Below are 114,483 nucleotides of genomic sequence, written 5' to 3'. Positions count from 1 at the left end.
GGAAGAGCACGCTGCCGGCCACCGCGGTGACCACCGTGCCGGGCACGGTGAAGGAGGCGTACGCGCCGGCCGCGCCCAGCACCACGGCGGCGGGCGGCACGGGCAGGGTGGCGTAGTGGTCGAGGCCGCCGGCCGCCCGGAGCTGCCCGAAGTACTGGGCCAGCATGTTCAGCGCGACGAACGCCACCACGAGGACGGAAGAGCCGGCCACCACGGCGCGCGCCTCGGCGCCGCCGTCGACGACCCCGCGCATCAGCACCATGATGCCGACGGACTGGAAGGTGGCCACGAACAGCAGCGGGATGCGGGCCACCCGGGCCCGCGACAGCTGGGCGCGGTAGACGGCCGCCAGCGAGGGCAGCAGCCGGGCGCGCGGCGCCAGCGGCGCGGGCCCGGCCGGGCGGGCAAAGGCGGCGGGCTCCGCCGTGCGCCGGGCGCGCGGGGGGACCACCTCGGTGGGCACGATGCTCGTCACCTGGCGCTGCTCTCCTTCGCGAACACACATGCGGACACGGACACGGACACGGATGCGGTTGCGGACGCGGGCCCCGGTACGCCGCGCGGCCGGAACGGCGGCGGGACCGCCGTCGTCGGGCGTGCGGTCACGCCTTCACCAGCCCCTCGCGCGCCACGGCCGCGTCGCCGCCGAGCGCCAGATAGACGTCCTCCAGGCTCGGGGTGGCCAGCGTGAAGTCGTCGAGCGCCGCGAAGGCCGCGCCGCCCGTCACCGCGGCGACCGCCGCACGCGCCTCGTCGGGCCCGAGCCGCAGCACCCAGCGGCGGCCGGACTCCTCTGCGGAGCCGCGCAGGGCCGCCACCTCGGGCACATCCAGCGGGGCGCGCTCGCGCCACACCAGTTCGACCCGTACGTCGCCGGCGACCCGTTCCTTGAGCCCGGACGGCGTGTCGCAGGCGATGACCCGGCCGCGCTCCAGGACGGCGACCCGGTCGAGGACGGTCTCCGCCTCGATCACGTTGTGGGTGACCAGCAGGACGGTGGCACCGTGCTCGGCGCGCCTGCGGTCGACGGCGGCCCAGACGGCGCGCCGGGCGACGGGGTCCATGCCGGTGGTCGGTTCGTCCAGCACCAGCAGCGGACGGTCGCCGACGAGGGCGGCGGCGAAGCAGGCGAGCCTGCGCTGGCCGCCGGAGAGCTTCTTGAGGGCGCGCCCGGCGAGCGCGGTCAGTCCCAGCTCCTCCAGCACCTCGTCGCGGGCGGCCCGCGCCGCGCGGACGGGCAGGCCGCGCAGCCGGCCGGTGGTCTCGGCGGCCAGCGAGACGGTCAGCTCGTCCAGGGCGGTGGACTCCTGGCCGAGGTAGCCGATGAGCCGGGAGGCCCGTTCGGGATGCTTCACCAGGTCGTGGCCGAGCACCTCGACGCTGCCGGAGTCGGGCCGCATCAGGCCGGTGAGCTGGCGCACCAGGGTGGACTTGCCGGCGCCGTTGGGGCCGAGCAGACCGAAGATCTCGCCGCCCCGCACCTCCAGGGTGATGCCGTCGGTGGCGCGCACCTCGGACGTGGCGGGCGTACCGCGGCGGCCCCGGACCGGGGGGTAGGTCTTGACCAGATCACGCACCGCGCACACGGTCCCGGCCCCGGCGGCCCACTGTGCTTGTGCTGTGCCCGTACTCACGAGGTACGAGAGTACGGGGTCGGATGGTCCGGATTGCGCCCGGGGCCCGTACCGCGCGGGGGCGCGCCGGGGTGTCACGGCGCGGGCGCGGCGGCGGGGCTGCTCGGCCGCCGGAGTCGGTCCTTCCCCGTCTCAGGTCGTTCCCAGTCTCAGGTCCTGCCCCGCCTCAGGTCCGCTCGCCGTCCTGCGGTTCGTCATCCCCGCCCGGAGCCGCGCCGGTCCGGTCGGGCTCGTGGGCGGTGTCGACCACCAGCCGGCCGTCCGCGCCGAACAACTCGATCAACTGCGACAGGTGGGCCCGGGCCATGCTGCGGCCGGGCGTCTCTCCCGTGGTCATCCGCGCCCCTTCAGGTCCGCCCACACCTGTTTGCCCCACGGCAGCGGGTCACTGCCCCAGTCCGCCGCCAGGCACTCCACGAGCGTGAGGCCACGCCCGCTCTCGTCCTCGGGGCCCGAGTGCCGGCGCACCGGGTGTCGCGGGGACAGATCCACGACGGCGACGCGCACCCGATCCGCCTCGGGCCGTTCGACCGTGACCCGGATGGAGTCCCGCCGGGCGTGCTGCACGGAGTTCGCCACCAGTTCGGTCACGATCAGAGCCCCGTCGTCGGCCAGCGCCTCCAGACCCCAGACGGACAGCGCGAAGCGGACCAGACGGCGCGCGGTGCCGGCGCTTCCGGGCTCGCGCGGCAGGGTCTCGGTGTACCCGGGATGCCCGGTCGGGCGCGGAGAGACAGCCATGGTCACCGGAGGCCCTCCCCCGGCCCATGGCCACGGTCCGGGACTCTTCGAGGTGGGCACGGGCAGATGAAGCAGCGTACGAACGGGGTCATGTCGCAACCGTGGCGAAGCCGCTCCGCCGGCACAATGACAGACTGGCGGGCCGTCAGCCCGAAGTGACAAAGCCCTAGTTCAGAGCGGCAGGCCCACCAGGTCGGCAAGTTGACGCGTCTCCGTGGTGAGGGTGCGCCGACGGGTGATCGTGTCGGCCAGCGTGTCCCGGGCGTAGGGCTGTTCCGCGATCCACTCCGGGGCTTCGGCCGCCACCTCCCCCAGCACTTCCAGCGCGCGGCCGTGCTGACGCGTCATGGCGTACGCCTTGGCGACATCGAGCCTGTGACGGTGGTACTCGGACCCGGTGCCGCCCTTCAGCCGGGGGGCGATCTCCAGCACTTCGTCCGGCCGGTCGGTCACGACACCCTGTTCGGCGGCCTTGTACGCCACCGTGGAGGGCCCCCAGGTGGCGATCCGTACGCTCCCGTGGCGGAGCGGTCCCGTGGCGACGGCCGCCGACCGGGCGAGGCGCAGCATGTCGGCCGCCTCCCCTCCCCGGTTGTCCCGGAGGGCTGCCGCGTGTCCCTGGACGAGCAGCCATCCCCAAGCGGCGATCTCTTCGGCGGTCGCCCGGGACATCCGGGGCTCGGCGTCGTCCGCCCACTTCACCGCCATGGTGCGGGCCGCGTCGAACCGTCCCTGCCTCACCAGCAGCCACGTCCAGGTGGTGACGACGCTCGCGGCCCGCAGGCGGTCCGGGGCTTCGTCCAGTGCACGGCGTAGCGCGGTCTCGGCCGCGGCGAACTGCCGGGCTCCGGTCAGGGTCGATCCAGCGATCTGGAGAAGCTGCGCGCGGGCCGCCCGCGCGGCCGGGGCGTCCCCGAGGGCTTCGGCGTCCCGCAGCAGCGGCACCAGGAGGTCCACGGCCTCCCGCATCCGCTTGCCGAAGTGGGCCGCCCTGACGGCCTCCAGGCCGTCCTGGACGCCTCGGCTCGTCGGCTCCTCGTCCGGCTGCTCCGCGGGGCGTTCCACGGCGCGCTGGAGGGCTTGCCACGGTTCGGGCGCGGGGTGGGGCTCGGCGGGTGCGCGCTCCACGAGCGTGGTGGTGGGCACCCGGAGGGCGGCGGCCAGCTTCCGGGCGGTCTCCATGCGGGTGTCGGTCACGACTCCCTGTTCCAGCTTCGTGATCAGCGAGTGGCTGACCTTCGAGGCTCGTGCCAGTTCGCGCTGCGAGAGACCGCGCCGCTTGCGGATCTCCCGTAGCCGGTCGCCGAGGCCGTGTTCGTCGGACATGGGCCCTCCTTCGGTGCTCCCTCCGAAGGTACCCAGGCAGCGTGGTTCTGTGGTAACTGCGGGAAGCCGTTCTTCCGCCCGTGAGAAGCGCGCCGCCCGGCAGGGCTTCGCAGCGGCCCCCCGCCGGGGCTACTCGGCCGCGGGGACGTGTTCGGCGGCGGCGCGCACGTCGATCTCGCGCCAGAACCCCGCCCGGATGGCATAGCGGTCGTGCTCGTCGATCTGGTCGTCCTTGTGGGCGAGCAGGCCGAAGCGGGCGGCGTACCGCAGCAGCTCGCCGTCGATGCGGTGCGGGATGCGGGGGTAGAGGGTGGAGAGCTTCTGGAGGTGGGCGGTCTCGGGCAGCCGCTCCATCCAGCGGCGGGCGAAGACCTGGCCGACCTCGAAGGGGTCCCCGCCGACCGTGGTGATGTCCTCCTCGCGGTCCGCCCAGCGCTGTTCGGCACTGGTGACCTGGGCCAGCGTGGGCAGCGAGGCCGTTTCGGGCGGCTCTCCGGCGGGCCGTTCCACCAGTCCCCGGTCGGAGGACCAGCGCAGCGTGGCGCTCGGCGCGGGGGCGGGCGGCTGGTGCTGGGGCCCGGTGAGGGAGGCGGGGGCGCGCAGCGCGGCCAGGTCCTTGGGGGTGGGGACGCCCCGGTGGCCGGCGGGCGGGGGCGCGGGGTCGTCGTGTTCCTCGCGTCCGGCGGGGGCCGACTCCTCGCGGGGGCCGGCGGTCCGCGCCCCGGAGGCGCGCCCGGCCGAGGCGGCGAGCGCCGCCTCGGGCAGCGGGGCGGAGAGGATCGCGGCGATCTCCGGGCGCGGCGGCGCGGGCGGGGCGCAGACGCCGCCGGTCTCCTTGGCGCGGACGGCCTTGGTGATCCAGGCGCGGTCGAGGACGCGCCGTTCGTCGGCCTCGGCGACGAGGTCCTCGGACTGGTTGTAGTCGCCGTCGGCGGCCTGGACGGCCCAGAGGTGGACGGCCACCCCGTGTTCCTTCGCCGACATCAGTCCGGGCAGCAGATCGCCGTCGCCGGTCACCAGGACCACGTCGGAGCAGGCGCGGTTGCGGGCGAGTTCGGTGAGTTCCGCGTGCATGGCGGCGTCGACGCCCTTCTGCGCCCACCGGCCGTCACTGCGGGTGAGGGCGCCGAGCCGTACGGTCACCCTCGGCATCACCCGCAGCCTGCGGTGTTCGGGCTGCGGTACGCGGTCGGGCGCGCCGTCGAACCAGTAGATGCGCAGCAGGGGCTGTTCGGTGTCGGCCTCGGCCCGCTCGCGCAGCCCCTGGATCAGGGCCGCGTGGTCCACCGTGATGCGGGACCGCGCGGGTTCCCCCGCCAGCAGGCTCGCGGCTGCGCCCAGCAGATAGCCGGCGTCCACCAGGACGACGCAACGGTCCACGCGTTCCACCCTCTTCCAGGAATTCGGGAACGGGTTACTCAGAGTTGCTTCGAGTCTGCCCGACGGCAACGGCGTTGACGTCCGGAACTCGATCATCGGCGTGGCGGATCCTGTGAACACCCCGGTGTACGCCCGCCGCAGCGGTCCGTCCGGGCTTTGTCACTACGTAAGGTAATGATCCAAAATGCGGCGTTCATAGGCCTATGTGAGTCTGACAGCGGCCCTGGTCCACAGGATCCCCTTCAGGAGGCACGCATCATGGCCAAGAACAAGAACCGCAAGCAGGCCCGTCAGAACGACCGTGCGACCGACGCGGAACGCGGCTCCGAGCAGGCGAAGTCCACCGCCTTCGAGACGCAGAACCAGTTGCAGTCGCAGGGCCAGGGCAGCCCGTCCGACGTGGCCCGCAAGCACCAGCGGCGTTTCGGCCACAACTGACCGGCCGCACCCGCACGACACCTGAGGGGCGCCCCGCCGTGCGGCGGGAGCGCCCCTCAGGTGTGCCGGGGAAGGGTGGGTCAGCCGGCCAGGCAGGACGGGCCGAGCAGCACCTTCAGGTCGCCGAACAACGCCGGGTCGGGCTTGACCCGGTGGCGGTCGAGCCGCAGCACGGTGGTCTTGCGCGGGCCCTGGAGCCGGATCCGCACCTCGGTGTCGCCGCGGTGGCTGGAGAGGACCTCACCGAGCCGGCTGACCATGGGCGGGGTGATCCGCACGGTGGGGATGGTCAGGACGACGGGGGCGTTGGATCCGGCGTTGGAGATGTCGGGGACCTGCATCTCCATGGCGACCAGCCGGGGCACGTCCTCGCGCTTGTCGAGGCGTCCCTTGACGAAGACGACGGTGTCCTCGACGAGCTGGGTGGAGACCAGTTGGTAGGTGGCGGGGAAGAACATGCAGTCGATGGCGCCCGCCAGGTCCTCCACGGTGGCGATGGCCCAGGCGTTGCCCTGCTTGGTCATCTTGCGCTGGAGACCGGAGATGATGCCGCCCACGGTGACGATCGCGCCGTCCGCGTGCTCGCCGCCGGTGAGCGCGGAGATGGAGGCGTCCGCCTTGTCGGACAGGACGTGCTCCAGCCCGAAGAGCGGGTGGTCGGAGACGTAGAGGCCGAGCATCTCGCGTTCCTGGGCGAGCAGGTAGGACTTCTCCCACTCGACGTCGGAGAACTCGACGTCCATGCCGAAGCCCGGTTCGGAGGTCCCGTCGTCCGGGTCGCCCATGCCGCCGAAGAGGTCGAACTGCCCCTCGGCCTCCTTGCGCTTGACCTGCACCACGTTGTCGATCATGGGTTCGTGGTGCGCGACGAGCCCCTTGCGGGTGTGGCCCATCTCGTCGAACGCCCCGGCCTTGATGAGGGATTCGACGGTGCGCTTGTTGCAGACGACCGCCTCGACCTTGTCGAGGAAGTCCGGGAACGAGCTGTACTTCCCCTTGGCCTTGCGGGACCGGATGATCGAGTCCACGACGTTCTGGCCGACGTTGCGGATGGCGGTCAGGCCGAACAGGATCACGTCGTCGCCCTGGGCGGCGAAGTTCGCCTCGGACTCGTTGACGTTGGGCGGCAGCACCTTGATGCCCATGCGGCGGCACTCGTTGAGGTAGACGGCCGACTTGTCCTTGTCGTCCTTCACCGAGGTGAGCAGCGCCGCCATGTACTCGGCCGGGTAGTTGGCCTTGAGGTAGGCGGTCCAGTAGGTGACCAGCCCGTACGCGGAGGAGTGCGCCTTGTTGAAGGCGTATCCGGCGAACGGCACCAGCACGTCCCACAGGGCCTTGATCGCCGCGTCGGAGAAGCCCTGCTTCTTGGCGCCGGCCTCGAACAGGACGAAGTTCTTCGCCAGTTCGTCGGCCTTCTTCTTGCCCATCACGCGGCGCAGGATGTCGGCTTCGCCGAGGGAGTAGCCGGCGACGATCTGGGCGGCCTTCTGCACCTGCTCCTGGTAGACGATCAGGCCGTAGGTGAGGCCGAGGACCTCCTTGAGCGGCTCCTCCAGCTCCGGGTGGATCGGGGTGATCTCCTGGCGGCCGTTCTTGCGCTCCGCGTAGTTGGTGTGCGAGTTCATGCCCATCGGGCCCGGCCGGTAGAGGGCCGAGACGGCGGAGATGTCCTCGAAGTTGTCGGGCTGCATCTGGCGGAGCAGCGAACGCATCGGCCCGCCGTCGAACTGGAACACGCCGAGCGTGTCGCCGCGGCAGAGCATCTCGTACGTCTTGGGGTCGTCCAGCGGCAGCGCGAGCATCTCCAGGTCGATGCCCTTGTTGGCCTTCACCATCTTGATGGCGTCGTCCATGATCGTGAGGTTGCGCAGCCCCAGGAAGTCCATCTTGAGCAGGCCCAGCGACTCGCACTGGGGGTAGTCCCACTGCGTGATGGTCACGCCGTCGGTGTGGCGCACCCAGACCGGGGCGTGGTCCACGATCGGCTCGCTGGACATGATCACGCCGGCCGCGTGCACGCCCATCTGCCGGACCAGGCCCTCGACGCCCTTGGCGGTGTCGATGACCTTCTTGACGTCCGGCTCGTTCTCGTACATCGCCCGGATCTCGCCCGCCTCGCTGTAGCGCGGGTGCTTCGGGTCGGTGATGCCGCTGAGGTCGATCCCCTTGCCGAGGACGTCGGCGGGCATCGCCTTGGTGAGGCGGTCGCCCATCGCGTACGGGTAGCCGAGGACGCGGGCGGAGTCCTTGATCGCGTTCTTGGCCTTGATCTTGCCGTAGGTGCCGATCATGGCCACCTTGTCGGCGCCGTACTTCTCGGTGACGTACCGGATCACCTCGACGCGCCGGCGTTCGTCGAAGTCGATGTCGACGTCGGGCATGGAGACGCGCTCGGGGTTGAGGAAGCGCTCGAAGATCAGCCCGTGGGTGATCGGGTCGAGGTCGGTGATGCCCATGGCGTACGCGACGATCGAGCCGGCCGCGGAGCCGCGGCCGGGGCCCACCGCGATGCCGTTGTTCTTGGCCCACATGATGAAGTCGGCGACGACCAGGAAGTACCCCGGGAACCCCATCTGGATGATGATGTCCATCTCGTACTCGGCCTGCTTCTGCCGGTCCTCGGGGACGCCGCCCGGGTAGCGGCGGCCCATGCCGACCCGGACCTCCTCCTGGAACCAGGTGACCTCGGTGAAGCCCTCCGGGATGTCGAACTTCGGCATCAGGTCGCGCTTCTCGAACATCCCGGCGGTGTCGATCTGCTCCGCGACCAGCAGGGTGTTGGCGCACCCCTGCTGCCAGGCGTCGGAGGAGTCGACGGCGTACATCTCGTCCGTCGTCTTGAGGTAGTAGCCGGTGCCGTCGAACCGGAAGCGGTCCGGGTCGGAGAGGTTCTTGCCGGTCTGGATGCACAGCAGCGCGTCGTGGGCGGTCGCCTCGTGCGCGTAGGTGTAGTGCGAGTCGTTGGTCACCAGCGGCGGGATGTCCAGCTTCTTGCCGATCTCCAGCAGCCCGTCGCGGACCCGGCGCTCGATCTCGATGCCGTGGTCCATCAGCTCCAGGAAGTACCGGCCCTCGCCGAAGATGTCCTTGTAGTCGGAGGCCGCCTGGACCGCCTCGTCGAACTGGCCGAGCCGCAGCCGGGTCTGCACCTCGCCGGAGGGGCAGCCGGTGGAGGCGATGAGCCCCTCGGACCACTGGGCGATGGTCTCCTTGTCCATGCGGGGCCACTTCTGCAGCCAGCCCTCGGCGTAGGCGTCGGAGGAGAGCTTGAAGAGGTTGTGCAGCCCGGTGCTGTTCGCCGCCCAGATCGTCTTGTGCGTGTAACCGCCGGAACCGGACACGTCGTCCCGCTTCTGGTGCGGCTGCCCCCACTGCACCTTCCGCTTGTGCTTGCGCGACTCCGGGGCGACGTAGGCCTCGATGCCGATGATCGGGGTGACCCCCGCCTTCTTCGCCGAGTGGAAGAAGTCGTACGCCCCGTGCAGGTTCCCGTGGTCGGTCATGGCGATGTGCGACATGCCCATGTCGTTGCACGCGTCGAACATGTCCTTGAGCCGCGCGGCACCGTCCAGCAGGGAGTACTGGGTGTGGACGTGTAGGTGCGTGAAGGGCGGCTTGCTCACGGTCTCGGGCCTCCGGGAGTGGCGAACGCGGCGCTCGGGGCCCGGGTGGCAGGGGGTGCCGGGGCGACGGGCGGGCCGACGATGAACGGCTGGGGGGTCAGCGTGGAAGTCTACGTCGTGACGCTGACGAACGAGGGGCACTCACGGGTACGGTCACGCGTTGTAGGACCGGGACACCCTGTCCTATTTGTCATGCACGCCATGCAGCAGGAGGCAGCAAGCCATGTCGGACCAGCGGACGGGCGCGGACGAGCGCGCGGAGCGGATTCTCGCCGTTTTCGGGACCGCCTTCGGGGAGCTGCTGGCCGCCGACCCGGCCGCGTTCCGGGTGAAGTTCCGCAAGATGGCCGGCTCCGCCTTCGCCTTCTACCGCGGCACCGCCTGCCTGTTCTACGACGACCTGGAGCGGGAGCGCAACGGCGGCCCGTACCTCGACGACCGCACCGGCCGGGTGTGGATCCACGGCGATCTGCACGCGGAGAACTTCGGCACCTACATGGACGCCAACGGCCGGCTGGTCTTCAACGTCAACGACTTCGACGAGGCGTACGTCGGCCCCTTCACCTGGGACCTGAAGCGGTTCGCCGCCTCGGTCGCGCTGATCGGGTACGCCAAGGCGCTCAGCGACACCCAGATCACCGAGCTGGTCCGCGTCTACGCCGCCGCCTACCGCGAGCGGATCCGCGCGCTGGCCACCGGCGCGAAGAACGACGAGGTGCCGCCCTTCACCCTGGACACCGCCGACGGCCCGCTGCTGGGCGCGCTGCGCACCGCCCGCTCACTGACCCGGTTCGGGCTGCTGGACTCGATGACGGAGATCCGCGAGTTCGAGCGCCGCTTCGCCCCGGACGGCGGCGCGATCGACCTGGACGCCGCCACCCGGTACAAGGTCCTGGCCGCCTTCGACGGCTATCTGGAGACGCTGCCCGAGTCGAGCCTGACCCGCCCCGACTCCTACCGCGTGAAGGACGTCGTGGGCCGGCGCGGCATCGGCATCGGCTCGGCCGGGCTGCCGTCGTACAACATCCTGCTGGAGGGCAACAGCGACGCCCTGGAGAACGACGTGGTGATCTACGTCAAGCAGGCGCAGACCCCGGCGGTCTCCCGCCACATCACGGACCCGGCGGTGCGCGGGTACTTCCAGCACGAGGGGCACCGCACGGTGATCTCGCAGCGCGCGCTCCAGGACCACGCCGACCCGTGGCTGGGCTGGACCGAGCTGGACGGCGCCGGACAGCTCGTCGCCGAGGTGTCGCCGTACGCGGTCGACCTGGACTGGTCCGACATCGACGAGCCCGAGGAGATCGCGGCGGTCGTCGCCGACCTCGGCCGGGCCACGGCGACGATGCACGCGGCGGCGGACGACGAGAGCGGCCACTCCCTGGTGCCCTTCTCCACGGAGCGGGCCATCGACGCGGCCATCGCGGCCGACGAGGAGGGCTTCGGCGAGCTGCTGGTCGACTTCGCCCACTCCTACGGCGCCCGGGCCCGCCGCGACCACCAGATCTTCGTGGACCTCTTCCGCAACGACCGCATCCCGGGACTGGACGTCCCCGGGGACCTGTCCCGCTGACCGCGGGCCGGATCCTTAGGAGCCGTTTACCGCCGCCCATGGCACACTCTCCGGCGATGGACATCTCAGGGACTCCGCTCAGGACCGTTCGCGCGGCGCTTTTCACGGCGCTCGTCGTGACGCTGTCCTCGGCGTCCCACGTCCTGCTCTCCCGCGCCCCGCTGCCGCTCGCCGCCCTCGTCCTGACGGCGGCGGGCGTCTTCGCCGCGGCGTACGCCCTGGCGGGCCGGGAGCGCCGGTTCGGGGCGATAGCGGGGCTGCTGGTGCCGCTGGAGCTGGCCGCCGACACCGTCTTCACCACCGGACAGCATCTCTGCTACGGCGCGGCGGGCGGGCCCCTGACGGGGACGCTGCGCTCGGTCGGGGTGGACGTGCTGTGCGGTGGCGACGACGGGGTCGGCGCGCCGCTGGCCCGGGTGGCCGGGGCGGGGACAGCGGCCTCCGGCCTGTCCGTGCAGCCGGGCCCCGCCGTGCCGTGGCTGCTGCTCGCCGCCCACGTGACGGTCGGGCTGCTGGCCGCGGTGTGGCTGCGCCGCGGCGAGTCCGCGCTCGCGGCGCTGCTGCGCGCGGCGGCCGTGCTGGCCTTCCGGCCGCTGCTGCTGGCGTGCGCGGTGGCGGGCGGTTTCCGGGCCGCCGAGGGCCGGGCGGGCCGCGTCCCGGCGCGTCCGCGCCCGGTGTCGGCGGCGCGCCTGCTCGTGCACTCCGTGGGACGCAGGGGGCCGCCGGACGGGACGGTCCGCACCTTCCCGCTGCCCCTTCCCGCGTAGACCCCGCAGATTCCACGGAGAACCCGATCATGAGCAACCGCAACAGCCAGCAGAACAAGGCCGCCGCCCGCGAGCGGCTGCGCGCCGAGCGCGAGCGCCAGGCGAAGAAGGACAAGGCCCGCAAGCAGGTCATCGTCGCCCTGTCGGTGGTGGTGGCCCTGGCGGCGGTCGGCGGCATCGCCTACGGCGTGTCCCAGATGAACAAGCCGGACGCCTGGGAGGCGGCCGGCGACGCCAAGAGCGTCACCGCCCCGAAGAACACCTCCGGCACCGACGGCACCACGGTCGTCGTCGGTGAGTCGTCCGCGAAGAAGACCCTCGAACTCTACGAGGACTCGCGCTGCCCGATCTGCGCCAGTTTCGAGCAGACCGTCGGCGAGACCATCGCCAAGGACGTCGAGGACGGCAAGTACAAGATCAAGTACATTGGCGCCACCTTCATCGACAACAGCGACAACGGCGAGGGCTCCAAGAACGCGCTGAGCGCGCTCGGCGCGGCGCTCGACGTGAGCCCCGAGGCGTTCCTCGACTACAAGGCGGCGCTGTACTCGGCGAAGTACCACCCCGAGGAGTCCCAGGACAAGTTCGCCAAGGACAGCTACCTGATCGACGTGGCGGACTCGGTGGACGCACTCAAGGGCAACAAGGCGTTCCAGAAGAACGTCGAGGACGGCACCTTCGACGCCTGGGCCGTCAAGATGTCCAAGACCTTCGACGAGAGCGGCGTGCAGGGCACCCCGACGCTGAAGATGGACGGCAAGAACGTCACTGCCGAGGGCAGTGAGAACGCCCCGATGACGGTGGCCGAGTACACCACGGCGATCGACAAGGCACTCAAGGGCTGAGCTGGGTCCGTCCGTGCCCGGCGCGGACACGACGGAGGCGGTCGCCCTGCGGGGCGGCCGCCTCCGTGGCGTACGGGGCCTGGCCCCGCGGTCGGTGTCACGGACCGCCCCGCCGTCTCGTCCCAGGGGTGACCCGCGACACCGGCGACCGCACGGAGAGGCACCCGCATGGACAGGGCCGAGGAGTTCCAGGGGCTGCGCCCGCTGCTGTTCTCGATCGCCTACCGCATCCTCGGCAGCGTGGCCGAGGCCGAGGACGCCGTCCAGGAGGCCTGGCTGCGCTTCGACGGGATGACCGAGGAGCCCCGGTCGGCCAGGGCGTTCCTGTCGACCGCGGTGACCCGGATCTCCATCGACGTGCTCCGCTCGGCCCGCGTCCGGCGGGAGGCCTACGTCGGCCCGTGGTTCCCCGAGCCGCTGCTGGAGGACCCCTACGAGGACCCGGAGCGCTCGGCCGAACTGGCCGACTCGGTGTCCATGGCCGCCCTGTTGCTGCTGGAGCGGCTCAGCCCGCTGGAGCGCGCGGTCTTCGTGCTCCGCGAGGTCTTCGCCTTCGGCTTCCCCGAGGTCGCGGCGGCCGTCGGGCGGTCGGAGGCCGCCTGCCGTCAACTGGCGCTGCGGGCCCGGCGCCACATGGCCGAGGGCCGGCCCCGCTTCGAGGCGGACCGGGCGGAGCGCGAGGAACTGGCCGCGCGCTTCTTCGACGCGCTGCGCGAGGGCGACGTGGTCGGGCTCCGCGACCTGCTCGCCGCCGACGTGTCCCTGGCCGGCGACGGCGGCGGCAGGACCCCGCAGCTGGCCGGGGCCGTCTCCGGCGCCGACCGGGTGGCCCGGCTGCTGGCCGCCGTCTTCCCGCTGCTGGCCCGCGTCGACGTCACCTGCGAGGAGCGCGAGGTCAACGGCGGTCCCGGCGCGCTCTTCCGCGACCGGGACGGGGCGGTCCTCCAGGCCCTCGCCCTCGACGTGCTCGACGGCCGCGTCCGGACCGTCCGCCTGGTCCTCAACCCCGACAAGCTCGCCCACGTCGGCCCGGTCGCGGACGCCTGGGCGATCCACCGCGCGGTGCGGGAGGCGCGACGGGGGCCGCGGTGACGCCTGCCCAGCGTGCCCGGCCGGCGGTGCCCCCTGCCGAGCGGGCCCGGCCGGCGTCTCCGGGAGGTGCCCGGCCCCCCTTTCCGGCCATCGGCCCGTGCGACGGCCAGGTGTCCCGCGCGTGACGGACGGCGGCCGGGAGGGCGCCGGAATGCGGACACACCACCCCGCTCCGGATCCGGTCACGTTACGCCCGGCGCTTCGAGGGCCGGCCGGGAACGAGGACGTGACCCGGCGGGGTCTTTCCGCGATGCGGCGCACCGGCCGGAAGAACCCTTCTCCACTCCTGACATGCACGCGTAATCTCCCGGCGTCGGGCGGGGAAATCCCTCGTCCGCGCGTCTTCGAGGAGACCCTGTGCGCGCTCTCGCCCCCACCTCCGCCCGTATGCGTCGCCGCCTGCTCGCCACCGCCGCCCTCGCCGCAACCCTGGCCCTGGCTCCGGTGTCCGCCTCCCCCGTCAACGCCGCGGCGGCTCCCGGTGGAGCAGCCTGCACCGACGACGCCTCCTCGGCGACGGCCCGTCAGGCACGCCCCGGTGCGCACACCGGCGCCCACGAGCCCAACGAGGTCGCCGCCGCCACGGCCCGGACCATGGACGCCGATCTGCGCACCAGACTCGCCGAACGCCGGTCGTCCGGCGTCACCGCCGCGGCGGCCGGCGCGTCCATACCGGTGTACTTCCACGTCATCCACTCGGGCACGACCGGGAAGCTGACGGCGGCCCAGGTCGGCGCGCAGATGAGCGTGCTGAACAGCGCGTACGCCGGAGCGGGCACCGGGAACACCGCCACCGGCTTCAGCTTCACCCTGGCGGCCACGGACTACACCGACAACGCGAGCTGGTACAACCTCAACTCCGGCTCCACCGCCGAGAAGACCATGAAGAGCACCCTGCGCAAGGGCGGCGCCAACGCGCTGAACGTCTACACCGCCAACCTCGGCGGCGGCCTCCTCGGCTGGGCCACCTTCCCGAGCTCGTACGCGTCGAGCCCGAGCATGGACGGCGTGGTGATCCTCGACACCTCGCTGCCGAACGGCGCCGCCACGCACTACGACGAGGGCGACACCGCCACGCACGAAGTCGGCCACTGGCTGGGGCTTTACCACACCTTCCAGGGCGGCTGCAACGGCAACGGCGACTACGTCACCGACACCCCGGCCGAGAAGACTCCGGCCTACGAGTGCCCCACCGGCCGGGACAGTTGCGCCAGCAAGACCGGCGCCGACCCGATCCACAACTTCATGGACTACACGTACGACGCCTGCATGTACCAGTTCACGCCGGGCCAGGTGCAGCGCATGAGCGACAGCTGGACCGCCTACCGCGGCTGAGTCCCAACCACCCGTCGGCCCCGCGCGGCATCGTTCCGCGCGGGGCCGACGGGCAGGTGCCACCCGGAGGCGTCCGGCGGCCGGGAGCGGCCCCGCGGCGCCTCCGCGGTCCGGGCCGTACGGGGCCGTACCCCCGCCACAACGACGGGCGACCGGATGCCGACGGGCAGACGAACTTCTGCCGTTCGCACACCAGTTGGCCGTACCCGTCAGTAGCGTGTGCGCCCGTGACCAGACAACTCGCACCCGCACCCAGCCGTCGTACGGTCGTCAAGGCCGCCGCCGCCACGGCCGTCGCCGCTCCCGTACTCGCCGGCGCGGCCACCGCGCGGGCCGCCGGCGGGCCGGCCTTCCTGCACGGCGTCGCCTCCGGCGACCCCCTGCCCGACGGCGTCCTGCTGTGGACCCGCGTCACGCCCTCCCCGGACGCCGTGCCCGGCTCCGGTCTCGGCGCGGACACCCCGGTCCGCTGGGAGGTCGCCGAGGACCAGGCGTTCTCCCGGATCGCCGCCTCCGGCACGACGACCGCACGGGCCGCCTCCGACCACACCGTCAAGGCTGACGTCCGCGGGCTGCGCCCGGCCACCGCGTACTGGTTCCGCTTCTCCGCCGCCGCCGGACAGGTCCTCTCCCCCGCAGGCCGCACCCGCACCGCCCCCGCCGCCGGCGCCGCGGCCCCGAACATCCGCTTCGGAGTGGTCTCCTGCGCCAACTGGGAGGCCGGCTGGTTCTCCGCCTACCGGCACCTCGCGGCCCGCACCGACCTGGACGCCGTGCTGCACCTGGGCGACTACCTCTACGAGTACGCGTCCGCCGGTTACGCGCACGGCGACACCGTGGTGCGTCCGCACGCCCCGCTGCACGAGATCCTGACCCTGGCCGACTACCGGGTCCGGCACGCCGCGTACAAGACGGACGCCGACCTCCGGGCGCTGCACGCCGCCCACCCGGTGATCGCGATCTGGGACGACCACGAGTTCGCCAACGACGCCTGGTCCGGCGGGGCCGAGAACCACACGCCGGGCGCCGAGGGGGCGTGGGCCGACCGGATCGCGGCGGCCAAGCAGGCGTACTTCGAGTGGATGCCGGTCCGCGCCTCCACCGAGGGCACCGTCTACCGCCGGCTGTCCTTCGGCGGCCTCGCCGAACTGCACCTGCTGGACCTGCGCAGCTTCCGCTCGGCGCAGGCGTCGGTGGGCAGCGGCGCGGTGGACGACCCGGAGCGCTCGATCACCGGCCGGGCCCAGCTCGACTGGCTGAAGGCCGGACTCGCCGGCTCCGGCGCCACCTGGAAGCTGGTCGGGACGTCCGTGATGATCTCTCCCGTCGCGTTCGGCTCCGTCCCCGCGGACCTGCTGGCGCCGCTCGCCGGTCTGCTGGGCCTGCCGGCCGAGGGCCTGGCCGTCAACACCGACCAGTGGGACGGCTACACCGACGACCGCAAGGAACTGATCGGCCACCTGCGGGACCGGTCGGTGGCCAACACGGTCTTCCTGACCGGTGACATCCACATGGCCTGGGCCAACGACGTGCCCGTCAAGGCCGCCACCTACCCGCTGTCGGCATCGGCCGCCACCGAGTTCGTGGTGACGTCGGTGACCTCGGACAACCTGGACGACACCCTGGGCGTGGCCCCGCACACCGTCTCGCTGGTCGCCGCGGCGGCGGTGCAGGCCGCCAACCGCCATGTGAAGTGGGTCGACATGGACGGACACGGCTACGGCGTCCTCGACGTCACCGCCGAGCGCGCGCAGATGGACTACTACGCGGTCTCCGACAAGACCCGCCCGGACGCGACGTCCTCATGGGTCCGCTCCTACCGCACCCTCAACGGCACCCAGCGCGTCGAACGCGTCACCGCCCCGGTGCGCTGACCCGGGCGGCCGGGCCGGCGGCACCCGGAGCCACCCGGGCGGCGCCGGTCGGCCCTGCCGGGGCGGCTCCAGGGCCGGGCCGAGGTCCGCCGTACCGGCGATGTTGGCGATGTTGGCGATGTACCCTGCCCATGTACATCATGGACGCACGGAAGGAGGCGGTGGACGTGTCCGTCACTCAGGTCGATCTCGACGACGAAGCACTGGCCGAGGCGATGCGGCTCATGGGCACCACGACGAAGAAGGAAACCGTCAACGGGGCCCTGCGGGACTACGTGGCGCGCGTCAAACGGCTGGAGGCCGCCGAAAAGCTGGCCGCGCGAGGGGAACGGGGCGAGTTCGAGGCCGCGGCCGCCGCGCACGCGGCCGCCAAGCGTGCCCGCCGGGCGGCCTCCGAGTGATCACGTACCTTCTCGACGCCTCCGCGCTGTGGTATCTCTTCCGGACCCCCGGAGCGCTGCGGCCCTGGGAAGGGCATGTCTCCGCCGGGGTCTTCCACCTCTGCGAGCCCACCCGGGCGGAGTTCCTGTATTCGGCCACGAGCCCGGCGCACCGGGACGAGCTGGCCGACGAGGTGGACGCTCTCTGCCTGCTCTCGCCCGTTCCCAAGAACGCGTGGCGCTGGGTCGACACCGCGCAGTACAAGCTGACCCAGCGGGGGCAGCACCGGTCGGCCGGCACCGTCGACCTCCTGGTGTGCGCGACCGCGGTGCACCACGGGCACACGGTGCTCCATGTGGACAACGACTTCGTCACCGTGGCCGCGGTGCTCAAGGAAGTGCGGCAACAGAACGTGCGCACCTGAAGCTGCCCTCCGGCCCCGCCCGCGTCCGCCCCGTGCCGGGCAGCCGCCCCGCCCGCCTACAGCGTCGCCAGGAACCCCAGCGCGACCTTCCAGGTCTGCTCGGCCGCCGCCTCGTCCCAGTCCGGCAGGTCCGGGTCGGTGTAGAGGTGGCCGGCTCCGGGATAGCGGTAGATCTCCACGTCCGCGCCCGTGCGCCCCATCTGTAGGTACCAGCTGTTCAGCCAGTCCTCCGTCTCGTACGGGTCGGGGTCCGCCACGTGCAGTTGCACCGGCAGTTCGTCCACCGTGGCGTTCTCCGCCAGGTCGGAGGTGCCGTGGAACAGCAGCAGCCCGCGGGCCTTCGCGTCGCCGAGCGCCAGGGTCTGCGCGACGGCCGCGCCGAGCGAGAAGCCCACGTACACCAGGCCCTGGTCCGAGTAGGGCGCGGCGGCCAGTACCGCGCGCCGCAGCAGCTCGTCCTTGCCGACCTTCTCCCGGTAGGCGCTCGCCTCGTCCGTCGATTCGAAGGTGTGGCCCTCGAAGAGATCGGGCACGCGCACCTCATGGCCGGCGGCCCGGAGCCGGTCGGCCGCCGCGTGCACGGCGGGCCGGAGCCCGTAGGTCGAGTGGAAAAGCATGATGTTCATGGGCTCCATGGTGCCAGTTGTGACCCGAGACCCTGGAGGACCCCGGAATGGAAGACGTGCTGCGTCCGCTGATCGTCGTCGGCGGCTCGGTGATCATCACCCTGCTCGTCGGCTGGGCGGTGGACGTCGCCCTCAGGCGGGCCGACGGCAGACACCACGAGACCCCCTTGTGGGGCCTGCTGCGCCGCTGCCGCGTCCCGCTCCAGGTGGTCCTGTGCACCGCGCTGCTGCGCGGCTCCTTCGCCCACACCCGGCTCCATCTGCTGTACGACCACCGGGTGGGCATCGGCCGGGCGCTGTCCCTGGTGCTGATCGGCGCCTCCGCCTGGCTGGTGGTCCGGGTGGCCGCCACCATCGTGGAGTCGTCGTACGCGCGCTACGCGACCGGGAGCCGTGACGCGGCGCGGGTCCGCCGGGTGCGTACGCAGGTGACGCTGATCCAGCGGGTCGTGATCGCGGTGGTGGCCACCGTGGCGGTGGCGGCGATGCTGCTGACCTTCCCCGCCATGCAGTCGGTGGGGACGTCGATGCTGGCCTCGGCGGGCGTTCTCGGCATCGTCGCCGGTGTCGCCGCGCAGTCGACGCTGGGCAATGTGTTCGCCGGCTTCCAGATCGCGTTCGGCGACATGGTCCGCCTCGGCGACACCGTGGTGGTGGACGGCGAGTGGGGCACCGTGGAGGAGATCACGCTGACCTTCCTGGCCGTGCGCACCTGGGACGAGCGCCGGATCACCATGCCGGTGTCGTACTTCACCAGCCGCCCGTTCGAGAACTGGTCGCGCGGCGGGGTCCAGATGACCGGCACCGTCTTCTTCCACCTCGACCACTCAGCGCCGATCGCCGCGATGCGGGACAAGCTCCGCGACATCGTGGGCGAGTGCGGCGCGTGGGACGGCCGCGACTGGTCGCTCGCGGTCACCGACACCACCCCGACCACCATCCAGGTGCGGGCCGTGGTCACCGCGAAGGACGCCGACGACGTCTGGACCGTGCGGTGCGCGGTGCGCGAGCAGCTCATCGGCTGGCTGCGCGACCACCACCCGTACGCGCTGCCGCGCCTGGCGACCGCGCCCGCCGCCCTGCCGCCGGGCGACGAGTGGCCGGAGCTGACGGCGGTGGAGCTGACCGGCGGGGAGATCGGCTCGCAGTCGGTGCTCGGCAAGGCCCCGCGCACCGGCCGCGGCTGACCCGCCGGGCGGAAGGGACGGCACACCGCACGGCGAAGGGCGGCCCGGAGGTCCGGGCCGCCCTTCGCCGTGCGGTGCCCGGCGGTCTCAGCGCAGGCTGCGGACGTCGAGGTAGCGCAGCACCTTGTCCACCACCTCGGGGTCCGAGCCGGGCTCACTGCGGGCGGACAGCACCTCGTGGCGGGCGGCCGACAGCATCTCGCGCTGGATCCGGTTGAACGCCTTGAACCGCGCGCTGCGCTGGGCGTACGCCTCCCGCCGCTCCTCGTCCACCATGTCGGGGCTGATCCGCGCCCCGATGTCGTACGCGGCGCGCTGGAGGCGTTCGACGACGTCGTCGGGGAACTCCTCGACCTCCTGGATCTCCTTCAGCCGGTACCTGGCCGCCCTCGCCGCGCGGATGGCGAGCTGCTTGGCGAGGGCGTCCTCGGCGTCGCCGTCGGCGCGGACCCCGAGCCTGCGCACCAGCCAGGGCAGGGTGAGTCCCTGGAAGACCAGCGTGGCCATGATCACCGCGAACGCGATGAAGACGATCTCGTCGCGGCCGGGGAAGGGCTTGCCGTCGTCGGTCTCCAGCGGGATGGCGAGGGCCAGCGCCACGGACGCCACCCCGCGCATCCCGGACCACCACATGACGACGGTCTCGCGCCAGCTCGTGGGGATCTCCTCGCTGACGTCGCGCCGTTTGTGCAGCCGTTTCGCCAGCCAGGTGGCCGGCAGCAGCCAGGCCAGCCGTACGCCGATCACCACCGCGACGATCGCCAGACCCCAGCCCACCAGCTGCCACTCGCGGCCGTCGGCGGTGCCGAAGACGTTCTGCAGTTCGAGGCCGATGAGCCCGAAGGCGACGCCGGTGACGAGGGTGTCGACGATCTCCCAGAAGGTGCGGCCGGTGAGGCGGCCGAGGACGTCGTCGGCGTCGGCGGTGCGCTCGGCGAGGAAGAGCGCCGTGGTGAGCACCGCGAGCACGCCGGAACCCTTCAGCTCCTCGGCGAGCACGTAGCTGACGAACGGCACCAGCAGCGTCAGTCCGACCTGGAGGGTGGCGTCGCCCAGCAACCCCATCAGCTTGATGGTGAGCCAGCCCAGCGCCAGCCCGACGGCCACCGCGACGACCGCCGACAGCACCAGCAGTCCGAACGCCTCCGGGAGAGAGAAGCTGCCGGACACCGCCGCCGCGATGGCCACGTGGTAGAGCACGATCGCGGTGACGTCGTTGAACAGGCCCTCCCCCTCCAGGATCGAGACCAGCCGGCGGGGCAGTCCGAGCGAACCGGCGACGGCGGTCGCGGCGACCGGGTCGGGCGGGGCGACGAGGGCGCCGAGCGCCACCGCGGCGGCGATCGGGAGCCCCGGCACCACGGAGTTGGCGACCGCGGCGACGGCGGCGGTGGTGACGAAGACCAGGGCCACCGCCAGCAGGAAGATCGGGCGCTTGTTGACGGTGAACTGGCGCCAGGAGGTGCGCTGCACCGAGGCGTAGAGCAGCGGCGGCAGCAGGGCGGGAAGGATGATCTCGGGCGGGATCTCGACGTTGGGCACGAAGCTCAGGAACGCCATCGCGATGCCGATGAGGGTCATCAGCACCGGGGCGGGGAGTTTCAGCCGTTCACCGAGAGGGACGGTGACCACCGCTCCGAGCAGGAGCAGGAGAAGCAGCGCCATCTGGTCCACGGGTCAGGCCTTCCGAAACGGGTGCGGCAGCGCCCGGCGGCCGGCCGGGCGATGCCTACCACCCTGCCACGCCGTCTCTCCCCGCCCGCAAGGGCGGGCGGGGGCGGGCGGTGGTCAGCCGCCGAGCACGCGCCGCATCGCGCGGTGCGGGATGCCGGCGTCCGGGAACTCCGGGCCGTACGCGGCGTAGCCGAGCCGCTCGTAGAAGCCGAGCGCATGGGTCTGGGCGTGCAGGTCGACGGCGGTGAGCCCGAGGAGCGCCGCCTGGTCCTCGATCGCGCGCACCAGCGCCGCGCCGACCCCCAGGCCGCGGGCCACCCGCGAGACGGCGAGACGGCCGAGCGAGCCGACCGCGGTGTCGCCGCCGGTCTTCGACGCCGCGGCGGGGCCGTGCAGCAGCCGACCGGTGCCGAGCGCGGTGCCGTCCGCCGCGAAGGCGACGACGTGCACCGCGTCCGCGTCGTAGGCGTCGTACTCGATCTCCTCGGGCACGTTCTGCTCGCCGACGAAGACGTCCTTGCGGATCTGGAAGCAGGCGGAACGGTCCTGCTCGTCCAGGGCACGGCGGACGGTGTACGGGATGAGGCCCTGGTCCGGCACGGTGCTCACTCGCTCTCCGCCTCGATGGTGTCGAGGGCCTTCTGCAGGTCGGCCGGGTAGCCGCTGGAGAACTCGACCCAGCTGCCGTCCGAGGGGTGCTCGAAGCCGAGCCTCACCGCGTGCAGCCACTGCCGGGTCAGCCCGAGCCGCTTGGCCATCGTGGGGTCCGCGCCGTAGGTGAGGTCGCCCACGCAGGGGTGGCGGTGGGCGGCCATGTGGACCCGGATCTGGTGGGTGCGGCCGGTCTCCAGCTTGATGTCGAGCAGGCTCGCGGAGCGGTACGCCTCGATCAGGTCGTAGTGCGTGACGGAGGGCTTGCCCTCGGCGGTCACCGCCCACTTGTAGTCGTGGTTCGGGTGCCGGCCGATGGGGGCGTCGATCGTGCCGCTCATCGGGTCCGGGTGGCCCTGCACCAGCGCGTGGTACTTCTTCTCCACGACGCGGTCGCGGAACTGGGCCTTCAGCAGGGTGTAGGCGCGCTCCGACTTGGCGACCACCATCAGGCCCGAGGTGCCGACGTCGAGCCGGTGCACGATGCCCTGGCGCTCGGCGGCGCCGGAGGTGGAGATCCGGTACCCGGCCGCCGCGAGGCCGCCGATCACGGTGGTGCCGGTCCAGCCGGGGCTGGGGTGGGCCGCGACGCCCACCGGCTTCACGATCACCACGATGTCGTCGTCGTCGTGCACGATCTCCATGCCCTCGACGGGCTCGGCGACGATCTGGACCGGGGCGGCCGCCTGCGGCATCTCGACCTCCAGCCAGGCACCGCCCCGCACCCGCTCGGACTTCCCGACGACCGAACCGTCCACCTGCACCTTCCCGGCGGCGGCCAGCTCGGCGGCCTTGGTGCGGGAGAAACCGAACATCCGGGAGATGGCGGCGTCGACACGCTCGCCTTCCAGGCCGTCCGGTACGGGCAGGGTGCGGATCTCGGGGTGCGTACTCACCTGACCGAGTATGCCTTGCGCCCGCTAGTCCTTGTGCACGGTGCCGTCGGGGTCCAGACCGCGGAAGGAGAGGATCACGATGAGGATGCCGCCGCAGACGATCGCGGAGTCGGCGAGGTTGAAGACGGCGAAGTGGGCGGGGGCGATGAAGTCGACCACCGCGCCCTCGAAGACGCCGGGGGCCCGGAAGACGCGGTCGGTGAGGTTGCCGAGCGCGCCGCCGAGGAGCAGGCCGAGGGCGAGGGCCCAGGGCAGGCTGTAGAGCTTGCGCGCGATGCGGGCGATGACCACGATCACGCCGGCGGCGATCACGGTGAAGACCACCGTGAACGCCTCGCCCATGCCGAACGCGGCGCCGGGGTTGCGCAGTGCGTCCAGCTTCAGCCACTGGCCGAAGATCTCGATCGGCTCCCGGTGCTCCAGCTTGGCCACCACGATCATCTTGCTGACCAGGTCGAGCAGGTAGGCGACGACGGCCACGACGAACAGGGCGACGATCCGCCGCCGCCCCTTGCCGCCGGGTGCGGCCTCGCCCTCGGGTGCGGCGGCCTCCGGCTCCGCGGCGCCGCCGGAGGGGGCGCCGGACCCGTGGTCGCCCTGGGACTCGCCGCCCCCGGCGTCAGGAATGCCCGGCGTTTCGATGATGCGCTCCGCCTCTGCCACGTGAGTCCCTCGAGCTAGGTGCCGACTGACGACGAGAGTACGACACCGCCGCCGCGTCAGCCCCGCCGCTCCTGCTTCTGCTTGTCCTCGACGCAGAGGGTGGCGCGCGGGAAGGCCTGCATCCTGGCCTTGCCGATCGGCTTGCCGCAGATCTCGCAGAGCCCGTAGGTGCCGGCGTCGAGCCGGGCCAGCGCCCGGTCGGTCTGCTCCAGCATCTCCTGGGCGTTGGCGGCCAGGGAGAGCTCGTGCTCGCGCGTGATGTTCTTGGTGCCGGTGTCGGCCTCGTCGTCCCCGGCCCCGTCCCCGGAGTCGCGCATCAGTCCGGCCAGGGCCAGCCCGGACGCCTCCAGCTCGTTGCGCAGCCGTTCGGACTCGCCGGTGAGCTCCGCGCGGGCGAACTCGACCTCCTCCGGCGTCCAGGGGTCCTCGCCCGGCCGTACCGCGAGCTCGCCGGGGGCCGCGGCGCGGGCCGGGGGCACCGCCGTCGCGGTCGGGGAGGTGGCCGTGGTCCGGGCCGCGCTCTTCTTCACTGCCACCGTCTGGTCTCCTGTCTGCACGGCGGCACCGGCCGCCTCCGTGGCCGCGGGCGCGGCCTTCTTCGCGGCCGCGCGCTCGTCGCCGGCCGCTCCCTGCTTCGCCGCGGTCGTCGTCGCCGCGTCCCCGGCCGGTTCCCCGGCCGCCGTCTTCTCCGCCGGGGCCTTCTTCGCCGCCGCCTTCTTCACCGCCTTCTTCGCCGGGGCTTTCTCGGCCGGGGTCTTCTTCGCGGCCGCCTTCTTGGCCGTCCTCCTCGTGGCGGCCGTCTTCTTCGTGGCGGTCCTCTTCGCCGCGCCGTGCTCCGCCGGAGCCTCCCCGGACGCGTCCGGGGAGCCGGCCGCGGCGGTGGCACCCGCGTCGTGCGGGGACTCCGTCCCGGCGGACTCCGTTGTCCCTGCGGCGGTCTTCTTCGCCACCATGGCCGCGGCCCCTTCACATATTGTGATCTTGCACGCGCATCGTTCTGGGACGATAAGTCGACCCCGGGTCCGCGGCAACGGGGCACGCCGCCTCCGGACCCCTCCCCCGCCCGGTCGCGTCGCACCTGCCTGACGTTGTTCCCAGCTCCCCGCCCGGTAATCCGCCCCGCGCGCCCTCCCGCGCACGCCGGACGCCCCCTGGCCATTCGGGTCACCGCCGCGCCCCGCGGAAACGGGTCGGCCGGGCCCTGTCCGTCCCCGTACACTGGGCGCAGCGAGAGGCATCGACGGGACGAGTAGCGTCGTACGCAGCCCAGAGCGACCCGGGGACGGTGGGAGCCCGGGGGCGAGCGCGCCGTGAATATCACCCCTGAGCCGCCGGAAGAACGCTCCAGCCCGTGGGCCCCGCCCGCAGACGCGGAGCCAGTAGAACCGGCGTCGCACCCCAATGAGGGGGCCACGGGCACACGCCCGGGGCCAAGGAGGGTGGTACCGCGGGAGCCCAGTCGCTCTCGTCCCTCCGACGGAAGTGGAAGACGTCCGCCGGAGGAAGCCCGAACATGACATCGCCGCTGTACCGCCAGGTGCCCGCCCAGGTCGACCTGCCCGCGCTGGAGCACGCCGTGCTCGATTTCTGGCGCGAGGCCAAGGTCTTCGCCAAGAGCCTCGAACAGTCCGAGGGCCGCCCCGAGTGGGTCTTCTACGAGGGCCCGCCGACCGCCAACGGCATGCCCGGCGCCCACCACATCGAGGCCCGCGTCTTCAAGGACGTCTTCCCCCGCTTCCGCACCATGCAGGGCTACCACGTCGGCCGCAAGGCCGGCTGGGACTGCCATGGCCTGCCGGTCGAGCTGGCGGTCGAGAAGGAGCTGGGCTTCACCGGCAAGAAGGACATCGAGGCGTACGGCATCGCCGAGTTCAACGCCCGGTGCCGCGAGTCGGTGACCCGCCACACCGACGCCTTCGCCGAGCTGACGACCCGCATGGGCTACTGGGTCGACATGGACGACGCCTACCGCACCATGGACCCGGAGTACGTCGACTCCGTGTGGTGGTCGCTGAAGGAGATCTTCAACAAGGACCTGCTGGTCCAGGACCACCGCGTCGCCCCCTGGTGCCCCCGCTGCGGCACCGGTCTCTCCGACCACGAGCTGGCCCAGGGGTACGAGACGGTCGTCGATCCCTCGGTCTTCGTCCGCTTCCCGCTGACCTCCGGCCCGCTGGCCGGCCGGGCCTCGCTGCTGGTCTGGACGACGACCCCCTGGACCCTGGTCTCCAACACCGCCGTCGCGGCCCACCCGGACGTCGCCTACGTGGTCGCCACCAACGGCGAGGAACAGCTCGTCGTCGCCCGGCCGTTGCTGGAGAAGGCGCTCGGCGAGGGCTGGGAGCCGACCGGCGAGACCTTCACCGGCCGCGAGATGGAGCGCTGGAGTTACGAGCGCCCGTTCACCTTCATCGACTTCCCCGCCGAGGCGCACTACGTCGTCAACGCCGAGTACGTCACCACCGAGGACGGCACGGGTCTGGTCCACCAGTCCCCCGCGTTCGGCGCCGACGACCTCCTGGTCTGCAAGGCGTACGGCCTGCCCGTGGTCAACCCGGTCCGCCCGGACGGCACCTTCGAGGAGGACGTCCCGCTGGTCGGCGGCGTCTTCTTCAAGAAGGCCGACGAGGCGCTCACCGAGGACCTGGCCGCGCGCGGCAAGCTGTTCCGCCACGTCCCCTACGAGCACAGCTATCCGCACTGCTGGCGCTGCCACACCGCGCTGCTGTACTACGCGCAGCCGTCCTGGTACATCCGCACCACGGCGGTGAAGGACCGGCTGCTCCAGGAGAACGAGAAGACCAACTGGTTCCCGGACTCGGTCAAGAACGGCCGCTTCGGCGACTGGCTGAACAACAACGTCGACTGGGCGCTCTCCCGCAACCGCTACTGGGGCACCCCGCTGCCCATCTGGCGCTGCGAGGACGGCCACTTCACCTGCGTCGCGTCCCGCGCCGAGCTGACGGAGCTGACCGGCGCCGACCAGTCCGGCCTGGACCCGCACCGCCCGTTCATCGACGCGATCACGTTCACCTGCACCCACGAGAACTGCCAACTGGAGGCGTTCCGCGTCCCGGAGGTCATCGACGCCTGGTACGACTCGGGTTCGATGCCGTTCGCGCAGTGGGGCTACCCGTTCAAGAACAAGGAAATCTTCGAGTCGCGCTACCCGGCGCAGTTCATCTCGGAGGCCATCGACCAGACCCGCGGCTGGTTCTACACGCTGATGGCCGTCGGCACCCTGGTCTTCGACAAGTCCTCGTACGAGAACGTGGTCTGCCTCGGCCACATCCTCGCCGAGGACGGCCGGAAGATGTCCAAGCACCTGGGCAACATCCTCCAGCCGATCCCGCTGATGGACCAGCACGGGGCCGACGCGGTCCGCTGGTTCATGGCGGCCGGCGGTTCGCCGTGGGCGGCCCGGCGGGTCGGTCACGGCACGATCCAGGAGGTCGTCCGCAAGACGCTGCTGACCTACTGGAACACCGTCGCCTTCCAGGCCCTCTACGCCCGCACCTCCGGCTGGGCCCCGTCGGCCGCCGACCCGGCGCCCGCGGACCGCACGGTCCTGGACCGCTGGCTGCTCGGCGAACTGAACACGCTCGTCGACGGGATGACGCAGGCGCTCGACGGTTTCGACACCCAGCGGGCCGGCAAGCTGCTCTCCGCCTTCGTCGACGACCTGTCCAACTGGTACGTGCGCCGGTCCCGGCGCCGCTTCTGGCAGGGCGACGCGTCGGCGCTGCGGACGCTGCACGAGGTCATCGAGACGGTCACCCGGCTGATGGCCCCGCTGACCCCGTTCATCACCGAGCGGGTCTGGCAGGACCTGGTCGTCCCGGTCGACCCCGACGCCCCCGAGTCGGTCCACCTGTCGTCGTGGCCCGTCGCCGACCCGGCGGCCGTGGACCCGGAGCTGTCCTCGCGGATGGCCCTGGTGCGCCGCCTGGTGGAGCTGGGCCGCGCCACCCGTGCCGAGTCCGGCGTCAAGACCCGCCAGCCGCTCTCCCGCGCCCTGGTGGCCGCCTCCGGTTTCGAGGCGCTGCCGGCCGACCTCCGGGCGCAGATCACCGAGGAGCTCAACGTCTCCTCGCTGGCCTCGCTCTCCGAAGTGGGCGGTTCGCTGGTCGACACCACGGCCAAGGCCAACTTCCGCGCGCTGGGCAAGCGGTTCGGCAAGGGCGTCCAGGCGGTCGCCAAGGCCGTCGCCGAGGCCGACGCCGCCGCGCTCTCCCTCGCACTGCGCGAGGGCCGGGCGTCGGTGGAGGTGGACGGCGAGACGGTGACGCTCGCCCCGGACGAGGTCATCATCACCGAGACCCCGCGCGAGGGCTGGTCGGTGGCGTCCGACTCCGGCGCCACGGTCGCCCTCGACCTGGAGATCACCCCGGAGCTGCGCCGCGCGGGCCTGGCCCGTGACGCGATCCGCCTGATCCAGGAGGCCCGCAAGAACAGCGGCTTGGACGTGGCGGACCGGATCGCGGTCCGCTGGACGTCCGCCTCCCCGGCCACGGCCGAGGCACTCACCGAGCACGCGGCGCTCATCGCGGACGAGGTGCTGGCCCTGGACTACGCGCAGGGCGACGCGGACGAGAGCTACGGCTCCCCGTTCACGGACGAGCCGCTCGCCCTGACCTTCCGCCTCCGCAAGACCGTCTGACCCACCCCGTCCCACCCGCGGGCCCGCCCGGAACCCTCCGGCCGGGCCCGCGGCACATCCCGCCCGCCCGCCCGCTCCCGACCGCTCCCGCACCAACCCAGCCCCGCCGACGCTTGAGGCGCAGGGCCCCGCCCGGTCGCACCCGCCCGCTCCCGACCGCTCCCGCACCATTCCAGCCCCGCCGGCGCCTGAGGCGAACCCGCCCAGCCCCGTCGGCGCTTGAGGCGCGGGGCCGGGGCGGAGCCCCCGCACGGGCCCGGCCCACGGCAAAGGGCCGGGCCCCGGGGAAATCCCCAGGACCCGGCCCTTTGCCTGCCGACGGCTACGCGCTCAGGGAGCGCGCCCCGCTCAGTTGTCGTCCTCGTCGATCAGGAAGCCGCGCATCGGCGACGGCGCCTGCTGCATCGGCTGCGGCGCCTGCGGCCGCACCGGTGCCATCGGCTGCGTCATCGCGGGCGACATCTGCTGCTGCCCGCCGTAGGACGGACCCGCGCCCATGGACGGGTTGCCGCCCATCTGCTGACCACCGTGGTTGCCGGAGCCCATGCCGTGGCCCATGGCGCCCGCACCGGCCGGAGCCAGCGAAGGCGACGGCGGCAGCGAGGCGGCTGCCGGGGTGCGCGGCGGCGCCAGCGAGTCGTCGGCCTGGGTCTCCAGCTGACGCAGCTGGCTCTCCAGGTACGACTTCAGGCGGGTGCGGTACTCGCGCTCGAAGCCGCGCAGGTCCTCGACCTTGCGCTCCAGCGTCGCGCGGGCCGACTCCAGCGAGCCCATCGCCACGCGGTGCTTCTCCTGCGCGTCCCGCTCCAGCGCGTCCGCCTTGGCGCGGGCGTCCCGCTCCAGGCCCTCGGCGCGGCTGCGCGCCTCGCCGACGATCTTGTTGGCCTCGGAACGGGCCTCCGCGATCGCCTGGTCGGCCGTCTGCTGCGCGAGCGAGAGGACACGGGCGGCGCTGTCGCCGCCGGGGCCCTGCTGCTGCGGCGGCTGCATCTGCTGCTGCTGCATCTGCTGCATCTGCTGCTGTTGCTGCATCTGCTGCATCTGCTGCGGCGCGTGGCCGCCCATGGGGCCGCCCATCGGGCCACCCATGGGACCGCCCTGCATCGGGCCGGGACCCTGCGGGCCGGGACCGTGGCCACCCTGGGGGCCTTGGCCGCTGGGACCGGCGGGCAGCTGCGGCGGGCCCATCTGGGGGGCCTGCTGCTGCTGGACCGGCGGACCCGATATGGCGGCGGGGACGGGGGCCCCCGGCCGGTCCTGCTGCTCCGGCGGCTTGCGCATGCCCTGCTGCTGCTGGTTCTGCGCGGCCGCGCGCGTGGCGGCGGCGAGCTTCGCCCGCAGGTCCTCGTTCTCGCGGAGCAGCCGGGTCAGCTCCGACTCGACCTCGTCGAGGAAGGCATCGACCTCGTCCTCGTCATAGCCTTCTCGGAGGCGGACGGTCGTGAACTGCTTGTTCCGCACGTCCTCGGGGGTCAGCGGCATCTCTTCTTCACCTCTACGTAGTCGTCGGCAGTCGGCAAGACCGTATCGCTCACAACCTGATCACGATGCTGATCAGGATGTAGACGATGATCATCAGAACGAAGAAGGACAGGTCGAGTGCCACGCCCCCGAGACGCAGCGGCGGGATGAACCGCCGCAGAAGCTTGAGCGGTGGATCGGTGACCGTGTAGGTGGCCTCCAGGAAGACCACCATCGCCTTGCCTGGCTGCCATGAACGTGCGAACTGGAAGACATAGTCCATGACCAGCCGGAAGATCAGCACGATGAGGAAACACATCAGCGCGATATAGACCACATCGAGTGCGACGCCCATTGTCCGCGCTTCCCTCTCCCCTGGCTCTCGTAGCTCCGGCCTCGCGGCCGGCTCCGGCCCTTCGGCCGGTCGTTCCCGTTGTCGTGTCTCAGCTCTGGTTGAAGAATCCGCCCTCTGCGATGCGGGCCTTGTCCTCCGCCGTGACATCGACGTTAGCAGGCGACAACAGGAACACCTTCTGCGTCACTCGCTCAATGCTGCCATGAAGCCCGAAGACGAGTCCCGCGGCAAAGTCGACAAGTCGCTTCGCGTCCGTATCGTCCATCTCCGTGAGATTCATGATCACCGGAGTGCCCTCACGGAAGTGTTCCCCGATGGTACGGGCCTCGTTGTAGGTCCTGGGGTGCAGTGTGGTGATGCGGTACGGCTCCCGCTCGGAGACGACCTTGGGCATGATCACGGGTGCGTTCTTCTCCATGTGGGGACGTTCAGGTGTGATGGACGCCACGGGTGCGATCCGGGCGGGTCGCCCGCTGTCCGCCGGAAGCTGAACTGGCTCGCGCGGGGCGGGGGGTTGCACCACTCGTACCGGTTCGTCCCGTTCGCGTTCGCGCTCCACCTGATGCGGAGGCTGGTGCCGTCGCCGGTCGCGCTCGGGCTCCGGCTCGGGTTCGAATTCATCGTCGGGGTCGAACCCCGGACCGTCGTACCCATCGTCCTCCACGAGGCCGAGGTAGACCGCCATCTTGCGCATCGCGCCGGCCATGCTCCGAGTCCTCCGCTCTGTGGTGGATCGGCATTCGTCACCAAGTGCCAGCGATCCACGGTGGCCTGCCCGTTTTGAGCGGGAATGACCATATTTTGTACTGTGGTCCGACTTGCTTCGCGACGTTACCCGAGCCGGGGTCGGACTCCGAGTACCGCCGTACCGACGCGTACATGTGTCGCTCCGGCCGCCACCGCGTCCTCGAGGTCCGCACTCATCCCCGCGGAGACCATGTTCGCAGCAGGATGGTCGTCGCGCAGGCGGGATGAGATTTCCATCAGCCGGTCGAACGCGGCCCGTTGCCGTCCCGCGTAGGGCCCGGCGAGCGGCGCGACGGTCATCAGTCCGCCGAGCCGCAGTCCCGGCGCCGCCGCCACCGCGTCGGCGAGAGCGGCGACTTCCTCCGGGGCGACCCCGCCCCGCTCGCCGCGTCCGCCGCTCTCCGCGTCCAGCGCGACCTGGATCAGGCAGCCGAGTTCGCGGCCCTGGCGCTCCGCCGCCGCCGACAGCGCGGCGACCAGCTTCAAACGGTCGACCGACTGCACCATATCGGCATAACCGGTCACGGAACGGACCTTGTTGGTCTGCAACTGACCGACGAAGTGCCAGGTGAGCGACAGGTCCGCGCATTCCGCGGCCTTGGGGGCGGCGTCCTGGTCCCGGTTCTCCGCGACGTGGCGGACGCCGAGTCCGTGCAGGATTCGCACGTCGTTCGCGGGGTAGGTCTTCGTGACCACGATGAGGGTCACGTCGTCCCGCCCGCGTCCGGCCGCGGCGCAGGCGGAGGTCAGACGCTCCTCAACCCGTGCCAGGTTGTCGGCGAGTTGTTGCTTACGGTCCGTCATGCCCTATCCGTCCAGCCATGCATATCCGGCGAGCCGCCCCGTGGTGCGGTCGCGCCGGTAGGAGAAGTGGTCGCGCGATTCCCGCGTGCAGACGTCCGCGGCCCGCAGATCCCGCACGCCGAGTTCGGCGAGCTGCGCGTGGACCCCGCCGGTGACGTCCAGAGCCGGGGTGCCCCAGCTCGTCTCGGACCAGGCGGCGGGGACGGTCGCGGCGACCTCCGCCCGCATCGCGGCCGGGACTTCGTAGCACCGGCCGCAGACCGCCGGGCCGGTGCGCGCGACGATCCGGGCGGGTTCGGCCCCGAGGTCCCTCATCGCGGCGACCACCGAGGGCACCACCCCGGCCACCAGGCCGGGACGGCCCGCGTGGGCGGCGGCGACGACCCCGGCGGCCGGGTCGGCGAGCAGGACGGGCGTGCAGTCGGCGGTGAGCACCGCGAGCGCGAGGCCGCGGCGGGCGGTCACCACCGCGTCGACGGCCGGGACCGCCTCGCCGTCGGTCCACGGACCCTCGACGACGGCGACGTCGCGCCCGTGCACTTGGTTCATCCAGACGACATCGGCCGGGTCGAGGCCGAGCGAACCGGCCGCGCGGGCCCGGTTCGCCAGCACGGCGGCGGGGTCGTCTCCGACCGCGCCGCCGAGATTGAGCTCCTCGTACGGAGCGGCGCTCACTCCGCCCCACCGGTCGGTGAAGGCGAAGTTCGCGCCGCGCGTACGGGCCACCGCGAACCGCTCGGGGTCCGCGGGCACTGCCTGGTGCCGGTCTATCACTTCAAGAAGTCCGGAACGTCCAGCTCCTCGACCTGGCTGTCCTGGTAGGGACGGGCCGGCGGGACGTGCGGCGGGCTGACCGGCGGCAGGTTGTCGTTCGCCACCGGGGCGGGCTCGACCGGGGCCGGGGCCTCGTCGCGCGGGGGGACCGATCCCAGTCCGCCGCTCGGGCGGACCGGCTCGGCGGCCCTGGGGGGCTGCGGGGACTCCTCGCGCTTGGCGGAGTTGGCGCCGAGCACGTTCTCCCGGCGGGCCGGCGGCTGGCCGCCGTCGAAGCCCGCGGCGATCACGGTGACCCGGACCTCGTCGCCGAGCGCGTCGTCGATGACCGCGCCGAAGATGATGTTCGCCTCGGGGTGCGCCGCCTCGCTCACCAGCTGGGCGGCCTCGTTGATCTCGAAGAGACCGAGGTCGCTGCCGCCGGAGATGGAGAGCAGGACACCGCGGGCGCCGTCGATGGACGCCTCCAGGAGCGGCGAGGAGATCGCCATCTCCGCGGCGGCCACCGCGCGGTCGTCGCCGCGGGCGGAGCCGATGCCCATGAGCGCCGATCCGGCCTCGGACATGACCGACTTGACGTCGGCGAAGTCGAGGTTGATCAGGCCGGGGGTGGTGATGAGGTCGGTGATCCCCTGGACGCCGGAGAGCAGGACCTGGTCCGCCGACTTGAAGGCGTCCAGGACGCTGACCTGACGGTCCGAGATGGACAGCAGGCGGTCGTTGGGGATGACGATGAGGGTGTCGACCTCTTCGCGGAGTTCGGCGATGCCGTCCTCCGCCTGGTTCGCGCGTCGCCGGCCCTCGAAGGTGAACGGGCGGGTGACCACGCCGATCGTCAGGGCGCCCAGCGAGCGGGCGATGTTGGCGACGACGGGCGCGCCGCCGGTGCCGGTGCCGCCGCCCTCTCCTGCGGTGACGAAGACCATGTCGGCCCCCTTGAGGACCTCCTCGATCTCCTCACGGTGGTCCTCTGCCGCCTTGCGACCGACTGCCGGGTTGGCCCCGGCGCCGAGGCCGCGGGTCAGTTCGCGGCCGACGTCGAGCTTGACGTCGGCGTCGCTCATCAACAGGGCTTGCGCGTCCGTGTTGATGGCGATGAACTCGACGCCCTTGAGACCGACCTCGATCATTCGGTTGATGGCATTGACACCACCGCCGCCGACACCGATGACCTTGATGACTGCGAGGTAGTTCTGCGGTGCTGCCACGTCGAAGGCCTCTCGCCTCGAGTTACGTGTCGTCGCTCGCCGGGTATACCGGGGCGACGACTGATGTCGATGGGGACGGTCCGAACGCCGACCCAAACCCTAACGCTCAAGTTTAGGGTTACCAGTGTGTCCGCTACTTGGACTTCTTGGACTCTTCCGAACAGGACACTAAGTCGACAAGTGGCGCACGTTCAACGAACACGCCGAACCTCCCGTTTTTCTTTTCACCCTATGTGATCACCCGTAGCGCTGACCAACCAGGGTGCTGGCCAGGCAACATACGCGTCAACTCTCCGACACCGCGGGCGCGGTGGGTGCACTCACGTCGAAGTGTCCGGCTTTGGGAGCCGCTTTCATGAGAGCGGTGAGGACTTTCGCCTTCTCCGCACCCTGTTCACCGCTTCCCCACACCACGTCGCGCCCGTCGGCCAGCTCCAGCGAGATCGCGTCGTACGAGGAGACCCGCACCTTCACGGTCTTCCCCGCGACCCTGTCCGGCAGGTCGCCGGCCACCCGGACCGCCTCGCGCAACAGACCGTCACCGCCGAACCGTCGCAGACTCGCGGACGGTTCGGGCTCCAGTTCCAGCAGCGGGACTCCCGCGGGGGCGGCGGACACCGTGGCGAAACGGACACCTTCTCCGTCCACTTCGACGAACTTTCCGCCCTTTTCCACCAGCAGGACCGGCTTTCGCTCGATCACCTTAAGTCCGATGCTGTGCGGCCATGACCGAACGACATCCACCGTGTCGATACGAGACAACTTCTGGCGCAACCTTTTCTCCAGCGCGCCGGTGTCCACGGAGACCAGCGGGTCGCCCACCGGGACGGCCGCCGCCGCTTCGACCTCCTTCGCCGTCAGCACGTCCGTGCCGGAGACGGTGACGCGCTCCACCCGCAGCCAGGAGGAGCCGTAGAGCGCCCAGATCGCCCCGGCCGCGAGCAGGACGGCCGCGACGGCGGCCAGCAGCAGGGTCAGCCGGCGGTTGGGGCGCCGCCGCGCCGGACCGGCGTGCGGCGGGCGCGCGGGGGTGTCCGCCCGCTTGTCCGAGCCGGGCTGTGCGGTCGTCGGTCCGGCCACGCTCGCTCCTTCGCCGGACCCGGGGCTCCCGCCCCGGGTCCGCAGGGCCTCACGCCTGGCGGCGTGCGGCGATCGCCTCGTACACCATGCCGACGAGCAGGTCGTCGGCGTCGCGCCGGCCGAACTCCGCGGCAGCACGGGACATTTCGTACAACCGGTGCGGGTCGGACAGCACCGGAAGGACATTGCCCTGCACCCACTCGGGGGTGAGCGCCGCGTCGTCCACGAGCAGACCGCCTCCGGCGTTCACCACCGGCTGGGCGTTGAGCCGCTGTTCGCCGTTGCCGATCGGCAGCGGAACGTAGGCGGCGGGCAGCCCGACGGCGGAGAGTTCGGCCACGGTCATCGCGCCCGCGCGGCAGAGCATCATGTCGGCCGCGGCGTACGCGAGGTCCATCCGGTCCACGTACGGTACCGGGATGTAGGGGGGCATTCCCGGCATGTTGTCGATACGCGGCAATTCGTTCTTCGGACCGACCACATGGAGGATCTGGATCCCGGAGCGCTGGAGCAGCGGCGCGACGCGCTGGACGACCTCGTTGAGGTGCCGGGCGCCCTGCGAGCCGCCGGAGACCAGCAGCGTGGGCAGGTTGGGGTCGAGACCGAACGCGGCGCGCGCCTCGGGCCGGACGCGGGCCCGGTCCAGGGTGGCGATGGTGCGGCGCAGCGGGATGCCGATGTAGCGGGCGCCGCGCAGCTTGCTGTCCGGCGTGGAGACGGCGACGCCGTGCGCGTACCGCGAACCGATCTTGTTGGCGAGGCCCGGACGGGCGTTCGCCTCGTGGACCACGATCGGCACCCCGGCCCGCTTGGCGGCCAGGTAGCCGGGGAGCGCGACGTAGCCGCCGAAGCCGACGACGCAGTCCGCCTTGGTGCGTTCGAGGATCTGCTCGGCCGCCTTGATCGTGCCGCGCAGCCGCCCCGGTACGGTGATCAGCTCGGGGGTGGGCTTGCGCGGCAGCGGAACGGCGGGGATCAGCGCCAGTTCGTAGCCGCGCTCGGGCACGAGCCTGGTCTCCAGGCCGCGTTCGGTCCCGAGGGCGGTGATGCCCACGGTCGGGTCCTGCCTGCGCAGGGCGTCCGCGAGGGCCAGCGCGGGCTCGATGTGGCCGGCGGTCCCCCCGCCTGCGAGTACGACATGCACCGAAATTCACCGCTCTCCGGACGTACGCTTCGTGACGCGCCGTCTCATCGTCTTCCATCTCACCCCGGGCTTCCGCATGGCCAGGGCCGTCTTCGCGGCGGGATCCTCCCGCGCGAACGCGATCAGGAGCCCGACCGCGAACATGGCCGGCAGCAAGGCCGACCCTCCGTAGGAGAACAGCGGGAGCGGGACCCCGGCGATCGGCAGCAGACCGAGCACCGCACCGATGTTGATCACGGCCTGCGCCGTGATCCAGGTGGTCACGCCTCCCGCGGCGTACCTCACGAAGGGGTCCTCCGTGCGTCCGGCCACGCGGATACCCGCATAGCCTAGAGCCGCGAAGAGGGCGAGGACCGACAGCGTCCCCGCCAGACCCAGTTCCTCCCCGGTGATGGCGAAGATGAAGTCCGTGTGCGGTTCCGGGAGTTGCCCCCATTTTTCCACACTCGCCCCGAGCCCCGATCCGAACCAGCCACCGGAGGCGAGGGCGTAGATTCCGTGCGCGGCCTGCCAGCAGCCGCCCGAGGCGTCGGGTTCGCTCACACCCATGCAGGCCAGCCGCGACATGCGGTTGGGGTTGGTCTTGATCAGCAGGAAGCCGATGGCCCCGGCGAAGGCGAGGACGCCGGCGAAGAGCCGGGTGGGGGCGCCCGCGAGCCAGAGCAGGCCGAACAGGATCGCGGTGAGAATGATCGCAGTTCCCATGTCGCCGCCGAGCATGATCAGGCCGAGCAGCATGAACGCGACCGGGACCAGCGGCACCAGCATGTGCTTCCACTGGGTCAGCAGCCGCTTGTCCTGCTTGCGGGCCAGCAGGTCGGCGCCCCACAGGATCAGGGCCAGCTTGCCGAATTCGCTGGGCTGCAACTGGAACGGTCCGCCGAGGTAGAGCCAGTTCCGGTTGCCGTTGACCGACATCCCTATGCCGGGGACCTGGACCAGGATCATCAGGAAGACGGCGCCCAGCAGCAGCGGGTAGGCGAGCGCGCGATGCAGCTTGGCGGGCATCCGGGCGGCGATCAGCATCAGCACCCCGCCGATGACCGCGGCGAGGAACTGCTTGCGGAAGAACCAGGTGCTGGGCTTGTCGAGTTCCAGCGCCTTGATCATCGAGGCGGAGTAGACCATCACGAGGCCCAGCACCGTGATGAGGAGGCTGGAGCCCAGGATCACGTAGTAGGCCGTGAGCGGGCGGTCCCAGGCCCGGCGCGCCTGCTCGAAGAGCCGTCGCCCGCCCCTGCCGCCGGACCGTGCCGGGGTCCGGGACGGGCGGCCGGCCGGCGCGGCGCGGGGGACGGCACGCCCGGACCCGGCGGCGGCCCGGCCGCGGGGCGCCGTGCCGGGGGCGCGTCCGGCTCCGGCAGCGGCGAGCGGCCCGTCCGTCCTCACCGCGTCCGCGGGTGCGCGGCGCGTTCCGCGTACGGCGGGGCTCTCGTCGGCCGGCATTGTCGCTGTCCCCTCCACTGCTCGTACCGGGGCCGGGCGCCCGGCCCGGACGGGTGTCCCGGGGTCACCGGGACGCCGCGGCGCGGAGACCGGTCCCGTCAGGCGCCGTCGGCGCGTGCGCGGACCGCGTCCGCGAACGCCTCGCCCCGCTTGTTGTAGTTGGTGAACATGTCCATCGAGGCGCAGGCCGGTGCCAGCAGCACGGTGTCGCCGGGCCGGGCGAGCCGCGCGGCCTCGGCGACCGCCTCGGACATCGCCCCAGTGTCGGTCCGTGCGAGCTCGACCACCGGTACCTCGGGGGCGTGTCGCGCGAGGGCTTCCCGGATGAGGGCCCGGTCGCGGCCCATCAGGACCGCGCCCCGCAGCCGCTTCGCCGCGCCGGATGCGAGGTCGTCGAAGGCGGCGCCCTTGGCGAGGCCGCCGGCGATCCAGACGATCGGGTCGTAGGCGGCCAGGGAGGCTTCGGCGGCGTGGGTGTTGGTGGCCTTGGAGTCGTCGACGTACGCGACCCCGTCGACGTCCGCCACGTGTTCGATGCGGTGGGCGTCCGGGCGGAAGGCGCGGAGCCCGTCGCGGACCGCGGCCGGCTTGACGCCGTAGGCGCGGGCCAGCGCCGCGGCGGCCAGCGCGTTGGCGATGTTGTGCGGGGCGGGCGGCCGGACGTCGGAGACCTCGGCCAGTTCCTGGGCCTGCTTGTGCCGGTCGGCGACGAAGGCCCGGTCGACCAGGATGCCGTCGACCACGCCGAGCTGGGAGGGGGCGGGGGCGGCCAGGGTGAAGCCGATGGCCCGGCATCCCTCCTCGACGTCGGCCTCGCGCACCAGGTGTTCGGTGGCCGGGTCGGCGGCGTTGTAGACGCAGGCCACCGCGTTGCCCTCGTAGATCCGTCCCTTGTCGGCGGCGTACGCCTCCATGGAGCCGTGCCAGTCGAGGTGGTCGGGGGCCAGGTTGAGCACTGCCGCCGAGTGGGCGCGCAGCGAAGGCGCCCAGTGCAGCTGGTAGCTGGAGAGCTCCACGGCGAGGACGTCGTACGTCTCCTCGCCGAGGACCGCGTCCAGCAGCGAGACGCCGATGTTGCCGACGGCGGCGGTGCGCAGGCCGGCCGCCTCCAGGATGGAGGCGAGCATCCGCACGGTGGTGGTCTTGCCGTTGGTGCCGGTGACCGCGAGCCAGGGTGCGGGCTCGCGGCCGTCGGCCCCCCGCAGCCGCCAGGCGAGTTCGACGTCGCCCCAGACGGGGACGCCCGCCTCGGCGGCGGCGAGGAACAGCGGCTTGCCGGGCTTCCAGCCGGGTGCGGTGACGACGAGTTCCGTGGACGGCGGCAGGGTGTCGCCGTCGCCGAGGCGGACGGTGACGCCGTCGGCCTCCAGGGCGGCGGCCTGCTCGCGGGAGCGCGCGTCGTCGCCGTCGGCGACGACGGTGACGCGGGCCCCCAGGCCGCGCAGGGCGCGGGCGGCGGGGATTCCGCTGACTCCGAGCCCGGCGACCGTGACGTGCTTGCCCTGCCAGTCCGCGTTGCTCACTTCTTTGCTGCCCATCCTGCGTAGAAGAGGCCCAGTCCGACGATGACGCACATGCCCTGGATGATCCAGAACCGGACCACCACGAGGACTTCGGACCAGCCCTTGAGTTCGAAGTGGTGCTGGAGGGGCGCCATCCGGAAGACCCGCTTGCCGGTCATCTTGAACGAACCGACCTGGATGACCACGGACATGGTGATCATCACGAACAGGCCGCCGAGGACGGCCATCAGGAACTCGGTGCGGGAGCAGATCGCGAGACCCGCGAGGGCGCCGCCGAGCGCGAGCGAACCGGTGTCGCCCATGAAGATCTTGGCGGGCGAGGTGTTCCACCACAGGAAGCCGAAGCAGGAGCCCATGAGCGCGGAGGCGACCACCGCGAGATCGAGCGGGTCCCTCACCTCGAAGCAGGCGCTGGGGTTGGTGAGTCCGGCCGCGTTGGCGCAGGACTCCTGGAACTGCCACAGCCCGATGAAGGTGTACGCGCCGAAGACCATCACCGACGCCCCGGTCGCCAGGCCGTCCAGACCGTCCGTCAGGTTCACGCCGTTGGACATCGCCAGGATCATGAACAGCGCCCAGACGACGAACAGGACCGGGCCGATCGACCAGCCGAAGTCCTCGACGAACGAGAGCTTGGTGGAGGCCGGGGTGTTGCCGCGGGCGTCGGCGAACTGGAGCGAGAGCACCGCGAAGGCGATGCCCACGATCAGCTGGCCGGCCATCTTCGCCTTCGCCCGCAGGCCGAGCGAACGCTGCTTGACGATCTTGATGTAGTCGTCGAGGAAGCCGACGAGGCCCATCCCGGTCATCAGGAAGAGGACGAGAACGCCGGAGAAGCGCATGTCCTCGCCCGTGATGACCTTCGCCAGGACGTACGCGAGGATCGTCGCCAGGATGAAGGCGATGCCGCCCATCGTGGGCGTGCCCTTCTTGCTCCCGTGGGTGCGCGGCCCGTCGTCCCGGATGAACTGCCCGTAGCCCTTGCGGGCCAGGAGCTTGATCAGCAGCGGGGTACCGACCAGGGTCAGGAAGAGCCCTATGGCCCCCGCGAAGAGGATCTGCCTCATCGGCCGGTGACCTCGCCCTCGGTCGAGTTCTCCAGCAGTGCCTGGGCGACCTTCTCCAGGCCGACCGACCGGGACGCCTTCACCAGTACGACGTCTCCCGGGCGCAGTTCACTGCGCAACAGGTCGACGGCCGCCTCCGCGTCGGACACGTGCACCGACTCCTCACCCCACGAACCCTCGTTGTAAGCGCCCAGACGCAGCCAGGAGGCTTCCAGTCCCCCGACAGCGACGAGCTTGCTGACGTTGAGCCGGACGGCGAGCCGTCCGACCGCGTCGTGCTCGGCGAGCGAGTCGTCCCCGAGCTCGGCCATCTGACCGAGCACCGCCCAGGTCCGCCTCTCCCGGCCCATGGCGGCGAGCGCGCGCAGTGCGGCTCGCATGGATTCGGGGTTCGCGTTGTAGGCGTCGTTGACGACCGTCACGCCGTCCGGTCGCTCGGTGACCTCCATGCGCCAGCGGGAGAGGGTGCCCGCCTCGGAGAGCGCTTCGGCGATCTCACCCACGGACAGGCCCAACTCATGGGCGACGGCGGCCGCGGCGAGCGCGTTCGACACGTGGTGCTCACCGTACAGGCGCATCGTCACCTCGCTGCACCCGGTGGGTGTGTGGAGGCGGAATGCGGGGTGTCCGTCGGCCGTGAGCCGTACGTTCTCTCCCCGTACGTCCGCTTCCGGGGCTTCCCCGAAGTGGACGACGCGGGCCTTGGTGCGCGAGGCCATCGCGCGCACGAGCGGATCGTCGATGTTGAGGACGGCGACCCCGTCCTCGGGCAGCGATTCGACCATCTCGCCCTTGGCGAGGGCGATCCGGTCCCGGCCGCCGAACTCGCCGATGTGGGCGGTGCCGACGTTGAGGACCAGGCCGATACGGGGCGGGACGAGTCCGGTGAGGTAGCGGATGTCGCCGACGTACCGGGCGCCCATCTCCAGGACCAGGTGCTCGGTCTCGGAGGTGGCGCGCAGGGCGGTGAGGGGCAGGCCGATCTCGTTGTTGAGGTTGCCGAGCGGGTAGACGGTCGGGCCCTTGCGCTCCAGCAGCTGGGCGATGAGGTCCTTGGTGGAGGTCTTGCCGGCGGAGCCCGTGAGGGCGACGACGGTGGCGCCGAGGCGCTCGACCACGGTCCGGGCGAGGGCCCCGAGGGCGCCGACGACGTCGTCCACGACGATCGCGGGCACGCCGACGGGACGGGTGGCGAGCACCGCCGCCGCTCCGGCCTCCACCGCGCCGCGCGCGAACTCGTGGCCGTCGACGCGTTCACCGGCGAACGCGGCGAACAGGCTGCCGCGCTCCACCTTCCGCGAGTCGATGACGACCGGGCCGTCCACGACGGCCGCCGGATCCGGTATGTCGTGCGGCTGCCCGCCGACGATGTGGGCGATCTCGGCGAGGGAAAGGGCGATCACTTGGTCATCCCTGACTGTTGTTCTCGGAACTGGGGGCGGCGGCGGGGGCGTTCGCGCCCGCCAGGCGCCGCAGGACGGCCGCGCGCAGGACCTCGCGGTCGTCGAACGGGCGTACCACCCCGTGGACGTCCTGGCCCTGCTCGTGGCCCTTTCCGGCGACCAGCACGGTGTCGCCGGGCTCGGCACGGGCGACGGCGGCCTCGATGGCCGCGCCGCGGTCGGCCTCGACCAGCACGTCGCCCCGCTCGTGCACGGGCACTTCGGCGGCGCCGGAGAGCATCGCCGCGAGGATCCTCAGCGGGTCCTCGGAGCGGGGGTTGTCGGAGGTGAGCACCGCGGTGTCGGCGAGCCGGGCGGCGGCCGCGCCCATCGGCCCGCGCTTGGTGGTGTCGCGGTCCCCGCCGCAGCCGAGCACGACGTGCACCCTGCCCTCGGTGACCTTGCGCAGCGAGCGCAGCACCGACTCGACGGCGTCGGTCTTGTGGGCGTAGTCCACGACGGCGAGGTACGGCTGCCCGGCGTCCACCCGCTCCAGCCGGCCGGGGACCCCGGGGACGGCGGCGACGCCGTCGGCGGCGGTCTGCGGGTCCACTCCGGCGACGGCCAGGGTGACGATGGCGGCGAGGCTGTTGGCGACGTTGAAGGGGCCCGGCAGCGGGGCGCGGGCGGCGATCTTCTCGCCCTTCGGGCCGACCACGGTGAAGGTGCTGTCGCGCGGGCCGACCTCGACGTCCTCGGCGCGCCAGTCGGCGTCCGGGTGGCCCTCGGCGGAGAAGGTCGTCACCGGCACGCCCGCCTCGGTCACGAGCCGGCGGCCGTACTCGTCGTCGAAGTTGACGACGCCGAGCCGGCTGCGCTCCGGGGTGAAGAGCCGCGCCTTGGCCTGGAAGTAGTCCTCCATGCCGGAGTGGAACTCCATGTGCTCCGGGCTGAGGTTGTTGAAGACGGCGACGTCGAAGACGCAGCCGTCGACCCGGCCGAGCACCAGCGCGTGGCTGGAGACCTCCATGGCGACGGCCTCCACCTTCCGCTCCCGCATGACGGCGAAGAGGGCCTGGAGGTCGGTGGCCTCGGGGGTGGTGCGCTCGGACTTGATGCGCTCGTCGCCGATGCGCGTCTCGACCGTGCCGATGAGGCCGGTGGCGCGTCCGGCGCCGCGCAGTCCGCCTTCGACGAGGTAGGCGGTGGTGGTCTTGCCGGAGGTTCCGGTGATGCCGAGCTGGAGCAGGGCCTCGCCCGGGTGTCCGTAGATCTCGGCGGCCAGTTCGCCCATCCGGCCGCGGGGGTCGTCCACGACCAGGACCGGCAGACCGGTCGCGGCGGCGCGGTCGGCGCCCGTCGGGTCGGTGAGGACGGCCGCGGCGCCGAGGCCGGCGGCCTGGGCGACGAAGTCGGCGCCGTGCATCCGGGCGCCGGGCAGGGCCGCGTACACGTCGCCGGGGCGGACGGCCCGCGAGTCGTGGGTGATGCCGGTGACCTCGCCCGTGCCGGGCGGTTCGACGCCGAGCCGGGCGGCCAGTCCGGCGAGCGGGGTGGGCCGGAGGCGTTCCGGTCGGGGCGCTCCCGGGTACGTCACGGGCTCGTCCTTCCGGGTGGTTCGGGACTGATCAGCGTGGGGCACGGCGGTGAGCGTACCGGGACCACCGGGCCCGCCGCGAAGTGAGGGGCCGGGGTTTCGGAAGTTCTCGTTCCGGTTCCCGGGGTCGGGGGAGATGGTTGTCACGGAGAGTTCCCTAGGGCGGTACGGAAGGGTGTGGCGGGGCGGCCCGGGGTGTCCGGGGGCCGGGCGGGGACGGCGCGGGCGGGGCGCCGCGCCGCTCAGCCGCCCGGCCGGAAGGAGACCGGCAGCTTCGGCGGCTCGTCCCCGGTGGGCCGGGTCTGGAGGGTCTTCAGCGCGAACTCCATGACCTGCTTGTAGATCGGTCCGCAGATCTGGCCGCCGAAGTAGCTTCCCCGGGTGGGGTTCTGGATCGCGCAGTACACGGTGATCTCCGGGTCGTCGGCGGGCGCGAACCCGGCGAAGGACGCGGTGTACCCGTCGTAGACGCCGCTCACCGGGTCCACCCGGTTGGCGGTGCCGGTCTTGCCCGCCACCCGGTAGCCCGGGATGCGGGCCTTGGTGCCGGTGCCCTCCTCGTCGCCGACCACCGACTCCAGCATCTGCGCGAGCGTCCTGGCGGTCTTCTCGCTCACCACCCGGGTCTTCTTCGGCTCGGGCGCGGCGGTGAAGACGCCGTCGGCGTCCGTGGTGCCGCGGACGAGCGTCGGGGCGACCCGTACGCCGCCGTTGGCGATGGTGGAGTAGACGGAGGCCGCCTGCATCGCGTTGAGCGAGAGTCCCTGGCCGAACGGGATCGTGTACTGCTGCGAGGTGGACCAGTCCTTCGGCTGCGCGAGCAGGCCCTTGGACTCGCCCGGGTAGCCGAGGCCGGTGGTCGAGCCGAGGCCGAACTTGCGCAGGTAGGAGTAGAGGACCTGGTTGGCCTCGGCCTGCGTCCTGCCGAGCTGGCCGGTGGCGAGGATGGTGCCGATGTTGCTCGACTTGGCCAGGACGCCGTTGAGCGTGAGGTACCAGGTCGGGTGGTCGATGTCGTCCTTGAACAGGCGGTCGCCCCGGTGCAGCCGGTTGGGCACGGTGACGTGGGTGCCCGGGGTGGCGACGCCCTCCTCCAGCACGGCCGCCATGGACATCACCTTGGCCGTGGAGCCCGGCTCGTAGACGTCCTGGAGGGCGGCGTTGCCGAGCGAGGTGGCGTCGGCGGCCGCGAGGTCGTTGGGGTCGTAGCCCGGGGAGTTGGCCATGGCCAGCACCTCGCCCGTCCTCGTGTTCTGCACGATGACATAGCCCCGGTCCGCCTTGGACTTCGCGACCTGGTCGCTGATGGCCCGCTGGGCGGCCCACTGGATGTCGCGGTCGATGGTGAGCTCCATGTCGGTGCCCTCGACCGCCGGGGTCTCCTGCTTGCCCGCGGTGGGCACCAGCCGGCCGCCGGCCTGGGCGTAGCGGACCGTGCCGTCCTCGCCGGACAGCTCCTCGTCCAGGGACGACTCCAGCCCGCCGCCGCCCTTGCCGTCGGCGTTGACGAATCCCAGTATCCCGGCGGCCAGATCCCCGTTGGGATACACCCGCTTGGTCGTGGGCTCCTGGAGGACGCCCGCCAGCACGTTGGCGCCGGGACCGCCGGCGGCGGCGTCCTCGGACGCCTTCTCGGCGAAGACCGCCTTGAGGTCCTTGATCTGCTTCCAGACCTGCGGGGTCTGCCGCCGGGCGAGCACGGTGTAGCGGCTCTTCGGGGTGGACAGCTTCTTCGCCAGCTCGTCCGCCTCCTTGCCCAGGATCGGCGCCAGCAGCGCCGCGGCCTGCTGCGGGGCGTCGGGCGCCTTGCTCTGTTCGGGGGTGAACATCTGCGGGTCGGCGGTGATGTCGTGGGCGTCCACGCTGGTGGCCAGCGCGATGCCGCTGCGGTCGGTGATCTCGCCGCGCTCGGCGGCCACCGTGTACTCCAGGTAGCGGTTCTGCTCGGCCTTCGCGGCGTACGCGCTCGCGTCGACCGCCTGCACCTGGAGCAGCCGGACCACGAAGGCGGTCATCACCAGGGTCAGGGCGAGGCTGACCAGCCGGAGCCGGGGCCGGGGGCTGCCCAGCCTGAGGGTGCGGGGCGGCCGGCGTCCGCCGGCCGGTGGGCGCCGGCCGGGCTCGGGCCGGGGGCGCCGCGCCGCGGGCCGGGGCCGGCCGGTACCGGAACGGGGGCGGGCGGGGCCGGGCACGCGGCGGCGCGGCGGTTCCTGGGGCGGCACTGCGTCACCTGCCGGGGCTCGTCGGGGACGGGACGGCCGTGCCGGACTGCACGGCCTCTGCTTCGGGCTCGGTCTCCGCCTCGGCCCCGGCGCCGGCCGGGGACGCGGTCGCGGGGGCGGCCGGCGCGGGACCGGACGGGGAGGCGGAGGGAACGGCGGCGGGCTCCGGCTCCTCGGTGGGCGTCGGGGCGGGCGTGGGCATCGGTTCGGCGGTCGCCTCGGCCGGCTCGCCGCGCACCGTGCCGTCGGGTTCCAGGAAGGCGGGGCTGCCGCCGGGCACCATGCCCAGTTCGCGGGCGCGCCGCTCCAGGGCGTCCGGCTGGGAGAGGTCGTCGACGTCGCGCTGGAGGGCCTGCTCCTCGTCGGTCAGCTCGGTGGTCTTCTTCTTGACCTCGCTGAGCTCGAACGACCCTTCGTTGAGCGCGGAGTTGAGCAGCAGCAGCGTGATCAGTCCGCCGCCGAGTAGCAGCACGACCAGCAGCACGAACGGGGTGCGGGCGGCGTTGCCGGGGCCCGACGGCATCAGCCGGGCGAGCCTGCCGGCCCGGCCCTTCAGCTCGGCGGCCGACCGGTTCACCGCACCGCCCCCGCGCCGCCGGTCACCGCTCGTCCTCGCGGACCCGCTCCGCGCCGCGCAGCCGGGCGGGGGCGGCCCGCCGGTTCTCGGCGATCTCCTCCTCCGTCGGCAGCTCCGCGCCGCGGGTGAGCAGCTTGAGGCGGGGCTGGTAGCGCTCGGGGACGACCGGCAGGCCGGGCGGCGCGGTGTTGGCGGCGCCGGCCGCGAAGACCTGCTTGACCAGCCGGTCCTCCAGCGACTGGTAGGACAGCACGGCGATCCGCCCGCCGACGGCGAGCGCCGCCACCGCGGCCGGGATCGCCCGCTCCAGCACGGTCAGCTCGCCGTTCACCTCGATGCGCAGCGCCTGGAAGGTGCGCTTGGCGGGGTTCCCGCCGGTGCGCTTGGCGGCCTGCGGGAGGGCGTCGCGGATCAGTTCGACCAGCCGGGCGCTGTTGGTGAAGGGTTCCTTCTCGCGGGCGCGCACCACGGCGGAGACGATCCGCTTCGCCTGCTTCTCCTCGCCGTAGGCGCGCAGGATGCGGACGAGTTCGCCCGGCGCGTAGGTGTTGAGGACCTCGGCGGCGCCGATGCCCGTCGTCTGGTCCATGCGCATGTCGAGCGGCGCGTCCTGGGCGTAGGCGAAACCGCGGTCGGCCTCGTCGAGCTGCATGGAGGAGACGCCGAGGTCGAACAGGATGCCCTGGACCTTGGGGACGGACAGCGTGGCGAGGACGTCGGGCAGCTCGTCGTAGACGGCGTGCACGAGGGTGGCCCGGTCGCCGTACGGGGCGAGGCGCTCGCCGGAGAGCCGCAGCGCCTCCTTGTCCCGGTCGAGCCCGATCAGCCGCACGGAGGGGAAGCGTGCGAGCAGGGCCTCGCTGTGGCCGCCGAGCCCGAGGGTGCAGTCGACGACCACCGGTGCGTCGGGGCCGTCGGCCTCCAGAGCCGGGGCCAACAGGTCCAGGCACCGGTGGAGCATCACCGGGACGTGTCGGGTCTGGCTCACAGCGCCCTCTCAGGCTCAGTCCCGCGGGCGGCACGTGCGGCCGGGTCCCCGCCCGCTCAGAAGGGGAGGTGGGCCGGCGCCGGGGAAGGGGCGTCGGCCGACCGTGAGCGGGAGAGGGCCGGGCCGCGCGTGGGCCGCACATCACGGGGGAAAAACGGAATATGCAGGTGCAGGCTCGGTCGGTAACTTCGCGTCACTTTAGTCCACCCTGCCATCCCGCCGTCCGACCGACGCCGATTCACCGGACCCCCTGGCGCGTCGTCCACCTGTCCGAGCACCGAAGCCCACTCGTACGGATGACAGATCATCCGCCTTGTGGATTACCTCACAACACCCCCGATGGACGACGCTCTCCGGTGTCCCGGCGACGCCCCGGGGGCCGGGTCGGGCTAACGTCATCCCCATGTCGACTTCCGCGCACCCCGCTCCCGAACCCGCCACCGCCACCGCGGCCCGTTCCGGCGGCACCGTCACCGACCGTCTGGTCGAGGCGAACGCCCGGTACGCCGAAGAGTTCAGCGACCCGGGCATGGACGCCCGCCCGGTTCTCCAGGTGGCCGTCGTCGCCTGCATGGACGCCCGCCTCGACCTGCACGACGCGCTCGGCCTGAACCTCGGCGACTGCCACACCATCCGCAACGCCGGCGGCGTGGTCACCGACGACGTGATCCGCTCGCTCACGATCAGCCAGCGGGCGCTCGGCACCCGCAGCGTGATACTGATCCACCACACCAACTGCGGCCTCGAATCGCTGACCGAGGGCTTCCGCCAGGAGCTGGAGGCCGAGGTCGGCCAGCGCCCGGTCTGGGCCGTCGAGGCGTACTCCGACGCCGACCAGGACGTGCGCCAGTCGATGCAGCGGGTGCGCACCTCGCCCTTCCTGCTGCACACCGACGACATCCGCGGCTTCGTCTTCGACGTGACCACCGGCCTGCTCCGCGAGATCCTGCCGGCCTCCTGACCCGCGGACTCCCCCGGTCCGCCCCGGTCGCCTCCGCGGCCTCCCGTACCCCGGTCCGTGCCTCCGCGACGCCCCAGCGAGGGCGACATCACGGCAACATCCGACATATCGCCCGGAGTTGCCCGGCTGCGAGTGACACGAAGCGGTAACGGCGACGAGAATGCGGAGGTGACACTCCCCGGGTCCTCCGGCGGAGTGTCCGTACACCGGGGTGGGCCGGGCCGTCGTGACGGCGCCGGCCCGTTTGCGAGGGGCCGAGGAGGGCCGGGGTGACGACCTATGACGATCGAGCGAGCCTCACGGATCTGACCACGACGGCGGAGCGGGTGCGCGCGTCGGTGGAGCAGGTGATCGAGGGCAAGCCGGAGGTCGTGCGGCTTTCGCTGACCGTGCTGCTGGCGGAGGGGCATCTGCTGATCGAGGACGTGCCGGGGGTCGGCAAGACCATGCTGGCCAAGGCGCTGGCCCGGTCCATCGACTGTTCGGTGCGGCGCATCCAGTTCACGCCGGACCTGCTGCCCTCCGACATCACCGGTGTGTCGATCTACGACCAGCAGCGGCACGAGTTCGAGTTCAAGCCCGGTGCGATCTTCGCCCAGGTGGTGATCGGCGACGAGATCAACCGCGCCTCGCCCAAGACCCAGTCGGCACTCCTGGAGTCGATGGAGGAGCGCCAGGTCACCGTCGACGGGCACAGCTACGAACTGCCCGACCCCTTCATGGTGGTGGCCACCCAGAACCCGGTGGAGATGGAGGGCACCTACCCGCTGCCCGAGGCCCAGCGCGACCGCTTCATGGCGCGGGTCTCCATCGGCTATCCCAGCCCGGAGGCCGAGCTGCGGATGCTCGGCACGCACGGCGCGCTCAACCCGCTGGACGACCTCCAGCCGGTCGCGCACGCCCACGACATCGTCAAGCTCATCGAGGCGGTCCGCTCGGTGCACGTCGCCGACGCCGTCCGCCGGTACGCGGTCGAGCTCGTCGGCGCCACCCGCGGCCACCCCGACCTCCGGCTCGGCGCGTCGCCCCGCGCCACCCTGCACCTGCTGCGGGCGGCGAAGGCGTCCGCAGCGCTCGCCGGACGCGACTACGCGCTGCCCGACGACGTCCAGGCGCTGACGGTGGCGGTGCTCGCGCACCGTCTGCTGCCGACCGCCCAGGCCCAGCTCAACCGCCGCACCGCCGAGCAGGTGGTGCTGGAGATCCTTCAGCGCGTCCCGGTGCCGACCTCGCCGGACGGGCCCGTGGTGCCGCAGCCCAACCGGTACGCGCGGCAGCAGCCCCGGGTCGGCGGACCGTACGACGCACGGCGGATCTGATGGCGGCCGGGGGGACGCCGGACGACGGCGGGCGGACGCCGCTGCGCACGGTCGTCGGCGGGCTGACCACCCGCGGCCGGTCGTTCCTGGCCGCCGGGGCGGCCGCCGCGGTCTGCGCGTACGTCCTCGGCCAGAGCGACCTGCTGCGGATCGGACTGCTGCTCGTCGCACTGCCGGTGATCTGCGTGGCGGTGCTGCACGGAACCCGCCACCGGGTGGTGGCCGACCGCAGGCTGACGCCCTCGCGGGTCCCGGCGGGCAGCGAGGCGCGGGTCCACCTGACCCTGAACAACGTCTCGCGGCTGCCCACCGGCCTGCTGATGCTCCAGGACCAGGTGCCGTACGTCCTCGGGCCCCGTCCCCGGTTCGTCCTGGACCGGGTGGCGCCGGGCGCCCGCCGCGAGGTGTCCTACCGGGTCCGCTCCGACCTGCGGGGCCGGTACCCGCTCGGCCCGCTGGAGCTGCGGCTCGGCGATCCCTTCGGGATGTGCGAGACGGTCCGCTCCTTCAGCGGCCGGGACACCCTGGTGGTGATCCCCCGGACCGAACCGCTGCCGCCGCTGCGGCTGGCGGGCGAGGCGTCCGGCTACGGCGAGGGGCGCCAGCGCTCGCTCGCCCTGGCCGGCGAGGACGACGTGCTGCCGCGCGGCTACCGCCACGGTGACGACCTGCGGCGCGTCCACTGGCGGTCCACCGCCCGCTACGGCGAGCTGATGGTGCGCCGCGAGGAACAGCCGCAGCGGGCCCGCTGCACGGTGCTGCTGGACACCCGCTTCGGCGCGTACCGGGGAGCGGGTCCGGACTCGGCGTTCGAGTGGGCGGTGTCGGGCGCGGCGTCCGCCCTGGTCCATCTGCTGGAACGGGGGTTCGCGGTGCGGCTGGTGACGGACGACGGGGAGTGCGTGCCGGGCGAGGGCTCGGACGGGTTCGCCGGTTCCACCCAGGAGTCCGCCCACTCCACCGGGCTGCTGCTGGACGCCCTGGCCACGGTCGAGCACTCCGACGGCACGGGCCTCGCCCCCGCCCACGACGTGCTGCGCGGCGGTGACGAGGGCCTGCTGCTCGCCTTCCTCGGCGATCTGGACGAGGAACAGCTCGCGGTGGCCGCCGCGATGCGCCGCCGCAGCGGCACCGCCGTCGCGTTCGTGCTGGACGGCGCCGCCTGGGCCCCGGACGCCCTCTCCCTCCTCACCCCCGCCCCCGCCCCCGCCGTGCCGTACGAGGACCGGCTGCGGCTGCTGCGGGAGGCCGGCTGGGCCGTGGTGCCGGTGGCGCCCGGAGCGGTCCTGGCCGAGCTCTGGCAGCAGGCCGGGCAGCCCGCCGGCCCGCCGCCCGCCCGGAGCGGCGGCGGCGCGTTCGAGGGGAGCCGGTCATGAGCGGCCGCGGCAGGCTGGCGCTGAGCGCCTGGGCCGCGACCCTGCTGGCGTCGGGCGCGCTGCTGCCCCTGGTCGAACCGGTCGGCTGGCTCGTGCAGGCGGCGCTGCTGCTGTCCGTGCAGAGCGCCGCCGGCGCGGCGACGCGCCGCCTCGGGTGGGCGCGCGCCCTGACCGTGGCGGTCCAGCTGCTGGTCACGCTGGTCGCGCTCGTCCTGGTGTTCGTCCGCGACCAGGCCCTGTTCGGGGCGGTTCCGGGCCCGCAGGCGCTGCGGGCGCTCGGGGAGCTGCTGACCACGGGCACCGAGGACGTCGGCCGGTACGCGATCCCGGCGCCCATGACGGACGGCATCCGGCTGCTGCTGGTCGGCGGGGTCCTGGTGATCGGGCTCGCGGTCGACGCGCTGGCGGTGACCTTCCGCAGCGCCGCACCGGCCGGACTGCCGCTGCTCGCCCTCTACTCGGTGGCCGCGGGGCTGTCCGACGGCGGGGCGAAGTGGCTGTGGTTCCTGCTGGCGGCCGCCGGCTACCTGCTGCTCCTGCTGGCCGAGAGCCGCGACCGGGTCACCCGGTGGGGCAGGGTCTTCGGCGGGTCCGGGGTTCCCGGCCGGACCCCGCCCGCCGAGGGCAGGACGGCACGGGTGCGGACGGGCCACCGGATCGGGGTGGTCGCCCTCGGCGTCGCCCTGGTCGTGCCGGCCGGTCTGCCCGCGCTCGACGGGGGCCTGCTGAGCGGACTCGGCAACGGCTCCGGCGGCGGCGGCGGTTCCGGCGGCGCCTCGGCGGTCAAGCCGCTGGTCGCGCTCCAGGACAACCTGAACCAGCCGGAGAACCGCGAGGTCCTGTCGTACAGCACCAACGCGGGCGACCCGCTGGGGTTCTATCTGCGCATCCTCTCCCTCGACCGGTTCACCGGCAGCGAGTGGCTGTCCTCGCGGGACGAGCCGGAGGACCTGCCGGACCGGTTCCCGCAGCCGGCCGGGCTGGGGCCGGACGTCGCGGTCACCGAGGTCACCGCGAACGTCTCGGCCTCGCGCAGCTACCGCCAGGAGTACCTCCCGATGCCCTACCCGGCCACCGAGGTCCGGGTCGACGGCCGGTGGCGGTACCAGGAGGAGACCGGGGTGGTCGTCGGGACCGACGGGCAGACGACCAGCGGCGCCCGCTACGAGGTGGGCAGTCTGCTGGTGGAACCGACCGCCGCGCAGCTCCGCGCGGCGCCCCCGCCGCCGGACGACCTGCGGCGGGCCTACACCCAGGTGCCCCGCTCGCTGCCCGAGGTGGTCGCACGGACCGCGCGGGACGTGACGCAGGGGGCGGCCGATCCGTACGAGCGGGCGGTGCGGCTCCAGGACTGGTTCGCGCACGACGGCGGCTTCACCTACGACACGACGGTGAACTCCGGCTCCGGCACGGCGGCCATCAGCCGGTTCCTCAAGGACAAGCAGGGCTTCTGCGTGCACTTCTCCTTCGCCATGGCGGCGATGGCCCGGACGCTGGGCATCCCCGCCCGGGTGGCGGTGGGCTTCACCCCCGGCGCCCTGCAGACCGACGGCACGGTGTCGGTCGGCCTGAAGGACGCGCACGCCTGGCCGGAGCTGTACTTCGAGGGCGTCGGCTGGACCCGTTTCGAGCCGACCCCCACCCGTGGCACCGTGCCGTCGTACACCGTGCCGGACGCGCCCTCCGGCCAGGAGGCGGCCCCCGCCGCCCCGAGCGCATCGGCCTCGGCGCTCCCCTCCGCCGCCCCCTCCGCGTCCGAGAGCTGCGCGGCCGCGCAGCGCAAGGAGAACGAGTGCGGCACGGCACGGGCGCCGGCTGCGGCGGGGCAGGGCGGTTCCGGCGCGCCGCCGGCCACCGTGGCGCTGACCGGGGCGGGGGTGGCGCTGCTGGTGCTGCTCCTGCTGGGGCCGGTGCTGTGGCGGACCCGGGTCCGCACCCGCAGACTGCACTCCTCCGAGGGCCGCGCGCCGTCGGACACGGTGGCCAGGACCCTGTCGGCGTGGCGGGAGATCACCGACACCGCGTGGGACCACGGCATCCCGCCCGCCGACGCGCTCACCCCGCGCAAGGCGGCGGCGCGCGTCGTCCGGCTGGGCGGCCTCGCCCCGGAACCGGCCGCCGCGCTGCACCGGGTGGCGGGAGCGGTGGAGCAGGCGCTGTACGCGGCGTCGCCCCGCCCGCCGTCCGGGCTGGCGCAGGACGCGGCGGCGGTACGGGCCGGGCTGCGGGAGCAGGCGTCCCGCGGGGCGCGTATCCGCGCGACGCTGCTACCGCGCTCGGCCGTCCGGGTGGTGTGGGCACTGACGGAGCGCCGGGCGTCGGTCGTCCGGCGGCTCGCCGAGAAGGGGAGCCGGGTGGCGGACACCGTCCGGCCGCGCCGGCCCTTCCGCCGGGGTGCCTGACGTCCGCCTGACGTCCCGCCGGGGTGCCTGACCTGCCGGCGGGACGTCCGGCGGACACGGGTGAGGGGCGGTCGCACGGATGCGACCGCCCCTCACCCCTCACCCCTGGCCGTTCCTGCTCCCGAACGCCAGAAAACCCGCCCCCGGCGGCTACCGGGGGCGGGCGATGTTCATTGGCCCTGTTCGTCGCGGCGGCGCTGCCACCGTTGTTCGATACGGTTCATCATCGACCGGCGCTGCCGGGGCCGGCGGCTTCCACCGGAGCCGCCGTTGCCCGCCTGCGGTTGTTCGCCCGGCTTGGGTGCCTTGCGCCATCCGGTCACCGCGAGCACGGCACACCCGAGCATCACGAGGAACCCGACCACGCTGATCCAGATCTGCTGGGCGACCATTCCGGCCATGAGGAGCGCGATACCCACCAGGAAGCCAGCGACCGCCTGGTAGACCCGTCGTCGGGTGTACGTACGCAGCCCGCTTCCCTCGAGCGCTGTCGCGAACTTGGGATCTTCGGCGTACAGCGCTCGCTCCATCTGCTCGAGCATGCGCTGCTCGTGCTCCGAGAGCGGCACGGAGTCCTCCTCGTCGTCGGCCGCGGGGGCGACCGGGTGTGCGGCCCTTCCAGGATAGGCAGGGATTCGCCCCCGTGAAACCTGCCCACTAGCCCACTAGCCAGTCCGGACCGCCAAGTCGGCTCGGCTGCTGAGGCGTAGATTCCCCGACGTCCGATCCGTCATGCCGGATGGTGTCCCCCGATCATACGGGGCGAGGGGCCCGAACGGGGGCCCGAGTCGCTACTCCGTGTGCGGCTGCGCCGCTGATCAGCCGCGCTCCGGACGCCCGGCGTGCGCGCGGCCCGCCGGAGCGCGGCGGGATCAGCCGCGGCGCTCGCCGAGAACGTGCAGCTGGGTGGCGACGGAGTGGAAGGCCGGGAGCTCCGCCGCGGCCGTCTCCAGCTTCAGCAGCGCCTCCATGGCGCCGGGTTCGGTGTCCACCAGGACGCCGGGGACGAGATCGGCGAAGACCCGCACGCCGTGCACCGAGGTGACCTCCAGGCCGGCGTCCGCGACCAGGGCGGAGAGCTGCTCGCTGGTGAAGCGGCGGGGCACCGGGTCGCCGTCGCCCCAGCGGCCGGCCGGGTCGGTGAGCGCCTGCCGGGCCTCGGTGAAGTGGCCGGCCAGCGCACGGGCCAGCACGGCTCCGCCGGAGCCGGCGGCGAGCAGGGAGAGCGAGCCGGACTCGCGGAGCGCGGCGACGGCGTTGCGGACGCCCTCGGCCGGCTCGTCGACGTACTCCAGGACGCCGTGGCACAGGACGGCGTCGTAGCCGCCCCGGTCGACCACGTCGAAGAGGCCCAGGATGTCGCCCTGCACGCCGCGGACGCGGTCGGCGACGCCGGCCTCCTCGGCGCGCCGCTCCAGGGCGAAGAGGGCGTTGGGGCTGGGGTCGACGACGGTGACCCGGTGGCCGAGGCGGGCTGCGGGCACCGCGAAGTTGCCCGTGCCGCCGCCGGTGTCCAGGACGTCCAGGGCGTCCCGCCCGGCTTCCTCGGCCCGGCGGTCGAGCGCCTCCTTGAGCACCTCCCAGACCACGGCGGTACGGAGGGAGGCGCGGGGGCGCGGCTGGTCCGACACGGCAGATGACTCCTCGGCACGGGGGCCGCCGGGGACGGCGGAGCGTGAACAGTGCAGGTGGTACAGGCGCTCACCACCTTATTGCCTCGCGCCGCCGCCCCGGTCACCGCGCGTCCGGGCGCTCACCCCGGGGGCCCGGGACGCCCCGCCGGGGGCCGTCCGGCCGGGGGACGCCCTCCGGGGCGGCGGCCGGCACCGGGTGCGGGAGGGTGGGGCTGAGCGCGAGCAGCCGTTCCACCAGCCGCAGGAACATCGCGGCGTCCCGCAGCAGGTCGTCGGCGTCCCGGCTGCCGGCGGCGCTGCGTATGCCGGCCTCGGCGCGGGCCCGGCGGTCGGCCCCGGCGGCGAACAGGGCGCACCACTCGGTCAGCTCGGGCGCGATCTCCGGCAGCACGTCCCAGGCGCTGCGGATGCGCTCCCGGTGCCGCCGGGTCGCCTCCGGCCTGCCCCGGGCGGCGAGCACCGCGGCGGCCGCGCGCAGGGCGGCGAGGTGGGCGGTGGCGTACCGCTCGTGCGGGGCGGGCAGGACGGCGGCCTCGTCGAGGCCGGCGTGCGCCTTGGCGAGGAGGTCGAGTGCGGCGGGCGGCGCTCCGGCGCGGCGCAGCACGGGGTGGACGTCGTCCGGCGGACCGGCCGGAGAGGGGACAGGGCTGCCTGCGCGGCGCCGCGGAGCGGCTGCTGCGGACGAGCGGGCCATGACGAACCTCCTGTCGTCGTGTGACGGCTGCGTGGCCGTCTGTGTCCATGGTGACGGCCCCCACTGACAGTGCCCCGAAAAACCGGCATGACCTGCACCTTTGCCCCGGAGGCCGGTTCCGGCTAGTTTTTGCACTGACCAGTCAGTACAAAGAGATTCCGGGGGCGAGGACGATGGACGGCACCGACGGGGCGCCGGTGAGCGCCGAAGGGCTCGGGCTGCGCGGCCCGCGGGGGTGGGTCTTCCGGGGCGTCGGCTTCGACGCGGAGCCGGGGACGCTGATCGCGGTGGAGGGGCCGTCCGGCTCCGGCCGCAGCTGCCTGCTGCTCGCGCTCACCGGCCGCATGCGCACCACCGAGGGGCACGCCGAGGTCGGCGGCCACCGGCTGCCGGGGAAGCTCGCCGCGGTGCGGCGGATCAGCGCCCTCGGCCCGGTGCCCGGTGTCAGCGAACTCGACCCCGCACTCACCGTCGCCGAGCATCTGCGCGAACGCGCCCTGCTGCTGCGCCGGTTCGCCGGCCCGCCCCGCGCCCTGCTGCGCCCCCGCCGGGAGCGGGCCGCCGGCGCGCGGGCCCGGATCGACGCGGCGCTGGACGCCGCCGGGCTGGACACCGGCGCGCTGCCGAAGGCGGAACGCACCGCGGTGCGGGACCTGGAGCGGCTGGAGTCGCTGCGGCTGTCGGTGGCGCTCGCGCTGATCGGCCGCCCCCGGCTGCTCGCCGTCGACGACACCGACCTGGGGCTCTCCCCCACCGGCCGCGCCGAGGCGTGGGAGCTGCTGCGGTCGGTCGCCGCCACCGGCACCACCGTGCTGGCGGTGTGCACCGAGGCGCCCGACGACGCGCTGACCGTCCGTACCACCACCGTCCGCACCACCACCGCCCGGACCGCCGTGCCCGGCGCGGGCGACGCACAGGAAGGGGCGGAGCATGCGTTCGCCGAGACTGGCCGCGCTTGAGCTGAAGCGGTTCACCCGGGGCCGGTTGCCGCGCGCCGCGCTGGTCGCGCTGCTGCTGCTGCCGCTGCTGTACGGGGCGCTGTACCTGTGGTCGTTCTGGGACCCGTACGGCCGGCTGGACCGGATACCGGTGGCCCTGGTCAACGAGGACACCGGGACGCGGACGGACGGGAAGCGGGTGGCGGTCGGGGACGAACTCACCCGCAGGCTCCGCGACTCGGACACCTTCGACTGGCACGAGGTGGACGCCGCGGAGGCCGGGCGCGGCGTCGAGGACGGGACCTACTACCTCTCGCTGACGATGCCGGCCGACTTCAGCGCCCGGATAGCCTCCAGCGGCGGCGACTCCCCGGAGACCGGGGCGCTGCGGGTGCGGACCAACGACGCCAACAACTACATCGTCGGGCAGATCTCCCGCACGGTCTTCGCGGAGATCCGCAGCGCCGCCTCGACCCGCGCCTCCCGGAGCTTCCTGGACCGGATCTTCATCGACTTCTCCGGGCTGCACGACTCCACCGCGAAGGCCGCGAAGGGCGCCGACGAGGTGGAGAGCGGCGCCGCCCGCGCCGAGCGCGGCGCGAAGGACCTGGCCGCCGGGCTCAAGGAGAGCAAGGACGGCAGCAAGCGGCTGTCGGACGGCGTCGTCCGGCTCGGCCGGGGCGCGGCCGACCTCGCCTCCGGTTCCCGGCAGGTCGCCGACGGCACGAAGCTGCTCGCGGCGAAGGTCAACGGCGTGGCGAAGGACGTCCGCCCCTTCCTGAAGGACAACGGCGAGGCGATCGGCGACACCGCCCGGCTGGTCTCCGACTCCTCCCGCGCGGTGCGCGACCACCTGGACCTCCTGGTGACGGCGGCCCCCGCCGCAGCGACGGCGGCGCACACCGCCTCCGACGACCTCGCCGAGGTCTACCGGACCCGCTGCGAGGCGCAGCCGGTGCCCGACGCCACCGCCTGCCCGCCCCTGAAGAAGGCCGTCACGGCCGCCGCCGACACGGCTCGGGTGGCCGACGACGTGAACGCCCTGGTGGAGAACGAGGACGGCGACCTGACGAGGCTCCGGTCCCGGCTGACGGAGCTGGGCGAGCAGGCCGACGCGCTCGCCGCGCGCGCCCCGCACCTGGACACCGACCTGGAGTCGGCCGTCGCCAGGGTCAACGCCCTCGACTCCGGCGCCCAGCGGGTCGCGGCCGGCGCCGGGACGCTGCGCACGGGGCTCGGCACCGCCCGCACCGGGGCGTCGGACCTGGACACCGGCCTCGGGAAGCTCTCGTCCGGCGCGACGACGCTCGACCGGGGCCTGGTGAGGCTGACCGACGGCTCGGCCTCTCTCGCCGAGGGGCTGAACGACGGCGTCGGCAGGATCCCGGACTACGACGAGGCCGAACGCGACACCCGCACGGGCGTCATGTCCGATCCGGTGCGGCTCGCCTCCTCCTCGCTGCACGCCGCGCCGAACTACGGCACCGGCTTCGCCCCCTACTTCATCCCGCTCTCCCTCTGGGTCGGCGCGATGGTGGCGTACATGCTGATCCAGCCGCTCAACCGGCGGGCGCTCGCCGCGGGGGCCGCCGCCCGGCGGATCGCCGTCGCGGGCTGGCTGCCGGTGGCCGCGATCGGCCTGCTCCAGGTCGCCGCGCTGATGTCCGTACTCCACTGGGGGCTCGGGCTGGAGATGGCGCACCCGGTCGGGACGCTCGCCTTCCTGGCACTGGTCACCTGCTGCTTCGCCGCGATCGTGCAGTGGCTCAACGCCCGGTTCGGTGCGGCGGGACGGATTCTGGTGCTGGCGGCGCTGATGCTTCAGCTCACCTCGGCGGGCGGCACCTATCCGGTGCAGACCAGCCCCGGCTTCTTCGCCGCGATCCACCCGTTCCTGCCGATGAGCCACGTGGTGGACGCGCTGCGCCGGCTGATCACCGGGGGCGGGCTCGGACCGGTGTGGCAGGCCGTGCTGGTGCTGTCGGCGTTCACGGCCGGCGCGCTCGCGCTGACCGCCCTGTCCGCACGCCGCAAGCAGGTGTGGACGCCGGCGCGGTTCCACCCGGAACTCAGCCTGTGACCTCCGCCGGACCTGTGACAATCGGTGCCATGGAAAGCAGTGGCACCGCAAGCAGTGGCACCACCCGCCGGCAGGCGACCCGGCAGAAGCTCTACGAGGCCGCGGTCACCCTCATCGCCGAGAAGGGGTTCTCCGCCACCACGGTGGACGAGATCGCCGAGCGGGCGGGCGTCGCCAAGGGCACGGTCTACTACAACTTCAAGAGCAAGACCGAGCTGTTCGAGGAACTGCTGCGGCACGGCGTGGGCCTGCTCACCGCCTCGCTGCGCCGGGCCGCCGAGGAGACCGCCGCGCGCGGGGCGACCCGGGTGGAGGCCCTGGACGCGATGATCCGGGCGGGCCTCGTCTTCATCGACCGCTACCCGGCCTTCGCCCAGCTCTACGTGGCGGAGCTGTGGCGCACCAACCGCGCCTGGCAGGCCACCCTGCTGGTGCTGCGCCAGCAGCCGGTGGCGGTGGTCGAGGAGGTGCTGCGGGAGGCGGTGGCCGAAGGCGAGCTGAGCGGCGAGATCGACATCCCGCTCACCGCCGCCGCGCTGGTCGGGATGGTGCTGGTGGCGGCGCTGGACTGGAAGGCGTTCCAGCCGGAGCGTTCGCTGGACGAGGTGCACTCGGCGCTGTCCCTGCTGCTGCACGGCCGGGTCACCGGGCGCTGAGCCGGCGGCGGTCCGGCCGGGTCGGCGGACGCCGGACCGGCGACGGGTCCGGGCCGGGAGCGGAAGGAAACGCCGGTCCCGCGCGGTTCGAATCCCCCTCGAACCGGGCCGGACCGGCGTCCGTGCGCCTGCCGCAGGGCCGTCCCCCGTGACCCCGTGTCCCCCGTGGTCCGGACGCCCTTCGGCCGTGCACCGTCGCGGCGGGTGTGCGGCACCGCTCCGCAGCCCCGTGCCGGCGGTGCGGTGCCGCATCCCTTTCCGTGGTCCCCACTCTTCCGTGCCGCGGGGGCGCCGCCCATCCGCGCTCGTACTCATCGTGGTGTCTGGGTACGGATACTCAGCTCCGGGCGCGAGGGCCCGCCGGGGGTCCTCACGCCGTACGATCCCTTGCGTGTCCGTACTCCCCCTGGTCTTCACGAGCGGATGGGCGAGCGGGATCAACGCCTACGCGGTGGTCCTGCTGCTCGGCGTGTTCGGCGCGACCGGCGTCAGCGACGAGGTCCCGGCGTCCCTCCAGCGCACCGACGTGCTGGTGGTGGCCGGGGTGCTGTTCCTCGTCGAGGCGGTCGCCGACAAGGTGCCCTACCTGGACTCGTTCTGGGACGGCGTGCACACCGTCGTCCGGCCGGCGGCGGGGGCGGTGGTCGCGGCGCTGCTGGCGGGCGAGAGCGGTTCGCTCCCGGAGCTGGCGGCCGGGGCGGTCGGCGGCTCGACGGCCCTGATGAGCCATCTGGTCAAGGCGGGCACCAGGATGGCGGTGAACTCCTCCCCCGAGCCGTTCAGCAACGTCCTGCTCTCCACCGCGGAGGACCTGGGCGTGGCCGGGGTCGTCACCTTCGCCATGTTCCACCCCTGGGCCGCGGCGTCGGTCGCCGGCGTGCTGCTCGTCCTCGGCGTCGTCGTGGTGGTGCTGACGGCCTCCCGCATCCGGCGGTATCTGCGGCGCCGGGCCGAACGCCGCGAGGCCCGGCGCCGCACCGGCGACCGGTGGCCCTGACCCGGCGGAGGGCTGTCACGGCGGCCGCCGGGGCGCTCGGTAAAGTCACCGGCATGGCACGTATTGCGGTGATCGGCGCCGGGACGGGCGCGATGTCGGCGGCGGCCCGGCTGGCGGTGGCGGGGCACCGGGTGACGGTGTACGAACGGTCCGCGACGCACGGCGGTTCGCTCGGCCGCCACGAGCGGGACGGCTTCGTCTTCGACACGGGACCGGCACTGCTGCACCTGCCCGCCGTCCAGCGGGACCTGTTCGTGAAGACCGGCAAGGAGCCGCTGGAGAGTTGCGTCACGCTGACGCAGGTGGACCCGGCGAGCCACCACGTCTTCGCGGACGGCACCCGCGTCTCGCTGCCCAACGCCTCCCGGGCGGGCGTCGTCGCCGCGCTCGACGGGGCGCTCGGCGCCGGGGCCGGGGCCCGCTGGGGCGACTTCCTGGACCGGGCCCGGGACGCCTGGGACCGGTCGCGCCGGCCGCTGCTGGAGGAACCGCTGCGCGAGGACTGGGAGGTGCTCGGCCGCGACCCCTATCCGGCGGTCCGCACCCGCCGGCTGCTGCGCACCCGCAGCGCGTCGACCCTCGCGGAGATCGGCGCCTGGGAGCTGGCCGACCCCCGGCTCGCCGCACTGCTCGGCGCGCACGCCCTGGCCTACGGTCTCGACCCGCGCACCGCCCCCGCCTCCGCGGCCCTCCTGCCGTACATGGAGGAGACGTTCGGCACCTGGTACGTCACCGGCGGGATGCGGGCGCTGGCCGACGCGATCCACGCCCGGTGCGTGGCGCGCCGGGTGGAGTTCGTGTTCGGCGCCGAGGTGGTCGGAGTCCTGGAGAAGGACGGCCGGGCGGCGGGTGTGGAGCTGGCCGACGGCACGGTGGCCGAGGCGGACCACGTGGTGCTGGGGGCGTATCCCCGTGCCGGTCTGGTGCCCGGCCGGGAACTGTCGCCGGCCGGCCCGGCGGCGCGGCCGGATGACGCGGCGGCGGCGCCGGGCCGGTTCGTGGTGATGCTGTCGCTGCGCGGGGCGCGGGAGGCGGGGGCGCCGCACCGCACGGTGGTGCACACCCCGAAGGCGGCGGCCGAGCAGGAGGCGGTCTTCGGCGGCCGGGTCGCCGCGCGGCCCACGGTCGTGGTGCTGCGGCCCGACGACCCGTCGACCCGCCCCGACGAGGCGCACGAGGCGGTGACGCTGGTGGCGACGGTGGCCCCCCAGGGTCCGGTGGACTGGACCGACGCCGCGGTCCGCGACGGATTCGCGGACGCCATGGAGCGGGATGCCGAGACCGCCCTTCCGGGCCTGGGCGGGCGGGTGCTGCGCCGTGAGGTGCGCACCCCCGCGGACACCGAGGCGTCGACGGGCGCGGCCGGCGGTTCGGTGCCCGCGCCCGCGCTGGCCGGCGCGGGGGGCGCCGCGCTGCGTCCGGCCAACCGCACCGGGCTGCCGGGGCTCCACCGGGCTGGCGGGTGGGCGCACCCGGGCGGCGGTCCGGCGCACGCCGGCATGTCGGGCGCGCTGGTCGCCGGGCTGATCGTGGAGGGCGACGCCTTCCGGGGCTCGCGGTGACCGGCTGCCCGTGACGGCCTCCCGGTGACGGCCTCCCGGTGACCGGCTCACGGCACCCCGGCTCGCGGCACCCCCAGCTCGCCGGACCCCCGGAGAGGCGGCGCCTTCCGGTGACCCGCCGAGGACGGACGAGGGGCCGGTCCGGACACCGTCGCGGTGTCGGGGCCGGCCCCTCGCGGGTCCGCGGCGGCGGACCGCCGGGATCAGTAGCGGTACTGCCCGTCGTAGCCGGGGTCGTAGCCGTTGCCGTAGGGCGCGGGCTCCTCCTGCGGCGGCTGCGGGTACTGCTCCGCCTCACGCTGCTGCGGCACCCAGACCCCGCCGGGCGGGGTCTCCGAGCCGTAGGGGGTCTCGCCGTACTGCGGCGCCGCGTACGGGTCGGGGGCGTACTGGTGCTGGCCGCTCCAGCTGTCGTGTCCTGCGTAGGGGCCCTCGGACGGCCCGCCGCCGTGGCCTCCGTGGTAACCGTCGGAGTCCGGGTAGGCGGCGGCCGGGGTGCCGGGGCCGATGTACGGGTCGGAGTAGGAGGCGTAGCTCTGCTGGTCGCCGTAGCCGTAGGCGCCGCCGCCGTAGGAATCGGCCGGAACGGCGCCGCTCCGGTCCGCGTACGGGTCCTCGTAGCCGGCGTGGGCGGGCTGGTCCCGTCCGTCGCCGTAGCCGCCGTGGCCCGCCGAGTCGTACGGGGAGGCGTAGGGGCTGTCCCGGTAGACGCCGTACTGGCCGGTCTCGTCGGGCAGCGGCTCGGGTGCGTAGACGGAGACGGGCGGGCCGTCGGGACGCTCGGGGAACTCCGGGCCGGCCGGGCCGGCACCGGGGTCGGACACCTCCAGGTCGGAGACCTCCAGCGTCGGCTCCTGCCGGGCGGGGCCGTCGGGGCCGGTCGCGCGCCGCCTGCGGCTGGCTCCCGGATTGCCGCCGAGGGCCCAGCCGGTGGAGAAGCCCTTGCGGAACGACAGGGTGACGTAGGTCTGGCCGGCCGCGAAGGTGATCGCGCCGAGGGCGATCACCGGCACCGAGGGGATCAGCACGCCGAGCACCACGCACAGGAACCCGGCGAACGCCAGCAGCCGCCAGCGCAGTCGCGCCTTGTACTGCAACAGCACCTCGCCGAGCAGCCACAGCGCGACGATGCCGAAAGCGATGTACAGGACCGTCCAGCCCACGCCCCGCCCCCTTCTACGGCCACCGCCCCGATGGGTGGCGGGTACGGCCGGTCAGGACTGCTTGTGCAGTCCGAGGTTCTCGTAGATCTCCAGCGTCGCCGTCGAGTTGTTGAGCGTGATGAAGTGCAGTCCGGGAACACCCTCGGACAGCAGCTCCGCGCAGAACTCCGTTGCGAACTCGATACCGATGGAGCGTACAGCGGCGGGGTCGTCCTTGACGGCGAGGATGCGTTCTTTCAGTGAAGAAGGCACCGCCGCGTTGCTCAACTGCGGGAATCTTTCGAGCTGTTTGACGCTCGTGACCGGCATGATCTCCGGAATGATCGGCGTATCGCAACCCGCCGCGACGACCCGGTCACGCATCCGGAGGTAGTCCCGCGGTTCGAAGAACATCTGCGTGATGGCGTAGTCGGCGCCCGCGCGGCACTTGTCCACGAAGTGGCGGACGTCGGTCTCCCAGTCCGTGGACCGGGGGTGCATCTCGGGGAACGCCGCGACGCCGACGCAGAAGTCGCCGGACTCCTTGATGAGCCGCACCAGGTCGGCGGCGTACCGCACGCCCTGCGGGTGCTCGACCCACTCGGCCATGGGGTCGCCCGGCGGGTCTCCGCGCACCGCGAGGATGTTGCGGATACCGGCGTCGGCGTACTGGCCGATCATGTTGCGCAGTTCCGCGACCGAGTGGTTGACCGCGGTGAGGTGGGCGACCGGGGTGAGGGTGGAGTCGGCGGCGATGCGCTCGGTCGCCCGGACCGTGCCGGCCCGGGTGGAGCCTCCCGCCCCGTACGTCACGGAGACGAAGCTCGGACGGACCGCCTCGACCCGGCGGAGCGCGTTCCAGAGATTGCGCTCGCCCTTCTCGGTCTTGGGCGCCCAGAACTCGAAGGAGTACGAGGTCGCTCCGGAAGCGAGCACGTCACGCACGGTGCGCGCGTGATCCGTCCTGATGGAGGGGTTGCCGAGGGCCATAGGGGGAGATTAACCAGCGCGGAGCCCCCGGCCCAACCGAACCCATGTCGTTTGCCCGGATTGCGGTCATTCTTGTCCACGCCTCGGACAACCCGGCTCGTTACAGGACCTCGCGCGCCGGTCACCGCGGGTGACGGGCGCGGGTGACGGGCGCGGGTGACGGGTGGCGGAGGCGCACGGGAGACGACGGACGGGGGCGGGCTCTCAGCGCTCGCGCAGCCGCTTCGCCAGCGCGGCCGCGGCGGCCCCGGGATCGTCGGCCTCGGTGATCGCCCGTACGACGACGACGCGCCGCGCGCCGGCGTCCAGTACCTCGTCGAGGTTGCCCGCGTCGATGCCGCCGATGGCGAACCAGGGACGGGGCACGCCGAGCGAGGCGGCGTACCGCACGAGGCCGAGGCCGGGCGCGGCGCGGCCGGGCTTGGTCGGGGTCGGCCAGCAGGGTCCGGTGCAGAAGTAGTCGACGCCGGGCTGCGCCGCGGCGGCGTCCACCTCGGACTCGGAGTGGGTGGAGCGGCCCACCAGCACGTCGGGGCCGAGGATCGCGCGGGCGGAGGGCACCGGCAGGTCGCCCTGCCCCAGGTGCAGCACGTCCGCGCGGGCGGCGTGGGCCACGTCGGCCCGGTCGTTGACGGCGAGGAGCTTGCCGTGCCGGGCGCACGCCTCGGCGAAGACCGCGAGGTGTTCCAGTTCCTCGGCGGCCTCCATCCCCTTGTCACGGAGCTGGACGATGTCGACGCCGCCGGAGAGGACCGCGTCCAGGAACCCGGGCAGGTCGCCCTGGCGCCTGCGGGCGTCCGTGCAGAGGTAGAGCCGGGCGTCGGCGAGCTGCGAGCGCGGTGCGGGCATGGCGGTGTCCCCCCAGATCAGTGCGGGCGCGGGCCGTGGGGATCACGGTCCGCGCCCGCGGGCGTGCCGGACGGTGGATCAGACGGCGAGCGCCTGGGCGCGGCGCTTCACCTCCGTCCCGCGATTCTCGCTCAGCGCCTGCGCGGGGGTGCCGGGCAGGCTCGGGTCGGGGGTGAAGAGCCACTCCAGCATCTCCTCGTCGGAGTAGCCGTCGTCGCGCAGCAGCGTGAGGGTCCCCGAGAGGCCCTTCACCACCTTGTCGCCGTCGATGAAGGCCGCGGGCACCTGGAGCGCGCGGTTCTCGCCACGGCGTACGGCGATGAGCTGGCCGTCCTTGACCAGCTGCCGCACACGCGTCACCTCGACGTCGAGCATTTCCGCGATGTCGGGGAGGTGGAGCCAGGCAGGGACAAGTGCATCGGTCTTCGCGTCAATCTGGGTCACGAGGACAAGCGTGCCATCCGGGACCGACAGCCGGAAGCCGGGCCCGACCGAACGAGGTCCTCCGGACGGGCCCCGGGGCGGTCGCGTCCGGGCGGGCGGGCCGTCAGAGCGCGGCGGATTTCAGCGGGACGCCGGGGTCGGCGATCCGGCCGGCGTCCACGGCGGCCCCGGAGGCGATCAGCTTGCGGCCCTGCGCCACGTCGCGCGGTCTGCCGACCGCCAGGACCGCCGTCAGTGCGTCGTCGCGCAGCCAGCAGACGGACCAGGCCGCTCCGGCGGGGTCGCCGCGCCGGACGAGGGTGTCCGCCGTGGTGTGGTGGCCCGCGTACTGCACGAACCGGCCGAACTGCTCGGACCAGAAGTAGGGCACCGGGTCGTGCACCGCGGGGGCGTCGCCGGGGGCGGCGAGGATTCCGGCGGCGACCGTGCGCGGTCCCTGGAGGGCGTTGTCCCAGTGGTGGACGAGCAGGCGCGCGCCGAACCGGCCCGACGGGAAGGAGGCGCAGTCGCCGACCGCGTACACGTCCTCGCGGGTGGTGCGCAGGGAGGCGTCGGCGGTGACCGATCCGTCCGGGCCGAGGGCGACGCCGGAACCGGCCAGCCAGCCGGTGGCGGGCCGCGCGCCGATCCCGGCCACGACCGCCCCGGCGGGCAGGACGCGGCCGTCCTCCAGGACCACGGCGCCGGGCTCGGCGCGGGCGACCCGGGCGCCGGTGAGCAGCCGGACGCCGCTGTCCGCGTACCAGTCGGCCATCGGGGCGGTGACCTCGGCGGGCAGGACTCCGGCGAGCGGGCGCGCGGCGGCCTCCACCACGGTGACCTCGCAGCCGGCGGCGCGGGCCGCGGTGGCGAACTCCGCCCCGATCCAGCCGGCGCCGACGACCACCACCTCGCGTCGCTCGTCCAGCACCGGCCGCAGCCGGGCCGCGTCGTCGGCGGTGCGCAGCAGATGGACGCCGGGTACGCCCTCGGCGCCGGGCAGGGCGAGGGGTTCGGCGCCGGTGGCGATCACCGCGACGTCGTACGGGACGGGGCCGTCGGCGGTCTCCACCCGCCGCAGCTCCGGGTGGAGGCCGCTCACCGACAGGCCGAGGCGCAGGTCGATGTCGAGGGCGGCGAAGTCGATGTCGAACGCGGAGTGCTCCGCCTCGCCGAGCAGCACCGCCTTGGAGAGCGGCGGCCGGTCGTACGGCTGGTGCGGTTCGGCGCCGATCAGGGTCACCGGGCCGGTGAAGCCGGCCTCGCGCAGGGCGACGGCGGTCCGCACGCCCGCCATCCCGGCCCCGACGATCACGACCCTTCGTCCGGGTCCGTCCGCCGCCCGCCGCTCCGTCTGTCCGTTCACCCCTCCACCCTACGCACCTGACGCCCCGTCAGTCCGCGAGCTCCTCGACCACGCTCGTCCCGCTGCCCTCGCGGGACTCCCACGCCCAGCTCTCCTCCAGCCGCAGCCGCCCGTCGGGCAGCGGGACGACGGTGGAGCGGCAGTGTCCCGAGGAGGTGGTGCCGTCGGTGCGCAGCTGCACGTAGCGGAAGTCGAGCAGGTCCCCGGAGCGGGTGCCGACGAGGTGGCCGCGCTCGACGTCCCCGCCGCAGTACTCGGCCCAGATCCGGCCGTCCCGTTCGTGGTACGTGAAGCGGGTGCCCGTCCCGACCTGGCCGGGAGCCTGGTCGGCGACCGGGGCGAGGACGAGTCCGTCGAGCGAACGGGCCATGGTGACCACTCCCTTACGGGGCCGGCGCGGGCGGGTTTAGGGTGGCCACCGTAAGACACACGCGGGAGTCCGGACGCACCGGGCTGAGAGGGAGGCTGGCGGCCTCCGACCGTACGAACCTGCTCCGGGTCATGCCGGCGGAGGGAGGGGCTGAAGAGGCGTGCGCACCGAACGGAACGACAGCGGGCGGGCGGCCGGGCGGCCCGTGGCCGGGTACGACGTCCTGGTCGTCGGCGGCGGGATCATCGGGCTGGTGACCGCGTGGCGGGCCGCGCAGCGCGGGCTGCGCTGCGCGGTGGCCGACCCGGAACCGGGCGGCGGGGCCGCGCTGACGGCGGCCGGGATGCTGGCCGCGGTCACCGAACTCCACCACGGCGAGGAGACGCTGCTCGGGCTCAGCCTCGTCTCGGCCGCGCGCTACCCGGCGTTCGCCGCCGAGCTGGAGGAGGCGAGCGGCCGGGACATCGGCTTCCGCGCCTGCGGCACCCTGGCGGTGGCACTGGACTCCGACGACCGGGCCCAGTTGCGCGAGCAGCACGCCCTGCAGACGCGCGCCGGCCTGGACGCGCAGTGGCTGACCGGCCGCGAGTGCCGCCGGCTCGAACCGATGCTGGCGCCGGGCGTGCGCGGCGGGCTGCGGGTCGACGGCGACCACCAGGTGGACCCGCGGCGGCTGGTGGCCGCGCTGCTCGTCGCCTGCGAGCGGGCCGGGGTGGCCTTCCACCGGAGCCTCGCCGCGCGGCTGACCGTGACCGGGGGCCGGGCCGCCGGCACCGAGCAGGCGGACGGCTCCCGGATCGCGGCCGGACAGGTCGTGCTGGCGGGCGGCAGCCTCAGCGGCCGCCTGGCCGGTGTGCCGCCGGAGGTCGCGGTGCCGGTCCGCCCGGTCAAGGGCCAGGTGGTGCGGCTGACGGTGCCTCCCCGCAACGCGCCCTTCCTCAGCCGGACCGTGCGCGCGGTGGTGCGGGGCGGTGCGCTCTACCTGGTGCCGCGCGAGAACGGCGAGCTGGTCGTCGGCGCCACCAGCGAGGAGATGGGCTGGGACACCACGGTGACGGCGGGCGGGGTGTACGAACTGCTCCGCGACGCCCACGAACTGGTGCCGGGCATCACCGAACTCCCGCTCGTGGAGACCCGCGCCGGGCTGCGGCCCGCCTCGCCGGACCACGCCCCGCTGCTCGGCCCGACCGCGCTGCCCGGCCTCCACCTCGCCACCGGCCACCACCGCAACGGGGTGCTGCTCACCCCGGTCACCGGCGACGTCATGGCGCACGTGCTGACCACCGGGGACCTGCCCGAGGAGGCCCGGCCCTTCACCCCGGCCCGGTTCCCCGCGCCCCCTGCTCCCGCTCTCGCTCCCGCACTCCAGGAGACCCCCGCATGACCGACCCGTCCCACGCCCCGGCCGCCGCCCCGCCCGTGACCGTCTACGTGAACGGCGCCGGCCGCGCCGTCCCCGCGGCGACCACGCTGGAGACGCTGGTGGCGGAGCTGACCACCGCGCCCCGCGGGGTCGCCGCCGCCCTCAACGAGGACGTGGTGCCGCGCGGCCGGTGGGCCGCCACCCCCCTCGCCGAGGGCGACCGGGTCGAAGTGCTGACCGCCGTACAGGGAGGCTGACGATGCCGGACGGCCCCGACGACCTCTTCGCGCTGGGCGGCGAGACGTTCACCTCGCGGCTCGTCATGGGCACCGGCGGCGCGCCCTCGCTCGACGTGCTGGAACGGGCGCTGGCCGCCTCCGGGACCGAGCTGACGACCGTCGCGATGCGCCGCCTCGACCCGACCGTGCAGGGCTCGGTCCTCTCCGTGCTGGAGCGGCGCTCGATCCGGGTGCTGCCGAACACGGCCGGCTGCTACACCGCCGGCGAGGCGGTGCTGACCGCCCGGCTCGCCCGCGAGGCGCTCGGCACCGACTGGGTGAAGCTCGAGGTGGTGGCGGACGAGCGGACCCTGCTGCCGGACCCGGTCGAGCTGCTGGACGCGGCCGAGATCCTGGTGGACGACGGGTTCACCGTGCTGCCGTACACCAACGACGACCCGGTGCTGGCCCGGAAGCTGGAGGACGTGGGGTGCGCGGCGATCATGCCGCTGGGCTCGCCCATCGGCTCCGGCCTCGGCATCCGCAACCCGCACAACTTCCAGCTCATCGTGGAGCGCGCCGGGGTGCCGGTGATCCTCGACGCGGGCGCCGGGACCGCCTCGGACGCGGCGCTCGCCATGGAGCTGGGGTGCGCGGCGGTGATGCTGGCGTCGGCGGTGACGCGGGCGCGGGAGCCGGAGCTGATGGCGGCGGCGATGCGGCACGCGGTGGAGGCCGGCCGGCTGGCCCGCCGGGCGGGCCGCATCCCGCGCCGCCACTTCGCCGAGGCGTCCTCGCCCAGCGAGGGGCTGGCCCGTCTGGACCCGGAGCGGCCGGCGTTCTGACGCGCGCCCCGCGGCGCACTGTCACGGCCGCGCTGCGATACGGCACCGGGCCCGCTCGGGCCGTCGGGCGTGTCGGTGGCGGCTCGTAGACTCGTCGGGTGGACACGACCCTCCAGGACCCGCTCGTCGGACGGCTGCTCGACGGCCGCTACCGCGTCGAGGCGCGCATCGCCGTGGGCGGCATGGCCACGGTCTACCGGGCCGTGGACACCCGCCTCGACCGGGTGCTCGCCCTCAAGGTGATGCACCCGGCCCTCGCCGCGGACGCCGCCTTCGTCGAGCGGTTCATCCGCGAGGCCAAGTCGGTGGCCCGGCTCTCCCACCCGAACGTGGTGGCGGTCTTCGACCAGGGCGCCCAGGGCGCGTACGTCTATCTGGCGATGGAGTACGTCGCCGGCTGCACCCTGCGGGACGTGCTGCGGGAGCGCGGCGCGCTGCGGCCCCGGGCCGCCCTCGACATTTTGGAGCCGGTGCTGGCCGCGCTCGGCGCCGCGCACCTGGCCGGCTTCGTGCACCGGGACATGAAGCCGGAGAACGTCCTGATAGGGGACGACGGCCGGGTCAAGGTCGCCGACTTCGGCCTGGTGCGGGCGGTCGGGACCGCCACCGACACCACCGGCTCGCTGCTGGGGACCGTCTCCTACCTCGCCCCGGAGCAGATCGAGAACGGCAGCGTGGACCCCCGCGCCGACGTGTACGCCTGCGGCGTGATGCTGTACGAGATGCTGACCGGCGCCAAACCGCACACCGGGGAGAACGCCGCCCAGGTCATCTACCGCCACCTCCACCAGGACGTGCCCGCCCCGTCCGCCCTCGTCCCCGGTCTGCCGGTGGCGCTGGACTCCCTGGTGGCGGGGGCCACCGCGCGGGACGCGGAGCTGCGGCCCCGGGACGCGGTCGGCCTGCTGGCGCTGACCCGCGAGGCGCGCGCGGAGCTGACCGACGCGCAGCTGGACGCCGAACCGCCGCTGTCCCGCCCCGACACGAGCGGCAGGGCCGGGGACCGCACCAGCGTGCTGCCGCGCCCCCATGGTGACGGCGTCGGGACGACGCACCGCACCAGCCGGCTGGAGATGACCGCGCCGCCGTCCGGTCCCGGACCGGCCGCCGTGCGGCGGGGCGCGGCGTTCCGCGGTCCGCGCCGGGGCCTGTACTCGGTGGTGACCGCGCTGCTGCTGGTGCTGGGCGTCGGCACCGGCGTCTGGTACATCAACTCCGGCCAGTTCACCCATGTCCCGTCGTTGCTGGGGCAGACCCAGCGGGCGGCCGAGCAGCGGATCGAGGACGCGGGGCTCGGGCTGGAGGGGGTCGACCGGAAGTACAGCGACACCGTGGAGCGCGGCTCGGTGATGGACAGCGATCCGGCCTCCGGCGACCGCGTCCGCAAGAACGGCGCGGTCCGGCTGGTGGTCTCGCGCGGCCCGGAGATCGTGCGGGTCCCCGACGTGGGGGGCGTCACGCTCGCCGAGGCCCGCAAGGCGCTGAAGGAGGCGGGGCTGTCCCCCGGCATGGTGACCCGCGAGTTCAGCGAGGACATCGGCCGCGGCGAGGTGATCCGCACCGACCCGGAGGCGGGGACCGACCGGCATCCCGACTCGGCCGTGGCGCTGGTCGTGAGCAAGGGCGCTCCGGTGGACGTCCCGGACGTCACCGGGCTCTCCGCGGACGAGGCGACCGCCGCCCTGGAGTCCGAGGGGCTGAAGGCCCGGGTCCGCCCCGCCCGCGTCCACTCCGCCGAGCCGGCCGGGGCCGTCGCGAAGCAGTCGCCCGGTTCCGGGGCCGAGGCGGAGGAGGGCACCACGATCGAGCTGACGCTCTCCGAGGGGCCGCGCATGATCGAGGTGCCCGACGTGACCGGCAAGGACGTGGACGAGGCGCGCGCTCTGCTGGAGGACGCGGGCTTCGAGGTCGAGGTGGACCGTCCGTTCCTCTCGTTCACCGACACCGTCGCCGAGCAGTCCGTCGCGGCCGGCGAGCGCGCGGTGGAGGGTTCCACCCTCACCCTCACGACCAAGGGGCTGTGACCGCACCGTGAGCACCGCGCAGAAACGCAATCCGGTGGGCGGCCACGTCCCCGTGGCCGGCGGGCTGGCCAAGGTCGGCCTGTCCTACGCCCGGGAGTTGGCGGCCGAGGCGGTGCAGGTCTTCGTCGCCAACCCGCGCGGCTGGGCCACTCCGGCCGGCAACCCCGCCCAGGACGAGCTGTTCCGCTCGGAGTGCGCGGCCCGGTCCCTGCCCGCCTACGTCCACGCCCCCTACCTCATCAACTTCGGATCGCACACTCCGGCGACGGTGGAGAAGTCGGTGGAGTCGCTGCGCCACTCGCTGCGCCGGGCCCGTGCCATAGGCGCGCTCGGCGTGGTGGTGCACACGGGTTCGGCGACCGGCGGGCGCCCGCGCGAGGAGGCGCTGGCGCAGGTCCGCGCCCGTCTGCTGCCGCTCCTGGACGAGCTGACGCACGACGACGACCCGGATCTGCTGCTGGAGTCGACGGCCGGCCAGGGCTCCTCGCTCTGCTCCCGGACCTGGGACTTCGGCCCGTACTTCGAGGCGCTGGACTTCCACCCGAAGCTGGGCGTCTGCCTGGACACCTGCCACATGTACGCGGCCGGTCACGACCTGGCGGAGCCCGGGGGCGCCCACCGGACGCTGGACCTGCTGGTGGAGACCGTCGGCGAGGGGCGGCTGAAGCTGATCCACGCCAACGACTCCAAGGACGTCGCGGGCGCGCACAAGGACCGGCACGAGAACATCGGCGCGGGCCGCATCGGAGCCGGTCCGTTCGGTGACCTGTTCACGCACCCGGCGACGGCCGGGGTGCCGCTGATCATCGAGACGCCCGGCGGCACCGAGGGGCACGCGGCGGACGTGGCCCGGCTCAAGGAGCTGCGGGCGGCGGCGAAGGCGTAGCGGGCGGTCCCGCGTCGTACGCGCGGTGGCCGCGTACACATGACTGACAGACAGCCGTCACACGGGACCGGAATGCGCGGCGGCGCACCGCTGGTTTTTCCTGACATGACAACAGGAGTGGCACTCAACGCGGCCGATGCCGGCAACCAGGTCGACGCCTCCGTACGGCTCGCCCGCCAGGCGGCGGACGCCGGACTGCGGTCGGTCTGGTTCGGACAGACCTTCGGCGCGGACTCGCCCCAGCTCGCGGCGCTCGTCGGACGGGCGGTGCCCGGTCTGCACGTGGGGACCTCGGCGATCCCGGTCTTCGGTCGCCATCCCCTGCTGGTGTCCAGCCAGGCGCAGACCGCCCAGGCGGCCACGCACGGCCGGTACCACCTCGGACTGGCCCTCGGCACCAAGCTGCTGACCGAGGCGGGGTTCGGCATCCCCTACGAACGGCCCATCGCGCGCCTGCGTGAATTCCTCACCGCGCTCAGGGAGTTGACGCAGACCGGCTCGGCCGACTTCCACGGTGAACTGCTCACCGCGACGACTCCGGTCTCCGGGCGCGTGCCCGGCGCCGAGGGCGGCGTTCCGTTGCTCGTCGCCGCGATGGGCCCGCAGGCGCTGCGTGTCAGCGGTGAGCTGGCGGACGGGATCCTGCCGTACCTGGCCGGGCCGCGAGCACTGGAGGAGCACATCGTCCCGGCGGTCACCGCGGCGGCCGAGGCCGCGGGCCGGCCGGCGCCCCGGATCGTCGCCCTGGTGCACGGCGTGGTCACCGACGACGTCGGTCCCGTGCGGGAGAAGGCCGCCGAGCAGCTCGCGTTCTACGAGCAGTTCCCGTCCTACGCCCGCGTCATCGGGCTGTCCGGCGGCCGGCGGGCCGTCGACGTGGCCGCCATCGGCGACGAGCGGGCGGTCACGGCCGAGGTACGGCGCTACCGGGACGCCGGTGCGACGGAGGTGGTGTTCTCGGGCACGGAGACCGCCGGAGACGCGGACCGGCTCCGCACCTGGGCACTGCTCGGGGAGCTGGCCGGCTGATCCGGCCGCGCCCGGCGCAGCGCGTGACGCGCGGGCCGGGTCCCGGGCCTCAGAGTTCGGGACCGTCCCCCGGCGTCTCCTGGTACGAGTAGCGCTGCTCGCTCCAGGGGTCGCCGATGTTGTGGTAGCCGCGCTCCTCCCAGAAGCCGCGGCGGTCCGCCGTCATGTACTCGATGCCCCGGACCCACTTGGGCCCCTTCCAGGCGTACAGGTGCGGCACGACCAGGCGGAGCGGGAAGCCGTGCTCGGCGGTGAGCAGTTCGCCGTCCTTGTGGGTGGCGAAAAGGGTGCGCGGGGAGGCGAAGTCGGTCAGCCGGAGATTCGACGAGAAACCGTATTCGGCCCACACCATGACGTGCGTGACGTCCTCGGCGGGCGGTGCGAGATCAAGGACGACCGAGGCGGGGACCCCGCCCCATTCGGCGCCGATCATGGAGAATTTCGTGACGCAGTGGAGATCACCGACGACCGTGGTGAACGGCAGGCCGGAGAACTCGCGGTGGTTCCAGCAGTGCTTGTCGCCGTCGGCGGTCGCGCCGAAGACTCGGAACTCCCACCGCTCGGGTTTGAATTTCGGCACCGGGCCGTAATGGGTCACCGGCCAGCCGCGCTGCAGCCGCTGCCCCGGCGGAAGCTCGGACGGCTCTGATTCGCGGTGTTCCCGGCTTTCCGGCTGACCCATGCCTCCATGGTGACAGACGGGCGGGGATGGTGGTGACCAGGGGAGATCCGATCCGGACAACTCCGAGTAAGCATGTACTTACTGGACGCTTGCTCCGCGGCGGTGCGAAGATGCGCGCATCTCACCCGCCCACCGCTGGAAGGAGCCTCTGCGATGCAGGGCGACCCCGAGGTCATCGAGTTCCTGAACGAGCAGCTCACCGCCGAATTGACCGCGATCAATCAGTACTTCCTGCACGCGAAGATGCAGGAGAATTTCGGCTGGACCAAGCTCGCGAAATACACCAGGGCCGAGTCCTTCGACGAGATGAAGCACGCGGAGATCCTCACGGACCGCATTCTCTTCCTCGACGGTCTGCCGAACTACCAGCGCCTCTTCCACGTGCGGGTGGGCCAGACGGTGACGGAGATGTTCCAGGCGGACCGCCAGGTGGAGGTCGAGGCGATCGACCGGCTGAAGCGCGGCATCGAGGTGATGCGCACCAAGGGCGACATCACCTCGGCCAACATCTTCGAGTCGATCCTGGAGGACGAGGAGCACCACATCGACTACCTCGACACCCAGCTCGAACTGGTGGAGAAGCTCGGGGAGCCGCTGTACATCGCCCAGCTCATCGAGCAGCCGGAGAGCTGATCCGCGACGGCCGGGAGGCCCTGCGAGGGCTGCCGGAAGCTCGTCAGGCGGCTTCGGGCAGGACCACCGGGGCGGTCGGCGACAGCGGCGGCACGGCGGTCGCGGGTGCGGCGACCGGTTCGGCGCCACTCAGGGAGTCCGCGGGGTCCTTGCGGGACTCCAGCAGCTGCCGCCGCGGGCAGTCGCCCCGGCCCAGCAGTGCCTGGATGCGCCGCACGCAGCCACCGCAGTCGGTACCGGCCTTGCAGGCGGAGGCGATCTGCCGGGGGGTGCCCAGTCCGGCTTCCGCGTGCTGCTTGACCTGCTGCTCGGTGATGCCGAAGCAGGAGCAGACGTACATGCGGATCCACCTCCGGCAGGACGGTTCGGGCGGCTCACCCGAGGTCGTCATCGGTGAGGTAACCCTAACCTTACCCATGGGCAGGCGTACCGAAAAGCCCCCCTACGGCCGGTGGGGCACGGATCACATCGATCCGTGCCCCACCGGTACGTGCCGGTACGTCCTCGCGCCTACTGGTCCCGGTACATCTCGGCGACCAGGAAGGCCAGGTCCAGCGACTGGCTGCGGTTGAGCCGCGGGTCGCAGGCCGTCTCGTAGCGCTGGTGCAGGTCGTCCACGAAGATCTCGTGGCCGCCGCCCACGCACTCGGTGACGTCGTCACCGGTGAGCTCGACGTGGATGCCGCCCGGGTGCGTGCCGAGCGCCTTGTGGACCTCGAAGAAGCCCTTGACCTCGTCCAGGATGTCGTCGAAGCGGCGTGTCTTGTGGCCGGAGGCGGCCTCGAAGGTGTTGCCGTGCATCGGGTCGGTGATCCAGACGACCTGGGCGCCGGACGCGGTGACCTTCTCGACGAGGTCGGGGAGCTTGTCGCGGACCTTGTCGGCACCCATGCGGGCGATGAAGGTCAGCCGGCCCGGCTCGCGCTCGGGGTCGAGGCGGTCGATGTAGCCGAGCGCCTCGTCGACGGTGGTCGTCGGGCCGAGCTTGATCCCGATGGGGTTGCGGATCCGCGAGGCGAACTCGATGTGCGCACCGTCCATCTGGCGGGTGCGCTCACCGATCCAGACCATGTGGCCGGAGGTGTCGTACAGCTCGCCGGTGCGCGAGTCGACGCGGGTCAGCGACGACTCGTAGTCCAGCAGCAGGCCCTCGTGCGAGGCGTAGAACTCCACCGCCTTGAACTCGGCCGGGTCGACGCCGCACGCCGACATGAAGTTCATCGCGTTGTCGATCTCGCGGGCCAGCGCCTCGTAACGCTGCCCCGACGGGGAGGACTTCACGAAGTCCTGGTTCCAGGCGTGCACCTGGCGCAGGTCGGCGTAACCACCGGTGGTGAAGGCGCGGACGAGGTTCAGCGTGGAGGCGGACGCGTGGTACATCTGCTTCAGCCGCTGCGGGTCCGGGATGCGCGCGGCCTCGGTGAAGTCGAAGCCGTTGACGGAGTCGCCGCGGTACGTCGGCAGGGTCACGCCGTCGCGGGTCTCGGTCGGCTTGGAGCGCGGCTTGCTGTACTGACCGGCGATCCGGCCCACCTTGACGACCGGCACGGAGGCCGCGTACGTCAGGACGGCGCTCATCTGCAGGAGCGTCTTGAGCTTGGCGCGGATGTGGTCGGCGGACACGGCGTCGAAGGCCTCGGCGCAGTCGCCGCCCTGGAGCAGGAACGCCTCGCCCTTGGCGACGGCTCCCAGCCGGGCGCGCAGTTGGTCGCACTCGCCGGCGAAGACGAGCGGAGGATACGACGCGAGGTCCGCGAGTACGTCGCGCAGGGCCTCGGAGTCGGGGTACTCGGGCTGCTGCGCCGCGGGCAGGTCTCGCCAGGTGTTGCCACCGGCGACGGGGGTATGGGCGTTCACGGTCACGCACACCACACTACGGGGTCACGGGAAGCGTCCTTCCGTGCGCTCAAAGGTTGAGACGCGCGCTCGGATGCCGGATGCGGCGGTCCGGAAAACGGCTCCCGGCATCGGTCCGGGACGCGCGGCGATCCGCTACAGTCGTCCCCATGTTCGCGCAGACGACCCAGAACTGGTGGTGGACCGCTCATCCGGCGGCCCGCTGAATCATCGCGCGTACAGACATCGCGAAGGCCGCCCGAGGGGCGGCCTTCTCTGCGTTTCCGGAGCCGTTCCTCCTCCCGAGAGGACCCCGTTCCGCATGACCGATCTCACGTCCCCCGCCCCCCGTACGCCCACCGCCCGAGCGCTGGTGGCGCGGCTGCTGCGGGACGACTGCCCGCCCTTCGCCCTGCTGCGGCGGCGCGCCCCCGGCCACGATCACGACACCGTCGAGGTGCTGATCGGCGGCGTCCGGGAGGTGGGGCTCCTCGCCGACCTGCCGGTGCGCGAGCGGCCCTCGCTGGCCCTGGTGCCGTTCCGCCAGATCGCCGAGCGCGGATTCGACGTCCGCGACGACGGCACGCCGCTGGCGGTGCTGGAGGCCGACGAGTTCCACGCGCTGCCGCTGGACGAGGTGCTGGCCGCGCTGCCCACGCACGAGGTGACGGTCGAGGGCGGCGCGTTCGACGTCCCCGACGAGACGTACGCGCGGACCGTCGAGCGGGTGATCACGGACGAGATCGGCACCGGCGAGGGCGCCAACTTCGTGGTCCGCCGCACCTTCCGGGGCGAGATCCCCGGCTTTCGCCGGGGAGACGCGCTGGCCCTGTTCCGGAGACTGCTGGACGGCGAGCGGGGCGCGTACTGGACGTTCGTCGTGCACACCGGCGCCGGCGGCCGGACGCTGGTGGGCGCCAGCCCGGAGGTGCACGTGCGGATGTCCGGCGGCACGGTGGTGATGAACCCGATCAGCGGCACCTACCGCTATCCCGCCGGGGGCCCGACCGCAGAGAGCCTGCTGGCGTTCCTCGGCGACCGCAAGGAGACCGAGGAGCTCTCCATGGTGGTCGACGAGGAACTGAAGATGATGTGCACCGTCGGCGACCGGGGCGGCGTGGTGATCGGCCCCCGGCTGAAGGAGATGGCGCACCTCGCGCACACCGAGTACGAACTGCGCGGGCGGTCCTCGCTCGACGTGCGGGAGGTGCTGCGGGAGACGATGTTCGCCGCGACGGTCACCGGCTCCCCCGTCCAGAACGCCTGCCGCGTCATCGAGCGGTACGAGGACGGCGGGCGCGGCTACTACGCGGGCGCGCTGGCCCTGCTGGGCCGGGACGCGAGCGGCGCGCAGACCCTCGACTCGCCGATCCTCATCCGGACCGCCGACATCTCGGCCGCCGGGCGGCTCGCGGTGGCGGTCGGCGCGACCCTGGTGCGCCACTCGGACCCGCTGAGCGAGGTCGCCGAGACGCACGCGAAGGCGGCCGGGGTGCTGGCGGCGCTCGGGGTGCGGCCGGGCCGCCGGCCCGGGGAGCGGACCGGGCCCGCGCTGGCCGCCGACCCCCGGGTCCGGGCCGCGCTGGACGGGCGGCGCGGGGGTCTCGCGCCGTTCTGGCTGCGGATGCAGGAGCGCGAGGCGCGGTTGTCCGGGCACGCGCTGATGGTGGACGGCGAGGACACCTTCACCGCGATGCTGGCGCATCTGCTGCGGATGTCGGGGCTGGAGGTGACGGTCCGCCGGTACGACGCGCCGGGGCTGCGGGACGAGGTGCGCGGGCACCGGGGGCCGGTGGTGCTGGGTCCCGGCCCCGGGAATCCGGGCGACCCGGCCGACCCGAAGATGCGGCTGCTGCGCGGGCTCGCGGCCGAGCTGGTCCGCGACCACCGGCACGGGCTGCTGGGCGTCTGCCTCGGCCATGAGCTGATCGCGGCCGAACTGGGTCTGGAGGTGGTGCGCAAGGCGGTGCCGTACCAGGGGGCGCAGACCACGATCGACCTGTTCGGCCGGCCGGAGACGGTCGGCTTCTACAACAGTTTCACGGCCCGCTGCGACGCGGGCGGGGCGGACCGGCTGGCCGCGCGGGGTGTCGGGGTGAGCCGGGACGCGGCGACCGGCGAACTGCACGCGCTGCGCGGCGACGGCTTCGCCTCGGTGCAGTTCCACCCGGAGTCGGTGCTGACGCTGAACGGCGCGTCGATCGTCGCCGAGCTGCTGGCGGCCCTGCCGGTGGCGGGCTGAGCGGGTCGCGCGGGCCGTGCGGCCGGGGAGCGGGGCGCCGGGACGGGGATGCCGGGACGCGGTCCCGGCCCCCGGCCGCCGGTCAGCCCCGTTGGGCCGCCGGGACCAGGACGTTCTCGCTCCGGCGGCCGGCCTGCCAGTCGTCGACGTTGCGCACGGTCGCCGCGATGATCTGCCCGACCGCGTCCTCGGTGTAGTACGCCTGGTGGGAGGTGACGATGACGTTCGGGAAGGTCACCAGCCGGGCGAGGGTGTCGTCGTCCACGACCTCCAGCGACTTGTCCAGGAAGAAGAGACCCGCCTCGGCCTCGTAGACGTCGAGTCCGACGCCGAGGAAGCGGCCGGCCCGCAGCTCCTGGACGAGGGCGCTCGTGTCGATCAGGCCGCCGCGGCTGGAGTTCACCAGGATCGCGTCGTCCTTCATCGCGGCCAGCGCGTCCTTGTCGATGATGTGCTGGGTCGAGGGCAGCAGCGGCACGTGCAGGCTGACCAGGTCCGCCTCGGCGAACAGCCGCTCCTTCTCCACGTACTCCATGCCGAGTTCGAGGCAGGCGGGGTTCTGCGCGACGTCCCAGCCGAGCAGCTTCATGCCGAAGCCGTGGGCGATCCGGGTGAAGGCCTCGCCGATCTTGCCGGTGCCGAGGACGCCGACCGTGCGGCCGTGCATGTCCCGGCCGAGCAGGCCGTCGAGCCGGAAGTCGAAGTCCCGGGTGCGGCCGGCCGCCCGGATGACCCGGCGGTTGACCGCCATGGCCAGGGTCCAGGCGAACTCGGCGACGGAGTAGGGGGAGTAGGAGGAGACCCGGGCGACCCGCAGGGCGAGCCGCTCGGCCACGTCCAGGTCGATGTTGTTGAAGCCGGTGGAGCGCTGGGCGATCAGCTGGGTGCCGCCGGCCGCCAGGGTCTGCAGCACCGGGCCGCTCAGGTCGGCGTTGACACTGGTCAGCACCACCTCGTAGCCGGCGGCGATGGGGGCGGTGTCCCGGTTGAGGAAGACGTCGAGGCACCGCACCCGGTGCTTGCCCGAGAACGCCTTCTCGATCAGCGGCTTCTCGTCCGCCTGGACCCCGAACGCCAAGATTTCCACGACTGCTCCCATCGGGTCGAGCCTTGCTGCTGCGGGTCGATCGAAGCGAACATTACACCGCTATGTCCGGTTCTATGCTGGGCGGAAAGTCGCCCGCCGCACCGGCGGACGGCCCCTGTCCGGGCACCCCTCAGACGTCGTCCAGACCCCGTTCGATGGCGTACCGGACGAGCTCCACCCGGTTGTGCAGCTGCAGTTTCCCGAGGGTGTTCTGTACATGGTTCTGGACCGTGCGGTGCGAGATGACCAGCCGCTCCGCGATCTGCTTGTACGACAGCCCCTTGGCGACCAGCCGCAGCACCTCGGTCTCCCGGTCGGTGAGGCGCGGCGCCTTCGGCTCGTCCGGGGCGGCCGGCGCCGGGTCGGAGGCCAGCCGTCGGTACTCCCCGAGGACCAGCCCGGCCAGTCCGGGGGTGAAGACGGGGTCGCCGACGGCGGTGGAGCGTACGGCCTCGGTCAGCTCCTGCGTGCTGGCCGACTTCAGCAGGTAGCCGGTGGCCCCGGACTTCACCGCCTCCAGGACGTCGGCGTGCTCACCGCTGGCGGAGAGCACCAGGACGCGCAGGCCCGGCAGCAGCCCCACCAGTTCCTTGCAGACCTGGGCGCCGGGCATGCCGGGCAGATTCAGATCGAGGACCAGCACGTCCGGGTGGACGGCCTTGGCCCGGCGCACCGCCTGCGGGCCGTCGCCCGCCGTCGCCACCACGTCGAAGCCGGATTCCGCCAGGTCGCGGGCGACCGCGTCCCGCCACATCGGGTGGTCGTCCACCACCATCACCCGCACCGGCGGACGGCCGGTCTCCTGTGCCTGCTCGTGCGTACTCATCGTGCCGATCCTGCCTTCCCCCGCCGTGCCTTCGGAACCTTCAACTCCACCTCGGTGCCCTGTCCGGGCACCGACACCCACTCCGCCGTCCCGCCGAGATCGCGCAGCCGCCCCCGGATGGAGAGCGCGACGCCGAGCCGGCCCTCGCCCTCGGCCTGGGCGAGCCGCCCCTCCGGGATGCCGGGCCCGTCGTCCCGGACCGTCACGACGACCTCGTCGGGCTCGTCCTCGACCAGGATCCAGGCCCGCGCGTCCGGTCCGGCGTGCGCCCGGACGTTGTCCAGGGCCGCTCCGACCGCCGCGGCGATCTCCCGCGCCGCCGCCGAGGGCAGCGGCACCGGGGTGCCGGGCCCGGCGAAGCTGGTCCGGGGCCCGGCGTGCGGGGCGAGCAGCGCCCGCAGGTCGCACTCTCCCGCGCCGTCCTCGTCCCCGCCGGGCTCGGGACCGACCTCCACGACGCGGACCACCGCGCCCCGGGAGGCGTCCTCCGAGACGCGGGTGGGCGGCACCAGACCGCTGGAGACCAGGGTGCGCAGCGCGATCTCCTGCTCCCCCGCCAGCCGGCCCAGCTCCGCGGCCTCGCCGCCGAGCGCGTTCCCCCGGCGCTGCACCATGGCCAGCACCTGGAGGACGCCGTCGTGGATGTCGCGGGCGAGCCGCTCGCGCTCCCGGGTGGCGGCCTCGATCTCCAGGGCGCGGGCCAGGGTGCGTTCACTGGCCCGCGCGACCTCGACGACGTACCCGATGGCGATGGAGGCGAGCCAGACCAGCAGCACGTTGTGGAAGGTGTCGCGGCTGGCCTCGCCGCGCTCGACGATGTTGGCGACGGCGACGAAGGTCGACGCGAACGCCGCCCACCGCCAGCCGCCCTTGAGCGCCCAGGCGAGCACCGCGCCCGCCGTCCAGATCGACGGGAGGGTCGAGCCGTCCATGTGCCGGGCGTCGAGGTCGGCGACCGGGGTCAGCAGTATCCCGGTGAGCGCGACCACCAGGTCCGCGCCGAGGAAGCGCCGGGTGCAGCTCGCGGCGGAGGCCACCCGGGGCAGGGTGGCCAGGGTCCAGAGGGTCAGGAAGCCGAGGAACGCGGCGGCCACCCAGGGGCGTTCGTACTCGCCGCGGCCGAAGCCCGCCAGCAGCAGGGCGTACCCCACGGTGAGCACGCGGTACGCCGACAGCGCCCGCCACATCGGCTGCTCCACCGACATGCGTACGACGCGTTCGCGTGCCGCCATCTCCCCCACCTCCGGTCCGGGCCGCCCGGCCCGGCCGCTCCACCCGGCAGCCTACGGCTCCGGGGGCGGGCCGCCGTCGCACGGCTCCCCCCGCAACGACGCGCGCCGCACGCGGAACGTTCCGCTCCGGCGTGCCCCGGACCGCCGGGCGGTGTACCCGGGACCGTCGGGTGAGCGGTGGAGCGGACCCGGACGGGGGCCGGGCGCGCGGCCCTGTCCGGTGGCCGGCGCGGACGGGGCCGGGCGCGGGCGGAGGACCGGCGCGGGCGAGGGCCGGCGCGGGCGGGGCCCCTATCCGGCGGCCGGTGCGGACGGGCCGGTCTCGCGGGCCTCCGCCCCGCTGCCCGTCCCCGTCCCGCTCCAGGACTCCGCCGCGCCGCCCGCCTCCGCCGCTCTCCGCGCCTCTTCCGCGATCCGGCGCTTGGCGGCGGTGGCGTAGACGTCCACGTACTCCTGGCCGGACAGCTTCATCAGCTCGTACATCACCTCGTCGGTGAGCGAACGCTGGATGAAGCGGTCCTGGTCCATGCCCTCGTAGCGGCGGAAGTCCAGCGGGCGGCCGATCCGGATGCCCGGACGCATCAGCTTGGGCACCACCCGGCCCGGCGGCTGGATCTTGTCGGTGCCGATCATGGCGACCGGGATCACCGGGGCGCCGGTGGCCAGCGCGATCCGGGCGAGACCGCCCGGCTTGCCCCGGTAGAGGCGGCCGTCCGGGGAGCGGGTGCCCTCGGGATAGATGCCGAACAGGCCGCCCTCCTCCAGCACCTTGACGCCCGCCCGGACCGCGGCCTCCCCCGCGCCGCGCGCCCCGGACCGGTCCACCGGCAGTTGGCCGATGCCCTTGAAGAAGGCCGCCGTCAGCCGGCCCCTCACCCCGGGCGAGGTGAAGTACTCGTCCTTGGCGATGAAGACGACCTTGCGGTCGAGCACCGCCGGCAGGAAGAAGGAGTCCGAGAACGAGAGGTGGTTGCCGGCCAAAATCGCCGGGCCGGTGGCCGGAACGTTCTCCAGCCCTTCCACCCACGGCCGGAAGGCGGCCTTCAGCGTGGAGCCGAGGACGAGTTTCGTCGCTCCGTAGATCAACCCGGGCCTCCTGTGTGCCGTCGGACCGCACTGGTCCGTCCTGTCCGCCGCCCCGCGGCACGGGCCGTGCGACGGGGGCCGGGATGCGGGACGGCCCTGGTCGGTGTCGGCCCGGTCGCGTACGGTGAAGTCATCCCTTTCGCAGGTGCCCGCGCGCTCCCCGAACAAGCCTCCGGCGCTCTCCGCGCCTCTCCGGACTCGTCCCACCCGCGGCGTCCGGCCACCCCGGCCGCTCCCGTGCCCGCCGTCCCGTCGCCCGCCCCTTCCCGACCCCTTCCAGCCCGTCGTCCAGCCGTCGTCCAGCCTCACGAACAGGAGACCGCGGTGCCGGTCCTTCCCGGAGCCGAGCCGTTCCGCCACCAGGGCGGAGAGGCCGGCGTCCTCCTCTGTCACGGATTCACCGGAACACCCCAGTCGCTGCGCCCCTGGGCCGACCACCTGGCCGCCCGCGGGCTGACCGTCTCGCTGCCGCTGCTGCCCGGCCACGGCACCCGCTGGGAGGACATGGCGGTCACCGGCTGGCAGGACTGGTACGCCGAGGTCGACCGGGAACTGCGGGTGCTGCGCGACTCCTGCGACACCGTGTTCGTCTTCGGGCTGTCGATGGGCGGCGCGCTGGCCCTGCGGCTCGCGGCCCGGCACGGGCACGACGTGGCGGGCCTGGTGCTGGTGAACCCGGCCAACAAGGTGCACGGCCTGTCCGCGCACGCGCTGCCGGTCGCCCGCCACCTGGTGCGCACGACGAAGGGCGTGGTCTCCGACATCGCGCTGGAGGGCTCGGAGGAGGTCGGGTACCACCGGGTGCCGCTGCACGCGGCCCACTCGCTGCGGAACTTCTTCCGGCTGGTCGACGCCGAACTGCCGCAGGTGACGCAGCCGGTGCTGCTGCTGCACAGCCCGCAGGACCACGTGGTGCCGCCCGCCGACTCGGCGCGCGTCCTGAGCCGGATCTCCTCCAGGGACGTCGAGGAGGTCCTGCTGGAACAGAGCTACCACGTCGCGACGTTGGACCACGATGCGGGGCTTGTCTTCGACCGGAGCGTCCGGTTCGTCGAGCGGCTCGCACCCGGTGTCACGGAGAAGGGGAGCAGGTCCGGTGACTGAGCACGACGCGGAACGCACGGGCGGCGACGAGGGGCGCGAGCCGCTGCCGACGGAGGGGCCCGCGGCCGCTCCGGCAAGCGCCGCCCCGGAGAGCTCCGCCTTGGAGACCCCCGTACCCGCTGCGGAGACCGCCCTGCCCGCCGCGGAGACCGTCGTCCCCGCCGGGGAGCCGGAGGCCGCCGCCCCCGAGGCCGCCGCCCCCGAGACCCCGGCCGCGCCCGCCGAGCCGCTGCCGCTCGACGAGGACGCGGCGTGGGCCGCGATCGTCGCCGGGTACGGGGACGAGCCGCCGGACCCGCCGGGCGCCAAGCCCTTCAAGCCGATCGAGGACCTGTACCTCCCCGACGAGAACCAGATCAACGTGATCGAGCCCGACCGGGACGATGCCGACGCGGCCGGGCGGAACGCCGACAAGGCGGCGCTCGGCAGCTCCGTCGTCTTCGCACCGGGCGTCGGCCCCCGGGACTACACCCTCGACGAGCCGGAGACGGACGAAGCCGTCGCGGGGAAGGCGAAGGGCGGAGCCAAGGCGAAGGGCGCGTCCGGGGCGGACGAGGACGACGAGGGCCACTTCGTCCCGCCGGAGCCGCCGCCGCTCCCGGAGGCCGACGCCACGGCGAAATTCGCCTGGCTCGGCGTCGTCGGGGGCCCGGTCCTGATGCTCCTCACGGTGCTGCTGGGCTGGGAGATGACCTGGTGGCTGACGACGGTCTGCATCGGCGGGTTCCTCGGCGGGTTCGCCACCCTGGTGGCGCGGATGCCGCACGACGACGATGACGAGGAGATGGGCGATCCGGGCCGGGGCGCGGTCGTCTGACGCCCCGTCGGTCGGCGTCCGCGCACGGACCGCCCGTGCGCGGACGCCGACCGGTCCGCCCGTCACTCCGCCGGCACCCGCAGCGCCGCCAGGACCGGCAGGTGGTCGGTGGCGGCCCGCAGGTCGTCGCCGCTGACGCCGGGCAGCGAGGACGGGACCCCGCAGCCCAGTACCTCGATGCCCGGACCGGCGAAGAGCGCGTCGATGCGCCGCCGGGGGCCGTCGGCCGGGAAGGTGTCCGCCCCGCCCCACGGTGCGTGGGCCCGGCAGTCCTGGAGCCGTCCGGCGAGCAGCCGGAAGGCCGGCCCCTCCGGTCCCTCGTTGAGGTCGCCGCCCGCGATCACGTGCCGGACGTCCATCGCCTCCAGTCGTTCCAGTGCGGCCCGCGCCTGAACCGGCCGCTCGTCCCGCCCGAGGCCGAGGTGGCAGCTCAGCAACCCGATCCGGGTGCCCGCGATCGTCACGACGGCGGTGGCGAAGCCCCTGCGGTGCATCCCCGGTGTGCGCGGCAGCAGGACGTCCTCGGTGCGCTCGACGCCGGCCCGCAGCGAGCACAGCAGCATCGGCCCGGCGGCGGTGGCGCCGCCGGAGAGGATCACCAGATCGGTCGCGGCGGCCAGCCGGGCGGCGGCCTTGCGCCAGCGGAAGAACCGCGGCGCCTCCTGGACCAGCACCAGGTCCGGGGCACACGCGCGCACCACACGGGCCAGGGCGGCGGTGTCGTCGCGCATCGAGCGGATGTTGTAGCCGAGCACCCGGACGACGGCCGAACCGTCCGCCTCCGTACGGGACTCGGGCAGCGGCGTCATGACCATGCGCGCCACCCTACGACGGACGCCCGCCGCACCCCGGAGGGCGCGGCGGGCGTCGGTGCGTCGGTGCGGATCAGCCCTGGCGGGCCAGGTCGGCGGCGCCGACCAGGCCGGCCTTGCCGCCGAGCTGGGCGGCGAGTACCTGGGCGTGCGGACGCCATTCGCCGCCGATCAGCCAGCGGCGGAAGGACTTGCGGATGGGGTCGAGGACAAGCTCGCCCTCGTCGGAGACGCCGCCGCCGACGATGAAGGCGGACGGGTCGAAGAGCGAGGCGAGGTCGGCGAGTCCGGCGCCGGCCCAGCGGGCCAGCTCGCGGAACGAGTCGATGGCGACCGGGTCGCCCTGCCGGGCGGCCTCGCTGACGTGCTTGCCCTGGACCCCCTCGGGGGTGCCGTCGCCGAGCGACAGCAGGATCTCGGCGTTCTCCGGGGTGGCGTTGGCGCGCTGCCGGGCGTACCGGACGAGGGCGCGGCCGGAGGCGTACTGCTCCCAGCAGCCCTGACTGCCGCAGCCGCAGAGCAGGCCGTCCGGGACCACCCGGATGTGGCCGAACTCGGCGGCCACGCCGAAGCGTCCGCGGCGCAGCTTGTTGCCGATGATGATGCCGCCGCCGAGGCCGGTGCCGAGCGTGATGCAGATGACGTCGTCGTGGCCCTTGCCGGCGCCGAAGCGGTACTCGCCCCAGGCCGCGGCGTTGGCGTCGTTCTCCACCACCACGGGCAGGCCGACGCGCTGTTCGACCTTGTCCTTGAGCGGTTCGTGCCGCCAGTCGATGTTCGGCGCGAAGAGGACGGTGGCCCTCTTGTCGTCGACGTAACCGGCGGCGCCGATGCCGACGGCCTCGATGTCGTGTCCCTCGCGCGCTCCGTCGACCGCCGAGCAGATGGCGTCGACGATGCCCACGGCCGTGGGCGGGGTCGGTACGGTGAACATCGAGAGGATCTGGCCCTCTTCGTCGACCACTCCAGCCGCGATCTTCGTGCCGCCGATATCGACGCCGATGGTGAGTCCCATGAATCCCTCAGTTCCGGTCGAGCCCCGCTGGGGTCAACCGTACCCGAGTCGGGGCCCGGTGCTTCCGGCTCCCGGTCAGTCCAGATCGATGCGTTCGGTCCCGGAGGGCCCTTCGTCGCGCGGGTCCGCGGGGTCGTCGGCGGCGCGCCCGCTCCCCTTCCCGCCCCGCGCGGCGTCCGTCTCCCGGGTCCAGCGGGTCTCGTGGCCCTCGACGGCCGAGCGGTAGGCGGCGAGGAGTTCACCGCCCGCGGCGGCGAGGTGGTCGAAGATCTCGGGGTTGCGTTCGACGACGGGTTCGACGGCGGACTTCGCCTGCCGGATGACCTGCTGGACGGCGCCCTGGGCGGCCGCGCCGAACAGCGGCGCCGGGAACGCGGAGAGCTTCTCGCCCACCGCGTCCATGAGCTTGCGCAGTTCCTCGGCGGCGGAGCCGGGCGGCGGTCCGTACCGGGCGCGGCGGCGGGCCTTCTCCGCCTCGAGGTCCTCGGCGCAGGCGTCGGCCCACGGGTCGCCGTCGACGGGTCGATCGTTGGCTTCACTCATGGCGGGCTCCTGGACGAGGGTGACGTGCTACCGACGTTACCCGAACGGGGGCGGGCCGTTCAGGGAGTGCGCGGCCAGAGCGCCGGGTCGGGGGTGAACCGCACCCGCAGGACGCCGTCGGTGAGGGCGGCGCCGGAGACGGTGCAGCGGCGCAGGCCCGATTCCAGGGTGACGGCGCGGTGGTGGCGGCCGGCCGTCAGCAGCAGTTCGTCGCCCCGGCGGACGAGCCGCAGGTCCGCCTTGACCGCGCCGGGCAGCGGCAGGCACCAGACCGGGCCGCCGGGGCTCCCGGCGGCGTCCGGGCCGCTCTCCTCGATCCACCAGGGCGGTCCGGCGGGGCCGGGTTCCCGGTCGTCGGGGGCGGGGACGCCGAGGAGTTCCAGGTCGTCGGGGGTGCGCGGGTCGCGTCCGAGGTGCGGCACCTCGTGCAGGGGGGTGCCGGTCCACTCGGTGCGCCACCGGTCGAGGCTCTTGCCCTGTCCGGCGGCGAGCGCGGCGAACCAGGGGTCGGCGGAGTGCCGGGGCAGTACCCGGGCGGCCAGCAGGGCGTCGACCGTCACCCCGTGCAGGGCGAGTCCGGTACGGGCGTCGCGCAGGTCGTCGTCGGCGGCGGGGCCGGGTTCGGCGACGAGCCGGACGGTGGTGGCCCGGTCCGCCAGCAGGCCCTGGACGGCGGCCAGTTCGGCGTCCTTGCGGGCGGCGGCGTCGTACAGCCACCGGGCGGGCGCGGGAACGCCGGCGAGCTGGGCGAGGACCGGGCGCAGGGCGCGGGCGGCGAGCCGCTCCTCGGGCAGCAGCCTGCGCAGCAGGCGGCGCAGGTGCGCGGGGAGGGCGAGCAGCGCGACGGCGTCGGGCAGCGGGGGCAGGGCGACGACGAGGGTGTCGTAGCCGGCCCAGTCGCCGACTGCGGCGCGGTGCAGGCAGTGCAGCAGGGCGAAGCGGTCGCCGCCCGGCAGGCCGGTCATCTCCTCGGCGTCGAGCCGGCCCGCGCCGAGCAGGTCGAGGACGCCGGAGGCGCGTTCCTGGAGGGCGAGGAGTTCGTCGCGCAGGTGCGCGCCGGAGTCGGTGACGACATGGTCGAGGTGTTCGGCGGCCGGTGCGGGTTCCGGGGTGGCGGGGAAGCCGGGGACCGCAGTGCCGGTGATCAGCAGGGTGCGCCGCCCGGACCGGGCGGCGGCCAGGGCGGTCGCGGCGGCGACGGTGCCCGCTCCCCCGCCGCCGGGGCCGGTGACCAGGACCGTGCGCACCCCGGTCAGCCCTGCGGGGTGGACTCGACGCGCTTCTTGAGGCCGGCCAGGGCGCGGTCGATGATGACCTTCTCGGCCTTCCGCTTGATCATGCCGAGGAGCGGGATCTTCACGTCGACGGCCAGCTTGTAGGTGACCTCGGTGCGGCCGCCGGCCAGCGGGGCGAGGGAGTAGGTGCCGTCGAGGGAGCGGAGCATCTGGGACTTGACCAGCGACCAGCTCACGTCGTTCTCGCCGGTCCAGGTGTAGGCCAGCACATGGTCGTCCTTGATCGCCCCGGCGTCCAGGACCAGGCGGACGCGCTCGGCGCGACCCCGGTCGTCGGTGGTCAGCACTTCCGCTTCCTTGACCTCGCCGGTCCACTCCGGGTAGCGGGCGAAGTCGGCGATCACCTTCATGACGTCGGCCGGCGCCGCCTCGATCGTGATGTTCGAGCTGGTGTGTTCAGCCATCGCCGTGGCCCTCCAGTGCGGTGTACCGGTCGCTTCTCGGCAGGAGCCTGCCGGGTGCAGGCTATCGCGTGCCGGGAGCCGTCCCGCGCACGCCCCGGACCGGGGGATTCACCACTGGAGGGCCCATGGACGGCCGGTGGACGCGAAGTGTCCGACGTTGACGCACTCGGTGGCGCCGATCCGCATCCGCCGGGTCAGCGGCTGGTGGACGTGTCCGAACAGCGCGTAGCGGGGGCGGGTGCGGCGGATGGCGTCGAGCAGCGCACCGCTGCCGCGTTCGAAGCGGCGGGCGACGGTGTCGTACGTCAGCTCCGGCACGTCGGGCGGGATGTGGGTGCACAGCACGTCGACCTCGCCGACCGCCTCGATCTTGGCCGCGTACTCCTCGTCGCTGATCTCGAAGGGGGTGTTCATGGGGGTCCTGAGACCGCCGCCGACGAAGCCGAAGACCCGGCCGCCGATCTCGGCGCGCTCACCGTCGAGCACGGTGGTGCCGGGGCCGGCGTACTCCGGCCAGAGCGCCGGCACGTCGACGTTTCCGTAGGTGGCGTACGTCGGGGTGGGCATGGCGGCGAACATCGCGGCGTACTGCGTGCGGACCGCGCCGAGGATCGCGGCGTTGCGGTCGAGGCCGGCCCAGAGCTCGCGGCCGTAGGCCCGCGCCTCGTCGAAGCGGCGGGCGGTGCGCAGTTCCACCAGGCGGTCGGCGGCCTCGACGCCGAACAGGTCGGGGAAGATGCCGCGCGCGTGGTCGGCGTAGTCGAGGAAGAGGACCAGGTCGCCGAGGCAGATCAGCGCGTCGGCGCCGTCGCCCGCGCGGGCCAGCGCCTCGGTGTTGCCGTGCACGTCGCTGACGACGTGCACACGGGTGCGGCGGCCGGTGGCGGAGTCTGCTTCCCCTGTTCGCATCGCCCCACCCTAGGACGGGCGGGGTCCGCTGCACAGATGCCGCCGGACCTGCGGTTACTTCCTGGTCGCGGAGGGCGTGGTCTAGGGTTCCCCGGGACGACGACGTCCGTATGTGATGCATAAGACATCTACCCGGACCCCCTATCCGGGAACTAGTACTGGTGGGTAACGTCCGGGCAGTCCAAACGTGTGCTCACCCCACGGAGCACCTGCCAATCGTGGACCGCTCCCGGTGCGTCCCACAGAGCCGTGGCACCGGAGCCCGATGAGGAGCAGCAGTCTTGCGCGAGTTCAGCCTTCCGGCCCTGTACGAGGTCCCCACGGACGGCAACCTGACCGATCTCATCCGCCGGAACGCCGCTCAGCATCCCGACACCGCGGTGATGAGCCGCAAGGTCGCCGGTGTGTGGACGGACGTCACCGCCACCCAGTTCCTCGCCGAGGTCAGAACCCTCGCCAAGGGCCTCATCGCCTCCGGTGTGCTGCCCGGTGACCGGGTCGCCCTGATGTCCCGCACCCGCTACGAGTGGGTCCTGACGGACTTCGCCATCTGGAGCGCGGGGGCCGTCACCGTCCCCGTGTACGAGACCAGCTCCGCCGAGCAGGTGCAGTGGATCCTCAGCGACTCCGGCGCGCGTGCCGTGATCGTGGAGAGCGACGCGCACGCCGACGCGGTGGCCTCCGTACGGGACCGGCTGCCGGAACTGGCCCTGGTGTGGCAGTTCGACAAGGGCGCGGTCGAGAAGCTGGCCGCCGCGGGCGCGGAGGTCGACGAGGAGACCGTCGACACGCGTATGACCGCCGCCAAGGCCGACGACCCCGCCACCATCGTCTACACCTCCGGCACCACCGGCCGCCCCAAGGGCTGCGTGCTGACCCACCGCAGCTTCTTCGCCGAGTGCGGCAACGTCGTCGAGCGGCTCAAGCCGCTGTTCCGCACCGGCGAGTGCTCGGTGCTGCTCTTCCTCCCCGCCGCGCACGTCTTCGGCCGGCTGGTCGAGATCGCCTCCGTGATGGCCCCGATCAAGCTGGGGTGCGTGCCGGACATCAAGAACCTCACCGACGAACTGGCCGCGTTCCGGCCGACGTTGATCCTCGGTGTGCCGCGCGTCTTCGAGAAGGTCTACAACTCCGCGCGCGCCAGGGCGCAGGGCGACGGCAAGGGCCGGATCTTCGACCGGGCCGCCGACACCGCCATCTCCTACAGCCGGGCGCTGTCCACCCCGCAGGGCCCGTCGTTCGGTCTGAAGCTCCGCCACCGGCTCTTCGACAAGCTGGTCTACTCCAAGCTCCGCGCGGTGCTCGGGGGCCGGGGCGAGTACGCGATCTCCGGCGGCGCCCCGCTCGGCGAGCGGCTCGGCCACTTCTACCGGGGCATCGGCTTCACCGTGCTGGAGGGCTACGGCCTCACCGAGAGCTGCGCGGCGACCGCCTTCAACCCGTGGGACCGCCAGAAGATCGGCTCGGTCGGCCAGCCGCTGCCCGGTTCGGTGGTGCGGATCGCGGACGACGGCGAGGTGCTGCTGCACGGCGAGCACCTGTTCACCGGCTACTGGCGCAACGAGGCCGCGACCGCCGAGGCGCTGGCCGACGGCTGGTTCCACACCGGTGACATCGGCACGCTGGACGAGGACGGCTTCCTCGCCATCACCGGGCGCAAGAAGGAGATCATCGTCACGGCCGGCGGCAAGAACGTCGCCCCCGCGGTGATCGAGGACCGCATCCGCGCCCACGCGCTGGTCGGCGAGTGCATGGTGGTCGGCGACGGCCGCCCGTTCGTCGGCGCGCTGATCACGCTGGACGAGGAGTTCCTGGGCCGCTGGGCCGAGGAGCACGGCAGGCCCGCCGGCTCGACCGCGCTCTCGCTGCGCGAGGACCCCGAGCTGCTGGCGGAGGTGCAGCGGGCGGTCGACGACGGCAACGCCGCGGTCTCGAAGGCCGAGTCGGTGCGCAAGTTCCGTATCCTGGCCGCCCAGTTCACCGAGGAGGCGGGCCACATCACCCCGTCGCTGAAGCTGAAGCGGAACGTGGTGGCGAAGGACTTCGCGCACGAGGTGGAGTCGATCTACCGCGGCTGAGCGGCGGGGCCGCCGGGCCGACGAGGGCCGTACGACACGATGTCGTACGGCCCTCGCGCGTGTCGGCGTACCGCTCAGAGCAGTGCGCGGAGCTTCTCGGCGAGCAGGTCCCAGCGCCACTTCTCCTCGACCCAGGCCCGTCCCCGCTCGCCCATCCTGCGGCGCAGCGCGGGGTCGCCGAGCAGGGCGGTGACGCGGTCCGCCGTCTCCTCCGGCCGGTCGCCGCGCACCACCCAGCCGGTCTCGCCGTCCAGCACCGCGTCCGGGGCGCCGCCCGAGTCGCCCGCGACCACCGGCAGGCCGGTGGCGGAGGCCTCCAGGTAGACGATGCCGAGCCCTTCGACGTCGAGGCCGCCGCGCCGGGTCCGGCAGGGCATCGCGAAGACGTCTCCGGCGCCGTAGTGGGCGGGCAGTTCCTCCCAGGCCACCGGTCCGGTGAAGCGCACCGAGTCCCGCACCCCGGTCTCCGCCGCGAGCTTCTCCAACTGCCCGGCGTACGGTCCGCCGCCGACGATCAGGAGCACCGCGTCGGGGAACCGGGCGAGGATCTGCGGCATCGCCAGGATCAGCGTGTCCTGGCCCTTGCGCGGCACCAGCCGTGAGACGCAGACCACCACGGGCCGGTCGGTGAGGCCGAGACGCGCCCTGATCCGGTCCCCGCCGGACTCCGGGTGGAAGGTCTTCTCGTCGACGCCCGGCGGCAGTTGGACCATCCGGCCCGCCGCGTCCGGGGTGAGCGCCGCGGCGATCCGGGACCGGGTGTACTCGCCGAGGTAGGTGATCGTGTCGGTGCCCTCGCCGATCCGGCGCAGCAGCCGGCGCGATCCGGGGAGCTGGGCCCAGCCGGCCTCGTGGCCGTGCGTGGTGGCGACGATCCGGCGGGCGCCGGCCGCGCGCAGCGCCGGGGCCATCAGCCCGAGCGGGGCGGCGGCTCCGAACCAGACGGAGGAGCAGCCGTGTTCGCGCAGCAGCCCGGTCGCCCGCCGGGTGACGGCGGGCGTCGGCAGCAGCATCGTGGTGCGGTCGCGCACCACGGTGAACGGCTGCTCGGCGTCGAAGGCGGCGGTGGCGGCGACGCCCTCGGCGCTCCGCTTCCAGGTGGAGGCGTAGACGACGAGCTGTCCGGGGTCCAGCCGCAGCGCCATGTTGTGCAGGAACGCCTGGATGCCGCCGGGGCGGGGCGGGAAGTCGTTGGTGACGATCAGGGTCTTGTCCATCGCCGCCGAGATTAACGGACGGCCCCGCCTCGTGGCCCACGCACGGTCCGGACCGGCATCATGGCCGGTCGGGGGTCCGGGGCGACGGATCACGCGGACGGCGGAGGAAGACAGTCATGGGCACAGCAGCCGCGACGCGCGGCCCCCTCGTGGTGTGGGCGGCGACCCGGGCGGTGCTGCTGCTCTGCGTGTTCAAGGTGATCGCGGTGCCGGGCCCGGACGTCACCGTGGACGTCTCGGTGATCTACCGGGGCTGGTACGAGGTGCTGCGCACCGGCGTCTTCCCGGTCGACGACGTCACCTGGCAGTACCCGCCCGCCGCGGCGCTCGCGATGCTCTCCCCCGCGCTGCTGCCGGCCCTGGAGTACGCCACCGCCTTCTTCCTGCTGGTGCTCGTCTGCGACGCGGTGGTGGCGGCGCTGCTGGCGTACGCGGGCGGACGTCCGGGCGGGCGGGCCGCCGGGTTGTGGGTGTGGGTGGCCGGGGTGCCGCTGCTGGGCCCGACGGTCTACGCCCGGTACGACCTGATGGTGACCGCGGTGGCGGTGGCGGCGCTGCTGGCCGGGGTGCGGCATCCGCGGGCGATGGGGGCGCTGGCGGCGTTCGGGGCGCTGCTGAAGGTGTGGCCGGCGCTGGTGCTGGCCGGGACGGCGCGCGGACGGGCGACCCGGCGGGCGTGGACGGCCGCGGCGGTGGTGGCGGCGGTGCTGGCCGGGGGCTTCGCGCTGGCGATGCCGGGCGCGTTCACCTTCCTGACGGCACAGCGGGACCGGGGCACCGAGATCGAGTCGCTGGGCGGTCTGGTCTTCCACGTGGCCCGGCAGTTCGGCTGGTCCGGCTGGATCGAGCTGACGTACGGCTCGATGGAGTTCCTCGGCCCGCACGTCCCGCTGGTGTCCAACCTGGCGCTGGCGCTGAGCGCGGTCGCGTTCGGCTGGCTGCTGGTGTGGCGGCTGCGGGCGCGCGACTTCGCGGTGCGCACGCCGGCGGACGCGGCGTTCACGGCGGTGCTGCTGTTCACCACGACGAGCCGGGTGATCAGCCCGCAGTACCTGGTGTGGCTGGTGGGCCTCGCGGCGGTCTGCCTGGTGTTCCGCGGCAGCACGATGACGCTCCCGGCCGTGCTGGTGGTGGCGGCGTCCGGGGTCACGCTGCTGGAGTTCCCGGTCGGTTTCGCGCACGTGGTGGCGAGCGACGCGCACGGGGTGGCCCTGCTGGTGGTGCGCAACGGCCTGCTGGTGGCCGCGACGCTGACGGCCGCGCGCCGTCTGTGGACCTCGACCGTCCCACGGCGGGGGCGCCCGGCGGCGGCCGCGGTCCCGCCGTCGGCGGCGGACCCGGTGGCAGGACCGGCGGCGGACCCGGACGGCGACGGGGAGGGTCAGGCCCGGCCCAGCCGGTCGCGCACGTAGTCCCGCCAGTCGGCGGTGAAGTCCGCCTCCGTGGTGGAGAGCACCTCGGACAGTGCCTGCTCGACCGCCCCGTCGCGCCCGTGGTGGGCCCCCACGGCCCGGTAGAAGGCCGTGAGCTTCTCCTCGCCCCACCGGTCGGCGATCATCGCGCAGGCCAGCCAGCCGCCCTCGTACGCCTGCGCCAGGGCGTCCGCCTCACCGTCGAAGGCGAAGTCGGCGTCGGCGGGCAGGGCGGCCGGGGCCTCGCGGGCGCGGACCGCCTCGGCCAGCTCGGGCGCGATCACCTCGGCGTCCCGGTCCTCCGCCCGGTAGGCCGCCCAGTCGGCGAACCCCTCGGAGAGCCAGAGCGGGGTGGCCGCTGAGGTGCGGGGCCGGGTCGCCACATGGGTCGTCTCGTGGGTCAGCACCACCCGGCGGCCGAACGGGGTCAGTCCCGCGTACGCCTCCGGGTTGACGATGACCCGGTCGGCGAGGGCGGGCGGCTCGCCGGTGCCGCCGACCCCGCCGGTGGTGACGGCCGCTATCCCCCGGTAGCTGTCGGCGGACGAGGCCAGCAGCGCCCCCATGTCCTCGACCGAGCGGGGCACCAGGACCACGATCCGCCCGGCCCAGGTGCGCTGCCAGGCCGCGGAGACGGCGGGCACCGCGCGGTCGGCGTCGTCGCGGATCGCGCGCAGCTCCGCGCCGGTGCGCCCGACGCCCAGGACCAGGGCGTGCGACCCGCGCACCACCGCCACCTCGCCCTGCTGCCAGAGCTGCTCCGCGGCGCCCTTGGCGGGCCGGTCGGCGGTGAGGTACCAGCGCGAGCCGTCGCGGGTCAGTTCCATGGTCCGCCGGGTGGTGAGCGGCGCGGTGTCGAACCCCTTGATCCGGTAGCGCAGCTCCACCTCGGCGGTGGCCCGCCCCGCGCCCTTCCCGGTGACCTCGCGCACCTCGTACGTCCACGAGGAGAGCGGCACGTCCGCGAGGTTGGCCAGTTCGGTGCGCTGGGCCTCCCGCAGGGCGCGGGCACCGGGTGCGGTCCCGGCCAAGTACGCCTCGGTGTCGTGGTGCAGCACGGCGGCGGCCCGCCGGTCCAGTACGGCGCCGATGTCGCCGGCGGTGGTGGAGCGGGCCGGCTCGTCCGCGCCGCAGCCGGAGACCAGTCCGGCCCCCAGGACCACCAGCAGGGCCGCGAGAGCCACCGGGCGCGCCGGGCGCCCGCCCCGGCGCGTTCGGCGCGGGCGGGCCGCGTCACGTCCGTGCGATCGGGGGGTGGCCACCTTCCGATCGTACGGTCGCGGCCGGGCCGGCGACCCCGGGAGGGCCCGGGTCAGATCCGGGTGACCGAGGAGACCGGCATCATGCCGACCGGGTCGTAGCGCACCGGAGCGCCCGGGTAGGGGGCGTGGATGACCTGGCCGCCGCCGGCGTACATCCCGATGTGGCTGGCGTCCGCGCGGTAGGCGACCAGGTCGCCCGGCCGCGCCTCGGAGAGCGGCACCGTGCGGCCGGCGTACCGCTGCGCCTGGGAGGTGCGCGGCAGGCTCACCCCGGCCTGGGCCCACGCCCACTGGGTCAGGCCCGAACAGTCGAAGCCCGAGGGACCGTTGGCGCCCCACACGTAGGGGCGGCCCAGCGCCGAGTGGGCGGCGGCGAGCGCGGCGGCGGCGCGCGAGGAGGCGGGCAGCGCCCCGGCCGCGGCCGGTGCCGGCTCCTGGCGCTCGGGGGCCGCGGTGGAGCGGGAGGCCCGCGCGAAGGAGGCGCGCTCGGCGTCCGGCAGCGCGGCGAGCAGCCGCCGGGCCTCGGCGAGCCTGGCCTCCACAGTGCGCTTGTGCCGGGCGACGGCCTCCCGTGTCCCGGCCAGCTCGGCGAGCGAGCCGGACGCCTCGGCGCGGATCTGGGCGATCTTCTGCCGGGCGTGCCGGAGCTTGCCGAGCGCGAGGGCCTGCCGGGCGCCCATCCGGTCGAGGGCCGCGGCCCGCTCCAGGTAGGAGTCGGGGTCGGCGGAGAGCAGCAGCGCGACGGACGGGTCGATGCCGCCGGTGCGGTACTGCGCACCGGCGAGGGCGCCCAGCCGGTCGCGCATCCGGTTGATCTCCTGCTGTCCCCGGGCCGCCGCGTCCTGCGCCCGGTCCACCTCGGCGCGCAGCCGCTCGGCGTCCTCCTCGGCGGCGTTGAAGCGCTCGGTGGCCTGCTCCGCCTCGCCGAGAAGCCGGTCCACGCGCGCCCGGCCGGAGTCCCGGTCGGTCTGCGGGTCGGCGCTCGCGGGCGCACCCGCGAAGGTGGCGGCGGCGGTGGCCGCGGCCGCCGACAGGACCGTGGCGCGGACGCCCCGGTTGAGGCCGGACTGTGTGGGACGGCGATGGGACACCACGGGAAGCCGCACTCCCTTCCACTGACGCGCGGCACCCTGCCGCCCGGACGGGCGGAACGACGAGCGGGGCCGCACAGCAGGCAGACAGTAATCGTCCGACCACGGAGCGACAAAGAACCGCGCGCGGCGGCGAGAGCACGCAGAACGGCCCCGCCCCGCCGGTGACCTTGGTCTCCGGCGGGGCGGGGCGTCAGCGAGGGGTGCGGCGATTCGCCCGTTCGGGCGTCAGATGCGGACGCCCACCTGGAAGGAGCCGATGGTGTTCATCGACTCGTAGCGGACGTAGGCGCCCGGCTTCGGGGCGTGCACCACCTGGTTGTTGCCCGCGTACAGGGCGACGTGCGAGGTGTTGTTGAAGAAGACCAGGTCGCCGGGCTTCAGCGCGCTGCGGCCGATCTGGGTGCCCTCGTTGATCTGCGTGTACGTGGTGCGGGTGATGTTGACGCCGGCCTGGCCGTACGCCCACTGGGTCAGCCCGGAGCAGTCGAACGAGTAAGGGCCGCTGCCGCCGGAGACGTACGGCTTGCCGATCTGGGTGGCGGCGGCGCTGAGGGCGGCGGCGCCGCGGGCGGAGGCGGGGACCTCGCTGCCGAGGTCGACCCGGTCGCCGGCGGCGCGGCTGGCGCGCTGCTCCTCCTGGGCCATCTTGGCGCGCTCGGCGGCGGTGAGGGTGTTCAGCACCTCACGGGCGTCGGCGAGCTTGCTCTGGTACTTCTTCTTGTTCGCGCCGAGGGCCTTGCGGACCTCGGCCAGCTCGGAGAGCTTCGACTGCGCTTCCTTGCGCTCCTGCGCCAGGGTGCGCTGCTTGGCCTGGATCTTCTGCAGCGACTCGGCCTGCTTGGCGGTCAACTGGTCCAGGGCCGAAGCCTGTTCGAGGAAGCTGTCCGGGTCGGACGCGAGGAACAGCTGAAGCGACGGGTCCATGCCGCCGGTGCGGTACTGCGCCGTCGCTATGGAACCCAGCTCGTCCCGGAGGGTGTTGAGGTCGGCCTGCTCGCGGGCGACCTTGTCCTGGAGCGCGTCGACCTGCTTCTTCAGCTTGTCCTGCTGCTCCTTGGCCCCGTTGTACTTCTCGGTGGCCTCTTCCGCCTCGTGGTAGAGCTTGTCGACCTTCGCCTTCACCTCGGCCTTGGTCGGCTTCGGGTCGGCGTGCGCCGCCTGGGAGGACAGGGCCACGGCTGCGGCGGCGGTCGCGGTGAGCACGGTCACGCGGGTGCGGCTCGGCTGCTTGGGACGACGGTGGGACGCCACGAAGGCGAGCTCCTTCTTCCTCGAGCCGCCTACCGGGTGGTGGGGAAGACGCGATCCCCGGCTCCGCACACATCACGGACACGGCGGTTCCTCCGCTGCCACCCCGGATGGGTGATCAACCGTGCGAAGGTTCGAGGCCTGACCCTAGTGACCAACTTGTGATCAGTTCAAATCCTCACGAGAAAAACTTCGTCACACCCGGCACTTCTTTGCCCTCGACGCACGGCGCGTAGCGGCGAATTGACGGAGCGTTTCCCGGAAAGCGGCATGCCACACATGTCGCCCAGAACGCGTCAGACGCGCGAAAGCCGCTTCAGGAGCAATGCGGACGCCACCGGCCTCGCACCGGCCTTGGCCACGCCGTCCGCCACCTCGCGGTCGGTCGAGACCACCACCACCGGCCGGCCCGTCGGCTCCGCGCGGGCCAGTTGGCGGATCAGCTCGTCGGCGGTCACCCCCGCCTTGCTGAACAGCACCCGGACCCCGCGCGGCGGCGCCAGCAGGACCGGCACGGCCAGCTCGGCGCCGTCGAAGACGCAGGTCATCTCGGCGCCGGTCTGGGCGGCGAGCATGGAGAGCCCGCCCAGCAGCCTCAACCGCTGCTTCTCCAGCGGCATCTGGGGATAGCCGGTCTTGGTGACGTTGTAGCCGTCCACGATCAGATGGGCCTGCGGCAGCGCCAGGAGCTGGTCGAGCAGCGCCGGGTCGGTCTCCGAAAGCGCCCTGGCCGCGATGTCCTTGGGCGACATCCGCCCCGGCTCGACGGCGTCCACACCGTCGGCGGGCCGGATCTCCGACGGCGGCAGGGCGAGCTCCCGGCGCAGGCCCGCCGCCGCGTCCAGCACGGTGTCCAGGAGCAGCCGCAGCCGCATGTCCTCCACCGAGCGCCCCTCGCGGGCGGCCCGGCGGCCCGCCTCGACGGCCGCCTCGGCCTCCGCCAGGCGCGCCTTGAGCCGCCGCGACTCGCTCTCCGCGGCGGAGATCCGGGCACCCGTCTCCGTGCGCACGGCGTCCACCTCGGCGGCCACCTTGCGCAGCGCGGCCTCGCCGCGCTTCAGCTCGCTGTGGGCGCTGCGCAGCTTGCGGTGCAGCGCCTCGGCCTCCTTGCGGGCGGCGTCCAGCTCGGCCCGGAGCCGCTCGGTCTCCGCACGGGTCTGGCCGCGCGCCTGGTCCAGCTCCTCGCGCAGCCGGTCCCGTTCGCGGCGGACCTCCTCGTCGGCGCGCTCGGCGTCGGCGCGCTGGACCTCCTCGCCGGCGGACTGGACCAGCTTGACCCAGCCCGTCGGGCGCAGCACGTAGGCCGCGGCGGCGACGTCCAGCGGGTCGGCGGCGGCGGGCGGCGAGCCGGCCTCCAGCGCGGCGGCCAGCTCGGGCTGGGCCTGCGCGATCCGCTCGCCGATCCGCTGCCGGAACCGGGCGTCGCTCTCCAGCGCGGCGGCCATCGCGTTCCCGGCGAACTTGGCCCGCCGGGTCGGGGTGAAGCGGGCGTACTGCCGCAGCTGGGCGGGCAGTTCACCCACGGTCAGGCCGCCGAAGGCGTCCGCCGCCAGCTGGACGACCTTGCGCCGGACCCCTTCGGGCAGCGGGCGGTCGAGCGCCTCGACGACGCCGTCGGCCTCGCCGGCCGGATCAGCGCCGCTCGTCGGCTGCTCCACCATCCGTCACCCCATCGTGTCGTGAGTGCGGCTCCCTTCAGGAACCGCCACCCGGCCTGTCCACCAGTTCGATCTGGTCCACGGCGTTGCACCAACGGCAGCGGACCGACTCGATGGTCTCACTGACCACCTCCCGCTCCTCGACACTCGCGTCACCGGCCAGGTCGAGGTGGACGTACTCCACCACCTTCGACGAACGCGTCACGTCGAAGCGCGTGAGGTTGCCGCACAGGGTGCAGCGCCAGCGGGTCGTGTCGGTCGGCTGGGGAACCGTCGTCATCGTTGCCGTCCTTCTCGTTCGTACGGGTGCGGGTGCGGGGCCTGGCGGGAGCCGTGCCCGCCGTGCGCCGTCGGACCGCGGATGCCCCTGGGAGTAACCCTACGGCCTCGCGCATACCCGTCGGCACGGCATGGCGGCCCGTTCCCGGCTGCCCCGTGGGCCATGATCCGTACATGATCGAACGGCGGGCGGGCGGCTGGCGGGACGTGAGGGCGAGGCTCCGGCCGCTGGCCGGGGCGGGCGGATCACCGGTCACCTACGGGCTGATCGCTCTCTGCGTCGTCGTCTTCCTGCTCAGCCCGCTCTCCGGCTTCAACCGGGCCTACGGCACCGCCGACGCGCTGCTCGCCGCGCAGGCCGGGTATTTCGAGCGGTGGGGCGTCATCCCGTCCGAGCTGTGGCACGGCTCGGCGTCCGCCCTGCTCACCCCGCTGACCGCGCTGTTCGTGCACGGGAGCTGGCTGCACCTGCTGGGCAACCTGCTCTTCCTCTACGTGTTCGGCGCGATGGCGGAGGAGCGGATGGGGCACCTGGCGTTCGCCCTCTTCTACCTCGTCTGCGGCTATCTGGCGCTGGTCTGCTACGCCGCCGCCCACGCCGATTCCGGCCAGACGCTGGTCGGGGCCTCGGGGGCGATCTCCGCGGTGCTCGGCGCGTTCCTCCGGCTCTTCCCCCGCGCCCGCGTCACCAGCCTCTTCCCCTTCCTCCTCTTCCTGCCGCTGCGCTTCCCCGCCTGGATCGTGCTGGTGTTCTGGTTCGTGCTCCAGTGGCTGGCGGCGCGGAACGCGAGCGCGGGTCCGGGCGTCGCCTATCTCGCCCATGTGGCGGGGTTCGCGGCCGGCTTCCTCTACGCCTGGGGGCGCTACCGGGGTGGGGCTAGAGTGAAGGTTCCAGCCACGGCCACCGAGGGAGAAAGCCAGCCGTGATCACCGCGATCGTGCTCATCAAAACCAGCGTGGACCGGATTCCGGAGATCGCCGAGGCCATCAGCGCGCTGGAGAACGTCAGCGAGGTCTACTCCGTCACCGGCACCTACGATCTGATCGCGATGGTCCGGGTCGCCGACCACGACCACCTCGCCGACGTCATCCCCGGCCGGATCAGCAAGATCCCCGGCGTCGAGGCCACCGACACCCATGTGGCGTTCCGCACCTACTCGGAACACGACCTGGAGGCGGCCTTCGCCATCGGGCTGGACGCCTGACCTTCCGGCGCCGCACGCACGGCCGGGGCCGGGCGGGGAGAGGACTCCCCCGCCCGGCCCCGGCGTTGTTCCGGCGTACCGCTCCGTCAGACCTGCGACTCGCCGCGGTCCGGCACGCAACGGCCGCCCTCGGTGCGGTACTTCCAGCGGGCGCCGTCGTTCACCAGTTCGGCGACCGCGCGGAGGAAGCGCTCCACGTGCTCGTCGGGGGTGCCGGCGCCGAAGCTGACCCGGATGGCGTTGAGCGAGAGCTCGCCCGGCCCGCCCTCGGGGGCGCCGCACTCGCCCGGGTCCTGCGGGTCGCTGCCGAGCAGGGTGCGCACCAGCGGGTGGGCGCAGAACAGTCCGTCGCGGACGCCGATGCCGTACTCGGCGGAGAGGGCGGCGGCGAAGTGGGAGCTGTTCCAGCCCTCCACCACGAAGGAGATCACGCCGACCCGGGGGGCGTCGTCGCCGAACAGCGAGAGCACCTTCACCTGGGGAACGGCGGCCAGGCCCGCGCGGACCTTCGCGACCAGGGCCTGCTCGCGGGCGACCAGCGAGTCGAATCCGGCCTCGGTGAGGGCCTTGCAGGCGGAGGCGATGGAGTAGACGCCGATGACGTTCGGCGAACCGGCCTCGTGGCGGGCGGCGGTGGTGTGCCACGCGACCTCCACGCCGCCGTCGGCGCGGCGGGCGACCTGGCGGGAGGCGCCGCCGCCCGCCAGGTAGGGCTCGGCCGCCACCAGCCAGTCGGCGCGGCCGGCCAGGACGCCCGAGCCGAACGGCGCGTAGAGCTTGTGGCCGGAGAACGCGACCCAGTCGACGTCGAGTTCGGCGATGTCCACCGGGTGGTGCGGGGCGAGCTGGGCGGCGTCCAGCACGATCCGTGCGCCGTGGGCGTGCGCGGCGGCGGCCAGTTCGCGTACCGGCCACAGCTCGCCGGTGACGTTGGAGGCGCCGGTGACGCAGACCAGGGCCGGGCCGTGGGGGTCGCGGGCGGCCAGCGCGCGCTCCAGGGTGTCGACGGCCTGCTGCGGGGTGCGCGGGGCGTCGAGGTAGGTGACGTCGGCGTCGCGCCAGGGCAGCAGCGAGGCGTGGTGCTCGGTCTCGAAGACGAAGACCTGGCAGCCGGCCGGCAGCACCGCGGCGAGCAGGTTGAGGGAGTCCGTGGTGGAGCGGGTGAAGACGACCTGGTCGTCGGCGCGGCAGCCGAGGAACTCCGCGACGGTGGCGCGGCTGTTCTCGAAGAGGTCGGTGGAGAGCTGCGAGAGGTAGCCGGCGCCGCGGTGGACGCTGCCGTAGTACGGCGCGTAGGCCGCCACGTCGTCCCAGACCCGCTGGAGGGCCGGGGCACTGGCCGCGTAGTCGAGGGCCGCGTAGGTGACTTCGCCGCCGGTCACGAGCGGGACGGTGACGTCCTTGCCGAGCACCGGCAGCGGTGCACAGAGCGGCGCGTCGGAGGCGGCGGAGGCGACGGAGGCAGCGGAGGACACGGACATGACGAACTCCCGGAGAAGGCAGACGAATTCACCGCGGCGCCGGACACGCGGCAGCACGGAGGAAGGAAAGGAAGAGCGCGGAGAAGGGCGGTACGCCCTAGCGCATTCGCTTGCTCACAGAAGGCTCCCTAGGGACCAGGACCCCGGGGGCTGGCATACATCGATGCCGGGAGGGGCCCGCGCTTGCCGCAGACCTCGCTGCCTGCGGCCTGGTCTTCACCCGGGGCACCCCGCCACGGACGGAGGGTTGCCGGACAGCGGGCCGGGGCCGTAGTCGCTGTCACTCATGACCTGCCAGCATCTTGCCACACACGCCAGGACGCGCAAGGGCGCAGTCCGCCATCCGGACTGCGCCCCCGGTCACCTCACCGCCGTGCCCGGCCGCCGTTCAGGCGTTGCTGGCCGCCACCCAGCGCTCCAGGGCGCTCTTGGCGGCCCCCGAGTCGACCGACTCCGCGGCGGCGGTGATCTTCGCGGCGATCTGCTCGGCCAGCGGCGCGTCGGTGGGGTCCAACGCCACCAGGGCCGCTGCCGAGTTGAGCAGCACCGCCTCGCGCACCGGTCCGCGTTCGCCGTCCAGCAACCGCCGGGCGACGTCCGCGTTGTACGCCGGGTCGGCGCCGCGCAGCGCCTGGACCGGCACCAGCTCCAGGCCCACCGACCGCGGGTCGAAGGCCTCCTCGCGCACCGAGCCGTCCCGCACCACCCAGACCCGGGAGGTGGCGGTGGTGGTCAGCTCGTCCAGCCCGTCGTCGCCCCGGAAGACGAGCGCGGAGTTGCCCCGCTCGGCGAGCACACCGGCCACGATCGGGGCCATCCGGACGTCCGCCACACCCACCGCCTGGGCGCGCACGTGCGCCGGGTTGGTGAGCGGACCGAGGATGTTGAAGGTGGTCTGCGTGCCGAGCTCCTTGCGCGCGCGGGCCGCGTACCGCAGGGCGGGGTGGAACTTCACGGCGAAGCAGAAGGTGATGCCGGCCTCCTCGGCGACCTCGGCGACCCGCTCCGGGGTGAGGTCGAGGTTGACGCCGAGCTTCTCCAGCACGTCGGAGGCGCCGCTCGCGGAGGAGGCGGAGCGGTTGCCGTGCTTGACGACCTTCGCTCCGGTGCCGGCGATCACGATCGCCGACATGGTGGAGATGTTGACGGTCTTCGCCAGGTCGCCGCCGGTGCCCACGATGTCCACCGTGCGGCCGGGCACCTCGATGGTCCGGGCGTGCGCGTACATCGCCCGCACCAGGCCGCTGACCTCGTCCACCGTCTCGCCCTTGGCGCGCAGGGCCACGGCGAAGCCGGCGATCTGCACGTCGGTCGCCGACCCGCTCATGATGCGGTCCATCGCCCACGCCGTGGCGTCGGCGCTGAGGTCCTCGCCGCGCATCAGGGGGGTCAGCACGCCGGGCCAGGAACGGTCCGCCACGCTGTCGCCGCCGATCGGGGTCACAACGTTCATGGTCCGCTCCAGGGTCCACAGCCGGTACAGGGTCTACCGCCCCACCCTATCGAGACCCGGAGCACGCGAAGAGCCCCGTCCGGCGGGCGGACGGGGCTCCTGCTGTGGCGATCAGTTCAGGTGATCAGTGGTGACCGTGGCCGCTGGTGATCTCCTTGTACTCCTCCGCCGTGGGCTTGGCGATCTGGTTGTCCTCGCCGTAGTAGCCCTTGCTGAGCTTGGCGCGCAGCTTCTGCGTGACGGGCACCTTGCGCTCGACGCCGTTCTCGTCGACCGTCGGGCCGATCTCGAGCGGCTTGTACTGCTCGTGCGCGGTGAGCGTGTGCAGCTGGGCCGGCGACAGCGGCTCGTGGACCTCGACGAACTCACCGTGCGGCAGGCGCTTGATGAGGCCGGACTCGCGCCCGTGCAGCACCTTGTCCCGGTCCCGGCGCTGGAGGCCCAGGCAGATCCGCTTGGTGGCGATGAACGCGAGCACCGGTCCGACGAAGAAGAAGATCCGGACGAACCAGGAGATGGAGTTCAGCGACAGGTGGAAGTGGGTGGCCCACAGGTCGTTGCCACCGCCGACGAGGCCGATGAAGTACGCCGTGATCCAGGCGACGCCGAACGCGGTCCGGGTCGGGGCGTTGCGCGGGCGGTCCAGGATGTGGTGCTCGCGCTTGTCCCCGGTGACCCACGACTCGACGAAGGGGTAGACCGCGATGACGGTCAGCACCAGGCCGAACAGGACCAGCGGGATGAAGACGCCCAGGACCAGCGTGTGGCCCCAGAGGTTGATCTCCCAGCCCGGCATGACACGGACCAGACCCTCGGCGAAGCCCATGTACCAGTCGGGCTGGGCGCCCGTGGACACCTGGTCCGGGCGGTACGGGCCGATGGCCCAGATCGGGTTGATCGAGGCGATGCCCGCGACGACCGCGATGACGCCGAAGACCAGGAAGAAGAATCCGCCGGCCTTCGCCATGTACACCGGCAGCAGGGGCATGCCGACGACGTTCTTGTTGGTCTTGCCGGGACCCGCGAACTGCGTGTGCTTGTGGTAGAAGACCAGGATCAGGTGGCCCACCAGCAGCCCGAGCATGATGCCCGGCAGCAGCAGGATGTGGATCGAGTAGAACCGGGCGACGAAGTCGCCGCCGGGGAACTCCCCGCCGAACAGGAACATCGAGATGTACGTGCCGACGATCGGCACGGACAGGATCGCGCCCTGCGTGAAGCGGACACCGGTGCCGGAGAGCAGGTCGTCCGGGAGCGAGTAACCGGTGAACCCGGTGAACATGCCGAGGACGAACAGCAGGAAGCCGAACAGCCAGTTGATCTCGCGCGGCTTGCGGAAGGCGCCCGTGAAGAAGACGCGCATCATGTGCACGAACATCGCGGCCAGGAAGATCAGCGCGGCCCAGTGGTGGATCTGGCGGACCAGCAGGCCACCGCGGACGTCGAAGCTGATGTCCAGCGTCGAGGCGTACGCCTCCGACATCCGGATGCCCTGCATCGGCTCGTACGAGCCGTGGTACACGACCTCGTTCATGCTCGGGTGGAAGAACAGCGTCAGATACACACCCGTGAGGATGATGATGATGAAGCTGTAGAGCGCGACCTCGCCGAGCATGAAGGACCAGTGGTCCGGGAAGATCTTGCGCATGTTGGCCTTGGCCAGGCCGTAGATGCCCAGCCGGCCGTCGGCCCAGTCCGCCACCCGCTCACCGGCGGGCGCTTTGCGCTGTGTGTCGGTCGTAGTACTCATCCGCGCTCCCAGAAGGCAGGGCCGACGGGCTCGTCGAAGTCACCGAGCGCTTCGAGGTTGCCCTCGCTGTTCACGCCGATCCGCAGCTGCGGGAGGGCGTGACCGGCCGGACCGAAGATGACGCGGGCGCCGTCGGAGAGGTCGAAGGTGGACTGGTGGCACGGGCAGAGCACGTGGTGCGTCTGCTGCTCGTACAGGCTGATCGGGCAGCCGACGTGGGTGCAGATCTTCGAGAAGGCGACGATGCCCTCGTGCGCCCACTCGCGCTCGCGCTTGTCCTTGATGTCGTCCGGCTCGATGCGGATGATCATCAGGGCGGCCTTGGCGATCTGCGTCTGGAAGTCGTGCGCGTCCTCCTCCAGGCCCTCGGGCATGGCGAAGGTGAGCGAACCGACGACGACGTCCTCGGGGCGCAGCGGCTCATTGGTGTTCATGTTGATGAGCTGCTTGCCCTTGGCCCACAGGGTGGTGCGGAGCTTCTTCTCCGGCAGCGGACCGAGGTCGCGCAGGAGGACCACGCCGGCGAGCGGCACCAGGGCCAGCGCGCCGAACATGGTGGTGCGGATCAGCTTGCGACGGCCGATCACCGACTCCTCGGCGCCGGCCTTGAAGTCCGCGAGGACCTTGGCCTTGACCTCGGGGGCCGCCTCGATGGCGTGCCGCTCGTCGGCGACCTCCACGTCGGACATCAGGGTGCGCGCCCAGTGGACGGCGCCCGCGCCGATCGCGAACAGCGCCACGCCGAGCGTCAGGCCCAGCGAAAAGTTGAGCGCGCTGACGTGACCGAACGGCCAGATGTAGACGATCTTGTCGACCGGGAAGATGACGTACGAGGCGATGAAGCCGACCGTCGCCAGCATCGACAGGATGAAGAGGTACGCGACGACCCGCTCGGAGCGGTTCGCGGCGCGTTCGTCGATGTCCTGGATGCGCGGCCGGTGGGCGGGCAGCCCCGGGTCGGCGAACGGGTCGTCCGTACCCTCCACCGCGGTGTGCGCGGTGTCCTGCTCTGCGGGCAGGTGCTTCTGTGGAATCTCTTGGCTACTCATGACTTCTTGGCCTTAGCGGTGTGGGCCGCGACCCAGACGGCGACTGCGACCAGGAGGCCCAGCCCGAAGATCCACGCGAACAGACCCTCGCTGACCGGTCCGAGGCCGCCGAGCGACAGGCCGCCCGGGGACTCGGTGTCCTCACCGTTCACGGTCTTGATGTACGCGATGATGTCCTTCTTCTGCTGCTCCGGCATCGTCGAGTCGGGGAAGGAGGGCATGTTCTGCGGGCCGGTCTGCATGGCCTCGTAGATGTGCTTCTCGCTCACGCCTTCGAGGTCCGGTGCGTACTTGCCGTGCGTGAGCGCGCCGCCCTCACCCGTGAAGTTGTGACACTGGGCGCAGTTGGTGCGGAACAGTTCGCCGCCCTTGGCGATGTCGGCGCCTTCGGGGTCGACCTGGTTCTCGGTCGGCGTGATCGGACCGGCGCCGAGCGACGAGACGTACGCCGCGAGCTGGTCGATCTCGGCCTGGTTGTAGATGACCTTCTTCTTCGGTACCTGCGGACCCGGCTGCTGCGCGGGCATGCGGCCGGTACCGACCTGGAAGTCAACGGCGGCGGAACCCACGCCGACAAGCGAAGGCCCGTCGGATGTGCCCTGACCGCCGGTTCCGTGGCAGCTGGCGCAGCCTACGGAGTACAGCTTCTTGCCCTCCTCGATGGCGAGGGACTGGGCGGTTTCGTCGGCCTGCGCCTTGCCCGCAGGCGCAAACGCGGCGTACAGCCCCCCGGTAGCCGCCAGCGCGAGGAGTAGTACGACGACCGCCGCCAGCGGATGGCGTCGTCGTGCGGAGAGCTTTTTCACGGATTACCCCGGTGTCAGGATCTTCTGCGTCGATGGTGGGTGGGTGCGAGCCCGGTTACTTGATCATGTAGATCGTCGCGAACAGGCCGATCCATACGACGTCGACGAAGTGCCAGTAGTAGGACACGACGATGGCGGCGGTCGCCTGTTCGTGGGTGAACCTCTTGGCCGCGTATGTCCTGCCGAGAACGAGCAGGAAGGCGATGAGTCCGCCTGTCACATGCATGCCGTGGAAGCCGGTGGTCAGGTAGAACACCGAGCCGTACGGGTCGGAGGACAGGGAGAGCCCCGCCTCCTTGACCAGCTCGGTGTACTCCAGGACCTGGCCGCCGATGAAGATCGCACCCATGACGAAGGTGATGATGAACCAGGTGCGGAGCTTCTTCACGTCGCCCCGCTCCGCGGCGAACACGCCGAGCTGACAGGTGAGAGAGGAAAGCACCAGGATCGTGGTGTTCGTCGCCGAGAACGGGAAGTTCAGATGATGAGCCATCTCCTTCCAGTGGTCGGGTCCCATCACCGATCGCAGGGTGAAGTACATCGCGAAGAGGGCCGCGAAGAACATCAGCTCGGAACTCAACCAGATGATGGTTCCGACGCTGGTGAGGTTCGGTCGATTGACCGACGGGTGCGCGTGCCCGGTTTCTACTGTCGTTGCTGTCGCCACGACCGACATTATGTCGGTCGCTTATCCCGCCCTCACTCCCGGGGGTGCCGTTCGGAGTGTCCGCGCCGTCGATCAGGGCCGAACCCTCCCCCGAACGGCCCAGTGGAAGACCGTCCTTACCGGTGCTGACAGGCCGTGGGCGGGAGTACGATCCGCGCATCGGTCCGCCGCCCGGCGGGACCGCGGGACGCCTCGGCCGCCCCACGCCCCTCAAGGACACAGACGTCACGGAGGAACAATGCAGCCCACCGCCACGGTCCTGGTCTACAGCGACGACGCCCACATCCGCGAACAGGTGAGGCTGGCGGCGGGCCGCAGGCCGGCGGCGGACGTGCCGCCGGTGGAGTTCCTGGAGTGCGCGACGCTGCCCGCGGTCCTGGAGGCGCTGGACAACGGCGGGATCGACGTCTGCGTGCTCGACGGCGAGACCGCGCCGGTCGGCGGGATGGGCGTGTGCCGGCAGATCAAGGACGAGATCTTCCGCTGCCCGCCGGTGCTGCTGCTCATCGGGCGCCCGCAGGACGCCTGGCTGGCCACCTGGAGCCGCGCGGACGCCGCCGTGACCCTGCCGGTCGAGCCGGTGGAGTTCGCGGACGCCCTGGCCGCGCTGCTGCGCGCCCGGCTCGCCGTGGGGGCCTGACCCCCTCCTGACACCCCGTCGCCCCCACCGCCGCGGGTGGGGGCCCCGAGGGCCGTACCGGCCGTACGGGGCCCGTACGCTCCGTGTCCGTCCCGGGCGGCGCATCCCCCCGGCTCTAGACCTGGGGCCGCAGGCGCGCGGTCTCGACGCTGTTCGCACCGGTGTCCGCGCGTCCCCCGCCCCCGCCGTGGACGGCGCTGCCCTTCTGCCACTCCTCCCACGACAGGTTCCAGTCGCCGAACCCGTTGTCGAAGGGGGTCATGGTCTCCCCCTCGCTGTGGGTGACCTCGACGATGTCGCCCTCGCGCACGGTGTCGAAGAACCATTCGGCGTTGCTGGTCGACATCCCGGTGCAGCCGTGGCTGACGTTGGCGTTGCCCTGGGAGCCGGTCGACCACGGCGCGGCGTGCACGTACTCCCCGCTCCACGTCACCCGGGTGGCGTAGTAGACGGGCAGGTCGTAGGACTCCGAGCTGCCCTCGGCGATGCCGACGGTCTCGCCGCGCATCTGGACGAAGTACTCCTTGCCGAGGACGACTTTGATGCCGTTACGGGTGGAAAAGCCCGGTTTGCCGGTGGTCACCGGGATGGTGTTGATCACTTCTCCGTTGCGCAGCACGGTCATCTCGTGCGCGGAGGCGTCGGTGACCGCCTCGATCCGGTCGCCGATGGCCAGCTTCAGCGGGGCGGTGCCCGCGCCGTACAGGGTGTCGGTCACCTTGATGCCCTTGAGCTTGCTGGTGACCTCGACGGTGGCCCGCGCGGGCCAGTAGTCCTGCGGCCGGTAGTGCAGGATCTTGTCGTCCACCCAGTACCAGGAGCCGGTCACGGCGGGGGTGGAGCGGACGCGCAGGGCGCGCTCGACCGTCGCGCGGGCGGCCTTGCCGGTCACCGGGGCGCTCAGTTCGGCGGTGACGGGCTGCCCGACGCCGTAAGTGCCCTTCTGCGGGCCGAACGTGACGTTCAGGAGCTTCTTGGGCGAAGCGGTGTCGAAGGACAGCGTGCGGCCGCCCGGGGAGCCGTCGGTGTTCTCGGTGGAGACCTTCACCGTGTAGCGGGTCCCGGCGGCCAGCGGGGCCGTGGAGTGCCAGCGCCTGCCGTCCGCGGTCAGCTCGCCGGCCAGGTGCCGGCCGTCCGCGTCCACCGCCGTCACGTCGGTGATGCGGCCGTCGTCATCCTTGACGGTGACTTCCAGCGGCTTGTCGGGGTCGACCTTCCTGCTGTCGTCCGGGGCGTTGAAGGAGACCTGGTCCGCCGCGTCGAAGGGCTTCGCCGAGAGCGGGTGACCGTCGGACTCCCCACAGGCGGTCGCACCGGCGGCCAGGGTCACGACCAGCAGGGTGCAACTCACTACGGTGCGGATGCGCGGCGTGTGGTTCATAGCCGACACGCTAGGAAGGTTCGCGCGTTCCAGCGCGGCGGGAGACTGCGAACGAGGGCCCGTTCCACTCGACTGGCGAGTGTCGCGGGCCCTCGTGAGGCGGTGCTGGTGAAGCCGTGCTACTGGGTGCGGTTCTCACCGCGGTAGTACTCGAAGACCCAGCCGAAGAGGCCGATCAGCAGCAGCGGGGCCGAGAAGTAGATCAGCCACCAGCCGACGGCCACACCGAGGAAGGCGAAGGCGCCGCCGATCGACAGCGCGAGCGGCTGCCAGCTGTGCGGGGAGAAGAACCCCACGTCGCCGGCCTCGTCCGCGACGTCGGCCTCCTTGTTGTCCTGGGCCATGGCGTCGACCCGGTTGGCCGTGAAGGCCAGGTAGAAGCCGATCATGATGGCCAGGCCGAACGCCAGCACGAGCGCCGTGGTGCCCACCGGCTCCCTCGACCACACGCCGTACGTGATGGCCATGGCGAGGATGAAGACGCTCAGCCAGATGAACAACTTGCCCTGGATCTTCACTTGCCTGCCTCCTTACCGCCTGCGAGAGCCTTGTCGTCCTCGGAGATGTGGTCGAGCTGCTCCAGAGCGGTGATCTCCGGGTGGTGCAGGTCGAACGCCGGGGACTCGGAACGGATCCGCGGCAGGGTGATGAAGTTGTGGCGCGGCGGCGGGCAGGACGTCGCCCACTCCAGGGAGCGGCCGTAGCCCCACGGGTCGTCGACCTCGATCTTCTTGCCGTACTTGGCGGTCTTCCAGACGTTGTAGAAGAACGGCAGGATCGACAGACCGAGCAGGAACGAGGAGATCGTCGAGATCGTGTTCAGCGCGGTGAAGCCGTCGGCGGCGAGGTAGTCCGCGTAGCGCCGCGGCATGCCCTCGGCGCCGAGCCAGTGCTGCACCAGGAACGTGCCGTGGAAGCCGATGAACAGCGTCCAGAAGGTGATCTTGCCGAGCCGCTCGTCCAGCATCTTGCCGGTGAACTTCGGCCACCAGAAGTGGAATCCGGCGAACATCGCGAAGACCACGGTGCCGAAGACGACGTAGTGGAAGTGCGCCACGACGAAGTAGGAGTCGGAGACGTGGAAGTCCATCGGCGGCGAGGCCAGGATGACGCCGGTCAGACCACCGAAGGCGAAGGTGATCAGGAAGCCGACCGACCAGAGCATCGGCGTCTCGAAGGACAGGGAGCCCTTCCACATGGTGCCGATCCAGTTGAAGAACTTCACCCCGGTGGGCACCGCGATGAGGAACGTCATGAAGGAGAAGAACGGCAGCAGGACTCCACCGGTGACGTACATGTGGTGCGCCCACACCGTCACCGAGAGGCCGGCGATGGCGATCGTCGCACCGATCAGACCGATGTAACCGAACATCGGCTTGCGGCTGAAGACGGGGATGACCTCACTGACGATGCCGAAGAACGGCAACGCGATGATGTACACCTCCGGGTGCCCGAAGAACCAGAAGAGGTGTTGCCACAGCAATGCCCCGCCGTTGCTGGCGTCGAATACGTGGGCGCCGAATTTACGGTCCGCCTCCAGCGCGAAGAGCGCGGCGGCGAGGACCGGGAAGGCCAGCAGGACCAGCACACCGGTCAGCAGGACGTTCCAGGTGAAGATCGGCATCCGGAACATCGTCATGCCGGGCGCGCGCATGCAGATGATCGTGGTGATGAAGTTGACCGAACCGAGGATCGTGCCGAAGCCCGAGAAGGCCAGACCCATGATCCACATGTCGGCGCCGACGCCCGGCGAGCGGACCGCGTCCGACAGCGGGGAGTAGGCGAACCATCCGAAGTCGGCGGCGCCCTGCGGGGTGAGGAAGCCGGCCACCGCGATGATCGAGCCGAAGAGGTACAGCCAGTAGGCGAACATGTTCAGCCGCGGGAACGCCACGTCGGGCGCGCCGATCTGCAGCGGCATGATCCAGTTCGCGAAACCGGAGAACAGCGGCGTCGCGAACATCAGCAGCATGATCGTGCCGTGCATCGTGAACGCCTGGTTGAACTGCTCGTTCGACATGATCTGCGTGCCCGGACGGGCCAGCTCGGCGCGCATGAAGAGCGCCATGACCCCGCCGATGCAGAAGAACACGAACGACGTGACCAGGTAGAGCGTGCCGATCGTCTTGTGGTCAGTGGTGGTCAGCCACTTGATGACGGTGTTCCCCGGCTGCTTGCGCCGTACCGGCAGCTCGTCCTCGTACGAGTCGTCTGCCGCCGCGGCACCCTGGGATTCGTTGAGGATGCTCACAGTTTGTTCGTCTCCGCATTCCTGGCCGGGTCCGTCTGCTCGATGCCTGCCGGCACGTAGCCCGTCTGACCCTTCTCCGCCAGCTCCTTGAGGTGCTGCTGGTAACGCTCGGGAGAGACGACCTTGACGTTGAAGAGCATCCGGGAGTGGTCGACGCCGCACAGCTCGGCGCACTTGCCCTTGAAGGTGCCCTCCTTGTTCGGAGTGACCTCGAAAGCGTTGGTGTGGCCCGGGATGACGTCCTGCTTCATGAGGAACGGCACCACCCAGAAGGAGTGGATGACGTCACGCGAAGTCAGGACGAAACGGACCTTCTCGCCCTTGGGCAGCCACAGGGTCGGACCCGGGTTGCCGTTCTGCGGGTTGCGGGTACCGGGGATACCCACGTCGTAGACGCCGTTGGCGTCCGACGGGAAGTCCTTGACGTACCGGTCGGGGATCGACGCGAGCTCCTTGGGGACCTCGCCGCCGGTGGAGGGCTCGCCCTCGACCTTCTCGACGTAGTTGAAGGCCCAGCTCCACTGGTAGCCGACCACGTTGATGGTGTGGGCCGGCTTCGAGGAGAGCGTCAGGAGCTTCGACTCGTCGCGCGCGGTGAAGTAGAAGAGCACCGAGACGATGATGAGGGGTACCACTGTGTACAACGCCTCGATGGGCATGTTGTACCTGGTCTGCGGAGGTACCTCCACCTTGGTCCGGCTACGCCGGTGGAAGACGACGCTCCAGAGGATCAGTCCCCAGACCAGGACACCCGTGGCGAGCGCTGCCGCCCACGAGCCCTGCCAGAGGGAAAGGATCCGAGGAGCCTCTTCCGTTACCGGGGTGGGCATACCGAGGCGGGGAAAATCCTCCCAGTTGTATGAACAACCGGAGGCCGTCGCCAGGACCAGGCCCGCAGTCAGCACCTGCGGCAGCTTCCGCCGCATCGGGCGCCGCGACGAGCGGTCGGAGCCGTTGGGACTCACGTAGCGCCTTCCCGAGAGTCTCGCCCGCTTCGGTCGGCGCGTCCCGTGATTTCTCTGGTCGGTCGCCGGCCCTGACGCGGGCAGGGGTTTGGATGTTTATGCGGACCAAACCCTACTGGACGCTATTTGGGGTCGCGCGGGGAGGGTGCCCAACGCGCCGCCCGACTCCCCGAAGGGATGGAATCCCCGCTTCCGGCCGCTGTCTGACGCATCCTCCGCCCCGCCGCCGGACGGCCGCCGCCCGGCGGGGGTCCGGGCGGGGCTAGCGTGTCCGGGTGCCCTACTTCGACGCGGCCTCGGCCGCCCCCCTGCATCCCGTCGCGCGTCAGGCGCTGCTTGCCTCGCTGGACGACGGATGGGCCGATCCGGCCCGGCTGCACCGGGAGGGGAGGCGGGCCCGGCTGCTGCTGGACGCCGCCCGCGAGGCGGCCGCGGAGGCCGTCGGCTGCCGTCCGGACGAACTGGTTTTCACCCCTTCGGGGACCGCCGCGGTGCATTCCGGAATTGCCGGAGCTCTTTCGGGGCGTCGGCGTGTCGGAGGCGGACTGCTGGTCTCGGCGGTCGAACACTCGTCGGTGCTGCACGCGGCGGACGCCCACGGGGCGCGCGGCGGGACGGTCACCGAGGTCCCGGTGGACCGGAGCGGCGCCGCCTCCGCCGCCGGGTACGCGGACGCGCTGCGCCCGGACACCGCGCTGGCCTGCCTCCAGTCGGCCAACCACGAGGTGGGGACCGTGCAGCCGGTCGCCGAGGTCGCGGAGGTCTGCGCGGCGGCCGGGGTGCCGCTGCTGGTGGACGCGGCCCAGTCGCTCGGGTGGGAACGCCCGGCGGAGGGCTGGTCGGTGCTGGCGGCCAGCGCCCACAAGTGGGGCGGCCCGCCCGGCGTGGGGCTGCTGGCGGTGCGCAAGGGGGTCAGGTTCGCCCCGCCGGCCCCGGTGGACGAGCGCGAGTCGGGCCGGTCGCCCGGGTTCGGGAACCTGCCGGCCGTGGTGGCGGCGGCGGCCTCGCTGCGGGCGGTACGGGCGGAGGCGGCGGCCGAGGCGGCGCGGCTGCGGGCCCTGGTGGACCGCATCCGGTCCGTGGTGGCCGAACGGGTGCCGGACGTGGAGGTGGTGGGCGACCCCGTGCGGCGCCTGCCGCACCTGGTGACCTTCTCCTGCCTCTACGTCGACGGGGAGACCCTGCTGCACGCCCTGGACCGCGCGGGTTTCTCCGTGTCGTCCGGTTCGTCCTGCACGAGCAGCACGCTGACGCCCAGCCATGTGCTGCGGGCGATGGGGGTCCTGTCGGAGGGGAACATCCGGGTGTCGCTGCCGGCCGGGACCACCGGGGCGGACGTCGACCGCTTCCTGGAACTGCTGCCGGGGCTGGTCGGGGAGGTGCGCGAGCGGCTCGGCGCCCCCGTCGCCGACTCCACCGTCGCCGCCTCCCCCGTCGCCCCCGCCGCCGCGCCCGCCCGCCCGTCCGCCCAGGACCCGGAGGCACCCGGCGCGCGGACGCCCGGCACGCGGACGCCCGGCGCGGACGCGCCGGAGGGGTCGCTGGTGGTGGACGCCCTCGGGCGGCGCTGCCCGATTCCGGTGATCGAGCTGGCCAAGGTGATCGGGGACGTGCCGGTGGGCGCGACGGTGACCGTGCTCTCCGACGACGAGGCCGCCCGGCTGGACGTCCCGGCCTGGTGCGAGATGCGCGGCCAGGAGTACGCCGGGGAGCGGCCGGCCGGGCGCGGCACCGCCTACACGGTCCGCCGGCTGGTCTGACACGCCGTCGCC

The 114,483-nt window shown here is 72.9% G+C and carries 104 protein-coding genes and 2 riboswitches (1 of these 106 cut by a window edge); of the genes, 37 read left to right on the top strand and 67 right to left on the bottom strand.

The window, feature by feature from the left end; all coding sequences use genetic code 11:
• The 6 genes from Q0994_RS08710 to Q0994_RS08685 all read right to left on the bottom strand — a co-directional run.
• Positions 1-505, bottom strand: the 5' portion of a protein-coding gene (locus Q0994_RS08710; RefSeq protein ID WP_299531142.1) for an ABC transporter permease. 365 nt of this gene lie to the left of the window's left edge; only the first 505 of its 870 coding nucleotides appear in the window; it begins with the start codon at positions 503-505; its stop codon lies off the left edge, out of view.
• 97 nt (positions 506-602) lie between these two features.
• Positions 603-1,586: an ABC transporter ATP-binding protein gene (locus tag Q0994_RS08705; protein ID WP_299531345.1), complete on the bottom strand. Its 984-nt coding sequence runs from the start codon at positions 1,584-1,586 to the stop codon at positions 603-605.
• A gap of 214 nt (positions 1,587-1,800) precedes the next feature.
• On the bottom strand, positions 1,801-1,971 hold the full coding sequence (locus Q0994_RS08700) for a hypothetical protein (RefSeq protein ID WP_299531141.1): 171 nt from the start codon (positions 1,969-1,971) through the stop codon (positions 1,801-1,803).
• Positions 1,968-2,375 carry an ATP-binding protein gene (locus Q0994_RS08695; protein WP_299531140.1) on the bottom strand — a complete coding sequence of 136 codons (408 nt, stop codon included), beginning with the start codon at positions 2,373-2,375 and terminating at the stop codon, positions 1,968-1,970. The genes Q0994_RS08700 and Q0994_RS08695 overlap by 4 nt, the downstream gene beginning before the upstream one ends.
• Positions 2,376-2,546: 171 nt before the next feature.
• On the bottom strand, positions 2,547-3,701 hold the full coding sequence (locus tag Q0994_RS08690; RefSeq protein ID WP_299531137.1) for a helix-turn-helix domain-containing protein: 1,155 nt from the start codon (positions 3,699-3,701) through the stop codon (positions 2,547-2,549).
• 129 nt (positions 3,702-3,830) lie between these two features.
• Entirely contained in the window at positions 3,831-5,090 is a 1,260-nt protein-coding gene (locus Q0994_RS08685; protein WP_299531135.1) for an NYN domain-containing protein, read from the bottom strand.
• Between the two features lie 249 nt (positions 5,091-5,339).
• Between Q0994_RS08685 and Q0994_RS08680 the strand changes: the two genes are divergently transcribed.
• Positions 5,340-5,519, top strand: coding sequence for a hypothetical protein (locus Q0994_RS08680; RefSeq protein WP_299531132.1), 180 nt, complete (start codon positions 5,340-5,342; stop codon positions 5,517-5,519).
• An 80-nt stretch (positions 5,520-5,599) separates the two neighbouring features.
• On the opposite strand, the gene dnaE is transcribed toward Q0994_RS08680, so the two are convergent.
• Positions 5,600-9,145 carry a DNA polymerase III subunit alpha gene (gene dnaE, locus Q0994_RS08675; protein WP_299531130.1) on the bottom strand — a complete coding sequence of 1,182 codons (3,546 nt, stop codon included), beginning with the start codon at positions 9,143-9,145 and terminating at the stop codon, positions 5,600-5,602.
• Between the two features lie 223 nt (positions 9,146-9,368).
• Here dnaE and Q0994_RS08670 point away from each other — a divergent pair, with 223 nt between their 5' ends.
• The 8 genes from Q0994_RS08670 (at position 9,369) to Q0994_RS08635 (ending at position 17,436) form a co-directional block, all read left to right on the top strand.
• Positions 9,369-10,718, top strand: a complete 1,350-nt coding sequence (locus Q0994_RS08670; RefSeq protein ID WP_299531128.1) for a DUF2252 domain-containing protein — start codon at positions 9,369-9,371, stop codon at positions 10,716-10,718.
• A 56-nt stretch (positions 10,719-10,774) separates the two neighbouring features.
• Positions 10,775-11,485: a hypothetical protein gene (locus Q0994_RS08665; RefSeq protein WP_299531126.1), complete on the top strand. Its 711-nt coding sequence runs from the start codon at positions 10,775-10,777 to the stop codon at positions 11,483-11,485.
• Between the two features lie 29 nt (positions 11,486-11,514).
• A complete protein-coding gene (locus Q0994_RS08660; RefSeq protein ID WP_299531124.1) occupies positions 11,515-12,330 on the top strand; it encodes a DsbA family protein in 816 nt (271 codons plus the stop codon).
• Between the two features lie 168 nt (positions 12,331-12,498).
• Positions 12,499-13,422: an RNA polymerase sigma-70 factor gene (locus Q0994_RS08655; protein WP_299531122.1), complete on the top strand. Its 924-nt coding sequence runs from the start codon at positions 12,499-12,501 to the stop codon at positions 13,420-13,422.
• Positions 13,423-13,809: 387 nt separating this feature from the next.
• Positions 13,810-14,757, top strand: coding sequence for a zinc metalloprotease (locus tag Q0994_RS08650; RefSeq protein ID WP_299531343.1), 948 nt, complete (start codon positions 13,810-13,812; stop codon positions 14,755-14,757).
• 227 nt (positions 14,758-14,984) lie between these two features.
• Complete coding sequence (locus Q0994_RS08645) at positions 14,985-16,631, top strand: alkaline phosphatase (RefSeq protein WP_299531120.1); 1,647 nt, start codon at positions 14,985-14,987, stop codon at positions 16,629-16,631.
• Positions 16,632-16,798: 167 nt separating this feature from the next.
• Positions 16,799-17,032, top strand: coding sequence for a type II toxin-antitoxin system VapB family antitoxin (locus tag Q0994_RS08640; protein WP_299531341.1), 234 nt, complete (start codon positions 16,799-16,801; stop codon positions 17,030-17,032).
• Complete coding sequence (locus tag Q0994_RS08635; RefSeq protein ID WP_299531118.1) at positions 17,029-17,436, top strand: PIN domain nuclease; 408 nt, start codon at positions 17,029-17,031, stop codon at positions 17,434-17,436. The genes Q0994_RS08640 and Q0994_RS08635 overlap by 4 nt, the downstream gene beginning before the upstream one ends.
• 56 nt (positions 17,437-17,492) lie before the next feature.
• Here Q0994_RS08635 and Q0994_RS08630 read toward each other — a convergent pair whose 3' ends face one another.
• On the bottom strand, positions 17,493-18,071 hold the full coding sequence (locus Q0994_RS08630; RefSeq protein ID WP_299531116.1) for a dienelactone hydrolase family protein: 579 nt from the start codon (positions 18,069-18,071) through the stop codon (positions 17,493-17,495).
• 38 nt (positions 18,072-18,109) lie between these two features.
• On the opposite strand from Q0994_RS08630, the gene Q0994_RS08625 reads away from it, so the two are divergent.
• Positions 18,110-19,249 carry a mechanosensitive ion channel family protein gene (locus tag Q0994_RS08625; RefSeq protein ID WP_299531114.1) on the top strand — a complete coding sequence of 380 codons (1,140 nt, stop codon included), beginning with the start codon at positions 18,110-18,112 and terminating at the stop codon, positions 19,247-19,249.
• A gap of 87 nt (positions 19,250-19,336) precedes the next feature.
• On the opposite strand, the gene Q0994_RS08620 is transcribed toward Q0994_RS08625, so the two are convergent.
• The 5 genes from Q0994_RS08620 to Q0994_RS08600 form a co-directional block, all read right to left on the bottom strand.
• Entirely contained in the window at positions 19,337-20,923 is a 1,587-nt protein-coding gene (locus Q0994_RS08620) for a Na+/H+ antiporter (protein ID WP_299531112.1), read from the bottom strand.
• 114 nt (positions 20,924-21,037) lie between these two features.
• Entirely contained in the window at positions 21,038-21,523 is a 486-nt protein-coding gene (locus Q0994_RS08615; RefSeq protein WP_299531339.1) for a GNAT family N-acetyltransferase, read from the bottom strand.
• Between the two features lie 5 nt (positions 21,524-21,528).
• Positions 21,529-22,470 carry an RluA family pseudouridine synthase gene (locus Q0994_RS08610; protein WP_299531110.1) on the bottom strand — a complete coding sequence of 314 codons (942 nt, stop codon included), beginning with the start codon at positions 22,468-22,470 and terminating at the stop codon, positions 21,529-21,531.
• A 24-nt stretch (positions 22,471-22,494) separates the two neighbouring features.
• Positions 22,495-23,133: a signal peptidase II gene (lspA, locus tag Q0994_RS08605; protein ID WP_299531108.1), complete on the bottom strand. Its 639-nt coding sequence runs from the start codon at positions 23,131-23,133 to the stop codon at positions 22,495-22,497.
• 56 nt (positions 23,134-23,189) lie between these two features.
• Positions 23,190-23,855 (bottom strand): TraR/DksA C4-type zinc finger protein, encoded by a 666-nt coding sequence (locus tag Q0994_RS08600; RefSeq protein ID WP_299531338.1) that lies wholly within the window; start codon positions 23,853-23,855, stop codon positions 23,190-23,192.
• Positions 23,856-24,646: 791 nt separating this feature from the next.
• Between Q0994_RS08600 and ileS the strand changes: the two genes are divergently transcribed.
• Entirely contained in the window at positions 24,647-27,793 is a 3,147-nt protein-coding gene (ileS, locus tag Q0994_RS08595) for an isoleucine--tRNA ligase (RefSeq protein WP_299531106.1), read from the top strand.
• Positions 27,794-28,141: 348 nt separating this feature from the next.
• Here the strand turns inward: ileS and Q0994_RS08590 are convergent, their stop codons facing one another.
• The 16 genes from Q0994_RS08590 to rsmH all read right to left on the bottom strand — a co-directional run bounded on the left by Q0994_RS08590 (position 28,142) and on the right by rsmH (position 46,168).
• A complete protein-coding gene (locus tag Q0994_RS08590) occupies positions 28,142-29,275 on the bottom strand; it encodes a DivIVA domain-containing protein (RefSeq protein ID WP_299531104.1) in 1,134 nt (377 codons plus the stop codon).
• Positions 29,276-29,324: 49 nt separating this feature from the next.
• Positions 29,325-29,609: a YggT family protein gene (locus tag Q0994_RS08585; RefSeq protein WP_299531102.1), complete on the bottom strand. Its 285-nt coding sequence runs from the start codon at positions 29,607-29,609 to the stop codon at positions 29,325-29,327.
• An 88-nt stretch (positions 29,610-29,697) separates the two neighbouring features.
• Positions 29,698-30,315 (bottom strand): cell division protein SepF, encoded by a 618-nt coding sequence (sepF, locus tag Q0994_RS08580; protein WP_299531100.1) that lies wholly within the window; start codon positions 30,313-30,315, stop codon positions 29,698-29,700.
• A 125-nt stretch (positions 30,316-30,440) separates the two neighbouring features.
• Positions 30,441-31,160, bottom strand: a complete 720-nt coding sequence (locus Q0994_RS08575; RefSeq protein WP_299531097.1) for a YggS family pyridoxal phosphate-dependent enzyme — start codon at positions 31,158-31,160, stop codon at positions 30,441-30,443.
• A gap of 3 nt (positions 31,161-31,163) precedes the next feature.
• Positions 31,164-31,886 (bottom strand): peptidoglycan editing factor PgeF, encoded by a 723-nt coding sequence (gene pgeF, locus Q0994_RS08570; RefSeq protein WP_299531336.1) that lies wholly within the window; start codon positions 31,884-31,886, stop codon positions 31,164-31,166.
• A 44-nt stretch (positions 31,887-31,930) separates the two neighbouring features.
• Positions 31,931-33,142, bottom strand: a complete 1,212-nt coding sequence (gene ftsZ / locus Q0994_RS08565; protein ID WP_299531094.1) for a cell division protein FtsZ — start codon at positions 33,140-33,142, stop codon at positions 31,931-31,933.
• Positions 33,143-33,427: 285 nt separating this feature from the next.
• A complete protein-coding gene (locus Q0994_RS08560) occupies positions 33,428-34,222 on the bottom strand; it encodes a cell division protein FtsQ/DivIB (RefSeq protein WP_299531091.1) in 795 nt (264 codons plus the stop codon).
• Between the two features lie 49 nt (positions 34,223-34,271).
• Positions 34,272-35,366, bottom strand: a complete 1,095-nt coding sequence (gene murG, locus Q0994_RS08555; RefSeq protein WP_299531088.1) for an undecaprenyldiphospho-muramoylpentapeptide beta-N-acetylglucosaminyltransferase — start codon at positions 35,364-35,366, stop codon at positions 34,272-34,274.
• Between the two features lie 6 nt (positions 35,367-35,372).
• Positions 35,373-36,812 (bottom strand): putative lipid II flippase FtsW, encoded by a 1,440-nt coding sequence (gene ftsW / locus Q0994_RS08550; protein WP_299531085.1) that lies wholly within the window; start codon positions 36,810-36,812, stop codon positions 35,373-35,375.
• Positions 36,813-36,910: 98 nt separating this feature from the next.
• Entirely contained in the window at positions 36,911-38,350 is a 1,440-nt protein-coding gene (murD, locus tag Q0994_RS08545; RefSeq protein WP_299531082.1) for a UDP-N-acetylmuramoyl-L-alanine--D-glutamate ligase, read from the bottom strand.
• Positions 38,332-39,402: a phospho-N-acetylmuramoyl-pentapeptide-transferase gene (gene mraY, locus Q0994_RS08540; RefSeq protein ID WP_299531080.1), complete on the bottom strand. Its 1,071-nt coding sequence runs from the start codon at positions 39,400-39,402 to the stop codon at positions 38,332-38,334. Before mraY ends, murD begins: the two co-directional genes overlap by 19 nt.
• Positions 39,399-40,805 (bottom strand): UDP-N-acetylmuramoyl-tripeptide--D-alanyl-D-alanine ligase, encoded by a 1,407-nt coding sequence (gene murF, locus Q0994_RS08535; protein ID WP_299531078.1) that lies wholly within the window; start codon positions 40,803-40,805, stop codon positions 39,399-39,401. The genes mraY and murF overlap by 4 nt, the downstream gene beginning before the upstream one ends.
• A 4-nt stretch (positions 40,806-40,809) precedes the next feature.
• Positions 40,810-42,381, bottom strand: a complete 1,572-nt coding sequence (locus Q0994_RS08530; protein WP_299531076.1) for a UDP-N-acetylmuramoyl-L-alanyl-D-glutamate--2,6-diaminopimelate ligase — start codon at positions 42,379-42,381, stop codon at positions 40,810-40,812.
• Positions 42,382-42,623: 242 nt separating this feature from the next.
• Entirely contained in the window at positions 42,624-44,603 is a 1,980-nt protein-coding gene (locus tag Q0994_RS08525; protein ID WP_299531074.1) for a penicillin-binding protein 2, read from the bottom strand.
• Between the two features lie 4 nt (positions 44,604-44,607).
• Positions 44,608-45,180, bottom strand: coding sequence for a septum formation initiator family protein (locus tag Q0994_RS08520; RefSeq protein ID WP_299531072.1), 573 nt, complete (start codon positions 45,178-45,180; stop codon positions 44,608-44,610).
• Between the two features lie 22 nt (positions 45,181-45,202).
• A complete protein-coding gene (gene rsmH, locus Q0994_RS08515) occupies positions 45,203-46,168 on the bottom strand; it encodes a 16S rRNA (cytosine(1402)-N(4))-methyltransferase RsmH (RefSeq protein WP_299531069.1) in 966 nt (321 codons plus the stop codon).
• A 403-nt stretch (positions 46,169-46,571) separates the two neighbouring features.
• Here rsmH and Q0994_RS08510 point away from each other — a divergent pair, with 403 nt between their 5' ends.
• The 4 genes from Q0994_RS08510 (at position 46,572) to Q0994_RS08495 (ending at position 52,226) form a co-directional block, all read left to right on the top strand.
• Positions 46,572-47,129 (top strand): carbonic anhydrase, encoded by a 558-nt coding sequence (locus tag Q0994_RS08510; RefSeq protein ID WP_299531066.1) that lies wholly within the window; start codon positions 46,572-46,574, stop codon positions 47,127-47,129.
• Between the two features lie 269 nt (positions 47,130-47,398).
• Positions 47,399-48,448 carry a MoxR family ATPase gene (locus tag Q0994_RS08505; protein ID WP_299531064.1) on the top strand — a complete coding sequence of 350 codons (1,050 nt, stop codon included), beginning with the start codon at positions 47,399-47,401 and terminating at the stop codon, positions 48,446-48,448.
• Positions 48,448-49,824, top strand: coding sequence for a DUF58 domain-containing protein (locus Q0994_RS08500; RefSeq protein WP_299531062.1), 1,377 nt, complete (start codon positions 48,448-48,450; stop codon positions 49,822-49,824). The genes Q0994_RS08505 and Q0994_RS08500 overlap by 1 nt, the downstream gene beginning before the upstream one ends.
• Positions 49,821-52,226 carry a DUF3488 and transglutaminase-like domain-containing protein gene (locus tag Q0994_RS08495; RefSeq protein WP_299531059.1) on the top strand — a complete coding sequence of 802 codons (2,406 nt, stop codon included), beginning with the start codon at positions 49,821-49,823 and terminating at the stop codon, positions 52,224-52,226. Before Q0994_RS08500 ends, Q0994_RS08495 begins: the two co-directional genes overlap by 4 nt.
• Before the next feature lie 170 nt (positions 52,227-52,396).
• On the opposite strand, the gene Q0994_RS08490 is transcribed toward Q0994_RS08495, so the two are convergent.
• The 3 genes from Q0994_RS08490 to Q0994_RS08480 form a co-directional block, all read right to left on the bottom strand.
• Positions 52,397-52,795 (bottom strand): DUF3040 domain-containing protein, encoded by a 399-nt coding sequence (locus Q0994_RS08490; protein ID WP_299531057.1) that lies wholly within the window; start codon positions 52,793-52,795, stop codon positions 52,397-52,399.
• Positions 52,796-53,098: 303 nt separating this feature from the next.
• A complete protein-coding gene (locus tag Q0994_RS08485) occupies positions 53,099-53,857 on the bottom strand; it encodes a methyltransferase (protein WP_299531055.1) in 759 nt (252 codons plus the stop codon).
• 103 nt (positions 53,858-53,960) lie between these two features.
• Positions 53,961-54,554, bottom strand: a complete 594-nt coding sequence (locus tag Q0994_RS08480) for an SAV_6107 family HEPN domain-containing protein (RefSeq protein WP_299531053.1) — start codon at positions 54,552-54,554, stop codon at positions 53,961-53,963.
• A gap of 173 nt (positions 54,555-54,727) precedes the next feature.
• Between Q0994_RS08480 and Q0994_RS08475 the strand changes: the two genes are divergently transcribed.
• The 5 genes from Q0994_RS08475 to Q0994_RS08455 all read left to right on the top strand — a co-directional run bounded on the left by Q0994_RS08475 (position 54,728) and on the right by Q0994_RS08455 (position 60,787).
• On the top strand, positions 54,728-55,513 hold the full coding sequence (locus Q0994_RS08475; RefSeq protein WP_299531051.1) for an ATP-binding cassette domain-containing protein: 786 nt from the start codon (positions 54,728-54,730) through the stop codon (positions 55,511-55,513).
• On the top strand, positions 55,485-57,572 hold the full coding sequence (locus Q0994_RS08470) for a YhgE/Pip domain-containing protein (RefSeq protein WP_299531049.1): 2,088 nt from the start codon (positions 55,485-55,487) through the stop codon (positions 57,570-57,572). The genes Q0994_RS08475 and Q0994_RS08470 overlap by 29 nt, the downstream gene beginning before the upstream one ends.
• A 29-nt stretch (positions 57,573-57,601) precedes the next feature.
• Positions 57,602-58,228, top strand: a complete 627-nt coding sequence (locus Q0994_RS08465; protein WP_299531046.1) for a TetR/AcrR family transcriptional regulator — start codon at positions 57,602-57,604, stop codon at positions 58,226-58,228.
• A 391-nt stretch (positions 58,229-58,619) separates the two neighbouring features.
• Positions 58,620-59,225 carry a DUF4126 domain-containing protein gene (locus Q0994_RS08460; RefSeq protein ID WP_299531044.1) on the top strand — a complete coding sequence of 202 codons (606 nt, stop codon included), beginning with the start codon at positions 58,620-58,622 and terminating at the stop codon, positions 59,223-59,225.
• Positions 59,226-59,278: 53 nt separating this feature from the next.
• On the top strand, positions 59,279-60,787 hold the full coding sequence (locus Q0994_RS08455; protein WP_299531041.1) for an NAD(P)/FAD-dependent oxidoreductase: 1,509 nt from the start codon (positions 59,279-59,281) through the stop codon (positions 60,785-60,787).
• Between the two features lie 203 nt (positions 60,788-60,990).
• Here Q0994_RS08455 and Q0994_RS08450 read toward each other — a convergent pair whose 3' ends face one another.
• From Q0994_RS08450 to Q0994_RS08425, 6 genes are all read right to left on the bottom strand, one after another.
• Entirely contained in the window at positions 60,991-61,950 is a 960-nt protein-coding gene (locus Q0994_RS08450; RefSeq protein ID WP_299531038.1) for a hypothetical protein, read from the bottom strand.
• A gap of 51 nt (positions 61,951-62,001) precedes the next feature.
• Entirely contained in the window at positions 62,002-62,919 is a 918-nt protein-coding gene (metF, locus tag Q0994_RS08445; RefSeq protein WP_299531035.1) for a methylenetetrahydrofolate reductase [NAD(P)H], read from the bottom strand.
• Between the two features lie 204 nt (positions 62,920-63,123).
• Positions 63,124-63,768: a thiamine phosphate synthase gene (gene thiE / locus Q0994_RS08440; protein ID WP_299531032.1), complete on the bottom strand. Its 645-nt coding sequence runs from the start codon at positions 63,766-63,768 to the stop codon at positions 63,124-63,126.
• 78 nt (positions 63,769-63,846) lie between these two features.
• Positions 63,847-64,212 (bottom strand): Rv2175c family DNA-binding protein, encoded by a 366-nt coding sequence (locus tag Q0994_RS08435; RefSeq protein WP_299531029.1) that lies wholly within the window; start codon positions 64,210-64,212, stop codon positions 63,847-63,849.
• Between the two features lie 103 nt (positions 64,213-64,315).
• On the bottom strand, positions 64,316-65,488 hold the full coding sequence (locus Q0994_RS08430; RefSeq protein WP_299531334.1) for an NAD(P)/FAD-dependent oxidoreductase: 1,173 nt from the start codon (positions 65,486-65,488) through the stop codon (positions 64,316-64,318).
• Positions 65,489-65,585: 97 nt separating this feature from the next.
• Positions 65,586-65,927, bottom strand: a complete 342-nt coding sequence (locus Q0994_RS08425; RefSeq protein ID WP_299531027.1) for a hypothetical protein — start codon at positions 65,925-65,927, stop codon at positions 65,586-65,588.
• 51 nt (positions 65,928-65,978) lie between these two features.
• Positions 65,979-66,090: riboswitch (TPP riboswitch) on the top strand.
• Between Q0994_RS08425 and thiO the strand changes: the two genes are divergently transcribed.
• From thiO to Q0994_RS08395, 6 genes are all read left to right on the top strand, one after another.
• Positions 66,088-67,311, top strand: a complete 1,224-nt coding sequence (thiO, locus tag Q0994_RS08420; protein ID WP_299531025.1) for a glycine oxidase ThiO — start codon at positions 66,088-66,090, stop codon at positions 67,309-67,311. Its footprint overlaps the riboswitch before it by 3 nt.
• Complete coding sequence (gene thiS / locus Q0994_RS08415; RefSeq protein WP_299531023.1) at positions 67,308-67,547, top strand: sulfur carrier protein ThiS; 240 nt, start codon at positions 67,308-67,310, stop codon at positions 67,545-67,547. The genes thiO and thiS overlap by 4 nt, the downstream gene beginning before the upstream one ends.
• A 2-nt stretch (positions 67,548-67,549) precedes the next feature.
• Complete coding sequence (locus Q0994_RS08410; protein ID WP_299531021.1) at positions 67,550-68,353, top strand: thiazole synthase; 804 nt, start codon at positions 67,550-67,552, stop codon at positions 68,351-68,353.
• 98 nt (positions 68,354-68,451) lie between these two features.
• Positions 68,452-70,377, top strand: a complete 1,926-nt coding sequence (gene pknB, locus Q0994_RS08405; protein ID WP_299531018.1) for a Stk1 family PASTA domain-containing Ser/Thr kinase — start codon at positions 68,452-68,454, stop codon at positions 70,375-70,377.
• A gap of 7 nt (positions 70,378-70,384) precedes the next feature.
• Positions 70,385-71,263 carry a deoxyribonuclease IV gene (locus tag Q0994_RS08400; RefSeq protein ID WP_299531016.1) on the top strand — a complete coding sequence of 293 codons (879 nt, stop codon included), beginning with the start codon at positions 70,385-70,387 and terminating at the stop codon, positions 71,261-71,263.
• Positions 71,264-71,368: 105 nt separating this feature from the next.
• Entirely contained in the window at positions 71,369-72,292 is a 924-nt protein-coding gene (locus Q0994_RS08395; protein WP_299531015.1) for an LLM class F420-dependent oxidoreductase, read from the top strand.
• Positions 72,293-72,341: 49 nt separating this feature from the next.
• Here Q0994_RS08395 and Q0994_RS08390 read toward each other — a convergent pair whose 3' ends face one another.
• Positions 72,342-72,974, bottom strand: a complete 633-nt coding sequence (locus Q0994_RS08390; RefSeq protein WP_299531013.1) for a sulfite oxidase-like oxidoreductase — start codon at positions 72,972-72,974, stop codon at positions 72,342-72,344.
• A 153-nt stretch (positions 72,975-73,127) separates the two neighbouring features.
• Between Q0994_RS08390 and bfr the strand changes: the two genes are divergently transcribed.
• Positions 73,128-73,607, top strand: coding sequence for a bacterioferritin (gene bfr / locus Q0994_RS08385; RefSeq protein WP_299531011.1), 480 nt, complete (start codon positions 73,128-73,130; stop codon positions 73,605-73,607).
• 43 nt (positions 73,608-73,650) lie between these two features.
• Here the strand turns inward: bfr and Q0994_RS08380 are convergent, their stop codons facing one another.
• Both Q0994_RS08380 and Q0994_RS08375 read right to left on the bottom strand, forming a co-directional pair.
• A complete protein-coding gene (locus Q0994_RS08380) occupies positions 73,651-73,947 on the bottom strand; it encodes a bacterioferritin-associated ferredoxin (RefSeq protein WP_299531009.1) in 297 nt (98 codons plus the stop codon).
• Between the two features lie 170 nt (positions 73,948-74,117).
• The gene (locus tag Q0994_RS08375) at positions 74,118-75,470 is read right to left on the bottom strand and encodes a class II 3-deoxy-7-phosphoheptulonate synthase (RefSeq protein WP_299531006.1); all 1,353 of its coding nucleotides are present in this window, start codon (positions 75,468-75,470) and stop codon (positions 74,118-74,120) included.
• Between the two features lie 74 nt (positions 75,471-75,544).
• On the opposite strand from Q0994_RS08375, the gene Q0994_RS34140 reads away from it, so the two are divergent.
• Together Q0994_RS34140 and Q0994_RS08370 are read left to right on the top strand one after the other, a co-directional pair.
• Positions 75,545-75,670 carry a trp operon leader peptide gene (locus Q0994_RS34140; protein WP_363325536.1) on the top strand — a complete coding sequence of 42 codons (126 nt, stop codon included), beginning with the start codon at positions 75,545-75,547 and terminating at the stop codon, positions 75,668-75,670.
• A gap of 95 nt (positions 75,671-75,765) precedes the next feature.
• Positions 75,766-77,685, top strand: a complete 1,920-nt coding sequence (locus tag Q0994_RS08370; RefSeq protein WP_299531004.1) for an anthranilate synthase family protein — start codon at positions 75,766-75,768, stop codon at positions 77,683-77,685.
• Positions 77,686-77,767: 82 nt separating this feature from the next.
• Here Q0994_RS08370 and Q0994_RS08365 read toward each other — a convergent pair whose 3' ends face one another.
• The 4 genes from Q0994_RS08365 to Q0994_RS08350 all read right to left on the bottom strand — a co-directional run bounded on the left by Q0994_RS08365 (position 77,768) and on the right by Q0994_RS08350 (position 81,916).
• Positions 77,768-78,772: a 2-hydroxyacid dehydrogenase gene (locus tag Q0994_RS08365; protein WP_299531002.1), complete on the bottom strand. Its 1,005-nt coding sequence runs from the start codon at positions 78,770-78,772 to the stop codon at positions 77,768-77,770.
• A 130-nt stretch (positions 78,773-78,902) separates the two neighbouring features.
• The gene (locus tag Q0994_RS08360) at positions 78,903-79,598 is read right to left on the bottom strand and encodes a response regulator transcription factor (RefSeq protein ID WP_299531000.1); all 696 of its coding nucleotides are present in this window, start codon (positions 79,596-79,598) and stop codon (positions 78,903-78,905) included.
• Positions 79,595-80,830 (bottom strand): MacS family sensor histidine kinase, encoded by a 1,236-nt coding sequence (locus Q0994_RS08355; RefSeq protein ID WP_299530998.1) that lies wholly within the window; start codon positions 80,828-80,830, stop codon positions 79,595-79,597. Before Q0994_RS08355 ends, Q0994_RS08360 begins: the two co-directional genes overlap by 4 nt.
• A gap of 291 nt (positions 80,831-81,121) precedes the next feature.
• Positions 81,122-81,916 carry a 1-acyl-sn-glycerol-3-phosphate acyltransferase gene (locus Q0994_RS08350; protein WP_299530996.1) on the bottom strand — a complete coding sequence of 265 codons (795 nt, stop codon included), beginning with the start codon at positions 81,914-81,916 and terminating at the stop codon, positions 81,122-81,124.
• 324 nt (positions 81,917-82,240) lie between these two features.
• On the opposite strand from Q0994_RS08350, the gene Q0994_RS08345 reads away from it, so the two are divergent.
• Both Q0994_RS08345 and Q0994_RS08340 read left to right on the top strand, forming a co-directional pair.
• Positions 82,241-83,020, top strand: a complete 780-nt coding sequence (locus Q0994_RS08345; RefSeq protein ID WP_299530994.1) for a carboxylesterase — start codon at positions 82,241-82,243, stop codon at positions 83,018-83,020.
• Entirely contained in the window at positions 83,013-83,837 is an 825-nt protein-coding gene (locus Q0994_RS08340; RefSeq protein ID WP_299530992.1) for a hypothetical protein, read from the top strand. The genes Q0994_RS08345 and Q0994_RS08340 overlap by 8 nt, the downstream gene beginning before the upstream one ends.
• 62 nt (positions 83,838-83,899) lie before the next feature.
• Here Q0994_RS08340 and Q0994_RS08335 read toward each other — a convergent pair whose 3' ends face one another.
• From Q0994_RS08335 to Q0994_RS08310, 6 genes are all read right to left on the bottom strand, one after another.
• Positions 83,900-84,652, bottom strand: coding sequence for an endonuclease/exonuclease/phosphatase family protein (locus Q0994_RS08335; protein ID WP_299530990.1), 753 nt, complete (start codon positions 84,650-84,652; stop codon positions 83,900-83,902).
• A gap of 70 nt (positions 84,653-84,722) precedes the next feature.
• Positions 84,723-85,664, bottom strand: coding sequence for an ROK family glucokinase (locus Q0994_RS08330; RefSeq protein ID WP_299530987.1), 942 nt, complete (start codon positions 85,662-85,664; stop codon positions 84,723-84,725).
• Positions 85,665-85,739: 75 nt separating this feature from the next.
• Positions 85,740-86,207, bottom strand: a complete 468-nt coding sequence (locus Q0994_RS08325) for a DUF5304 domain-containing protein (protein WP_299530985.1) — start codon at positions 86,205-86,207, stop codon at positions 85,740-85,742.
• 59 nt (positions 86,208-86,266) lie between these two features.
• Positions 86,267-87,454 carry an ArsA-related P-loop ATPase gene (locus Q0994_RS08320; protein WP_299530983.1) on the bottom strand — a complete coding sequence of 396 codons (1,188 nt, stop codon included), beginning with the start codon at positions 87,452-87,454 and terminating at the stop codon, positions 86,267-86,269.
• Positions 87,455-87,459: 5 nt separating this feature from the next.
• Entirely contained in the window at positions 87,460-87,906 is a 447-nt protein-coding gene (locus Q0994_RS08315; protein WP_299530981.1) for an SRPBCC family protein, read from the bottom strand.
• A 108-nt stretch (positions 87,907-88,014) separates the two neighbouring features.
• A complete protein-coding gene (locus tag Q0994_RS08310) occupies positions 88,015-88,815 on the bottom strand; it encodes a metallophosphoesterase (protein ID WP_299530979.1) in 801 nt (266 codons plus the stop codon).
• Positions 88,816-89,096: 281 nt separating this feature from the next.
• Here Q0994_RS08310 and Q0994_RS08305 point away from each other — a divergent pair, with 281 nt between their 5' ends.
• The gene (locus tag Q0994_RS08305) at positions 89,097-90,893 is read left to right on the top strand and encodes a long-chain fatty acid--CoA ligase (protein ID WP_299530977.1); all 1,797 of its coding nucleotides are present in this window, start codon (positions 89,097-89,099) and stop codon (positions 90,891-90,893) included.
• Between the two features lie 74 nt (positions 90,894-90,967).
• Here the strand turns inward: Q0994_RS08305 and Q0994_RS08300 are convergent, their stop codons facing one another.
• Entirely contained in the window at positions 90,968-92,110 is a 1,143-nt protein-coding gene (locus Q0994_RS08300; protein ID WP_299530975.1) for a glycosyltransferase family 4 protein, read from the bottom strand.
• A gap of 116 nt (positions 92,111-92,226) precedes the next feature.
• On the opposite strand from Q0994_RS08300, the gene Q0994_RS08295 reads away from it, so the two are divergent.
• Positions 92,227-93,522, top strand: coding sequence for a glycosyltransferase 87 family protein (locus tag Q0994_RS08295; RefSeq protein WP_299530973.1), 1,296 nt, complete (start codon positions 92,227-92,229; stop codon positions 93,520-93,522).
• Here the strand turns inward: Q0994_RS08295 and Q0994_RS08290 are convergent.
• The 5 genes from Q0994_RS08290 to Q0994_RS08270 form a co-directional block, all read right to left on the bottom strand.
• Complete coding sequence (locus Q0994_RS08290; RefSeq protein WP_299531333.1) at positions 93,492-94,667, bottom strand: hypothetical protein; 1,176 nt, start codon at positions 94,665-94,667, stop codon at positions 93,492-93,494. The two genes, Q0994_RS08295 and Q0994_RS08290, sit on opposite strands and share 31 nt — an antisense overlap.
• Before the next feature lie 167 nt (positions 94,668-94,834).
• Complete coding sequence (locus tag Q0994_RS08285; protein ID WP_299530971.1) at positions 94,835-95,878, bottom strand: NlpC/P60 family protein; 1,044 nt, start codon at positions 95,876-95,878, stop codon at positions 94,835-94,837.
• 225 nt (positions 95,879-96,103) lie between these two features.
• On the bottom strand, positions 96,104-97,129 hold the full coding sequence (locus tag Q0994_RS08280) for an NlpC/P60 family protein (protein ID WP_299530969.1): 1,026 nt from the start codon (positions 97,127-97,129) through the stop codon (positions 96,104-96,106).
• A gap of 293 nt (positions 97,130-97,422) precedes the next feature.
• Positions 97,423-98,787 (bottom strand): NYN domain-containing protein, encoded by a 1,365-nt coding sequence (locus Q0994_RS08275; RefSeq protein WP_299530966.1) that lies wholly within the window; start codon positions 98,785-98,787, stop codon positions 97,423-97,425.
• A gap of 34 nt (positions 98,788-98,821) precedes the next feature.
• Entirely contained in the window at positions 98,822-99,064 is a 243-nt protein-coding gene (locus Q0994_RS08270) for a hypothetical protein (RefSeq protein ID WP_299530963.1), read from the bottom strand.
• Positions 99,065-99,237: 173 nt separating this feature from the next.
• Here Q0994_RS08270 and Q0994_RS08265 point away from each other — a divergent pair, with 173 nt between their 5' ends.
• Complete coding sequence (locus tag Q0994_RS08265) at positions 99,238-99,990, top strand: rhomboid family intramembrane serine protease (RefSeq protein WP_299530960.1); 753 nt, start codon at positions 99,238-99,240, stop codon at positions 99,988-99,990.
• On the top strand, positions 99,987-100,268 hold the full coding sequence (locus tag Q0994_RS08260; protein WP_299530958.1) for an Lrp/AsnC family transcriptional regulator: 282 nt from the start codon (positions 99,987-99,989) through the stop codon (positions 100,266-100,268). The genes Q0994_RS08265 and Q0994_RS08260 overlap by 4 nt, the downstream gene beginning before the upstream one ends.
• Before the next feature lie 86 nt (positions 100,269-100,354).
• Here Q0994_RS08260 and Q0994_RS08255 read toward each other — a convergent pair whose 3' ends face one another.
• From Q0994_RS08255 to Q0994_RS08230, 6 genes are all read right to left on the bottom strand, one after another.
• Positions 100,355-101,749 carry an aminotransferase class V-fold PLP-dependent enzyme gene (locus Q0994_RS08255; protein ID WP_299530954.1) on the bottom strand — a complete coding sequence of 465 codons (1,395 nt, stop codon included), beginning with the start codon at positions 101,747-101,749 and terminating at the stop codon, positions 100,355-100,357.
• A gap of 174 nt (positions 101,750-101,923) precedes the next feature.
• A riboswitch (SAM riboswitch) is annotated at positions 101,924-102,041 on the bottom strand.
• A gap of 96 nt (positions 102,042-102,137) precedes the next feature.
• Positions 102,138-103,202 carry an anthranilate phosphoribosyltransferase gene (gene trpD / locus Q0994_RS08250; protein WP_299530952.1) on the bottom strand — a complete coding sequence of 355 codons (1,065 nt, stop codon included), beginning with the start codon at positions 103,200-103,202 and terminating at the stop codon, positions 102,138-102,140.
• A gap of 124 nt (positions 103,203-103,326) precedes the next feature.
• A complete protein-coding gene (locus tag Q0994_RS08245) occupies positions 103,327-104,952 on the bottom strand; it encodes a ubiquinol-cytochrome c reductase cytochrome b subunit (protein ID WP_299530950.1) in 1,626 nt (541 codons plus the stop codon).
• Positions 104,949-106,001: a ubiquinol-cytochrome c reductase iron-sulfur subunit gene (locus Q0994_RS08240; RefSeq protein WP_299530948.1), complete on the bottom strand. Its 1,053-nt coding sequence runs from the start codon at positions 105,999-106,001 to the stop codon at positions 104,949-104,951. The genes Q0994_RS08245 and Q0994_RS08240 overlap by 4 nt, the downstream gene beginning before the upstream one ends.
• Positions 105,998-106,807, bottom strand: a complete 810-nt coding sequence (locus Q0994_RS08235; RefSeq protein WP_299530946.1) for a c-type cytochrome — start codon at positions 106,805-106,807, stop codon at positions 105,998-106,000. Before Q0994_RS08235 ends, Q0994_RS08240 begins: the two co-directional genes overlap by 4 nt.
• Positions 106,808-106,862: 55 nt before the next feature.
• Positions 106,863-107,483 carry a heme-copper oxidase subunit III gene (locus Q0994_RS08230; RefSeq protein ID WP_299530943.1) on the bottom strand — a complete coding sequence of 207 codons (621 nt, stop codon included), beginning with the start codon at positions 107,481-107,483 and terminating at the stop codon, positions 106,863-106,865.
• A 229-nt stretch (positions 107,484-107,712) separates the two neighbouring features.
• Here Q0994_RS08230 and Q0994_RS08225 point away from each other — a divergent pair, with 229 nt between their 5' ends.
• Positions 107,713-108,114 (top strand): hypothetical protein, encoded by a 402-nt coding sequence (locus Q0994_RS08225; RefSeq protein ID WP_299530940.1) that lies wholly within the window; start codon positions 107,713-107,715, stop codon positions 108,112-108,114.
• Between the two features lie 115 nt (positions 108,115-108,229).
• On the opposite strand, the gene Q0994_RS08220 is transcribed toward Q0994_RS08225, so the two are convergent.
• The 4 genes from Q0994_RS08220 to coxB form a co-directional block, all read right to left on the bottom strand.
• Positions 108,230-109,495, bottom strand: coding sequence for an Ig-like domain-containing protein (locus tag Q0994_RS08220; protein WP_299530938.1), 1,266 nt, complete (start codon positions 109,493-109,495; stop codon positions 108,230-108,232).
• Between the two features lie 119 nt (positions 109,496-109,614).
• On the bottom strand, positions 109,615-110,013 hold the full coding sequence (locus Q0994_RS08215; protein WP_299530936.1) for a cytochrome c oxidase subunit 4: 399 nt from the start codon (positions 110,011-110,013) through the stop codon (positions 109,615-109,617).
• Positions 110,010-111,746, bottom strand: a complete 1,737-nt coding sequence (ctaD, locus tag Q0994_RS08210; RefSeq protein ID WP_299530934.1) for a cytochrome c oxidase subunit I — start codon at positions 111,744-111,746, stop codon at positions 110,010-110,012. Before ctaD ends, Q0994_RS08215 begins: the two co-directional genes overlap by 4 nt.
• Positions 111,743-112,711 carry a cytochrome c oxidase subunit II gene (coxB, locus tag Q0994_RS08205; RefSeq protein ID WP_299530932.1) on the bottom strand — a complete coding sequence of 323 codons (969 nt, stop codon included), beginning with the start codon at positions 112,709-112,711 and terminating at the stop codon, positions 111,743-111,745. The genes ctaD and coxB overlap by 4 nt, the downstream gene beginning before the upstream one ends.
• A gap of 275 nt (positions 112,712-112,986) precedes the next feature.
• Here coxB and Q0994_RS08200 point away from each other — a divergent pair, with 275 nt between their 5' ends.
• The gene (locus Q0994_RS08200; RefSeq protein ID WP_299530930.1) at positions 112,987-114,471 is read left to right on the top strand and encodes a cysteine desulfurase/sulfurtransferase TusA family protein; all 1,485 of its coding nucleotides are present in this window, start codon (positions 112,987-112,989) and stop codon (positions 114,469-114,471) included.
• Positions 114,472-114,483: the final 12 nt, after the last annotated feature.

The organism is uncultured Streptomyces sp., from assembly GCF_947488945.1.
Taxonomy (GTDB): Bacteria; Actinomycetota; Actinomycetes; order Streptomycetales; family Streptomycetaceae; genus Streptomyces.
This window is presented reverse-complemented; position numbering and strand designations above follow the sequence as displayed.

Excerpts from the sequence above, each read along its gene's own strand:
- Q0994_RS08390 (WP_299531013.1), bottom strand. The coding sequence starts at position 72,974 with ATGGGTCAGCCGGAAAGCCGGGAACACCGCGAATCAGAGCCGTCCGAG.
- Q0994_RS08575 (WP_299531097.1), bottom strand. The coding sequence starts at position 31,160 with ATGACGGACCGTAAGCAACAACTCGCCGACAACCTGGCACGGGTTGAG.
- thiE (WP_299531032.1), bottom strand. The coding sequence starts at position 63,768 with ATGCCCGCACCGCGCTCGCAGCTCGCCGACGCCCGGCTCTACCTCTGC.
- metF (WP_299531035.1), bottom strand. The coding sequence starts at position 62,919 with ATGGCCCTCGGCAACCCCTCCATCAGGACGGATCACGCGCGCACCGTG.
- Q0994_RS08670 (WP_299531128.1), top strand. The coding sequence starts at position 9,369 with ATGTCGGACCAGCGGACGGGCGCGGACGAGCGCGCGGAGCGGATTCTC.
- Q0994_RS34140 (WP_363325536.1), top strand. The coding sequence starts at position 75,545 with ATGCGGCGGTCCGGAAAACGGCTCCCGGCATCGGTCCGGGACGCGCGG.
- Q0994_RS08410 (WP_299531021.1), top strand. The coding sequence starts at position 67,550 with ATGCCGGACGGCCCCGACGACCTCTTCGCGCTGGGCGGCGAGACGTTC.
- ileS (WP_299531106.1), top strand. The coding sequence starts at position 24,647 with ATGACATCGCCGCTGTACCGCCAGGTGCCCGCCCAGGTCGACCTGCCC.
- murD (WP_299531082.1), bottom strand. The coding sequence starts at position 38,350 with ATGGGCAGCAAAGAAGTGAGCAACGCGGACTGGCAGGGCAAGCACGTC.
- ftsW (WP_299531085.1), bottom strand. The coding sequence starts at position 36,812 with ATGCCGGCCGACGAGAGCCCCGCCGTACGCGGAACGCGCCGCGCACCC.
- Q0994_RS08695 (WP_299531140.1), bottom strand. The coding sequence starts at position 2,375 with ATGGCTGTCTCTCCGCGCCCGACCGGGCATCCCGGGTACACCGAGACC.
- Q0994_RS08480 (WP_299531053.1), bottom strand. The coding sequence starts at position 54,554 with ATGGCCCGCTCGTCCGCAGCAGCCGCTCCGCGGCGCCGCGCAGGCAGC.
- Q0994_RS08275 (WP_299530966.1), bottom strand. The coding sequence starts at position 98,787 with ATGGTGGAGCAGCCGACGAGCGGCGCTGATCCGGCCGGCGAGGCCGAC.
- Q0994_RS08585 (WP_299531102.1), bottom strand. The coding sequence starts at position 29,609 with ATGGGCGTCGCACTCGATGTGGTCTATATCGCGCTGATGTGTTTCCTC.
- Q0994_RS08625 (WP_299531114.1), top strand. The coding sequence starts at position 18,110 with ATGGAAGACGTGCTGCGTCCGCTGATCGTCGTCGGCGGCTCGGTGATC.
- Q0994_RS08590 (WP_299531104.1), bottom strand. The coding sequence starts at position 29,275 with ATGCCGCTGACCCCCGAGGACGTGCGGAACAAGCAGTTCACGACCGTC.
- Q0994_RS08245 (WP_299530950.1), bottom strand. The coding sequence starts at position 104,952 with ATGAGTACTACGACCGACACACAGCGCAAAGCGCCCGCCGGTGAGCGG.
- Q0994_RS08470 (WP_299531049.1), top strand. The coding sequence starts at position 55,485 with ATGCGTTCGCCGAGACTGGCCGCGCTTGAGCTGAAGCGGTTCACCCGG.
- Q0994_RS08265 (WP_299530960.1), top strand. The coding sequence starts at position 99,238 with ATGATCGAACGGCGGGCGGGCGGCTGGCGGGACGTGAGGGCGAGGCTC.
- Q0994_RS08455 (WP_299531041.1), top strand. The coding sequence starts at position 59,279 with ATGGCACGTATTGCGGTGATCGGCGCCGGGACGGGCGCGATGTCGGCG.
- Q0994_RS08270 (WP_299530963.1), bottom strand. The coding sequence starts at position 99,064 with ATGACGACGGTTCCCCAGCCGACCGACACGACCCGCTGGCGCTGCACC.
- trpD (WP_299530952.1), bottom strand. The coding sequence starts at position 103,202 with ATGAACGTTGTGACCCCGATCGGCGGCGACAGCGTGGCGGACCGTTCC.
- Q0994_RS08665 (WP_299531126.1), top strand. The coding sequence starts at position 10,775 with ATGGACATCTCAGGGACTCCGCTCAGGACCGTTCGCGCGGCGCTTTTC.
- Q0994_RS08495 (WP_299531059.1), top strand. The coding sequence starts at position 49,821 with ATGAGCGGCCGCGGCAGGCTGGCGCTGAGCGCCTGGGCCGCGACCCTG.
- thiS (WP_299531023.1), top strand. The coding sequence starts at position 67,308 with ATGACCGACCCGTCCCACGCCCCGGCCGCCGCCCCGCCCGTGACCGTC.
- Q0994_RS08660 (WP_299531124.1), top strand. The coding sequence starts at position 11,515 with ATGAGCAACCGCAACAGCCAGCAGAACAAGGCCGCCGCCCGCGAGCGG.
- Q0994_RS08655 (WP_299531122.1), top strand. The coding sequence starts at position 12,499 with ATGGACAGGGCCGAGGAGTTCCAGGGGCTGCGCCCGCTGCTGTTCTCG.
- Q0994_RS08465 (WP_299531046.1), top strand. The coding sequence starts at position 57,602 with ATGGAAAGCAGTGGCACCGCAAGCAGTGGCACCACCCGCCGGCAGGCG.
- Q0994_RS08370 (WP_299531004.1), top strand. The coding sequence starts at position 75,766 with ATGACCGATCTCACGTCCCCCGCCCCCCGTACGCCCACCGCCCGAGCG.
- Q0994_RS08510 (WP_299531066.1), top strand. The coding sequence starts at position 46,572 with ATGTCGACTTCCGCGCACCCCGCTCCCGAACCCGCCACCGCCACCGCG.
- Q0994_RS08220 (WP_299530938.1), bottom strand. The coding sequence starts at position 109,495 with ATGAACCACACGCCGCGCATCCGCACCGTAGTGAGTTGCACCCTGCTG.
- Q0994_RS08325 (WP_299530985.1), bottom strand. The coding sequence starts at position 86,207 with ATGAGTGAAGCCAACGATCGACCCGTCGACGGCGACCCGTGGGCCGAC.
- Q0994_RS08315 (WP_299530981.1), bottom strand. The coding sequence starts at position 87,906 with ATGGCTGAACACACCAGCTCGAACATCACGATCGAGGCGGCGCCGGCC.
- Q0994_RS08425 (WP_299531027.1), bottom strand. The coding sequence starts at position 65,927 with ATGGCCCGTTCGCTCGACGGACTCGTCCTCGCCCCGGTCGCCGACCAG.
- Q0994_RS08430 (WP_299531334.1), bottom strand. The coding sequence starts at position 65,488 with ATGGCGGGCGTGCGGACCGCCGTCGCCCTGCGCGAGGCCGGCTTCACC.
- Q0994_RS08475 (WP_299531051.1), top strand. The coding sequence starts at position 54,728 with ATGGACGGCACCGACGGGGCGCCGGTGAGCGCCGAAGGGCTCGGGCTG.
- Q0994_RS08680 (WP_299531132.1), top strand. The coding sequence starts at position 5,340 with ATGGCCAAGAACAAGAACCGCAAGCAGGCCCGTCAGAACGACCGTGCG.
- mraY (WP_299531080.1), bottom strand. The coding sequence starts at position 39,402 with ATGAGGCAGATCCTCTTCGCGGGGGCCATAGGGCTCTTCCTGACCCTG.
- Q0994_RS08230 (WP_299530943.1), bottom strand. The coding sequence starts at position 107,483 with ATGTCGGTCGTGGCGACAGCAACGACAGTAGAAACCGGGCACGCGCAC.
- Q0994_RS08310 (WP_299530979.1), bottom strand. The coding sequence starts at position 88,815 with ATGCGAACAGGGGAAGCAGACTCCGCCACCGGCCGCCGCACCCGTGTG.
- Q0994_RS08335 (WP_299530990.1), bottom strand. The coding sequence starts at position 84,652 with ATGGTCATGACGCCGCTGCCCGAGTCCCGTACGGAGGCGGACGGTTCG.
- bfr (WP_299531011.1), top strand. The coding sequence starts at position 73,128 with ATGCAGGGCGACCCCGAGGTCATCGAGTTCCTGAACGAGCAGCTCACC.
- Q0994_RS08650 (WP_299531343.1), top strand. The coding sequence starts at position 13,810 with ATGCGTCGCCGCCTGCTCGCCACCGCCGCCCTCGCCGCAACCCTGGCC.
- Q0994_RS08360 (WP_299531000.1), bottom strand. The coding sequence starts at position 79,598 with ATGAGTACGCACGAGCAGGCACAGGAGACCGGCCGTCCGCCGGTGCGG.
- Q0994_RS08240 (WP_299530948.1), bottom strand. The coding sequence starts at position 106,001 with ATGAGTAGCCAAGAGATTCCACAGAAGCACCTGCCCGCAGAGCAGGAC.
- sepF (WP_299531100.1), bottom strand. The coding sequence starts at position 30,315 with ATGGCCGGCGCGATGCGCAAGATGGCGGTCTACCTCGGCCTCGTGGAG.
- Q0994_RS08395 (WP_299531015.1), top strand. The coding sequence starts at position 71,369 with ATGACAACAGGAGTGGCACTCAACGCGGCCGATGCCGGCAACCAGGTC.
- Q0994_RS08380 (WP_299531009.1), bottom strand. The coding sequence starts at position 73,947 with ATGTACGTCTGCTCCTGCTTCGGCATCACCGAGCAGCAGGTCAAGCAG.
- Q0994_RS08295 (WP_299530973.1), top strand. The coding sequence starts at position 92,227 with ATGGGCACAGCAGCCGCGACGCGCGGCCCCCTCGTGGTGTGGGCGGCG.
- Q0994_RS08700 (WP_299531141.1), bottom strand. The coding sequence starts at position 1,971 with ATGACCACGGGAGAGACGCCCGGCCGCAGCATGGCCCGGGCCCACCTG.
- Q0994_RS08355 (WP_299530998.1), bottom strand. The coding sequence starts at position 80,830 with ATGGCGGCACGCGAACGCGTCGTACGCATGTCGGTGGAGCAGCCGATG.
- Q0994_RS08225 (WP_299530940.1), top strand. The coding sequence starts at position 107,713 with ATGCAGCCCACCGCCACGGTCCTGGTCTACAGCGACGACGCCCACATC.
- Q0994_RS08690 (WP_299531137.1), bottom strand. The coding sequence starts at position 3,701 with ATGTCCGACGAACACGGCCTCGGCGACCGGCTACGGGAGATCCGCAAG.
- Q0994_RS08330 (WP_299530987.1), bottom strand. The coding sequence starts at position 85,664 with ATGGGACTCACCATCGGCGTCGATATCGGCGGCACGAAGATCGCGGCT.
- Q0994_RS08630 (WP_299531116.1), bottom strand. The coding sequence starts at position 18,071 with ATGGAGCCCATGAACATCATGCTTTTCCACTCGACCTACGGGCTCCGG.
- Q0994_RS08255 (WP_299530954.1), bottom strand. The coding sequence starts at position 101,749 with ATGTCCGTGTCCTCCGCTGCCTCCGTCGCCTCCGCCGCCTCCGACGCG.
- Q0994_RS08500 (WP_299531062.1), top strand. The coding sequence starts at position 48,448 with ATGGCGGCCGGGGGGACGCCGGACGACGGCGGGCGGACGCCGCTGCGC.
- Q0994_RS08300 (WP_299530975.1), bottom strand. The coding sequence starts at position 92,110 with ATGGACAAGACCCTGATCGTCACCAACGACTTCCCGCCCCGCCCCGGC.